Annotated in this window: 112 protein-coding genes, 1 tRNA gene and 3 pseudogenes (1 of these 116 only partly in view); 50 read left to right on the top strand and 66 right to left on the bottom strand. The window is 64.7% G+C overall.

Annotated features, from left to right (window positions below; translation table 11 throughout):
- The coding region (locus tag K359_RS57345; RefSeq protein ID WP_029081200.1) for a transposase at nucleotides 1–299 on the bottom strand (299 nt) is incomplete at its 3' end.
- A gap of 274 nt (nucleotides 300–573) precedes the next feature.
- The gene (locus tag K359_RS0121675; RefSeq protein ID WP_029081201.1) at nucleotides 574–1590 is read right to left on the bottom strand and encodes a hypothetical protein; all 1017 of its coding nucleotides are present in this window, start codon (nucleotides 1588–1590) and stop codon (nucleotides 574–576) included.
- A 172-nt stretch (nucleotides 1591–1762) separates the two neighbouring features.
- On the opposite strand from K359_RS0121675, the gene K359_RS61415 reads away from it, so the two are divergent.
- Complete coding sequence (locus K359_RS61415) at nucleotides 1763–1963, top strand: hypothetical protein (RefSeq protein ID WP_156928611.1); 201 nt, start codon at nucleotides 1763–1765, stop codon at nucleotides 1961–1963.
- A 527-nt stretch (nucleotides 1964–2490) separates the two neighbouring features.
- On the opposite strand, the gene K359_RS66210 is transcribed toward K359_RS61415, so the two are convergent.
- From K359_RS66210 to K359_RS0121700, 5 genes are all read right to left on the bottom strand, one after another.
- Entirely contained in the window at nucleotides 2491–2757 is a 267-nt protein-coding gene (locus tag K359_RS66210) for a tyrosine-type recombinase/integrase (RefSeq protein ID WP_334261907.1), read from the bottom strand.
- The gene (locus K359_RS66215) at nucleotides 2757–3095 is read right to left on the bottom strand and encodes a tyrosine-type recombinase/integrase (protein WP_334261908.1); all 339 of its coding nucleotides are present in this window, start codon (nucleotides 3093–3095) and stop codon (nucleotides 2757–2759) included. The genes K359_RS66210 and K359_RS66215 overlap by 1 nt, the downstream gene beginning before the upstream one ends.
- A gap of 219 nt (nucleotides 3096–3314) precedes the next feature.
- Entirely contained in the window at nucleotides 3315–4337 is a 1023-nt protein-coding gene (locus K359_RS0121690; RefSeq protein ID WP_029081203.1) for a hypothetical protein, read from the bottom strand.
- A 487-nt stretch (nucleotides 4338–4824) separates the two neighbouring features.
- Nucleotides 4825–5688 (bottom strand): carbonic anhydrase, encoded by an 864-nt coding sequence (locus K359_RS57355; protein WP_051346277.1) that lies wholly within the window; start codon nucleotides 5686–5688, stop codon nucleotides 4825–4827.
- A 461-nt stretch (nucleotides 5689–6149) separates the two neighbouring features.
- Nucleotides 6150–7211 carry a polysaccharide deacetylase family protein gene (locus K359_RS0121700; protein WP_029081204.1) on the bottom strand — a complete coding sequence of 354 codons (1062 nt, stop codon included), beginning with the start codon at nucleotides 7209–7211 and terminating at the stop codon, nucleotides 6150–6152.
- Between the two features lie 467 nt (nucleotides 7212–7678).
- Between K359_RS0121700 and K359_RS0121705 the strand changes: the two genes are divergently transcribed.
- On the top strand, nucleotides 7679–7894 hold the full coding sequence (locus K359_RS0121705) for a cysteine rich repeat-containing protein (RefSeq protein WP_029081205.1): 216 nt from the start codon (nucleotides 7679–7681) through the stop codon (nucleotides 7892–7894).
- Between the two features lie 119 nt (nucleotides 7895–8013).
- On the opposite strand, the gene K359_RS0121710 is transcribed toward K359_RS0121705, so the two are convergent.
- On the bottom strand, nucleotides 8014–9693 hold the full coding sequence (locus tag K359_RS0121710; protein ID WP_029081206.1) for an MFS transporter: 1680 nt from the start codon (nucleotides 9691–9693) through the stop codon (nucleotides 8014–8016).
- A 152-nt stretch (nucleotides 9694–9845) separates the two neighbouring features.
- Between K359_RS0121710 and K359_RS0121715 the strand changes: the two genes are divergently transcribed.
- The 7 genes from K359_RS0121715 to K359_RS0121745 all read left to right on the top strand — a co-directional run bounded on the left by K359_RS0121715 (nucleotide 9846) and on the right by K359_RS0121745 (nucleotide 17716).
- Nucleotides 9846–11207, top strand: a complete 1362-nt coding sequence (locus K359_RS0121715) for a hydrolase (RefSeq protein ID WP_029081207.1) — start codon at nucleotides 9846–9848, stop codon at nucleotides 11205–11207.
- An 82-nt stretch (nucleotides 11208–11289) separates the two neighbouring features.
- Nucleotides 11290–12675, top strand: coding sequence for a cytochrome P450 (locus tag K359_RS0121720; RefSeq protein ID WP_029081208.1), 1386 nt, complete (start codon nucleotides 11290–11292; stop codon nucleotides 12673–12675).
- 41 nt (nucleotides 12676–12716) lie between these two features.
- Nucleotides 12717–14126 carry an adenylate/guanylate cyclase domain-containing protein gene (locus K359_RS0121725; RefSeq protein ID WP_029081209.1) on the top strand — a complete coding sequence of 470 codons (1410 nt, stop codon included), beginning with the start codon at nucleotides 12717–12719 and terminating at the stop codon, nucleotides 14124–14126.
- A 151-nt stretch (nucleotides 14127–14277) separates the two neighbouring features.
- Nucleotides 14278–14781, top strand: coding sequence for a TerB family tellurite resistance protein (locus K359_RS0121730; RefSeq protein ID WP_029081210.1), 504 nt, complete (start codon nucleotides 14278–14280; stop codon nucleotides 14779–14781).
- Between the two features lie 226 nt (nucleotides 14782–15007).
- Entirely contained in the window at nucleotides 15008–15787 is a 780-nt protein-coding gene (locus tag K359_RS0121735; RefSeq protein ID WP_029081211.1) for an SDR family oxidoreductase, read from the top strand.
- Between the two features lie 164 nt (nucleotides 15788–15951).
- Complete coding sequence (locus tag K359_RS0121740; protein WP_029081212.1) at nucleotides 15952–16779, top strand: glutamine amidotransferase; 828 nt, start codon at nucleotides 15952–15954, stop codon at nucleotides 16777–16779.
- Between the two features lie 127 nt (nucleotides 16780–16906).
- Nucleotides 16907–17716 carry an enoyl-CoA hydratase gene (locus K359_RS0121745; RefSeq protein ID WP_029081213.1) on the top strand — a complete coding sequence of 270 codons (810 nt, stop codon included), beginning with the start codon at nucleotides 16907–16909 and terminating at the stop codon, nucleotides 17714–17716.
- A gap of 120 nt (nucleotides 17717–17836) precedes the next feature.
- On the opposite strand, the gene K359_RS0121750 is transcribed toward K359_RS0121745, so the two are convergent.
- A tRNA-Ala gene (locus K359_RS0121750) sits at nucleotides 17837–17912 on the bottom strand.
- A 297-nt stretch (nucleotides 17913–18209) separates the two neighbouring features.
- On the opposite strand from K359_RS0121750, the gene K359_RS0121755 reads away from it, so the two are divergent.
- From K359_RS0121755 to folD, 3 genes and pseudogenes are all read left to right on the top strand, one after another.
- Nucleotides 18210–18500 (top strand): YggT family protein, encoded by a 291-nt coding sequence (locus tag K359_RS0121755; protein WP_016847252.1) that lies wholly within the window; start codon nucleotides 18210–18212, stop codon nucleotides 18498–18500.
- A gap of 23 nt (nucleotides 18501–18523) precedes the next feature.
- A pseudogene (locus tag K359_RS64505) lies at nucleotides 18524–18820 on the top strand (DUF167 domain-containing protein); the annotation flags it as partial.
- A 39-nt stretch (nucleotides 18821–18859) separates the two neighbouring features.
- Complete coding sequence (gene folD, locus K359_RS0121760) at nucleotides 18860–19744, top strand: bifunctional methylenetetrahydrofolate dehydrogenase/methenyltetrahydrofolate cyclohydrolase FolD (protein WP_029081214.1); 885 nt, start codon at nucleotides 18860–18862, stop codon at nucleotides 19742–19744.
- 120 nt (nucleotides 19745–19864) lie between these two features.
- Here folD and ppa read toward each other — a convergent pair whose 3' ends face one another.
- Together ppa and K359_RS0121770 are read right to left on the bottom strand one after the other, a co-directional pair.
- The gene (gene ppa / locus K359_RS0121765) at nucleotides 19865–20398 is read right to left on the bottom strand and encodes an inorganic diphosphatase (protein WP_029081215.1); all 534 of its coding nucleotides are present in this window, start codon (nucleotides 20396–20398) and stop codon (nucleotides 19865–19867) included.
- A 162-nt stretch (nucleotides 20399–20560) separates the two neighbouring features.
- Entirely contained in the window at nucleotides 20561–21070 is a 510-nt protein-coding gene (locus K359_RS0121770) for a GNAT family N-acetyltransferase (protein ID WP_029081216.1), read from the bottom strand.
- Nucleotides 21071–21444: 374 nt separating this feature from the next.
- On the opposite strand from K359_RS0121770, the gene K359_RS0121775 reads away from it, so the two are divergent.
- Genes K359_RS0121775 through K359_RS0121785 form a run of 3 tightly spaced genes read left to right on the top strand, consistent with a single transcriptional unit; the run spans nucleotide 21445 to nucleotide 23715 of the window.
- Complete coding sequence (locus tag K359_RS0121775; protein WP_029081217.1) at nucleotides 21445–21912, top strand: DUF2269 domain-containing protein; 468 nt, start codon at nucleotides 21445–21447, stop codon at nucleotides 21910–21912.
- 7 nt (nucleotides 21913–21919) lie between these two features.
- Nucleotides 21920–23248: an SDR family oxidoreductase gene (locus K359_RS0121780; protein ID WP_029081218.1), complete on the top strand. Its 1329-nt coding sequence runs from the start codon at nucleotides 21920–21922 to the stop codon at nucleotides 23246–23248.
- Between the two features lie 59 nt (nucleotides 23249–23307).
- Nucleotides 23308–23715, top strand: coding sequence for a thiol-disulfide oxidoreductase DCC family protein (locus tag K359_RS0121785; RefSeq protein ID WP_029081219.1), 408 nt, complete (start codon nucleotides 23308–23310; stop codon nucleotides 23713–23715).
- Nucleotides 23716–23722: 7 nt separating this feature from the next.
- On the opposite strand, the gene K359_RS0121790 is transcribed toward K359_RS0121785, so the two are convergent.
- The 9 genes from K359_RS0121790 to K359_RS0121830 form a co-directional block, all read right to left on the bottom strand.
- Entirely contained in the window at nucleotides 23723–24556 is an 834-nt protein-coding gene (locus K359_RS0121790; protein WP_029081220.1) for a DUF3883 domain-containing protein, read from the bottom strand.
- A 16-nt stretch (nucleotides 24557–24572) separates the two neighbouring features.
- Nucleotides 24573–24788, bottom strand: a complete 216-nt coding sequence (locus K359_RS0121795; RefSeq protein ID WP_029081221.1) for a hypothetical protein — start codon at nucleotides 24786–24788, stop codon at nucleotides 24573–24575.
- Nucleotides 24789–24857: 69 nt separating this feature from the next.
- Nucleotides 24858–26111: an NAD(P)/FAD-dependent oxidoreductase gene (locus K359_RS0121800; protein WP_029081222.1), complete on the bottom strand. Its 1254-nt coding sequence runs from the start codon at nucleotides 26109–26111 to the stop codon at nucleotides 24858–24860.
- 162 nt (nucleotides 26112–26273) lie between these two features.
- The gene (gene typA / locus K359_RS0121805; protein ID WP_029081223.1) at nucleotides 26274–28100 is read right to left on the bottom strand and encodes a translational GTPase TypA; all 1827 of its coding nucleotides are present in this window, start codon (nucleotides 28098–28100) and stop codon (nucleotides 26274–26276) included.
- Nucleotides 28101–28392: 292 nt separating this feature from the next.
- Nucleotides 28393–28629, bottom strand: coding sequence for a hypothetical protein (locus tag K359_RS0121810; protein ID WP_029081224.1), 237 nt, complete (start codon nucleotides 28627–28629; stop codon nucleotides 28393–28395).
- 9 nt (nucleotides 28630–28638) lie between these two features.
- Nucleotides 28639–28908 carry a hypothetical protein gene (locus tag K359_RS0121815; protein ID WP_051346278.1) on the bottom strand — a complete coding sequence of 90 codons (270 nt, stop codon included), beginning with the start codon at nucleotides 28906–28908 and terminating at the stop codon, nucleotides 28639–28641.
- Nucleotides 28905–30350: a radical SAM protein gene (locus tag K359_RS0121820; RefSeq protein WP_029081226.1), complete on the bottom strand. Its 1446-nt coding sequence runs from the start codon at nucleotides 30348–30350 to the stop codon at nucleotides 28905–28907. Before K359_RS0121820 ends, K359_RS0121815 begins: the two co-directional genes overlap by 4 nt.
- Complete coding sequence (locus K359_RS0121825; RefSeq protein WP_029081227.1) at nucleotides 30331–31050, bottom strand: prolipoprotein diacylglyceryl transferase; 720 nt, start codon at nucleotides 31048–31050, stop codon at nucleotides 30331–30333. Before K359_RS0121825 ends, K359_RS0121820 begins: the two co-directional genes overlap by 20 nt.
- Before the next feature lie 188 nt (nucleotides 31051–31238).
- Nucleotides 31239–32003 (bottom strand): Crp/Fnr family transcriptional regulator, encoded by a 765-nt coding sequence (locus K359_RS0121830; protein WP_029081228.1) that lies wholly within the window; start codon nucleotides 32001–32003, stop codon nucleotides 31239–31241.
- A 266-nt stretch (nucleotides 32004–32269) separates the two neighbouring features.
- Between K359_RS0121830 and K359_RS0121835 the strand changes: the two genes are divergently transcribed.
- Nucleotides 32270–32647 (top strand): response regulator, encoded by a 378-nt coding sequence (locus K359_RS0121835; protein WP_029081229.1) that lies wholly within the window; start codon nucleotides 32270–32272, stop codon nucleotides 32645–32647.
- A 5-nt stretch (nucleotides 32648–32652) separates the two neighbouring features.
- Here the strand turns inward: K359_RS0121835 and K359_RS0121840 are convergent, their stop codons facing one another.
- On the bottom strand, nucleotides 32653–33369 hold the full coding sequence (locus tag K359_RS0121840; protein ID WP_156928612.1) for a hypothetical protein: 717 nt from the start codon (nucleotides 33367–33369) through the stop codon (nucleotides 32653–32655).
- A gap of 194 nt (nucleotides 33370–33563) precedes the next feature.
- Here K359_RS0121840 and K359_RS0121845 point away from each other — a divergent pair, with 194 nt between their 5' ends.
- Nucleotides 33564–34718, top strand: a complete 1155-nt coding sequence (locus K359_RS0121845; RefSeq protein WP_029081231.1) for a hypothetical protein — start codon at nucleotides 33564–33566, stop codon at nucleotides 34716–34718.
- A gap of 59 nt (nucleotides 34719–34777) precedes the next feature.
- Here K359_RS0121845 and K359_RS0121850 read toward each other — a convergent pair whose 3' ends face one another.
- From K359_RS0121850 to K359_RS0121860, 3 genes are all read right to left on the bottom strand, one after another.
- The gene (locus K359_RS0121850; RefSeq protein ID WP_245284682.1) at nucleotides 34778–35752 is read right to left on the bottom strand and encodes an N-acetylmuramoyl-L-alanine amidase; all 975 of its coding nucleotides are present in this window, start codon (nucleotides 35750–35752) and stop codon (nucleotides 34778–34780) included.
- 151 nt (nucleotides 35753–35903) lie between these two features.
- Nucleotides 35904–37466: an alkaline phosphatase gene (locus K359_RS0121855; protein ID WP_029081233.1), complete on the bottom strand. Its 1563-nt coding sequence runs from the start codon at nucleotides 37464–37466 to the stop codon at nucleotides 35904–35906.
- A 298-nt stretch (nucleotides 37467–37764) separates the two neighbouring features.
- The gene (locus K359_RS0121860) at nucleotides 37765–39171 is read right to left on the bottom strand and encodes a TAXI family TRAP transporter solute-binding subunit (RefSeq protein WP_245284683.1); all 1407 of its coding nucleotides are present in this window, start codon (nucleotides 39169–39171) and stop codon (nucleotides 37765–37767) included.
- A 206-nt stretch (nucleotides 39172–39377) separates the two neighbouring features.
- Here K359_RS0121860 and K359_RS0121865 point away from each other — a divergent pair, with 206 nt between their 5' ends.
- Together K359_RS0121865 and K359_RS0121870 are read left to right on the top strand one after the other, a co-directional pair.
- Entirely contained in the window at nucleotides 39378–39683 is a 306-nt protein-coding gene (locus K359_RS0121865; protein ID WP_029081235.1) for a 4a-hydroxytetrahydrobiopterin dehydratase, read from the top strand.
- Between the two features lie 91 nt (nucleotides 39684–39774).
- Complete coding sequence (locus K359_RS0121870) at nucleotides 39775–40164, top strand: YkvA family protein (RefSeq protein ID WP_029081236.1); 390 nt, start codon at nucleotides 39775–39777, stop codon at nucleotides 40162–40164.
- A gap of 251 nt (nucleotides 40165–40415) precedes the next feature.
- Here the strand turns inward: K359_RS0121870 and K359_RS0121875 are convergent, their stop codons facing one another.
- From K359_RS0121875 to K359_RS0121885, 3 genes are all read right to left on the bottom strand, one after another.
- On the bottom strand, nucleotides 40416–41588 hold the full coding sequence (locus K359_RS0121875; RefSeq protein WP_029081237.1) for a TAXI family TRAP transporter solute-binding subunit: 1173 nt from the start codon (nucleotides 41586–41588) through the stop codon (nucleotides 40416–40418).
- Nucleotides 41589–41623: 35 nt separating this feature from the next.
- Complete coding sequence (locus tag K359_RS52660; RefSeq protein ID WP_051346280.1) at nucleotides 41624–42442, bottom strand: hypothetical protein; 819 nt, start codon at nucleotides 42440–42442, stop codon at nucleotides 41624–41626.
- 411 nt (nucleotides 42443–42853) lie between these two features.
- Nucleotides 42854–43834 carry an NADPH:quinone oxidoreductase family protein gene (locus tag K359_RS0121885; protein ID WP_029081238.1) on the bottom strand — a complete coding sequence of 327 codons (981 nt, stop codon included), beginning with the start codon at nucleotides 43832–43834 and terminating at the stop codon, nucleotides 42854–42856.
- Between the two features lie 89 nt (nucleotides 43835–43923).
- On the opposite strand from K359_RS0121885, the gene K359_RS0121890 reads away from it, so the two are divergent.
- The 6 genes from K359_RS0121890 (at nucleotide 43924) to argG (ending at nucleotide 49562) form a co-directional block, all read left to right on the top strand.
- Nucleotides 43924–44763: an SDR family oxidoreductase gene (locus K359_RS0121890; RefSeq protein WP_029081239.1), complete on the top strand. Its 840-nt coding sequence runs from the start codon at nucleotides 43924–43926 to the stop codon at nucleotides 44761–44763.
- Between the two features lie 184 nt (nucleotides 44764–44947).
- Nucleotides 44948–45544 carry an invasion associated locus B family protein gene (locus K359_RS0121895; protein ID WP_051346294.1) on the top strand — a complete coding sequence of 199 codons (597 nt, stop codon included), beginning with the start codon at nucleotides 44948–44950 and terminating at the stop codon, nucleotides 45542–45544.
- Between the two features lie 74 nt (nucleotides 45545–45618).
- Nucleotides 45619–46833 carry a 23S rRNA (adenine(2503)-C(2))-methyltransferase RlmN gene (rlmN, locus tag K359_RS0121900; protein WP_035976884.1) on the top strand — a complete coding sequence of 405 codons (1215 nt, stop codon included), beginning with the start codon at nucleotides 45619–45621 and terminating at the stop codon, nucleotides 46831–46833.
- A 4-nt stretch (nucleotides 46834–46837) separates the two neighbouring features.
- A complete protein-coding gene (locus tag K359_RS0121905; protein WP_029081242.1) occupies nucleotides 46838–47323 on the top strand; it encodes a hypothetical protein in 486 nt (161 codons plus the stop codon).
- A gap of 39 nt (nucleotides 47324–47362) precedes the next feature.
- Nucleotides 47363–48145 (top strand): phosphatase PAP2 family protein, encoded by a 783-nt coding sequence (locus K359_RS0121910; RefSeq protein WP_029081243.1) that lies wholly within the window; start codon nucleotides 47363–47365, stop codon nucleotides 48143–48145.
- A gap of 79 nt (nucleotides 48146–48224) precedes the next feature.
- Entirely contained in the window at nucleotides 48225–49562 is a 1338-nt protein-coding gene (gene argG, locus K359_RS0121915) for an argininosuccinate synthase (protein ID WP_029081244.1), read from the top strand.
- A 160-nt stretch (nucleotides 49563–49722) separates the two neighbouring features.
- On the opposite strand, the gene K359_RS0121920 is transcribed toward argG, so the two are convergent.
- Nucleotides 49723–50310 carry a TetR/AcrR family transcriptional regulator gene (locus K359_RS0121920; protein WP_029081245.1) on the bottom strand — a complete coding sequence of 196 codons (588 nt, stop codon included), beginning with the start codon at nucleotides 50308–50310 and terminating at the stop codon, nucleotides 49723–49725.
- A gap of 98 nt (nucleotides 50311–50408) precedes the next feature.
- Here K359_RS0121920 and K359_RS0121925 point away from each other — a divergent pair, with 98 nt between their 5' ends.
- Nucleotides 50409–50774: a hypothetical protein gene (locus K359_RS0121925; RefSeq protein WP_029081246.1), complete on the top strand. Its 366-nt coding sequence runs from the start codon at nucleotides 50409–50411 to the stop codon at nucleotides 50772–50774.
- A 201-nt stretch (nucleotides 50775–50975) separates the two neighbouring features.
- On the opposite strand, the gene K359_RS58945 is transcribed toward K359_RS0121925, so the two are convergent.
- The 4 genes from K359_RS58945 to K359_RS0121950 all read right to left on the bottom strand — a co-directional run bounded on the left by K359_RS58945 (nucleotide 50976) and on the right by K359_RS0121950 (nucleotide 57030).
- Nucleotides 50976–53249: an OmpA family protein gene (locus K359_RS58945; RefSeq protein WP_084518472.1), complete on the bottom strand. Its 2274-nt coding sequence runs from the start codon at nucleotides 53247–53249 to the stop codon at nucleotides 50976–50978.
- A gap of 232 nt (nucleotides 53250–53481) precedes the next feature.
- Nucleotides 53482–53715: a hypothetical protein gene (locus K359_RS64510; protein WP_084518473.1), complete on the bottom strand. Its 234-nt coding sequence runs from the start codon at nucleotides 53713–53715 to the stop codon at nucleotides 53482–53484.
- Nucleotides 53716–53826: 111 nt separating this feature from the next.
- Entirely contained in the window at nucleotides 53827–54213 is a 387-nt protein-coding gene (locus K359_RS0121945) for a VOC family protein (RefSeq protein ID WP_029081250.1), read from the bottom strand.
- A gap of 672 nt (nucleotides 54214–54885) precedes the next feature.
- Nucleotides 54886–57030 (bottom strand): hybrid sensor histidine kinase/response regulator, encoded by a 2145-nt coding sequence (locus K359_RS0121950; RefSeq protein WP_029081251.1) that lies wholly within the window; start codon nucleotides 57028–57030, stop codon nucleotides 54886–54888.
- Nucleotides 57031–57376: 346 nt separating this feature from the next.
- Between K359_RS0121950 and K359_RS0121955 the strand changes: the two genes are divergently transcribed.
- From K359_RS0121955 to K359_RS0121965, 3 genes are all read left to right on the top strand, one after another.
- Complete coding sequence (locus K359_RS0121955; RefSeq protein ID WP_029081252.1) at nucleotides 57377–57664, top strand: FeoA family protein; 288 nt, start codon at nucleotides 57377–57379, stop codon at nucleotides 57662–57664.
- Nucleotides 57661–59535, top strand: a complete 1875-nt coding sequence (locus K359_RS0121960; protein WP_029081253.1) for a ferrous iron transporter B — start codon at nucleotides 57661–57663, stop codon at nucleotides 59533–59535. Before K359_RS0121955 ends, K359_RS0121960 begins: the two co-directional genes overlap by 4 nt.
- A 101-nt stretch (nucleotides 59536–59636) precedes the next feature.
- Nucleotides 59637–62387, top strand: a complete 2751-nt coding sequence (locus tag K359_RS0121965; protein WP_029081254.1) for a bifunctional acetate--CoA ligase family protein/GNAT family N-acetyltransferase — start codon at nucleotides 59637–59639, stop codon at nucleotides 62385–62387.
- A gap of 28 nt (nucleotides 62388–62415) precedes the next feature.
- On the opposite strand, the gene K359_RS0121970 is transcribed toward K359_RS0121965, so the two are convergent.
- From K359_RS0121970 to K359_RS0121990, 5 genes are all read right to left on the bottom strand, one after another.
- Nucleotides 62416–63201, bottom strand: coding sequence for a succinate dehydrogenase iron-sulfur subunit (locus K359_RS0121970; protein ID WP_029081255.1), 786 nt, complete (start codon nucleotides 63199–63201; stop codon nucleotides 62416–62418).
- A gap of 18 nt (nucleotides 63202–63219) precedes the next feature.
- Nucleotides 63220–65058 (bottom strand): succinate dehydrogenase flavoprotein subunit, encoded by a 1839-nt coding sequence (gene sdhA / locus K359_RS0121975; protein ID WP_029081256.1) that lies wholly within the window; start codon nucleotides 65056–65058, stop codon nucleotides 63220–63222.
- A gap of 3 nt (nucleotides 65059–65061) precedes the next feature.
- Nucleotides 65062–65436, bottom strand: a complete 375-nt coding sequence (gene sdhD, locus K359_RS0121980) for a succinate dehydrogenase, hydrophobic membrane anchor protein (protein WP_156928619.1) — start codon at nucleotides 65434–65436, stop codon at nucleotides 65062–65064.
- 14 nt (nucleotides 65437–65450) lie between these two features.
- Entirely contained in the window at nucleotides 65451–65846 is a 396-nt protein-coding gene (sdhC, locus tag K359_RS0121985) for a succinate dehydrogenase, cytochrome b556 subunit (RefSeq protein WP_029081258.1), read from the bottom strand.
- Nucleotides 65847–66075: 229 nt separating this feature from the next.
- Nucleotides 66076–66978: a LysR family transcriptional regulator gene (locus K359_RS0121990; RefSeq protein WP_245284687.1), complete on the bottom strand. Its 903-nt coding sequence runs from the start codon at nucleotides 66976–66978 to the stop codon at nucleotides 66076–66078.
- Between the two features lie 122 nt (nucleotides 66979–67100).
- Here K359_RS0121990 and K359_RS0121995 point away from each other — a divergent pair, with 122 nt between their 5' ends.
- On the top strand, nucleotides 67101–67349 hold the full coding sequence (locus K359_RS0121995) for a hypothetical protein (RefSeq protein ID WP_029081260.1): 249 nt from the start codon (nucleotides 67101–67103) through the stop codon (nucleotides 67347–67349).
- 11 nt (nucleotides 67350–67360) lie between these two features.
- Entirely contained in the window at nucleotides 67361–68221 is an 861-nt protein-coding gene (locus K359_RS0122000) for a sulfite exporter TauE/SafE family protein (protein ID WP_029081261.1), read from the top strand.
- 6 nt (nucleotides 68222–68227) lie between these two features.
- On the opposite strand, the gene K359_RS0122005 is transcribed toward K359_RS0122000, so the two are convergent.
- Both K359_RS0122005 and K359_RS0122010 read right to left on the bottom strand, forming a co-directional pair.
- Nucleotides 68228–68725 (bottom strand): hypothetical protein, encoded by a 498-nt coding sequence (locus K359_RS0122005; protein WP_029081262.1) that lies wholly within the window; start codon nucleotides 68723–68725, stop codon nucleotides 68228–68230.
- Nucleotides 68726–68751: 26 nt separating this feature from the next.
- On the bottom strand, nucleotides 68752–70281 hold the full coding sequence (locus K359_RS0122010) for a malonyl-CoA synthase (RefSeq protein ID WP_029081263.1): 1530 nt from the start codon (nucleotides 70279–70281) through the stop codon (nucleotides 68752–68754).
- A gap of 87 nt (nucleotides 70282–70368) precedes the next feature.
- Here K359_RS0122010 and K359_RS0122015 point away from each other — a divergent pair, with 87 nt between their 5' ends.
- Nucleotides 70369–71130 carry an SDR family oxidoreductase gene (locus K359_RS0122015; RefSeq protein ID WP_029081264.1) on the top strand — a complete coding sequence of 254 codons (762 nt, stop codon included), beginning with the start codon at nucleotides 70369–70371 and terminating at the stop codon, nucleotides 71128–71130.
- 183 nt (nucleotides 71131–71313) lie between these two features.
- Here the strand turns inward: K359_RS0122015 and K359_RS0122020 are convergent, their stop codons facing one another.
- Nucleotides 71314–72714, bottom strand: a complete 1401-nt coding sequence (locus tag K359_RS0122020; protein WP_029081265.1) for an MFS transporter — start codon at nucleotides 72712–72714, stop codon at nucleotides 71314–71316.
- Between the two features lie 329 nt (nucleotides 72715–73043).
- Between K359_RS0122020 and K359_RS0122025 the strand changes: the two genes are divergently transcribed.
- The 3 genes from K359_RS0122025 to K359_RS0122035 all read left to right on the top strand — a co-directional run bounded on the left by K359_RS0122025 (nucleotide 73044) and on the right by K359_RS0122035 (nucleotide 75207).
- Complete coding sequence (locus K359_RS0122025; protein ID WP_029081266.1) at nucleotides 73044–73598, top strand: fasciclin domain-containing protein; 555 nt, start codon at nucleotides 73044–73046, stop codon at nucleotides 73596–73598.
- 180 nt (nucleotides 73599–73778) lie between these two features.
- A complete protein-coding gene (locus tag K359_RS0122030; RefSeq protein ID WP_029081267.1) occupies nucleotides 73779–74411 on the top strand; it encodes a cytochrome b/b6 domain-containing protein in 633 nt (210 codons plus the stop codon).
- A 10-nt stretch (nucleotides 74412–74421) separates the two neighbouring features.
- On the top strand, nucleotides 74422–75207 hold the full coding sequence (locus K359_RS0122035) for a molybdopterin-binding protein (RefSeq protein WP_029081268.1): 786 nt from the start codon (nucleotides 74422–74424) through the stop codon (nucleotides 75205–75207).
- Nucleotides 75208–75333: 126 nt separating this feature from the next.
- Here K359_RS0122035 and K359_RS0122040 read toward each other — a convergent pair whose 3' ends face one another.
- Together K359_RS0122040 and K359_RS57370 are read right to left on the bottom strand one after the other, a co-directional pair.
- Nucleotides 75334–76512, bottom strand: a complete 1179-nt coding sequence (locus K359_RS0122040) for a YbfB/YjiJ family MFS transporter (protein ID WP_051346285.1) — start codon at nucleotides 76510–76512, stop codon at nucleotides 75334–75336.
- Between the two features lie 89 nt (nucleotides 76513–76601).
- Nucleotides 76602–77465 carry an EamA family transporter gene (locus K359_RS57370; RefSeq protein ID WP_051346287.1) on the bottom strand — a complete coding sequence of 288 codons (864 nt, stop codon included), beginning with the start codon at nucleotides 77463–77465 and terminating at the stop codon, nucleotides 76602–76604.
- A gap of 259 nt (nucleotides 77466–77724) precedes the next feature.
- On the opposite strand from K359_RS57370, the gene leuB reads away from it, so the two are divergent.
- Nucleotides 77725–78837: a 3-isopropylmalate dehydrogenase gene (leuB, locus tag K359_RS0122050; RefSeq protein WP_029081270.1), complete on the top strand. Its 1113-nt coding sequence runs from the start codon at nucleotides 77725–77727 to the stop codon at nucleotides 78835–78837.
- A gap of 174 nt (nucleotides 78838–79011) precedes the next feature.
- On the opposite strand, the gene K359_RS0122055 is transcribed toward leuB, so the two are convergent.
- Nucleotides 79012–79416 carry a hypothetical protein gene (locus K359_RS0122055; RefSeq protein ID WP_029081271.1) on the bottom strand — a complete coding sequence of 135 codons (405 nt, stop codon included), beginning with the start codon at nucleotides 79414–79416 and terminating at the stop codon, nucleotides 79012–79014.
- A gap of 178 nt (nucleotides 79417–79594) precedes the next feature.
- Nucleotides 79595–80389 (bottom strand): hypothetical protein, encoded by a 795-nt coding sequence (locus K359_RS0122060; RefSeq protein ID WP_029081272.1) that lies wholly within the window; start codon nucleotides 80387–80389, stop codon nucleotides 79595–79597.
- Between the two features lie 116 nt (nucleotides 80390–80505).
- Between K359_RS0122060 and K359_RS0122065 the strand changes: the two genes are divergently transcribed.
- Nucleotides 80506–81540, top strand: coding sequence for an aspartate-semialdehyde dehydrogenase (locus tag K359_RS0122065; RefSeq protein WP_029081273.1), 1035 nt, complete (start codon nucleotides 80506–80508; stop codon nucleotides 81538–81540).
- A gap of 37 nt (nucleotides 81541–81577) precedes the next feature.
- A complete protein-coding gene (locus K359_RS0122070) occupies nucleotides 81578–82132 on the top strand; it encodes a TIGR00645 family protein (RefSeq protein ID WP_029081274.1) in 555 nt (184 codons plus the stop codon).
- A 26-nt stretch (nucleotides 82133–82158) separates the two neighbouring features.
- Here the strand turns inward: K359_RS0122070 and K359_RS0122075 are convergent, their stop codons facing one another.
- Nucleotides 82159–82794: a carbonic anhydrase gene (locus K359_RS0122075; RefSeq protein ID WP_029081275.1), complete on the bottom strand. Its 636-nt coding sequence runs from the start codon at nucleotides 82792–82794 to the stop codon at nucleotides 82159–82161.
- Nucleotides 82795–82998: 204 nt separating this feature from the next.
- Between K359_RS0122075 and K359_RS0122080 the strand changes: the two genes are divergently transcribed.
- Complete coding sequence (locus K359_RS0122080) at nucleotides 82999–83877, top strand: CoA ester lyase (RefSeq protein ID WP_029081276.1); 879 nt, start codon at nucleotides 82999–83001, stop codon at nucleotides 83875–83877.
- A gap of 150 nt (nucleotides 83878–84027) precedes the next feature.
- Here the strand turns inward: K359_RS0122080 and K359_RS0122085 are convergent, their stop codons facing one another.
- From K359_RS0122085 to K359_RS0122095, 3 genes are all read right to left on the bottom strand, one after another.
- Entirely contained in the window at nucleotides 84028–84816 is a 789-nt protein-coding gene (locus tag K359_RS0122085; RefSeq protein ID WP_029081277.1) for a hypothetical protein, read from the bottom strand.
- Nucleotides 84817–84909: 93 nt separating this feature from the next.
- Entirely contained in the window at nucleotides 84910–85512 is a 603-nt protein-coding gene (gene leuD, locus K359_RS0122090; protein ID WP_029081278.1) for a 3-isopropylmalate dehydratase small subunit, read from the bottom strand.
- An 84-nt stretch (nucleotides 85513–85596) separates the two neighbouring features.
- Nucleotides 85597–85995, bottom strand: coding sequence for a metallopeptidase family protein (locus K359_RS0122095; protein ID WP_029081279.1), 399 nt, complete (start codon nucleotides 85993–85995; stop codon nucleotides 85597–85599).
- 115 nt (nucleotides 85996–86110) lie between these two features.
- Between K359_RS0122095 and K359_RS0122100 the strand changes: the two genes are divergently transcribed.
- Nucleotides 86111–86437 carry a hypothetical protein gene (locus K359_RS0122100; RefSeq protein WP_029081280.1) on the top strand — a complete coding sequence of 109 codons (327 nt, stop codon included), beginning with the start codon at nucleotides 86111–86113 and terminating at the stop codon, nucleotides 86435–86437.
- A gap of 210 nt (nucleotides 86438–86647) precedes the next feature.
- On the opposite strand, the gene K359_RS0122105 is transcribed toward K359_RS0122100, so the two are convergent.
- Nucleotides 86648–86875 carry a hypothetical protein gene (locus K359_RS0122105; protein ID WP_156928613.1) on the bottom strand — a complete coding sequence of 76 codons (228 nt, stop codon included), beginning with the start codon at nucleotides 86873–86875 and terminating at the stop codon, nucleotides 86648–86650.
- A gap of 258 nt (nucleotides 86876–87133) precedes the next feature.
- Between K359_RS0122105 and K359_RS0122110 the strand changes: the two genes are divergently transcribed.
- A complete protein-coding gene (locus tag K359_RS0122110) occupies nucleotides 87134–87352 on the top strand; it encodes a hypothetical protein (RefSeq protein ID WP_029081282.1) in 219 nt (72 codons plus the stop codon).
- Nucleotides 87353–87478: 126 nt separating this feature from the next.
- Nucleotides 87479–87805: a hypothetical protein gene (locus K359_RS0122115; RefSeq protein WP_084518478.1), complete on the top strand. Its 327-nt coding sequence runs from the start codon at nucleotides 87479–87481 to the stop codon at nucleotides 87803–87805.
- Between the two features lie 93 nt (nucleotides 87806–87898).
- Here the strand turns inward: K359_RS0122115 and K359_RS0122120 are convergent, their stop codons facing one another.
- The gene (locus tag K359_RS0122120; RefSeq protein ID WP_029081284.1) at nucleotides 87899–89596 is read right to left on the bottom strand and encodes a methyl-accepting chemotaxis protein; all 1698 of its coding nucleotides are present in this window, start codon (nucleotides 89594–89596) and stop codon (nucleotides 87899–87901) included.
- Between the two features lie 196 nt (nucleotides 89597–89792).
- Nucleotides 89793–90086 carry a DUF1330 domain-containing protein gene (locus K359_RS0122125; protein ID WP_029081285.1) on the bottom strand — a complete coding sequence of 98 codons (294 nt, stop codon included), beginning with the start codon at nucleotides 90084–90086 and terminating at the stop codon, nucleotides 89793–89795.
- A 158-nt stretch (nucleotides 90087–90244) separates the two neighbouring features.
- Between K359_RS0122125 and K359_RS0122130 the strand changes: the two genes are divergently transcribed.
- On the top strand, nucleotides 90245–90826 hold the full coding sequence (locus tag K359_RS0122130) for a hypothetical protein (protein WP_035976888.1): 582 nt from the start codon (nucleotides 90245–90247) through the stop codon (nucleotides 90824–90826).
- 168 nt (nucleotides 90827–90994) lie between these two features.
- Here K359_RS0122130 and K359_RS0122135 read toward each other — a convergent pair whose 3' ends face one another.
- The gene (locus tag K359_RS0122135) at nucleotides 90995–91177 is read right to left on the bottom strand and encodes a hypothetical protein (RefSeq protein ID WP_035976910.1); all 183 of its coding nucleotides are present in this window, start codon (nucleotides 91175–91177) and stop codon (nucleotides 90995–90997) included.
- Nucleotides 91178–91309: 132 nt separating this feature from the next.
- Nucleotides 91310–92716 (bottom strand): 3-isopropylmalate dehydratase large subunit, encoded by a 1407-nt coding sequence (gene leuC, locus K359_RS0122140; RefSeq protein ID WP_029081288.1) that lies wholly within the window; start codon nucleotides 92714–92716, stop codon nucleotides 91310–91312.
- A gap of 28 nt (nucleotides 92717–92744) precedes the next feature.
- Here leuC and K359_RS63350 point away from each other — a divergent pair, with 28 nt between their 5' ends.
- Nucleotides 92745–92915 (top strand): hypothetical protein, encoded by a 171-nt coding sequence (locus tag K359_RS63350; RefSeq protein WP_165123017.1) that lies wholly within the window; start codon nucleotides 92745–92747, stop codon nucleotides 92913–92915.
- Between the two features lie 320 nt (nucleotides 92916–93235).
- Here K359_RS63350 and rplS read toward each other — a convergent pair whose 3' ends face one another.
- The 5 genes and pseudogenes from rplS to K359_RS0122175 all read right to left on the bottom strand — a co-directional run bounded on the left by rplS (nucleotide 93236) and on the right by K359_RS0122175 (nucleotide 96875).
- On the bottom strand, nucleotides 93236–93616 hold the full coding sequence (gene rplS, locus K359_RS0122150; RefSeq protein WP_029081289.1) for a 50S ribosomal protein L19: 381 nt from the start codon (nucleotides 93614–93616) through the stop codon (nucleotides 93236–93238).
- A gap of 108 nt (nucleotides 93617–93724) precedes the next feature.
- Entirely contained in the window at nucleotides 93725–94471 is a 747-nt protein-coding gene (trmD, locus tag K359_RS0122155; RefSeq protein WP_035976890.1) for a tRNA (guanosine(37)-N1)-methyltransferase TrmD, read from the bottom strand.
- A 9-nt stretch (nucleotides 94472–94480) separates the two neighbouring features.
- On the bottom strand, nucleotides 94481–94909 hold the full coding sequence (locus K359_RS64515; protein WP_245284684.1) for a hypothetical protein: 429 nt from the start codon (nucleotides 94907–94909) through the stop codon (nucleotides 94481–94483).
- A 283-nt stretch (nucleotides 94910–95192) separates the two neighbouring features.
- Nucleotides 95193–95564 (bottom strand): annotated as a pseudogene (locus K359_RS66220) (alcohol dehydrogenase catalytic domain-containing protein); the annotation flags it as partial.
- Nucleotides 95565–95663: 99 nt separating this feature from the next.
- The gene (locus tag K359_RS0122175; protein ID WP_029081293.1) at nucleotides 95664–96875 is read right to left on the bottom strand and encodes an MFS transporter; all 1212 of its coding nucleotides are present in this window, start codon (nucleotides 96873–96875) and stop codon (nucleotides 95664–95666) included.
- A gap of 171 nt (nucleotides 96876–97046) precedes the next feature.
- On the opposite strand from K359_RS0122175, the gene gcvA reads away from it, so the two are divergent.
- On the top strand, nucleotides 97047–97958 hold the full coding sequence (gene gcvA, locus K359_RS0122180) for a transcriptional regulator GcvA (RefSeq protein WP_029081294.1): 912 nt from the start codon (nucleotides 97047–97049) through the stop codon (nucleotides 97956–97958).
- A 13-nt stretch (nucleotides 97959–97971) separates the two neighbouring features.
- On the opposite strand, the gene rimM is transcribed toward gcvA, so the two are convergent.
- The 3 genes from rimM to ffh all read right to left on the bottom strand — a co-directional run bounded on the left by rimM (nucleotide 97972) and on the right by ffh (nucleotide 100476).
- On the bottom strand, nucleotides 97972–98493 hold the full coding sequence (gene rimM, locus K359_RS0122185; RefSeq protein WP_029081295.1) for a ribosome maturation factor RimM: 522 nt from the start codon (nucleotides 98491–98493) through the stop codon (nucleotides 97972–97974).
- Nucleotides 98494–98510: 17 nt separating this feature from the next.
- Nucleotides 98511–98843 carry a 30S ribosomal protein S16 gene (gene rpsP, locus K359_RS0122190; protein WP_029081296.1) on the bottom strand — a complete coding sequence of 111 codons (333 nt, stop codon included), beginning with the start codon at nucleotides 98841–98843 and terminating at the stop codon, nucleotides 98511–98513.
- Nucleotides 98844–98928: 85 nt separating this feature from the next.
- Nucleotides 98929–100476: a signal recognition particle protein gene (ffh, locus tag K359_RS0122195; RefSeq protein ID WP_029081297.1), complete on the bottom strand. Its 1548-nt coding sequence runs from the start codon at nucleotides 100474–100476 to the stop codon at nucleotides 98929–98931.
- Between the two features lie 537 nt (nucleotides 100477–101013).
- Between ffh and K359_RS0122205 the strand changes: the two genes are divergently transcribed.
- On the top strand, nucleotides 101014–101994 hold the full coding sequence (locus K359_RS0122205; RefSeq protein WP_029081298.1) for an MBL fold metallo-hydrolase: 981 nt from the start codon (nucleotides 101014–101016) through the stop codon (nucleotides 101992–101994).
- A gap of 132 nt (nucleotides 101995–102126) precedes the next feature.
- On the opposite strand, the gene K359_RS0122210 is transcribed toward K359_RS0122205, so the two are convergent.
- Nucleotides 102127–102822, bottom strand: coding sequence for an SIMPL domain-containing protein (locus K359_RS0122210; RefSeq protein WP_029081299.1), 696 nt, complete (start codon nucleotides 102820–102822; stop codon nucleotides 102127–102129).
- A gap of 5 nt (nucleotides 102823–102827) precedes the next feature.
- The gene (locus tag K359_RS0122215; RefSeq protein ID WP_029081300.1) at nucleotides 102828–103538 is read right to left on the bottom strand and encodes a GyrI-like domain-containing protein; all 711 of its coding nucleotides are present in this window, start codon (nucleotides 103536–103538) and stop codon (nucleotides 102828–102830) included.
- Between the two features lie 185 nt (nucleotides 103539–103723).
- On the opposite strand from K359_RS0122215, the gene dapF reads away from it, so the two are divergent.
- The 4 genes and pseudogenes from dapF to K359_RS0122235 form a co-directional block, all read left to right on the top strand.
- The gene (gene dapF, locus K359_RS0122220; RefSeq protein WP_029081301.1) at nucleotides 103724–104596 is read left to right on the top strand and encodes a diaminopimelate epimerase; all 873 of its coding nucleotides are present in this window, start codon (nucleotides 103724–103726) and stop codon (nucleotides 104594–104596) included.
- 18 nt (nucleotides 104597–104614) lie between these two features.
- Entirely contained in the window at nucleotides 104615–105886 is a 1272-nt protein-coding gene (gene mtaB / locus K359_RS0122225) for a tRNA (N(6)-L-threonylcarbamoyladenosine(37)-C(2))-methylthiotransferase MtaB (protein WP_029081302.1), read from the top strand.
- A 65-nt stretch (nucleotides 105887–105951) separates the two neighbouring features.
- Nucleotides 105952–106398: a hypothetical protein gene (locus K359_RS61425; RefSeq protein WP_156928615.1), complete on the top strand. Its 447-nt coding sequence runs from the start codon at nucleotides 105952–105954 to the stop codon at nucleotides 106396–106398.
- Nucleotides 106399–106804: 406 nt separating this feature from the next.
- A pseudogene (locus K359_RS0122235) lies at nucleotides 106805–107047 on the top strand (tRNA (N(6)-L-threonylcarbamoyladenosine(37)-C(2))-methylthiotransferase MtaB); the annotation flags it as partial.
- A gap of 187 nt (nucleotides 107048–107234) precedes the next feature.
- On the opposite strand, the gene K359_RS0122240 reads toward K359_RS0122235, so the two are convergent.
- From K359_RS0122240 to K359_RS0122250, 3 genes are all read right to left on the bottom strand, one after another.
- Entirely contained in the window at nucleotides 107235–108914 is a 1680-nt protein-coding gene (locus tag K359_RS0122240) for an arylsulfatase (RefSeq protein WP_084518476.1), read from the bottom strand.
- Between the two features lie 708 nt (nucleotides 108915–109622).
- Nucleotides 109623–110762, bottom strand: a complete 1140-nt coding sequence (locus K359_RS0122245; protein WP_029081306.1) for a DUF2336 domain-containing protein — start codon at nucleotides 110760–110762, stop codon at nucleotides 109623–109625.
- A gap of 105 nt (nucleotides 110763–110867) precedes the next feature.
- A protein-coding gene (locus K359_RS0122250) for an RluA family pseudouridine synthase (RefSeq protein ID WP_029081307.1) crosses the window boundary here: on the bottom strand, nucleotides 110868–111135 show its end. Its footprint extends 434 nt past the window's final position; only the last 268 of its 702 coding nucleotides appear in the window; its start codon lies beyond the right edge, outside the window — the gene reads right to left on this strand; its stop codon occupies nucleotides 110868–110870.

A 111135-nucleotide genomic window follows, 5' to 3' on the forward strand; every position in this document is an offset into this window, starting at 1 on the left:
ATCTGACCTGTCTCGACAGCTTCCGTCGTTGGCGGCGTACTTGCCGCAACTATCGCAGGGACGAATGTCGGGCCGATCGAATCCTCTTCGGCCGGATCATGACAGGTCCAAGCCTTGCGCCAGCTCAGCAGAAGCTGACGTGATATCCCATACCGGCGAGCCGTCGCCGACACCAGTCGTGGCCCCGAGAAGCTCTCCTCTACGATTCTGAGCTTCTCCGCACGCGTCCAGCGTCGCCGCCGACCGGTCTCCACCAAATCCATGCGGCTCAGCACCGCACTGTCCTTATGTCCGTCCATAAGGACAGTCAGCTACAGATCGGAAAAACTCGCAAGACGGCCGCCCTCGGACGGATACAACTCTACTCAATTCCATTGACCAAGACGCGCTGGACCGGCCGGGGCCAGCGCCTATGCTGCTGACATCCGAAACTAGCAGCAGAAAGGAAATGCCCATGCGTATCATCGGCCCGATCCTCGGCCGCGTTGCTCAGATCCAATTCGGGTTCGACGAGCCCATCGAATAGCAAGGCCAAGTGAGGATTTCTGCAGAGCGGCACGACAACGTGCCGCTCTATTTTTTTGCGGTCGCCGTCGTCGACGCGCTTTGCTGAAGCTTTTTCAACTCGGCTATTACATCAGCTGCCGCAGCTTCTGCAGGCGCCCTGGATACTGTCATCTCCATCCGGCTCGGCTCGAACGCGATAAACTTCTTAAATACCGACTGTACCTTCTTGTAGACGGCATCCTTCGGCCGATACCGTTTTTTCTCGTCAAACAATTCATCCAACCGCACAAAGAGCACGGGCTTAGTGATCACACTGCGTGAATTGTAATGGACATCCAATGCGACCGCTAAGATGTGGGTGACAGGGCCGGTTGGAAAATGACCAAGGAAGGTTCCTTGAGGGTAGCTGGAATCCTTGTAATCGATTCTTATCTCGACAGTGTCACCCCGCGACACAACAGCAACTGTCCCAGCGGGTGTTACATTTCCGAACTCGAAATCGATTTGCTCGATAACCAGATTTTCTGGACGCCGCTCGTCAGGCCGGATCTCAAAATTCTCCACTACGAGCGTGATGCTCGTCGACTTCGACGCGCCGGGCTCTCCCGGCAGCGGACGCGCAATTGGAAGGCGGACCCACTTCCCCACCAAAAGATTGTTGAACGTGAACGTGTCGACCTTTGCAGGAGTGGGCAGTCCCATTGCCCTGCAAGCATCAGCGAAAAGCGGGTGATCCCTAGGAACACGCTCGATGAGCTTTTCCTTAGGAAGAGAAAGGAAATCAGTTTCCGAGAATCTGACTGGAGGGACGAGCTTCTCACAGCGTTCGATTATTGCCTTAATGCACCTCTTCGGCAGATGGGTGGCTCGGTTTAGTTCAGTAGTGTCGTTCTTGATGTTTGCCCATTGGCCGGGGTCTTTAACCCCCACCAGTTCACGAAGCTGCTCTGTGTCCCCGAGCTCCAAAAGAGCCATGACGAGGGGGATGGTATATTTCTCGGGCTTCTCCCCCCTCACGCTGAGCTGTTTGGGATCGATTTTTTTCTGACCGGCGGATTGATCTGTTTCTGTTGGATCGGTCATTGATTCCTCAAGCTCCCTCAAACATCAATCAGCCTGCGTCAGCCGCGTTGACCCCAGCTTGAACACGGATGATTGGACGGTCGGCCGTATCTGGCCTGAGATTGCGCCACTCGAGTAACTCATCTGCAACCGCGCACGGCAAAACCTGCGCATCACGAGTGGAGACTGCACTATGACGACCCATTTTGAAACCACCAACACAACCAAGACAATCCAAGCGGTGGTAGCGGCTTCGTTGCTGCTGGCCGCGAGTTTCACCCCTGCTGCAGCAGAGAACAAGTGCACCAACACTTGGAGCTGCACCGTCACCACGACGCCTCCCCCTAACCCGCAGCCCGTCTTCTCCTGCAGCTACACCCGCACCTGCAAGTGAACCTTCCAGAGGGCACGCGACAAAATTGCGTGCCCTCTCATCTCATGAATGGAGGATATCCATGAAAGTTTTGGCCCTTGGGTTGATGATTTTGGTTTCGCTGGTGGCGGTGCGGTCTGCATCTGCGGAATGCATCTGCAACCATCTGCCCTGCCCGTGCGCATCGGCAAGGCATTTTTGCCCGCGGGTAGAGCTGCGGATATGCCCGATCCCTATCTTGCTGCCGGTGGATCCGCGGACTTCGTAGCAGGCGTACCCTTGCACGCCGGCGGTCGCAGCTCAGTTTGCCGCCACGCGCCGCTGTCCGGGTCCCAGCGGGGCCCGGGCAGCCTCGGGGCGGCTACCCCGCGCGTCTCATAGAGCTTCTTCTTCAAATGAGAGGACGACGCACCGGCTAATTCGGTCCGTCTGTGTACAAGGGCGCTGTTTTCTGCCTTCGGTTTTCTTGGCCAATTGCCCCTCCGCTTGGAGCTTCCGCGTGAGGGCGACGCGGCAGGCTGGTGCGGACTAGCTTTTCGGGAGCTGCCCTAGCTGCGCCGGTTCTTTGATAGTTTTGCCTTCGAAATATTGGTGACGTTCGCACGGGGGGCTTTCACTTCCCCCAGCGCTGCGGCCAACCGGCTTCCGATGTGCTCGGATGCTTTTTTCAACGGGTCATTGTCGAGATGTGCATAGCGTTGCGTCGTGGCGCTTTGCGTATGACCTAGCAGCTTGCCAATGATAGGCAGGCCAAGTCCCGCTCCGGCGCCTATTGAGGCATGTGTGTGGCGCAAATCGTGGATGCGAACACCCATCAGGCCCGCACGCGCCGCAACAGCCTTCCATGGCTTCTTGAGATCGGAGCGAGGGCTATCAGCAGACGTGCCGGCAATAACAAAGCCATGGGCAGTCCATTTAGAATAGCCAAGGCTGGTGCGTTCAGGACGATGGTTTTCTTGCCGGTCTTGCTTGTCGGCAACAAGAGCAACCCCCGGTCGAAATCGATTTGATCCCATTTGAGGTGCAAAATTTCCCGGAGCCGGGCGCCCGTAAAGATCAGAAGCCGAAGGGCCGCGGCAGCATGTGGGCCGATCTTGGTGCGGCGGTTATTTTCCTTGGGCGCATGTTTGGCCTTAGGCTTTGTGGCGTCCACCGTGTATGGCAACCCGTCGCGGCGGCGGCCGGTTACTTTGCATGGGGTTGTTTTCGATATTTTAGTGGGAGCCGCGGCCGCTCTCGCTACCGGGCATAGGCACTGACGTCGAACCTGTGGGTGATTGCGATCGCCTCAGGGAAGGTTTCGTCATGGCTGACGACCAGAAGCGCGCCGTGATCGGCGCGCAGTCCGGCCTCGATCCCGAGCCTCCGAAGCCTAGATCCGCACCCCACATAGTCCGCTCATGATCGCAATCGCGACCAGTCCGCCGGCTGCGAGCCCGGCCGCCCAGATCCGGTTGGCGACCGTGGTGGCGGCGCCATGTGCGATCAGGATGCCGCGCAATCCTGATGCGAGGTGCGCCAGGACGAAGAAGACGCCGAGCGCGTAGTGCGGCACCAGGCGGATGCTCCAGGCGTCGTGGATCAGGCCGGTCGGTGCGCCGGATGCCCAGGCCCAATTGGTGTCGATGTGGTGCACGGCCCGCGCCGAGACGAAGGCGGAGTTCAGATGGGTGATGATGAACGCCGCGAGGTAGACGCCGGAGGCGATCTGAAACACGCGGTAGGGATCCGCCGGCAGCGCGCTCCAGCGCCAGGCGAGCCGCACGCCGACGGCGACCTGGAACAGCATCAAGGCGACGAGGATGGGCTCGACCACGGACGATCGATAGACCACGCGTCCCATCTTCATCACGGCGGCATGGACCTCTGGTCCGAGCAGGCCAAGCAAATGATTAGTGAGGTGAAATGCGATGTAGAGCAGAATGACCGCTGCGGCGACGCCATGCGTGACGCGCCATCTGGCGATGGACGGCGCAATCGCGGCTGGCTTCGCCGGGCGTTCATGCTCGCTGCCGAGCAGGACATAGAGACAAGCCGCCAACCAGCCCGCGACCCATACCAACTCGTCGCTGACATGGATATGCAGCAGTCCAAGGCCGACGCCGGCCAGCAAGAACAAGGGCGGTGCGGCGATGCAGATATAGGCGAGCCGCCGGGCGCGCAGCTCGAAGGACGAAGGCGCTGCCGTCGTCATCCACCAGGCGCAGGCAAGACCGAGCAAGGGTGCTGCCGTCGCAGCCAGCAGGCAAAGCGCCGCCAGAACCAGTCGCCCAAACGACATCGGACCGTCAGCGGGGGAGACCGCGAGATGAAATCCATCGAGCAGGAACGGATAGGCGATCGCGGCGGCCGCCGGGATCATCGAACGGAGCTTTTCGGCGGCCGTATTCGCCAAGCCATCTTCGCCGGGCCGTACGCGACCTTGTTCAAATGCACTCACCGAGTTCTCCAGAGTTCAGGCATCGTGCGAAGGAGAGGGCCAAACCGACGAATCTATTCCCGGGTCATCATCGGATGCGCGGCGCACAGCTAGAGCGTTTTCGAGCGAAGTGGCTACCGGTTCGCGTAAAGAAAACGCGTCAAAACAAGAATCTAGAGCCCCGTTCCGATTCCATCGGAACGGAAAAGGCTCTAGTGCTCTAAACGCTGGCGTGCACGGGCAAACGGCGTTGCGCCGAGACCATGTCTCAAGGCGCATGACCGTACAGCGATACGGACCCACCGATAGGACCAAGTTCCAACAATCCGACTGGACCATGCCAACCCGTTGGCAGCGACTGTCCTGCCGGCGTGATGCATCTCACAAAATCCTGGGCCCGACGCGGCTAGTCTCCCGGCAAGGGCTTGATCTGGTTCGGACCGGGAACGGAAGACGCCTCCGATCATTCTTTCGCGTTGACAAGCGCTTCAATGCGCCGCGATTGCACAATGGCGTCGCCGAGATCCACGAACGCTGCAAGATCCCGAGGTGCCGCCGCCAGCCCCATCCCGTCGGCATCACCGGAACGGGGAGCCCATATCGCGCGACTCTCCAGAAGATAGACGCCGTAAACCGCTTCGATCCCGGTGTAGGCGTTGGTCCTCAGTTCTTCCTGGATCGAGTAAGCCGCCAGCGCGGCGTTGGTGACGACAGACGTCTCAATCAGGGCTTTTCGATATCCAGGGTGGTGCACGACAGTTGGCCCGAACGCGGCGACCAGCTTTCTCTCGGAAGCCTGGACCACGACCAGCGCACCGTCGAGAATGCTGCGGAGCGAACGCTTGGTCGCGAGCGGCAAGTATTCACGCGGATTCAGGAATACATCGACGGCTGTCGTGAGCGCGCCGCATCCGCTGTGGCCGAGGACGACGATGAGTTTGAGGCTGCCGCCAAGGTTCTCGACGGCGTATTTGAGGCTTCCAAGCACCTCTATTCCGAGGCCGTTGCCCGCGACGCGGACCACGAAGAGATCATTGGGCCCTTCATTGAAAATGAGTTCAACGGGGACACGGGCGTCGGAGCAGCCGAGCACGGCTGCGAACGGTCTTTGCTTCGGTACAGCGCTGTCAGCCAGCACCCCCAGGTCACGCAGATCGACCGGGATGATCTGCTGTACCCCGCCCGCTTCCTCATCGTGGTCAAGGAGTGTGGCGAAGCTTTTGTTGCCCTGCTCCAGACGGAGCAAAGCCGCTTTACTGTCGGGCGGGGTCGGCCTGATCGAGCCATCGTCGCTGCTATAGCGATAGGTGATATCGAAGGTCTTCATGATAGCCGCGCTGGGCTGGGAATATTCAGGCAAGCAAATGCGATTTGGACAACGAACGGAGCCTGCAATCCTATTGAGCGATCCATTGGAAAGCCGCCGTTGATCCAGATCAACACTGCTGCAAGGCGGGGACGGCAGATATTACCCTGTCCATGACGTCGCCGAGGTGGTGGCGTTGCTGCGGCGCGCGATTTCGGAATATTGGAAGAATGCCCCTGATTTGCCCGACGGGTCAAGTTGCCTTGTCGAGCGCCGGCACCCGCCAGCTACTTTGCATGGGGTTGTTTTCGATATTTTGGTGGGAGCCGCAGCCACCGGGCGTGATGGTGCCACTCTCGAAGGCGCATAAGCGCTCAACGTCGTCCGGCCGTGGCGGACCAGCAGAAGGTGGCTGCGATCAGAAAGCGAAAGCGCCTCTGGATCGGATCCAGGGGCGCTTTGCGTTGAGCGTGTTCGCTGCGTTATTCGTTCACCGTCTGCACGACGTTGCCCACCGGGCGGCTCGCCGCGGTCGGCACCTTCTCGTTCTTCACCATCATCGCGTCGTATTCGGGCAGCGTCTCGAGTTGGGTCTTGGCCTTCATCCAGACCACCTTGTAGCCGCCTGCCTTCAGCTTGCGCAGCAGCGTCGGCAGCGCCTGCGCGGTGTGCTTCTGCAGATCGTGCATCAGGATGATGCCCTTGTGCTCCTTGTCGAGCTTGGTCATCACGTTGTTGATGACCTCGTCGGAGCTCTTGGACTTGAAGTCGTTGGAGTCGACGTCGACGGAGAACATCGCGATGTTGCGGGTGCCGAGATAGGCTGTCGTCGCCGGCGTATGCGCCAGCGCCGGGAAACGGAAGAACGGGGCGGGGTTGGCGCCCAGCGCCAGCTTCACCGCGCTAAATCCCTTCTCGATCTCGTCCTTGGCCTGCTGCTCGGTGAGCTTCTTGCTCGCCAGATGCGCATGCGACCAGGTGTGGGCGCCTATGGTGTGGCCGGCGGCGGCGACCTGGCGGAGGATATCCGGGTGATAGGTGGTGTGCAGGCCGATCGGGAAGAACACCGCCTTGGTGCATTCATCCGCCAGCGCCTTGAGCACGGCGGGCGTGGTCGGCCACGGACCGTCGTCGAAGGTCAGCACGACCTCCTTGTCGGTCAGGAAGTCGTACTGCTTGTACTGCAGGAAGCCGAAGCCCGGGCCGCCATTGGTATCGACCACGACGGTGCGGCTGATGCCGAGCGCATCGGGATTGGCGCATTTGGGCGCGGCCGCGACGGGAGCCGGCATCGGCGCCGGTGCGGGGGCCGCGGCCGGGGCTGCCGCCTGGGTGGCATCGGCGCGCTTCGACAGTGCCGCGGTCGTCTCGACATCGTCCCTGGCGGCCTGTTTCGGCGCCGCCGGAAGCGGCTCGGCCTTGGCTGCGGCCGTGGTTTGCGGAGGAGCCGCGTCGGCACGCGGGGAGGAGGTCCAGAACCACACACCGGCGATCACGATCGCCGCTACAACACTGGCCAGCATCAGGCCCAACGCACTACGCATCGCTAACACTCTCTCGGAACTCGGGATACGCCACAGCCGTAACGAGCGATTAATGCCAACAAGGTCTTAACGCGATCCCAACACGGCACCGGAACGGCAAGAAAAAGCGCGCTTTACCCAGCCGCCGCTCAGCTGGGAGCGATTCTTGACCATGCAGGAGCGCAGGGCGGCCGCCGGGTGATTGGCGCCGCATCGCAGCGGGCAGGCCTGCGGCGACGAGACGCAGGCCGTCTCCGGGCTGCCGCCTCCAGCGGAACCGGCGCGCTACGCCGTTTCAAGCTTCTCCGCGGCACTGAAACGCTATAGACCAGCGTCGCATTCGCTGGAGCCTTTGTCCGTTCCGATCGAATCGGAACGGGGCTCCAGATTCTTGTATTGACGCGTTTTCTTTACGCGAACCGGTACCCATCCCGCATCAAGTGCGGGACAGGCTTCGCTCGAAAACGCTTTTGTAGAGGCTTTGAGAGATGACCCGATTTCTGTTCGCCGTCGTTCCGCTGGTTCTGTTGACGTCGGCAGCCTCGGCACAGCAGCAGGGGCGTGACGCCTGCTCACGCGATGCCTCGCGGTTCTGCCGCGCCCATCTCAGCGAGGGCGATCAGGTCGTGCTGGCCTGCCTGAAGGAGCATCGCAGCCGCCTGAGCAAGGCCTGCCAGCAGACGCTCGCCGATAACGGGCAGTAGCCTGCACTATCGTCATTCCGGGGCATGCGGAGCATGAACCCGGAATGACGAGGTTCCCCGGTGCGCAGTTGCGCACCTGAGGTCTGCGCTCCGCGCATCCCGGAACGACAGCATCAACGTTACGTGCTACTTCCCGCCGCGGTCGCGACCACCGGGATCACCTCCTTGGCGGCGCGGTCCGGGGTCTCGTCCTTCCAGCGCACCGATCCGAACGGACGCTCCAGCATCCGGCGCACGCGGACCGGCTCGGCGCCGATGTGGAAGTCGGCCGCCTTCTGGTGCAGTTCGCGCTCGATCTGGGTGGCGCGGTTGCGCTGGCGCAGGAAATCGAGCCAGGTCGGGCAATGATAGCGCTCGGTCCACAATTCGGGATCGGCGATGTCGCGCGCGATCGACCAGCCATAGGCGCCATTGCGCTGGCGGCTGAGTTGCACATCCTGCATCACATTGTGGAAGGCGCGGGCGTTCTCCTGCGCCACCCGGTATTCGATCTCGACCACCAGCGGCCCGCTGCGTCCGGAGAGTTGCAGCCGCACCTCGGGATCGGCCAGCGCTTCCGTCGCATCCTCGTTACGCGCGCCAATCGGTGGCATTCGCAGCCAGAGGCCGAGCAGCGGCGACAGCAGCATCAGGCCGGCGGAGATCAAAAGCGCCATCTCGACGCCGCCCAAATCCGTGATCCGTCCCCAGCCCCAGCTTCCGATCGCGATGCCGCCGGCGATCGCGGCCTGAAAGGCCGCCAGCGAACGGCCGGCGACCCAGCGCGGCGCCGAGAGCTGCACGCCGATATTGAACAGCGCGACCGCGAGCATCCACGCCGCACCGGCAACCACCAGCGCGGCGGCCGTGATCACGGGCTCCTTGCTGATCGCGACCGCGGCGATCGCAGCACCCATCGACAGCGCACAGGCGCGAATCGCGGCTTCGCCGCTGAGCCGGCTGCGGATCTCGCTGATGTTGAGCGCGCCGATCACGGCGCCCATCCCGAAGGCGCCGAGCATGATGCCGTAGGTCTGCGCGCCGCCATGCAGCAGGTCGCGCGCGACCAGCGGCATCAGCGCCGAGACCGAGCCGCCGATGATGCCGGTCACCATGGTGCGGGTCAGCACGATCCTGATCGACGGCGAATTGGTGATGTAACGCACGCCGGAGACGATCGCCCGGTTCAGCCGTTCGCGCGGCAGCCGCGACGGCTCGCTGACGCGATTCCACATGAACAGCACGACGAGTAGCGGCAGATACAGCACGGCATTGGCGGCGAAGGCCGCGACCGCACCTGCGGAGGCCACCACGATGCCGCCGATCGCGGGACCAAAGCTGCGCGCGATGTTGTAGCTGATGCCGTTCAGCGCAACAGCGGCGGGCAGCGTCTCCGACGGCACCTGCTCGCTGACCGAGGATTGCCAGGCCGGGCCGAACAGCGCCATGCCGCTGCCGACCACGAAGCACAGCGCGAGCAGGATGTTCGGCGTCACCAGATTGAGCCAGGCCAGCACCGTCAGCGTGGTTGCGCCGGTCAGCGCGATCGCCAGCGACACCAGCGCGACGATGCGGCGGTCATGCATGTCGGCGATGGCGCCGGCCGGCATCGAGATCAGCATCACCGGCAGCATCAGCGCGGTCTGCACCAGCGCGACCTTGTCGGCCTCCGAACTCATCTGCGTCATCGCCCAGGCGGCGCCGACGCCCTGGATCAGGATGCCGAGATTGGAGAGCAGGCTGGCCAGCCAGATTCGCCTGAAGATTGAATGCCGCAACGGTGCAGTGATACTGTCGGGACGCTTCCGCGCTTCGGTCATATCCGGTTCCGCTTGGCCTGCTATAGCTTGTTGAATGATTTCGGCAGCATCAACTGATGCCCGCGAAACGCGTGTCCTGTCCAGCAATTACGGTATCCTTGGCGGGCGTAGGGCACAGCTAAAGTACTGAAAGGCTTGGGGAAGGGGAATCAATGGCGCTGTCGCGGCGGAGAATTCTGCAAGGAGCCGGCGCGCTGTCCCTGCTGGCGGGCCGGCTTGCCGCCCCGGCTCTGGCGCAGCCGGCGCCCGCCGGCGACATCCCGCCGATCCTGTTCGTGCACGGCAATGGCGATCACGCGGCGCTCTGGATGACGACGCTCTGGCGGATGGAGACGAACGGCGTGCCGCGCGAGCGCCTGGTTGCGCTCAATTTCACCGACCCGCTGGCGCGCACCGACGACAAGGTCGAGCAGGCCAACCGCTCCTCGACCGAGGACCAGCGCCGCGAACTCGCCGAGGCGGTGAAGGAACTGAAACAGACAAGCGGCGCCGCGCGCATCGCGCTGGTCGGCAATTCCCGCGGCGGCAATGCGATCCGCAACTACATCAAGAACGGTGGTGGCGGCGACATCAGCCATGCGGTGCTGTGCGGCACGCCCAATCACGGTCTGTATGCGTGGGATGACGATCTCGGCAACGAGTTCAATGGACGCGGTCCGTTCCTGCGCGGGCTGAACGACGGCGAAAGCGAAGTGACTGTTGGCACCGCATTCCTGACCTTGCGCAGCGACGGCCTCGACAAATATGCCCAAGCCGACGGCCGCTTCGTCGGCAAGCCAGGCACGCCGACCAATGTCACGGCGGAAGGCCCGGCGCTGAAAGGCGCGACCAACCTGGTGCTCGGCGCGGTGGACCATCGCGAGACCGGGTTTCATCTGCGTGCGTTTCGCGAGATCTACCGGTTCATCGCAGGGCACGAGCCGTCGCAGATCGAGATCATGCCGGAGACGGCGGTGCGGCTAAGCGGCCTCGTCACGGGCACGCCCGGCGGCGTGCAGACCAACCGGCCGGTAAAGGGTCCCACGGTCGACATCTATCACGTGTCGGCGGAGACCGGCGAACGCAGGGGCGGCCCGCTCCACAGCTCGCAGACCGGCGCCGACGGCCGCTGGGGTCCGGAGCAGGTCGATCCGTCCTGGCCGCTCGAATTCGTGCTGACCTCGCCTGATGCGGTGACGACGCACATCTATCGCTCGCCGTTCCCGCGCTCCTCCGAGATCGTGCATCTGCGGGCGGCGCGGCCGCAGCTCGCCGCCGATGCCGGCGCAGGCGCCATCGTGCTGATGTCGCGGCCGCGCGGCTATTTCGGGTTACCGCGCGATATCGTGCTGTTCGACGGCAAGGAGCCGGCCGATGTCAAACCCGGCGTGCCGACGGATTCGGTGGCGACGCTGCGGCTTGCCGCGGCCGATATCGGCCGTCCGGTGGCTGCGATCTTCAACCAGGAGCGCATCGTGATGCGGACCTGGCCGGCATCGGAGAATCGCATTGCGGTCGCCGAGCTGACTTATTAGGTCTGGTGAAGGTCCGCGCGCCTTCATGGCGCCGGGATCGCGTGGCCGGATCGGCCGTTGCGTGAGGCAGGAAGCGAGGACCATGAGCATAGCCGAGGTCTACGACATCACGGTCACGCGGCGGCCCCTGGTCCCGCCGGCGCCACCGCGCGCGCCCGCCGATATGACCGCGCTCCAGCGCATGCGGGTGATGCGCAACTCGCCGATCGAGACCTGGGGTCAGCGCGCCTATGAGGACGATATCGTCCAGGGCCGCTTTCTCCGCCACTCGAGCTTCATTCTCAACACGCCGGATGCGATCCGCCACGTGCTGGTCGACAATTACGAGAACTATACCCGCACGCCGGCCGGGCTGCGCGTGCTACGTCCGATGCTGGGCGAGGGACTGCTGATCGCCGAGGGCCGGGCGTGGAAGCATCAGCGCCGCACGCTGGCGCCGGCATTCACGCCGCGCGCGGTGACGACGCTCATTCCCTACATGATCGCGGCAGTCGACGAGACCGTTGCCAAGCTGAATGCGGCGAGCGGCGGTCCCGTCGACCTGCGCGAAGCGATGCAGCGCATGACGCTGGAGATCGCCGGCCGCACCATGTTCTCGTTCGGCATGGATCGCCATGGTGCCGCTCTGCGCGACTTCGTGATGGAGTATGGCGACACGCTGGCGCGGCCGCATATGCTCGACCTGGTGTTGCCCCTGAGCTGGCCGACCCCGCAGGATTTCCGGCGCGCCCGTTTCCGCAAGCGCTGGACGGCATTTGTCGGCATGCTGATGGCCGAGCGCCGCGCCGCCGGCAAGGATAACAACGCGCCGGCCCGCGACCTGTTCGACCTGATGGGTGCCGCGCGCGATCCCGAAACCGGCCAGGCCTTCACCGACGCCCAGCTCGGCGACCAGGTCGCCACCATGATCCTGGCGGGCCACGAGACGACCGCGACCGCGCTGTTCTGGGCGCTCTATCTGCTGGCGCTCGATCCCGAGACCCAGGAGCAATTGGCAGCAGAAGTCAGGAGTGCGACGACGTCGGGCGCGCTCGACATCGAGCGGCTGAAATTCACCCGCGCCGTGGTCGACGAAACCATGCGGCTCTATCCGCCGGCGTTTTTGATCGCGCGCGCGGCAGGCGGTCCCGACACCATCGCGGGCCGTTCGGTCAGGAAGCATGACGTGATCCTGATTGCGCCGTGGCTGTTGCACCGGCATGAAAAATTGTGGCGCGAGCCGAATGCGTTCGTGCCGCAGCGTTTCATGACGGAGACGCCGCCCGATCGCTTCGCCTATCTGCCGTTCGGGGTCGGTGCGCGGGTTTGCATCGGCGCGCATTTCGCCCTGGTCGAGGCGACGCTCGCGCTTGCGAAGCTAATCGGTGCGTTCCGCGTCGCGCTGGCGGACAACGATCCGGTGCTTCCGATCGGCGTGGTGACGACGCAGCCGAACCGTTCCCCGGTGTTTACGATCAAGCCGCGCTGACCTTGCGCGGCCGTGCCCCAATGCTCACCTAGGTGCTCACCATGAGCGATACGCAGGCCCATTTCGCAGTCCTCAGGCAGACGACCGATCCGGCCGTCGTCGATGCCATGCAGCAGCTGATCGCGGACGGCCATGATCGCGAGCTTAATCGCATCAACGTTCTGGATTTCTCGCGCCGCACCGGGCTCGACCAGGAGCAGGTGATCTCCGGCTTCCTGCATGCCTCCCGGCTCGGCCTGTTCGACATGAGCTGGAACGTGCTGTGTCCGGGGTGCGGCGGCGTGCTCGATGCCCACACCACGCTGAAGTCGCTGCGCCATGACGACTATAATTGCGCGCTCTGCGCGGCCGGTTACGAGGCGTCCGTCGACGAGCTGGTCGAGGTTGCCTTCACCGTCAGCCCGCGGGTCCGTCACATTGCTGCGCACGAGCCGAACACGCTGCCGATCTGGGAATATTTCCGGCAGATATTCTGGAGTTCGGGGATCGAGTTCGACGAGAATGCGGTGGCGACCCTGATCAACGAGGTGACGCTGGAGGGGCTCGAATTGCCGCCCGGCGACAAGGCGATCCTGTCGCTCAATCTGCCCAATGAATTCGTCATCGTGTTCGAGCCGGTGACGCATTCGGCGCACTTCTTTGCCGTCGAGGGCGAACCCACCACGGAGCGCCAGCAGTACTCGATCGCATTCAACAAGTCGCATGCGCCGACCGGCACCTCGACGATGCGGCCGGGGCCGCTGCGGCTCTCGCTGGAGAATCACACTGACGTTCGCGTGCTGCCCTCGGTGTGGATCGCGGGCGATCCGCTGCACAAATTGCTCGGCAAGCGCAAGCCGATCCTGACCGCGAAGCGGATGCTGTCGAACCAGACCTTCCGCGACGTGTTCAAGGCCGACAATCTCACGGTCGACCAGCGGCTGAAGATCACCGCGCTGACCTTCCTGTTCACTGATCTGAAGGGCTCGACCGCGCTCTATGAGAGGGTCGGCGATCTTGCCGCATTCGATCTGGTGCGCGCGCATTTCCACGCGCTGCTCGAGATCATCGCCTCCGAGCGCGGCGCGGTCGTGAAGACCATCGGCGACGCCGTGATGGCGACCTTCATCCGGCCCGAGCACGCTCTGTCGGCAGGCCTGCGCATGCGCGCCGCGATGAAGAAGCTCAACACCGAGCGCGGCAAGGAAGATCTGATCGTCAAGATCGGCATCCATGAGGGGCCGTGCCTCGCGGTGACGCTGAACGAGCGGCAGGATTATTTCGGCCAGACCGTGAATATCGCGGCACGGGTGCAGAGCCTGTCGACGTCGCAGGAAATCCACCTGACCCAGCCGGTGATGGAATCGGCGGAGGTCGCGGGCATTCTCGATCGCGAGGCGATCAAGCCGATCCAGAAGGAAGCGGCGTTGCGCGGGATTGCCGACAAGCTCGTGGTGTACGAGATACCGTAGTCATATTGCTGAAACGTAATGCTTGCCGAAACGTAATGCCGCTGCGGGAGCCCGCGCCGATTGCGCCGGTTCTGTTTCCACGCCATATAGATTTCAACAGGGCATGACCCGGATAGATCATGCTCAAAGGCTTCATTCCACAGAGAGAGCGATGCTCGACGGACTACGCCAATTCATTGCCGATATCGTCTCCCCCGATGCACAGGCTGACCGCAGCTTCGGCGATGGCGATTATCGCCTGGCGGCGACCGCGCTGCTGGTGCACGTCGTCTCGCTCGACGGCGAACCGACGGTGGCCGAAAAGCGCAAGCTGCACAGCCTGATCGAGAGCCGGTTTCAGCTCGATCCCGGCACCGCCGACAAGCTGATCGCCTCCGCCATGCGGGTCGAGGGCGAAGCCGTGGATCTCTATCACTTTACCAGCGTGATCATGCGCTCGGTGAACGAGGAGGGACGGCTGCGCATCGTCGAGATGATGTGGGAGCTGGTCTATGCCGACGGCCAGGTCAGCGAGTTCGAGGACAATGTGGTCTGGCGCGCCGCCGATCTGCTCGGCATTTCCTCGCGCGACCGCATCGACCTCAAGCATCGGGTCGCCGAGAAGCAGGCGGCGCTGCCAAAAGGCCCCTGGGGCACCGCGGACGCGGCAATCTGACACGATGGCCGGCGCGCAAGCGGAGGCTCGTTTCCGGCGTCGCGGATGACGAAACTTTAATGTCCGCCGCGATTGCGGGCGATCCGACTGAAAATCTGGCGTTTCATCGCCAAACCAGCGCCTAGCCGCTGTCCACAAGCTTACACACGGCTTGCGTCCCACCGCATGCCTATGCTCTCGTCGACCTGTTGGGGACCTCACTAGAATTTGCAGTAAGAGTTTGATCGTGGCTGAGCGTGTGACGCTGATAACCGGGGCATCGGCGGGCATAGGCACCGAACTGGCGCGCGTGTTTGCATCAAATGGCCACCGCGTGGCGCTGGTGGCGCGGCGCGCCGATCGCCTGAAGGCGCTCGCCGACGAGCTCGGGGCCAAGGGCGGCACGGCGCCGATCGTGATCCCCTGTGATCTGCAGCAGGCCGATGCGGGCGATCGGATCGCACAGGCCCTGACCGAGGCAGGCGTCGAGGTCGAATATCTGGTCAATAATGCCGGTTTCGGCCTGTTCGGCCTTGCCGTCGAGCGCGACCGTGCCGAACAGCTCAATATCATCAACGTCAACATCCGGGCGCTGACCGACCTGACGCTGCGCTTTGCCGACCAGCTGATCCGCAATCGCGGCGGCATCCTCAATCTCGGCTCGATCGCCGGATTCCTGCCGGGCCCCGGCATGGCGGTTTACTATGCCAGCAAGGCCTATGTGCTGTCGTTTTCCGAGGCGTTGCGCTGTGAACTGGCGCCGAAGGGCGTGCGCGTCACCGTGGTTTGCCCGGGTCCGGTGCCGTCCGAGTTCCAGGACCGCGCCGGCTTTGCCCCCGGATTCGATTCTGCCATCCTCAACGTTGCGCCGGCGGAGGTCGCTAGCCAGGCCTATCGCGGCCTGATGGCCAACAAGCGCGCCGTGCTGCCCGGCGCCTTCATCAAGCTGGTGCCGTTCCTGCTCCGGCTGTTTCCGCGCTCCTTCATCCTGACTGCAGTCGGCGGCTTCCAGCTGCGCAAGCGTTAGCTTTCCCAAACCGTTTCCTAACCGCCACCGTTAAGGGTGTTTCTGGCCCGCGATTTGCTTCGCAGGGGTGTGCGCAAACTCACACGATGTTAACGACCATTTAGCTATGATCGCGCCTTACCTGCCGAATCTTCAAGCAGAGGCCAAATCTTAAAGCAGAGGCAATGTCGTTCCGGTCTGACCAAAGCCGTGTCGTGGTGCCCTTCGCGAGCCGAAGGCCGGCCGCGGTCACGCCGAAAGATCAGATTTCGGATCGGGCTTCGGATCAGGCGCCGCTGCGGCCCGTGCTGATCGTGCTGCATCGGGAGACATCGACTCCCGGCCGGATCGGCAACGCACTGCGCGCGCTGGGCTACCCCCTCGATATCCGCCGTCCGCGCTTCGGCGACGCGCTGCCCGACACGCTCGAGGCGCATGCTGGCGCGGTGATCTTCGGTGGCCCGATGAGCGCCAACGATCCCGACGACTATGTGCGGCGCGAGATCGACTGGATCGCCGTTCCGCTGCGCGAGCGGCGCCCGTTCCTCGGGATCTGCCTCGGCGCGCAAATGCTGGCGCGGCAGCTCGGCGCCGACGTCGCGCCGCATCCGCAAGGCCGGGTCGAGGTCGGCTATTACCCGATCAGCCCGACGGCGGCGGGCCGCGCGTTGTGCCCGGACTGGCCGGCGCGCGTCTATCACTGGCATGGCGAAGGATTTCGATTGCCCGTCGGCGCGGACCTGCTCGCCGCGGGCGATGATTTCCCGGTGCAGGCGTTCCAGTTCGGCCATGCCTTCGGCCTGCAATTCCATCCCGACGTGACCTACGCGATGATGCATCGCTGGACCACACGCGGGTGCGCGCGGATGGATTCGCCGGGCGCTCAACCGGGCTATCTGCACTTCACTGAGCGCGCCGTGCACGATGCCGCCGAGCGCGCCTGGCTGAAGCATTTCATCGATGGCTGGATCGCGCACACACCGCAGACGGTGATGCTGCAAGCCGCGGAATAGCCGCCGCGCGGAATTTCGCGCCGCCTTTTCATTTGCGCCGATGTGCTAGTCTTGCCACGGCTGCAGCGCGCGGCCGCATGGTCGCGCGAGCTCATCAGAACATAACAACAAGCAAAGGGAGATCGCCGTGAGCTACGAACACATCCTCTATGAGGTCAGCGACAGGATCGCGACCATCACGCTGAACCGCCCCGACCGCATGAATGCGTGGACGGCGATCATGGAGCGCGACGTGCGCCACGCGATGGAGGCTGCCGCCAATGACGACAATGTTCGCGTCATCGTGCTGACCGGCGCGGGCCGCGGCTTTTGCGCCGGCGCCGACATGGAAGCGTTGAAGGGGATCGATCCCAACGAGGTCAGGCGCGGCGAGGGCGTTGCGTTCGACATGAACCGGCGCGCCGACTGGCAGACGCGCTATGCCTACTACCCCGCGATCCAGAAGCCCGTGATCGCGATGCTCAACGGCGCCACGGCCGGCATCGGCCTGGTTCACGCGCTCTATTGCGATTTGCGCTTCGCCGCCGACAGCGCTGTGTTCACCACCGCCTTCGCGCGGCGCGGGTTGATCGCCGAGCACGGCATCAGCTGGATGCTGCCGCGCATCGTCGGCCACGCCAACGCGCTCGATCTGTTGATGTCGGCGCGGCGCGTGTCGGCCGAGGAGGCGCTGCGCATCGGCCTCGTCAACCGGCTCTCTTCGCCGGAGAAGCTGCGCGAGGAAACCTATGCCTATGCCCGCGACCTCGCCGATTTCGTCTCGCCGAGCGCGATCGCGGTGATCAAGCGCCAGGTCTATGACGTGCCGTTCCAGACGCTCGCTGAAGCCACCATCGAGGCCAACCGCGAGATGCAGATCGCGCTCAAGAGCAATGATTTCAGGGAAGGCGTCGCGAGCTTTGTGGAGAAGCGCCCGCCGCGGTTTACCGGGACGTGAGGGGGAGGGGTTGGGCTTGCTGAACCGGTCCGTCTTCGCCCTTTGGGCTTCGCCGGACACCACGCTTCGCCCTTCAGGCTCCTGCGCGGCTGCGCCACGCTTAGCCCGAAGGGCGAAGCGTGGTGGAGCCAGGCGGGATCGAACCGCCGACCTCGTCATTGCGAACGACGCGCTCTCCCAGCTGAGCTATGGCCCCATTGCGGCCGGGTGTTGCTGAGTATCCCGGCCGTCAGTCGGGCGCCATTTACAGTCCCGCCCAAGGCCAAGTCAAGAACGCTGAAACAGCGGTTTTCGGCCTTTCCCGCCGGGAACTTCCCTTGTTTGCGGGGGGATGAACCGATATTTAGAGCATGATCCGGACCCGGCGGGCCGCGCTAGCGCAAAGTTTGCAGCGGTTTTCCGAAAAGATCCTGCTCAAACAAGAAGCGCGATGGCGGCTCAGTCCGGTCTCGTTGCGCCTCAATTGGTCGTCCCACCCGCGAGCCCCCATCATATGCGCGCCGTTCTCGACATCGTCATCATCATCCTCGACCTCTATGTCTGGCTGCTGATCGCCTCCGCCATCCTGTCCTGGCTGGTCGCGTTCAACGTCGTCAACACGCGCAACCAGTTCGTCTCCGCGGTGGCCGAGTTCCTGTACCGGATCACCGAGCCGGTGCTGCGGCCGATTCGCAACGTGATGCCGAATCTGGGCGGGCTCGATATCTCGCCGATCATCGTGATCCTGATCATCATGTTCATCCAGCGGGTGATCGCCTATTACATCTATCCCAACGTGATCTGATTTTTGGCGATGGACCCTTGCCGATGGATCCATGGCGCTATTCCACCGAGGGCATCAGCATCGCTCTGCGCGTGACGCCGCGCGGCGGCCGCGACGACATCGACGGGATCGAGACGCTGGCCAACGGCCGCTCGGTGGTGAAGGTCAGGGTGCGCGCCGTTGCCGAAGGCGGCGAGGCCAACCGCGCGGTGACCGAGTTGTTGGCCAAGGCGCTCGGCGTGCCCAAGGCGCGGGTGAAGCTGTTGTCCGGCGCCACCTCGCGGCTGAAGCAGGTGGCCGTCGACGGCGACCCGAAAGGGCTTGGCGAAACATTGCGGAAGTTGACGGCGGCCGCGCCGAACCAGAGACGAAGGACTAACATGACTGCCCGCATCATCGACGGAAAAGCCATCGCCGCCGAGCTCCGCGCCCGCGTCGCCGACGAGGTCGCCCGCGTCAAGCGCGACCACGCGCTCACGCCGGGGCTCGCCGTCGTGCTGGTCGGCCATGATCCGGCGAGCGAGGTCTATGTCCGCAGCAAGCACACCCAGACCCAGGCCGCCGGCATGGCCTCGTTCGAGCACAAGCTGCCGGAGGATGTTTCGCAGGCCGATCTGCTGGCGCTGATCGCGCGGCTCAACCGCGATCCGCTGGTGCATGGCATCCTAGTGCAGCTGCCGCTGCCGAAATCGCTGCACACCGAGACCATCATCAACGCGATCGATCCGGCCAAGGACGTCGATGGCCTGCATCCGAACAATGCCGGCCGGCTCGCCGGGGGCCTGGCTGCGCTCTCGCCCTGCACGCCGCTCGGCTGCATCATCCTGACCAAGAGCGTGCATGCCTCGATCGAGGGCATGAACGCGATCGTGATCGGCCGCTCCAATCTGGTCGGCCGTCCCTTGGTGCAATTGCTGCTGAACGAGAACGCGACGGTGACGATCGCGCATTCGCGCTCGCGCGACCTGCCAAAGCTCTGCGCGCAAGCCGATCTGGTCTATGCGGCGGTCGGCAAGCCCGAGATGGTGCGGGGCGACTGGCTGAAGCCCGGTGCGACCGTGATCGATGTCGGCATCAACCGGATTCCGGTGCCCGGCGGCAAGCCGAAGCTGGTCGGCGACGTCGCATTCCAGGAAGCGCTCGGCGTCGCCGGCGCGATCACGCCGGTGCCGGGCGGCGTGGGTCAGATGACGGTGGCGTGCCTGCTGGTCAACACGCTGCGCGCCGCCTGCGCGATTGCCGGCCTGCCGGAGCCGGCGGTGTGAGCCCATGCCGTCGTTCCGGGGCGATGCGTCAGCAACCCGGAATCTCGAGATTCCCCGGTGCGCAATTGCGCAGCTGAGGTTCGCTCGCTTTGCTCGCGCTCCGGAATGACGGTTGTGCCGTTACTTCTTTTCGTTGGCCCGCTCGATACCTTCGAGGATCAGCTTGCGGGCTTCGTCGGCGTCGCCCCAGCGCAGCACCTTCACCCACTTGCCCTTCTCGAGGTCCTTGTAGTGCTCGAAGAAGTGCTGGATCTGCTGCAGCGTGATGTCGGGCAGGTCGTTGTAGTTCTGCACCTTGTCGTAGCGCTGGGTCAGCTTCGATGACGGCACCGCGATGATCTTCTCGTCACCGCCGGCCTCGTCCTCCATCAGCAGCACGCCGACCACGCGGACGCTCATCACGGCACCCGGCACGATCGCGCGGGTGTTGACGATCAGCACGTCGCAGGGATCGCCGTCGCCCGATAGCGTGTGCGGGATGAAGCCGTAATTGCCGGGATAGCGCATCGGCGTGTAGAGGAAGCGGTCCACCACCAGCGTGCCGGCCTCCTTGTCCATTTCGTACTTGATGGGCTCGCCGCCGACGGCAACCTCGATGATGACGTTGACGTCGTGGGGCGGATTTTTTCCGATCGATATGGCGTCGATACGCATGGATTGCTCCGCGTGGCCTTTGGAAGTTGAAGACGGTGTGATTTTTATTGGCGTCGCCGGGCCGCGAAACAACCTCAGGCCCGGCCGTAAGGCCGGGCTGGCCGTCGCGTGCAACGCTCAGGCTGGTTTAGCCTTGCTGCAGCTGCGAGAGAAGCAGGATTTTCAGTTGGTCCAGGCGAAAGCGACCTTGTCGAGCGATTTTGGCCCGAACCGCTCCGAGGAGCGCGCCACCATCCGACCGCCCAGCGCGCGGTAAAACTCGGTCGCCGGCTCGTTGTCGGAGAGCGCCCAGATCACCATGCTCTTGAGGCCGCTCTGCAGGAGGTCGCGGCGGGCGGAGGCAAACAGGCGCCGGCCGAAGCCGAGGCCCTGGAATTCCGGCCGCAGATAGAGCTCGTAGATCTCGCCTTCGAAGTGCAGGCTGCGGGCGCGGTTGCGGCCGTAATTGGCGTAGCCCGCGATCCTGTCGCCGAACACCAGCACGCTGACGCGGCTGCCTTTGCGGATGGCGCTGTCCCACCACTGCGGGCCACGGCGATTGATCAGCTTTTCGAGTTCGGCGCCGGGGATGATTCCCTGATACGCCGAGCGCCAGGCTTCGTCGTGGGTAGACGCCACCGAGGCTGCGTCTGCAGCTTTGGCCGGCCGGACCTCGATTAGCGTTGTGCTCATGGACGTAATCAAAGCAAGTCGGAGGGCCGCCTTCAAGGTCCATCGTTAATTATCGGTTAACGTGTGGATTTTTTGCATCAGTGTCATGAATACTTGTACCGAAAGAGGACACTCGCCGGGCTCAAGCGACCAATCGCCGATCCGGTGCTGTGCAAAAGCGTGGATAGCCAGCGCTCTATGACAATGCCGCAGGCCAGAAAAAACCCACCCGGATTTGATTCGCTGGCGGGATTCCGCAAGCGAATCCAAGCGTGCCGCGGGTGCATCGATCCTTCCGCACCTGCGCCGTCACAGTGGATTTTCGCGCCCGTCCGGCCTATGGCAGCGGCGGTATCTGTGCGCGCCGAAACCGGCCTGATCACGAGCGGACCGAGATGACGCTCTACTTCCTGATCAAATATCTGCATGTGCTCGGCGCCATCGTGATCCTCGGCACCGGGACCGGGATCGCCTTCTTCATGCTGGCGGCGCATCGTACGCATGATGCGGCGTTCATCGCACGAACGGCGGCGATCGTCGTGATCGCGGACATGATCTTCACGCTGAGCGCCGTGCTGCTGCAGCCGGTGAGTGGCGGACTGCTGATGATGTTGTCGGCAACGAGCCTTACCGAGCGCTGGCTGCTGGCCTCGCTTGCGCTCTACGCGCTGGCCGGCGTGTTCTGGGTTCCCGTCATCTTCATGCAGAGGGAGATGCGCGACCTCGCGCAAGAGGCGGCCGACAAGGGCCATCCGCTGCCGCCGCGCTACTTTGCGCTGTTTCGCCGCTGGTTCCTGTTCGGGATTCCCGGCTTCGGATCGGTGATGATCATCCTGTGGCTGATGATTGCAAAGCCATTTTAGGAATCACATGAGTGACGGCGCATCACACAACATCCTCGTGCTCGGCGCCTCCGGCCTGATCGGGCGGTACGTCACCGACGATCTGCGGGCGCGCGGCTTTCACGTGATCGGGATCGCGCGTCACTTCACGCCTGCACAAAAGATGAGCGCCGCCGACCTCGAACTGCCTGTCATGTCGATGGACGCTGCGGCGCTGGCGCAGCTGCTTCGCATCCATGAGGCCGATGTCGTCGTCAATTGCCTCGGCGTGCTGCAGGACGGTCCGGGCAGCGACACGCGCGCGGTGCATCGCGACTTCGTGGCGCGGCTGCCGCAGGCTGTCAGCGACAGCCACCGCGCTATCCGTCTGGTCCATATTTCCATTCCTGGCGCGGCCAGTGAGGATCGCACCGCCTTCAGCGCCACCAAGCGCGAGGCCGAACGGCTGATCGCGGCGTCCGGCATCGCCTACGCGATCCTGCGTCCCGGCTTCGTCATTGCGCCTTCGGCCTATGGCGGCAGCGCCATGCTGCGCTCGCTGGCGGCGCTGCCGGTCGATTTGCCGGCCGATGAGGCGGCGACGCCGTTCCAGCCCGTCGCAGTCGAGGATATCGCCGCGACCATCGCCTGGCTCGCTGCGCGCGACATCGGCGATGAGCACGTGCGCGCGGTGACGTGGGACCTGATGCAGCAGCAGCCGGTCTCGCTCGGCGGCGTCATCGCCCAGTTTCGCTGGTCGTTCGGCACGGCGAAAGATTTCCGTGTTCCGACGCCGCCCTTCCTGATCGATCTCGGCGCCCGCCTCGGTGATCTCACGAGCCGCCTCGGCTGGATGCCGCCGCTGCGCTCCAATGCGATCGCCGAATTGCGCCGCGGCGTCACCGGCGATCCCACGGCCTGGATGGCAGCGACCGGCATCGTGCCGAAGACCATCGCGCAAGCCGTCGGCAGCCGTCCCGCGACCATTCAGGACAAATGGTTCGCGCGGCTGTTCCTGATCAAGGCGCTGATCTTCGCAAGCCTTGTGCTGTTCTGGGTGGCGTCCGGCTTCATCGCGCTGGTGATCTCCTATGACGCCGCGGCGGGCATCTTGCGCGCACATCATTTCCCGCCCGCCTTGGTCGGGCCGGTGACGGTGCTGACCAGCCTGATGGACATGAGCATCGGCGTGCTGATCGCGATCCGCCGCACCGCGCCGTTCGGTCTTGTTGCAGGCATCATCGCCTCGCTCGGTTACATGGTGGGATCGGCGATCCTGACCCCCGATCTCTGGATCGAGCCGCTCGGCGCGCTGGTGAAGACCGGGCCTGCGATCGTGCTGATGCTGGTCGCGCTCTTGACCCTGGATAACCGATAGCGTTTTCGAGCGAAGCGGGAACCGGTTCGCGTGAAGAAAACGCGTCGAAGGAAATCAAGATGAGCACCTGGCCGGACGACGACGTGATCCTCTATGACGGCGTCTGCATCTTCTGCTCGCGCTGGGTCCGCTTCGTCATCGCGCGCGATCCAGCGCGCCGCTTCCGCTTCACGCCGATCCAGTCGGACTACGGCACGCGGTTCGCAAAGACCTTCGGCATCGACCCCGACGACCCCGACACCAACGCCGTGGTCCACGGCGGCATCGCCTGGATGAAGTCGGACGCCGCGCTGACGGTGCTGAGCCATCTCCCCGGCTGGGGCTGGACCCGCGCACTGCTCGCAGTCCCAAAGCCACTGCGCGACGCGGTCTACAGCCTCATCGCCCGCAACCGCTACAAGATTTTCGGGAAGTACGAGACGTGTTTCGTGCCCGACGCGGACATGCGGGCGAGGGTGCTGGAGTAAGTAAATGCTAGGAGAATGATGCTTCGTAGCTGAGAGGCGATAAGTGGATGAAGTTCTTCAGTGGTGGGACCAACTCGAACATTCTTGGAGATGCTGAGAAGTCAAAGACTCTGCAGAGGCGAAAAGCATCCGGTCGTTCCTCTGCCAAGGAAAGCTCATTCCTAGTGATGTAGAACGGCGTTACGTTCGCGCCGACGGTGGTCTTAACTTCAAGGAGACGTTCGTTGCCGCGTTCATCAAAGGAAAGTATGTCGTAACCCGCTCCGTCGCCGAGCTCCTCAGAAATCCATCGAACTTTCTTGGCAAGGTCGGGTCGGTCGAGTTGCTTTAGCCTTTGATGTTCGTACTGAAATACCAACTCTTCTCCGTCCCTGCCGAGCTTGCGATTGCGGAAATCTCGCTCAACTGGATTAAACTTGCGAATCAATCGTTGAATGTCTGCTTTGCTCGGCTTAGCGGGCAGAAGAGGCGGCGGTGTTCCAACGAACAGTCCCTGCCGCTCAGCCAATCCTTCAACAGTCTTTTCCGGGTGCAGCGCGGTGGGGTGCGCCGAAAGATACCGATCGATAGCCGGGATAATAGCCATCTGATAGTTGGCCGCCGGCATGTACCCGGCGATCCTCGGAAGCCCAAGCTTGACCAACACCGCTGAGATGTTTTGATGTTTGAACTCGATCGAACCCTCGGATCGATCGATGTGCCGTCGGAGAAGACGATTATGCTCCGCCTTACTGTACGATCTCCCGGTAGCGTCGCCGTGGAGCATCAAGAAATAGTCGGCGACGATCAGATCAAGCTCTTCATCGGTCCAGTTTCGTCGTTCTTTGGGCTCCTGTGCCATCGCGGCTTACATTGCCCTAGCGGTCCGTGGTTCGAATGGTGGGCGGTCGCCGATCGAGATCGTACTTGTTGCCGAACCATTGAACAAACTCGGTTGGCGTTTGTTTCGATTTCCAGTGACGCTCCAAGTACTCCTCATCGAGGCCAGCGTCTTCGACTGCAATACAGTAGATATCAACTAGACCTTGATCCACGGCTGCGCGCCAACCGAGATATCCCTCATTCGTCGCCATCGTTCCTCTCGGACCAGCATTTGCCTAAGAATGGCCGGTGCGGGTCTACTGCGCAAGTCGGCTCCGACTTTAACCTTGCGCTTTGGTTGGGGTGTTAAGCACTTCCTTCGCCGCCCGCTCACCTGAGTCCCGCGCGCCATGGGCGGTCGAGAAGAAGTGCGGCGAGGTGGCTTCGCCGGCGAAGAACAGCCGGCCGTCGACCGGCGCGGCCAGCACGGCGCGTTTGTCGGCGTGGCCGGGCAGCGCGTGCGAGTAGGAGCCGCGGGCGAACGGGTCGTTCGCCCAGCGCGATTCGCTGAGCGGCTTCAGCTTGCGGCGGAAATCGTTGCCGAGGAAGGAGACGATCTCGTCGATGCTGTGGGCGGCGATGGCGCCGTCGCCGGCATCTTCCAGCTGTCGCGCAAAACGTCCGCCGAAGAAGCCCTCGATGCAGGGCTGGCCGAACGGGCGGATGTGATAGGTGCCCATCTCGGTGCGCATGGTGGCGCCGCGCAGATTGCCTTCCTTCGGCAGCGCCTCGGGCTCGGCGAGCGCCAGCGTCACCTTGTCGGCGAGGCCGAGCGGTAAAGCGCGCGCGGCGTCGCACTTGTCGGGCAGCGCAGGCGAAAAGCGGATTGTCTCATCGGCAATCAGATTGGTCGGCACGGTGACGATCACCTTGTCTGCTTCCAAGATGCCGCGCGAGGTCTCGATACGGATGCGCTTGCCTGTGTGATCAATCAGCCGGACCTCGCAGTTCAACGCGACCGGCGCCTGGACGCCATAGGCCGCGACCAGCGCGCCATAGCCGCGCCTGACACGCCAATTGACGTTGCTGTCCTGATAGGCGTCGAAGTCGAGGATCGAGAGCTGGTCGAGCTCGCAGCCGTTCACATAGGTCGAGATCGCATCGATCATCGGGTTCCAGCGATTGCCGGGCTCGAGATAGCGATCGGCGGAGCCGTCCTTGCCGCCCTGTGCGGCCTGCTCGATGCGGTCGTAGAATTCGTCGAGCGCAAGCATGAACGCGTCGCGCTCGGCCTGCGGGAACGCCTTGCCATAGGCGCGCTCGCGCCACGGCGGCAGGTCCTTGTTGAGCTCGAAGTCGAGCTGCCGGGCGATGCCGACAAAGCTGTTCTGGTCGGCCGAATGCAGCCAGCCGCAGCCGACGTCGAACACCACGTCAGGCGCGGCCTGGATGGTATGGGCGCGGCCGCCGAGCCGGTCGCGGGCTTCCAGAACGATGGTGGAGAGGCCGGAATCCTTCAGCGCATGCGCGGCGCCGAGGCCGGCCGCGCCGGCGCCGATGATGGCGACATCGATCGTGGAGGGAAGCGAACTCATGTTCCGGCTCTAGCACGTCCGCCGCCGGGCCTGAAGCCGCCACATGCATGACTGTCATCACCCGCGAATGCGGGTGATCCAGTATTCCAGGGACGGTTGTGATCGAGCCGATAGGCCGCGGCGTACTGGGTGCCCCGGTCAAGCCGGGGCACGACAGAAAGCTTATGCCACCGCTTCCTTGGCCTTTTCGGCGCGCTTGCGCTCGTTCGGGTCGAGATGCTTCTTGCGCAGCCGGATCGACTTCGGCGTCACCTCGACGAGCTCGTCGTCCTCGATATAGGCGAGCGCCTTTTCCAAGGTCATCCGGATCGGCGGCGTCAGGCGCACCGCTTCGTCCTTCGAGGTGGTGCGGATGTTGGTGAGCTGCTTGCCCTTCAGCACGTTGATCTCGAGGTCATTGTCACGGGTGTGCTCGCCGACGATCATGCCCTTGTAGACCTTCCAGCCCGGCTCGATCATCATCGGGCCGCGGTCTTCCAGCTTGAACATCGCATAGGCCACCGCTTCGCCCTGGTCGTTGGAGATCAGGACGCCGTTGCGGCGGCCCTGGATCTCGCCCTTGTAGGCGGCGTAGCCGTGGAAGATGCGGTTCATGATCGCGGTGCCGCGGGTGTCGGTGAGCAGTTCGCCCTGATAGCCGATCAGGCCGCGGGTCGGCGCGTAGAACACCAGCCGCAGGCGGTTGCCGCCGGACGGGCGCATCTCGATCATCTCGGCCTTGCGCTCGCTCATCTTCTGCACGACGACGCCGGAATGCTCCTCGTCGACGTCGATCACGACCTCCTCGATCGGCTCCTGCCAGGCGCCGGTAGCTTCGTCCTTCTGCAGCACGACGCGCGGGCGCGACACCGAGAGCTCAAAACCCTCGCGGCGCATGGTCTCGATCAGGATCGCGAGCTGCAATTCGCCGCGGCCGGAGACTTCCATCGAGTCCTTGTCGGAAGCCTCGACAACGCGCAGCGCGACATTGCCCTCGGCCTCGCGCAGCAGGCGGTCGCGGATCATGCGCGAGGTCACCTTGTCGCCTTCGGTCCCGGCGAGCGGCGAGTTGTTGACGATGAACGACATCGACACCGTTGGCGGATCGATCGGCTGCGCCGGCAGCGGCGTCTCGACCGTGGGATCGCAGAACGTGTCGGCGACGGTGCCCTTGGTGAGGCCCGCGATCGCGACAATGTCGCCGGCGTCGGCCTCTTCGAGCGGGGTGCGTTCGATGCCGCGGAAGGCGAGGATCTTGGTGATACGCCCCTGCTCAATGGTCTTGCCGTCGGCGCCAAGCACCTTCACGGCCTGGTTCGGTTTGATGGAGCCCGATGTGATGCGGCCGGTGATGATGCGGCCAAGATAAGGGTTGGCTTCGAGGATGGTGCCGATCATGCGGAACGGGCCCTCTTCGACCTTCGGCGGCGCGACGTGGCGCACGATCAGGTCGAACAGCGGCTGCATGCCAGCGTCATGCGAAGCTTCCGGGCTGTCGCCCATCCAGCCCTGCTTGGCCGACCCGTACAGAATCGGGAAGTCGAGCTGTTCCTCGGTGGCGTCGAGCGCCGCGAACAGGTCGAACACCTCGTTGATGACTTCGGTCGGGCGCGCGTCGGGACGGTCGACCTTGTTGATCACGACGATCGGCTTCAGGCCGACCTTGAGCGCCTTGGACACCACGAACTTGGTCTGCGGCAGCGGACCCTCGGCGGCGTCGACCAGCACCAGCGCGCCGTCGACCATGTTGAGGATGCGCTCGACCTCGCCGCCGAAATCGGCGTGGCCGGGCGTATCGACGATGTTGATGCGGGTATCCTTCCACTGCACCGAGGCCGCCTTGGCCAGGATGGTGATGCCGCGCTCGCGCTCCAGATCGTTGGAGTCCATGGCGCGCTCGGTGACCTTCTGGTTCTCGCGATAGGTCCCGGATTGCTGCAGCAGGCGGTCGACGAGGGTGGTCTTGCCGTGGTCGACGTGGGCGATGATAGCGACGTTGCGAAGGTTCATGGCTCTTCTTCTGGTCGTGCAATGGTCAGATGCGCGATCTCGCCGGACCAATTTGGCCGGCCGCTCGCTCACGTGGCCCAATCCGGGCCCGGATCACGCTCATACCCAAGAAATTTGACGGGGACGCATCACCCCAAAAAGGAAGCCCGGTCTCAGGACCGGGCACCTTGCGCGTTGCGGCGCAATATAGTCAGAAATCGCCAAAAAACAACGGTTTATTGGCGGTTTGGGCGGCTGATTTTCGCTCGAAAGGCCGGTTTTGAGGGGCTTTTGCGCCCCCGATCCGCCCCTGTCAGCGCGCAACCGCGAGTACGATCAGCCCGAGCCCGCCCAGCGCGATCAGCATCACGAACATGGTGATGGGGTCGCCGCCGGATCCGGGGCCCCCCTTGGCGTTGATGATGACGCACAGCACGCCGGGGAGCAGCAGGATCACCCCTACGACCAGCAGGAAGGCGGTGACGCAGCCGTTGCGCTGCCGCGGTTCGGGCGGTCGGTTCGGTGAGGTCTCGTCGAAATTGTTGGTCAACGTCGACCTCTAGCTCCCCTTGATCGCGGCGCGGATCAGCATCACGCCGGCAAAGCCGACCGCGAGCCCGAGCAGGATCAGGAACAGGGCGGAGGGATCGGGCCTCGACTCGGTCATGGCGCCGAACCCGAACAGGAGCGCGCAGGCCCCGGGCAGCAGCAGCGCCACGCCAAACAGCGCCATGAATGCGGTCGCGCAGCCGCCGCGCTGCGGAGGGAGCCGTGGAGGCGGCGAGGGTGGAGATCCATCCGGATTGATGGGCCGGCTCTCGTCGCTCATCTCGGCACCTCCTCGCCTTGGCGTGCGTCTCGATAAGTCTGGCCGGCCATCGCGGCGCGGATGCCGTCGATCTTTCCGTCGCGGTAGAACAGATTGTAGGTGTCGAACGGGATGATCGCGCCGCTCTCGGTGACGAAGTGGATGCAGCTGCGCTTGACGTTGCCGACGCAGAAATTGAAGCGATCGAGAAACTGCACGATGGTGACGCGGAAGACGTTCTCGTAGGTCAGGCCCTCCGGCACCTCGAAGCTCGGCAGGCAGCACAGCAATTCGCAGACGCGCTCGCTTGTATTCAGCGGCCCCGACGACAGCGAGAACAGGTCGACGAATTTTTCCCGCAGCACCGGATATTTTTCCGGGCTGATCGTGTTGGGCATGACAGCGACGAGCTGCTCCTGCGGGATCAGCGAGGTCAGCGGCAACACCTTGTCACCATTGCGCAGGCCGTAGCCGATCGAAATGCTCTCGGGATTGCACGGCAGCGGGATCATGTCCTTGTCGCCGAATACTCCCGTTTCGATCACATGCTTGCGGATCTCCGACAGCATGATGCGGTCGGTGTCCTTGTTGAAATGCTCGTTGCGGCCGGCGTCCTGCACCGGCTGCAGCGTGACGCCGCGCACGCACTTCCAGGTGAGCGCGTGGCGAACGATGTCGCCGATCTCGGCATCGTTGACGCCGCGCTTGATGGTTGCGACCAGCGTGGTCGAGACGCCCTCGCGCTCGAGGTTCTCCAGCGCCTGCTGGCGAATCTTGCGCAAATCCGCGCCGCGCAGATTGACTAGCGCCTCGCGCTTCAGCGAATCGAACTGCAGATAGACCTCGAGCCCGCGTCTGTTCTCGGCGAGTTTGGCGACGAAGTCCGGCTCGCGCGCGATTCTGAGGCCGTTGGTGTTGATCATGACGTGGCGGATCGGACGGGCTCGCACTGCATCCAGGATGGCGAAGAAATCCGGATGCAGCGTCGGCTCGCCGCCGGAGATCTGCACCAGGTCAGGCTCGCCCTCGCTCGCCACCAGCGCGTCCAGCATCTTCTCGATCTTGGCCAGCGGCGTGAAGCTGGTGCGGGCCGGCGAGGAATCCGCAAAGCACACCGGGCAGGTCAGGTTGCAGTGCTCGGTGATCTCGATCAGCGCCAGGCAGGAATGCTGCTCGTGGTCCGGGCACAGCCCGCAATCATAGGGGCAGCCGAATTCGGTGTGGCGCTGGAAGGCGAGCGGCCGGTCGCCGGGCTTGATGAAGTCCTTGCACAGCCGCCAATAGGCAGAATCGGTCGAGACCAGCGTCGACTGCACGCCGTGCTGCTTGCAGCGCTTCTCGTACCAGACCTCGCTGCCGAGGATCTGGATCTTGGTCGGCACCAGGGTCAGGCAGGTTTCGCAAAGCGATTGGGTCTGGCCCCAGAAGATGTAGGGGCGAGACTTACGCAGCGGCGCGTTCATGCTTCAAGCTCACATTTGGGGCCGTCGCCAGCATGATTGCGGCATAGACCATGACAAACAGCGACAGCAGGTGGAACAGCGAGAACGGCCCGATCAGCGCGCCGTAGGGCTTGATGAATTCCCATACGAAGCGCTGCAGCCCGTAATAGAACAGCACGAGGTAGAATCCATTGGTGATAACAGCGGTGTTGCGGTTCAACACCATCACGACGTAGAAGGCCGCGAACGCCGCCATCGCCAGGCTCTCATAGAGCTGCACCGGATGGCGCAGCACGCCGTCGCCGAAATCGTGGCCCCAGGGCAGAGTTGTCGGCGTGCCATAGGTGAAATCCTCCAGCCCCGCGAAGTAGCAGCCGAGCCGGCCGACCGCGACGCCGACCGCGAGCGGCAGCGCGAACCGCGCCCCGGTGCGCAGCGAGATCCCGTGCAGCCATTTATAGAGCTCGATCGCGACGATGCCGCCGGCCAGCGCGCCCTCGACCGAGCGGGCGATGCCCGGCATGCCCGAGAACCACAGGTTCAGCGTGCCGAAGATGTAGGCGCCGATCCCGGCGCCGAACACCAGCGCGGCGATATAGGGCAGCTCGAAGGATTGCCGGGGGAATTGCAGCCCGCGCCGGCGCGACAGCCACCACATGGCGATCGCGGCCGCGCCCCATGCTGCGACGTCGAACACGGCGTGAAGTTCTGCCCCACTCATGAGGCGAGTGTAGCGTGATTTTCGCGGTACGCGATAGTCGGATGCATTCCCTTGTCGCCGACGGCAACTTTCGTTGGTGTTTGCGCTGACTTTTCCGCATCGTCATGGCCGGGACAAGCCCGGCCGTGACGAGCTACAAGGCAGGTGATCGGCTACGCGGCCTGAAGCGAACGCTCACAGGAGGCGTCTTAGTTCGCCGGGTTGTCCTCGCTCGGATAGACCCCGCGCAGCACTTCCTCGAAATGATCCTTGACCGCCTCGTTGCACAGGCAGGAGCGCAGCCGCAGCTTGTCGGGGTCGCGGATCACGATCGCACCGCGGCGGGTGTCCAGCACGCCTTCCGCCTTGAAGTTCTGGATCACCCGGCTGGTGTAGCTGCGGCCGACGCCGAGCAAGGTCGAGAGCTGTTCATGCGTCAGCGGCACCACGCCGTTGCCATTGGTGCGCTCGATCGCCGAGATGATCCATTTCGCGGCGCGCTGCTCGATCGAGTGGATCGCATTGCAAGCGGTCGACTGGAAGATCTGCGCCAGCATGCAGTCGGCATAGCGCGCGAAGATGTTGCGCACCGAGATTGACTTCAGCTTGGCGGCGTCGAGTTTGCTGATCGGCAGCCGCACAAACGGCCCGCTGAACTTGACGGTGATGCGGGTATAGGCCGGCAGGAAGCCCTGGCTGACGATGCCGCCGACCGCGCCCTCGCGGCCGACCAGGATGGTCTCGACATCGCGCCCGTCCTCATTGGGCACCATGTAGGACGCCAGGCTCGGTCCGCATGGGAAATGCGCGATCTGAACGTCGTCGCCGGGATTGTAGAGCAGATCGCCGGCCGCCGCTTCGACCAGCGCAAGGTGCGGCGCGATCAGCTCGTAGTCCGCGGCGTTCAGCCGGCGCAAAAGATTGTTGAACGGCCGGTCACTCGTCCCGGCCAACTCGGTCCGTTTGGCAATCATTGGAAAATCCTGGAAACCCAACGCAGACCATACTGAAAAAGTTCCCGGACATATGTTCACTAGTGAACAGACGCGGCCGCGCGCGATGTGATGGGTTTCGTCCCGGGAACAGCCGGCGTGCTTTCAGGCGCCGGTCGCGGGCCATCCGGCCGGGCTGATCCGGTCTCTCATCCATCTTCAGAGCGTTTTCGAGCGAAGTGGATATCGGTTCGCGTGAAGAAAACGCGTCAAAACAACAAGCTCTAGCAAACGGAAACTGGCGCGCCATGGACTTCGCACCCAATGCCGGCATGCCCGGCGATGTCCTCGTGGTCGAGGACGATCCGATCATCTCGCTGTACTTCGAGGACGCCATCCTCGGCTTCGGCGCCCGCACGGTGCGCACCGCGGCGAACGTCGCCCGCGCGCTCGAACTGATCGCCGAGCGGGCGCCGGATTTCGCGCTGCTCGACGTCGGCCTCGTCAGGGGCGAGAAGACGTTCGCGATCGCCGAGCGGCTCGCTGTGCTGAAGGTGCCGTTCGCCTTCGTCACGGGTTACGGTGCGGATATCAGGCTGCCGGCCTCGCTCGCCGACAAGCCCCGGCTGAGCAAGCCATGCTCGAGCGAGACGCTGGAGGCGGCGCTGAGGCGTAGCGGGAGGTGAGGAGCTTAGCGCCGCGAGCCGATGCAGAGCTCCGCAAGGTCGGCCTCCATCCCCTTGAGGAAGGACAGCGGCGCGCCCGGCGGCACCTTGTCCTTCGCGATCGAGGCCGATCGCACTGCTGAGGCCTGCTCGGACAAATCCCGGAAGCGCGCCAGCGCCTTCGATTTGTTGCGCTTTGAAAACGCCTCCAGCGCATCTTCGGTGGCCTCGGTCGGATTCTTGCGCAGCAATTCATCGTTGCCGGTCGCCAGCGGCGAGACCGCCGTGAGCTTGATCCGGCTCACCAGGGCATAGCGGTCGAACTGCTCGAACACCGTGTCGAGGATTTTCGCCTGCTGCATCGGCGTTGCGAGCGCGAGGTATTTCTTGACGTCCGCATTCTGCTGCAGCCGGTCGAGCTCGGCGGCCGCCGGAAATTTCTCGGCATAGACGTTCTGGTCGATCAGCGCATCGTTGCCGTCGATCAGCCGCACACCCCATTTGATCACGACGTCGCGGCCGCGCGCTTCGAGCTGGCCGGCTTCGATGCCCTTGCTCGCCAGACAGGCGGGATCGGCATTGTCGCGCAGCGATTTACCGAACCCGGCGCTCAATGCCTTGCCATAGGCCGAATTGAAGGCGTCGCGGATCTTCGCCGCCTGCGCATCTTGTGCCGGCTGCGCCGGCGCCAGCGACGGCGCAAGCAGGAGAAGGGCGGCAATCAATGGCGTGGCGCGTCTCAAATCGGCTACTCATCAATCAGACCCGGTCCGGAAGCGGCTGGGCCTGATATGGTCGCCCGAACCGCTTGCGCGGTTCATTGTGGCCTGTCGCCGGATGACACCGGCTTCGGGCCGAGCGTGCTCGCAGCCGGCGCGTTCGTCGTCTACGATCCATTGTGTCGGATTCGGCAACGCACAGGCATCGGGGAGCTGTCATGGCGATCAGGTCATCTGCCGCTGCGCCCGCAACGGCGCTATCCCTCGGGCTGCTCCTCGCGCTGCCGGTTGCAACAGGGCCCGGTGCGGGCCTGCCGCTGGCCTCGGCCGTCATCGGTGGTCTGGTGTCTCCAGCCATCGCCGAGCCGGTCGCGCTCACAAGCGGACAATCGGCCGCGCGCGAAACCTACGACAATGCCGTGAAGAACTTCGTCTCGATCCTGCGCCAGCGACGTGCACAGATCGATTCCAGGCAGCCGCTGCCCAACCTGCCGGGCCAGGCCCTCTATCTTGCCCGTGTCGAGATGATGAGCGCATACAAGGACCTCACCGATGCGCTGCCGTCCCGGATCGGCAGACCCAACAGATTCGGCATCCCTCCGGCCTATTTTGACGCCGACAATGAGCCGCTGCTCGATGAGTACAGGGCGCTGTTTGACGTGATGGAGGCGCCGCCCGCGAGCGCACAAGGATCCGATACGCCGTTCAAGGACGTGGTCGATCTGGCGACGGCGATCGCGCGCGGCAGGGGGCTGGATGCCGCCAATGCGGCGACCGCCGGCCGTATCAGCCTCGGGCTTTTCTTCGCGGAGACGAACGGCAAGCAAAATGCCGGCAATGCGCGGTCTAACACCTACAAGGGAAGCCTGCAGACCGGTCCGTCCGAAGATCGCAACGGTCAAAGGAAGTGGGCAGCCATCAAGGGATCAATCGCAGTCCTCGATCCGGCACTGAGCCGTCGCGACGACAGGGAAGAAGCGCGAGCTGGCAACCTCGACCACAGGTTCAATCACTGGACCGCGGTGCGGGATGCGCTCATGAACGCACACGCAGACATCTTCCCACAGGTCCCGGCGATCGCAAAAGCTCTGCCCGATCCAATCGATCAAATGAAGCTCTTCGAGCTCATCCAGATCATTCCCACCCCGACCAGGGCCGCGCTGCAGTCAGGCAACCTCGTCGGCCACAGAATTTCCGACCCCAGGATCATGGGATATTTGCGAAACAACAGCATCTTCGCCTTCGGCCGGGCCGACAGGGCGAGAACGTCTGCGACCTTCCGCGAAATCCTCGATGCGATGTGGCTCTTCAACGCCAAGTTCGAACAGGCGCTTGCCAAGTCCAGGGGGATCGAGGCCGGCAAGCAGGGATGACATCGGCTGGCGCAGATCGGACCGCGTATTTGCCGAGAGCTCGGGGCGTCGCAGGGCGATCAGAGCGGACCGAGCAGGGCCCATCGCGGCTCGCAGAATTCCTTCACGGCAGAAGCGACGCCGCTGCTGATGAGGCTGCGGCGCTCGGGCGAGTCCATCTTGAGTTCTTCGTCGCGGTTGATGATCGAGCCCGCCTCCAGCAGGACTGATGGCATCGCGGTCTTTCGGAGCACGATCAGCTCATCATAGCTGTAGACGCCGGTTTCCTTGTTCAGCAGCGGGTGCTGGTAGCGACCCATGATGGCCTGGCTGTATTGCTCGGCATACTGAAGCCCCTGGGCCTTCATTTCCCCGGCGACCAGTTCGGCGAACCGGAGGCTCGTCTTGAACTCCGGATTGTCCCGGGAGACGAAAACCGAGTAACCGCTGAAGCGATCGCTGAAGTGGCCTTTCTTTCCCTCGAATTCCCAGTCCTCGAGCATTTTGTTGGGCACGGAGTCATGGTGGATCGACAGCAGGAGATCGGCGTGCAGATTGTTGGCGGCGGCGACCCGCTTGAAGAGGCTGGGTCTGGCCCTGCCTTCGGTCAGAAGCAGCCTGGTCTCAGTAAAGCCTTCGGCCTTCAACCTCTCCTCGATCAGCCGTGCAAGGCGCAGGTTGAAGGCGAACTCGGTGACATTCCGGGCACTGATCGCGCCTTCCGATTCTGCGGTATGTCCCACATCTAGAACGATCCGGAATGTCGAGGGATCGCATTTGGCTGCGGCCGGCTTGAGCGCGGACGGCGGCAGGGCGACCGGCCCAAGGGCGGCAAGCCGCGTGGCGCGGTGCTTCGGCTGAGCGCGGTGTCTTGCCAATTTGGCCGGCCGTGCCGACTTAGCGCGCTTTGGCGATTTGGCGTGCTTGGCTGAAGTCTTGAAAAGATCAGGCAGCCAGCCGGCGTCGCTGACTTCGATCGGCAGCAGCGCGAACACGGCAATCGCAACGACAGCCAGGCGGCGCGGCCGCAACCCCGCGACGATGCCGCCCAGCACGCGAATCAACTCGCGCCTCATGCTCCGCCCCCCTTCGGGCGCCCCCAGCATAATGGCTCTGATGTCGATACCGGAAGAGGCCGGTGACGTCCATCCCCGGCCAAATCGCGTCTGGGGAAGGGAGAGCGGTTCCGTCGCGGCTGCGACCCGATTACACCGGCTTCGGGTCGAGCGTGATCGCCCACAGCTCGGCGTCGACGCGGTCGCGCAGGCTCACGGTCATCTGCCCGCTTTTGCCGTCGATTTTGACGTGACCGAAGAACTGCATGCCGGCCGACGGCGGCAGGTTCTGGTTCGCTTCGCCCGGCGCCTTGATGAATTTCACTTCAGGGCCAAACGTGTTGTCGAGCTCGTTCGGACCGAACGTGCCGGCGTGCAGCGGGCCGGAGACGAATTCCCAGAACGGATCGAACTCCTGGAACTGCGCCTTGTTCGGATTGTAGTAGTGCGCGGCCGCGTAGTGCACGTCGGCGGTCAGCCAGACTGTGTTGACGATGCCGGCGGTCTTGATGAAGCGCAGGATGTCGGCGATCTCGAGCTCGCGGCCGCGCGCCGGGCCGTCGCCCTGCGCAAACGCTTCCGAGCCCTTCTTGTTGGCGGCATCGTCATAGACGATCAGCGACAGCGGCATGTCGGAGGCGATCACCTTCCAGGTGGCGCGCGAATTGAGCAGCGCGCGCTTCAGCCAGGCCATCTGGTCCGGACCGATGAAATAGGCATCGGGGCCGTATTGCTCCTGCAGGTTCGGACCGTTGGGGCCGCGATAGCTGCGCTCGTCGAGCATGAAGACGTCGAGATGCGGACCGTAGCTCAAGGTGCGATAGACCCGGCCCGGCTCGACGATGCTCTCGCGCATCGGATACATTTCGTGGAAGGCTTTCGCCGCGCGCGCGGCGAGCACGGTGATGTCGCGTTCCTTGTAAGACGCCGGCAGCTGCTTCGACAGCGACCAGTTGTTGGTCACCTCGTGGTCGTCCCACTGCACGAAGATCGGCACCTCGGCATTGAAGGCGCGGACATTGCTGTCGAGGAAGTTATATTTGTGCGCGGCCCGATACTCGTCGAGCGTCTCGGCGACCTTGGCCTTTTCGGGAATCGTGATGTTCTTCCAGACTTTGCCGTCGGGGAGCTTCACCTCGGACGGGATCACGCCGTCGGCGTAGATGGTGTCGCCGGAGTGCAGCAGGAAATCCGGATTGTGCTTCTTCATCGCGGCGAAGGTGATCATGCCGCCATCGTCGGGGTTGATGCCCCAGCCCTGGCCGGCGACGTCGCCGCCCCACACAAAGGAGACGTCGCGGCGGTCGCCCGGCGCGGTGCGGAAGCGGCCCACCACGGGCTCGCCCACGACGTCAATATGAGCGAGGTCGCGGAAGCGGACGCGATAGAAGATGTCCTGGCCGGAGGGCAGGTTCTCCAGCAGCATTTTTGCGGTGAAGTCGCTCTCCGGCAGCGCCGTGATCGGCGGCAGCGCACGGGCATCCTTGAACGACTCAGTGGTGGCGACCTCGACCATCATCTGCGCCGGCCGGTCCGCACGCGCCCACACCACGCCGCCGTCAACGCCGACATCGCCGGACTGCACGCCATGGGTGATCACAGGGCGATCCGCGGCGCGCGACAGATAAGGCATCGCGATCACACCGGCGCCGGCCGCAGCCGTCGTCGAGAGGAAGCGTCGGCGGGTGAGCTTTCGCGAAAACCGGATCGTCATGGGGAGCCTCCTCAGGTCACAGCGACAATGCGCCGCATGCGTGCCAAGACCTAGAAAAATTCCATGACGGAGAGATTACAGGGGCGGGCACATGTGAGGTGAGCACGCAAGCCGGCTCCCTCTCCCGCTTGCGGGGGAGGGTTGGGGGTGGGGGCTCTCTCCACGAATCATATCGCGCAGGGAGCCCCCACCCGCCGCGCTCCGGCGCGCAAGAGCGCTGCCGAGCGCGTCGGCCTCCCCCGCAAGCGGGAGAGGCGAAGGGAAACTCATGGAGAGATTGGTAGAGGTCGCGTAAGCCCTACGCCGTCCCCGCCGCCCTGAACTGGCTCGCGGTCCGCTGCAAATTCTGCGGCATGCTCAACAGCAGCGCCTTGCGGTCGGCGACGGCGTTGTGGAACTGCTCGAGCGCGATGTTGAACGCGGTCAGCGTGCCTTCCTCGATGGCGCCATGTTCGAAGCAGTCGAGGGTGTGGCGCAGGATGTCGTCGGCTTCCGCCTGCATCTGGTCGAGCTCTTCGGTGGAGTCGCTGTGCCGCGCGGTTTTCAGCATCTCCAGCAGACGCTCGCGCTGCGAGGTGTTGGTGTTGCGCTCGTCCTGCTTGAGGTAGCCGGCGAACCACGCGCCGGCCGAGCCCATCGCCGAGAACGCCATCAGGCTCCACCAGATGTAGTCGCTGTAGCGGTCGAGAAAGGTCTTCTCTTCGCCGTCGACGAAGGCGGCCGCGCCCGGATGCACCGGGATGGTGGCGTCCTTGTCGGTGTCGGGCGTCTCGATCTTGGCCGCGAGCGGGAAATCGTTCTTGAGCGACTGCCGGATCGCGAACAATTGCCGCGTGAATGCTGCGACCGTCGCGTCCGACACGCCCTTTCGCGCGACAATGTGGTGCGAGAAGCTGATCGTCTTCACTTCGTCATCGGGCCGGTCGGCCGAGCCGAGCGAGCCGGCGGGGATTTCGGCGGCCTCGTAGGCGGGATGGTTCTGGGCGATTGCCTCGGAGGCGTCGATCGGCAGGAAGGTCGGCTCGCCGCCGTCCTTGATCGACGCCGTGATCGCATCGATCGTGATCTTGCTGTTGGCCGGACCGACGGCGAGATAGGCGTCGGCCTTCAGGTTCTTGATAGCGTCCGCCGCCTCATTGGCCGGGAACTGGACGATCTCGACCTTCATCGGGTCGACGCCATACTGCTGCAGGATCAGCTTCAGCAGATTGACATTGGCCGGGGTGCGGCCGACGACGCCGATCTTGCGGCCGGCAAGTTGCGTGATCTTGGTGATCTTCGCGGCCTTGCGGCCCTTGCCCTTTGCCGCCGGCGGGGCCCACATCACCACGACATTCTTGCGCAGCACCGCGACCGCCTGCGCATTCTTCGGCACTTCGAGATCGCCGCGAATGATGGCGAGGTCGGCCTTGCCGTCGGCCAGCGTCTGCGCGCTGGCGGTGGCGCCGTCGGTCTGCACCGGTCTCAGCTTGACCTGGGTGTGCTGCTGGTTGTTGAAGGCCTGCGCCAGCGCCTGAACCACCTTGAGGTCATCGCTGTTGGCGGGGCCGACCGCGATCCGCAGCGTCACCGGGCGCACCGCGAAATAATAACCTGCGGTCAGCGCGCCGACGATGGCGAGCGCGCCCGCGATCAAGACGAACATCAGCCGCCGCTTTGCCGAACGCAGCGGCTTGGGCGATATGCTGGCGGGGCCGTCTGTCATCGATCTCGCAATCGTCGGGGCTCAATCTCGCAAACTACCAACGCGCATACATCCCAGATTTGTAGCAAATTCCTGAAGATACAGATGTTACATCTGCTTCATGGTTACCAGCGGCGATAGGACGCGATTTTGGCCTTATTTTCGGCTTGGATCCCACCCGGAGGGCGGTTGTTGGGTTAAGGTCGGCGTCAAACGGGAGGGTTGCCATGGTCGAACGGCTGTCAGCGGAAGCAAGGAAGGCCGCTCTTTGGGAACTGGCCGGCTGGTCGGAGCTGGCCGGGCGGGAGGCGATCGCAAAGACCTTCGTCTTCAAGGACTTCAACGAAGCCTTCGGCTTCATGGCCCGCGCCGCTTTGGTCGCCGAGAAGAACGACCATCACCCCGAATGGAAGAACGTCTACAAGACCGTCGAGGTCGTGCTGGCGACCCACGATGTCGGCGGGGTGACCAAGCGCGATATCGACCTCGCCAAGGCCATGAACACGATCGCACGGCAGCTTGGGGTCAATTGACCCAGCCGGCCGCAATCTTGCGCCGGTTGGCCGACATCCCCAGATTCGAAGCGTCTGCCGCCGAACTGTCGCGGCGCCGAGGAACCCCGCGATGACATCGAGCGAACACGATGTGGGATTTGGGCCTGCCGACCGGCTGGCGCAGGACCCGGAAAGCGTGCGCCGCCGCTTCTGGATCAAGTTCAAGAAGGTGGTGGCGAACCTGCCCTTCGCCGAGGACCTGCTGGCCGCCTATTACTGTGCCTTCGACCGGCAGACGCCGCGCCATGTGCAGGCGGCGCTGCTTGGCGCAATCGCCTATTTCATTCTGCCGTTCGATTTCGTGCCGGACATGCTGCCGATCCTCGGCTTCACCGATGACGCCGCGGTGCTCGCAACCGCGCTGCGCCTGGTGGCGAGCCACATCATGCCGGAGCATCGCGAAGCCGCGCGCGCCGCACTGAAGCGCGGGGTGCCGGAAGAGGGAGCGCCGCAGGCGTAGCCCGAAGCGCAGGATTTAACCTCCCCTTGAAAAGGGGAGGTCGCTTTGCTCGCCAGAGCAAAGCGGGTGGGGATCTGATCTCTCCGCTTGCAGCGTCATCTGCGGCTGACCCCCATCCCGTCATTCCCCCTTTCAGGAGGAAGGAGAAGACGGAGGCGTAGCCCGGATAGAGCGCAGCGCATCCGGGGTGAGACCGTCAGCTGACCCACGAGGCCCCGGGTTGGGCTGCGCTCCATCCGGGTCCGGGGAGTCTACCGTTTCTCGCCGGTGCGCAGTTGGGAACGCGTATTTTTTTCCGCGTCCCACGCCTGGAACTGCTTGAACAGCGCCTCCTTGTCGGCGTCGCTCTGCAGACGAGCGGCCGCCGGGCTCTGCTTCAGGAATTCATCGAAACGGCTGCGCGAGACGGCTTCGACGCCATGGCGGTCGAGCCATTGCTGGGCTACCGGCAGGCGTTGCCAACCCGGCAGCGGCGCCGACAACGAGACCTCCCGCCACTTCGGATGGAACGGCGGATTCTGGAATGTCGGAAATTTCGTGAAGAACGCATCCACGAAATTGGCCAGCTTGTGGTAGCGCTCGGTGTTCGGCGCCCAGTTGTAGGCCGCAAGCACGGCAGGAACGGCGATCGTGTCGACGCGATCCTCTCCCGAAATCAGGTTGGGATAGTCCTTGGCCGACAGGCTCGCGGGCAGATAGTCGCCCTGCAACGGCTTCTCGTAGTTGACCGTCACCAGGTGGAACCGATCGTCCTTGAAGCCGCTCACCGACTTGTAAGGCTTGCCGCCACACACGATCACGGCGTCAATTTCTCCGGCCTTCAATTTCTCCAGCGCGATGCGCTGCTCGACATAGACGACCTTCGGCTTCATTCCGAGCCGCTCGAACACGGTCAGCGCGGTCACGAAGGTGCCGCCATTGGGAAGGTCGACGCTGACGGTCTTGCCCTCAAGGTCCCTGAGATTGCGGATCGATTTCGACGCGATCACATGCATCTCTTCGTTATAGAGCTTGGTCACGTAGGTGAATTGTTTCTTGATATCTTTCGCAATGCCCTTCCGCTCCAGATATTCGAGCGTGTCAGACCGAACGATGCCGAGATCGACACCCTGCAGAAACAGGATGTCGGCGACGCTCTGCACCGAGCCGCGCCCGACGATCGGCAGAATGCGCAACTTGTTGCCATCGTCGAGCACGGAGGCGAGATCGGCGCCGAACTGAACATAGGTGCCGCCGATCGTGCCGGAGATCAGCGTGACCGTGTTGGCGTTGAGGCTCTGCTTGGTGCTTACCGAGCCGAACTGAAAGATCGCCTTCAGGCTGTCGCTGACCTTGGCCGGGTCGAATTCGGTCTGCTCGGCCCGTGCCGCCGGGCCGCAAATCATCATGCCTGTGAATAGTACCAATCCAAACAAGCGTCGCATGTGTCCCTCGAGAAAAGCTTGATTCTGAGATGAGCCTAGTTTTGCAATTGCGCGAGGCGTTGCTGTGCGGGCTGCGAGCCGAGTTCGGCAGCCTTGCGATACCAGAAGCGCGCTGCGTCCGGATCGGGCGTGATGCTCCGCTTGTCCAAGGTCCCCAGCACGTCGGGATCGTAGGTGCGCGCCAGCAACAGCGCCGCGTCGGCGTCCTGCGCATCCGCGGCCCGCTCGAGCAGCAGCCGCGCCGATACGATGTCGCCGATCGCAAGCAGGCTGTTGGCCCGCTTCAGGAGGCCTGCGATGTCATCCGGATCGAGGCGTCTTGCCGGTGGCGCCGCCGGTGGTGGTGGCTCGATCGGCGCAGCCGCGGGCGTTTCGCGCGCGACGACGTCGCTCTTGATCGCTTCCTGATAGGCGGCCGCGATCTGCGCGCGTGACGGCGGGCTTGCAGTGGCGGGCGACACCTCGGTGGCCGCGGCGCGAACCGCTTCCGCGATTTCCGCGCGGGCCTCGATCGGCGAGACGCCGACCAGCGCGGCCTTGGCGCTCACGACCGCGTCGCGCACGCTGCCGATGGACCACAGCCCGACCACCGCAGCCGCGACAAGTGCGACGGCCGAAATTGTCAGCAGGCCGGTGCGGAGGCGCGAACGTGGAATCGTGGTGCGCCCGTGCCAGTCCGCGTCGTCGATTGGGCTTGAAAGAAAAAGCGGGGCGGGTTCGTCCGCGCCGATGTCGATGGCTGCCCGATGTGGTCGCCGGTAGCGATAAGGTGCAAATTCAGGATCGTTGATATCAGCGTTGATCGCGTCGCGTGGCGGATCGCTGCCGTGAACGTGTGTTGGCTTCCCCACCATGATGATGCTTCCCCGATACTATGACGCAACAATCGGGCATCTCTGGTGTCTGGTTGTTGTTCTTGTTGGGGTCCCTGAGCGCCCGCTACGGACTCTTAATCGCCTTGCGATTGGGCCCAAAAAGCGACCTTGGTCGCTTCGAATCGGGAGAAATTTGGGTTTGATTGCGGCAGCGCGCGCCAATTCAGAGAAAACTCACAAGGTTTGCTCACGATTGCGCGCGCCGCGCTGAAGCGCGGGGTGCCTGCGCAGGAGTGATCTATCTCTTCTCCTTCCCCCTGAAAGGGGGAAGGTCGGGATGGGGGCCAGCTGCACGCGACGCTGCAAGCGGAGAGAGCAGATCCCCACCCGCTTTGCTCTGACGAGCAAAGCGACCTCCCCTTTTCAAGGGGAGATTAAGCAGCGCGCAGCTCAGCTTCCCGGATGCAGGATCACCTTGCCCATCGCCTTGCGGCCGGCGAGCACCTTCAGCGCTTCTGCGGTCTGTGACAGCGGGAAGGTGCGGTCGACATGCGAGGAGATCTTGCCTTCCGCGGTCCACTGCACGAGCTTTTCGAGGTTCTTCCGGTTCTTCTCCGGATTGAGCCGCGCCCAGGCACCCCAGAACACGCCGCGGATATCGCAGCCCTTCAACAGCGCAAGGTTGAGCGGGATCTTCGGAATGTCGCCGGCGGCAAAGCCGATCACCAGGAAGCGGCCTTCCCATGCGGTCGAGCGCAGCGCCGCCTCGGCATAGGCGCCGCCGACCGGATCGAACACGATGTCGGCGCCCTTGCCTCCGGTCAGCTTGCGCAGACCCTCTTTGAGATCTTCCTTGGCGTAGTTCAGCGTCAGCTCGGCGCCATGTTGTTTGGCGAATGCAAGCTTCTCGTCCGACGACGCGCAGGCAATGACCTTGAGACCCATCAGTTTGCCGAGCTCGCATGCGGCAAGTCCGGTGCCGCCGGCGGCGCCGAGCACCGCGAGCGTCTCGCCCGGCTTCGGGCTCGCGCGATCTTCCAGCGCATGCAGCGCAGTGCCGTAGATGATGATGATGCCGGCGGCGCGATCGTAATCGAGACTGTCGGGAATCTTCACGATCGAATTCGCCGGCAGCGCGATCTTGTCGCGCGCGCCGTTGTGGCCGCACGACGCGACGACGCGGTCGCCGACCTTGAGATCAGTGACACCAGCGCCGACGCTCTCGATCACGCCGGCAACTTCGGCGGCCGGCGAGAACGGGAACGGCGGCTTGATCTGGTACTTGCCCTGGATCATCAGGATGTCGAAGAAGTTCAGCGCCGCCGCCTTGATCGCGATCACGGCTTCGCCCGGACCGGCCACCGGATCGGGCACGTCTGCCAGCACGAGATCGTCGGGTTGACAGTATTGCGAGCAGAGGATGGCTTTCATGGACACACCTGAGTTTCGGACGCAAAAGACCTGAAAGCTTCATGCCGGATTTGCGGCGGAGCGACAATACAAAGCGGAGGGATCAAACTATGTTTGAAAAAGGCCTGCTAGCGAAAAAGCGCATCCTGATCACCGGCGGCGGCTCCGGCCTGGGCGCGGCGATGGGCCGCCGCTTTGCCGAACTCGGCGCCGAACTGATCATCTGCGGACGCCGGCAGGAACTCCTGGAGGAAACCGCAGCCAAATTCCGCAGTGAACTCGGTGCGAAGGTCTCCACCGCGCGCTGCGATATCCGCGACGGCGCGGCGGTCGAAGCCATGATGGATCAGCTGTGGCAGGACGCGCCGATCGACGTTCTCGTCAACAATGCTGCCGCAACCTTTATTGCGCAGAGCGAACATCTGTCATTCCGTGCGGCGGACGCGATCCTCGGTCCGACATTGCACGGCACGCTGTATTGCACGCTCGCCGCCGGCCGCCGCTGGATCGAAGGCAAGCACAAGGGCGTGGTGCTCTCGATCCTCTCGACTTCGACCATCACCGGCCGCGCCTTCACCGTGCCGTCCTCGATGGCCAAGACCGCGGTGCTGGCGATGACCAGGAGCCTTGCGGTGGAATGGGGGCCGAAGGGCATTCGCACCGTCGCGATCGCGCCCGGCGCGTTTCCGACGGCCGGCGCGACCGGACAATTGCGTCCGGAAGGGCGCGGCGAGAGCTGGGCGCATCGCAATCCGCTCGGCCGCGCCGGTGAGCATTCGGAGCTCGCCAATCTCGCGAGCTTCCTGATCTCCGACCAGGCCGGCTACATCAATGGCGAGATGGTGGTGCAGGACGGCGGCGCGCACCTGCGCAGTTCCGGTGCCGAGGACCTGCTGCAATGGACTGACGCGCAGTGGGAGAAGCAGCGCGCGGCGCGCGCCAAGGGCTGACGATCGACAACAAGCACCGAGCAAGCGCTAAGAAAAGGATGGACGCGCGATGCGGCTGCGGCTGACGCGCGCGTGCAGCCGTAACTGCCTTCCCAAAAAGGCGTTTCCCGGTTATCCATCCGAGCCGGCGGAGGGGAATCGCCGGGCCATCTTCCAGTCACAATGATGAGGGAACCAGTTGGCCGTGCGGCAAATACTGACATCATTGGTTGCCTGTAGCCTGGTGTGCGGGATCACCTCGCTTGCGCCGGCGCAGGCCGCGCCCAAAAAGGATACGGCCAAGGACGCAGCCAAGCCGGCGCCGTCGCCTGCCGCGGCTGCGGCCGGTGGCGCCGAGCCGACGTTGATCGGCCAGTTCGGCACCTGGGGCGCCTACACCGCGTCGCCCAACGGCAAGAAGGTGTGCTTTGCGCTCGCCAAGCCGTCATCGTCGAAGACCAACCCGCCGAACCGGCCGCGCGATCCGGCCTATGCCTTCATCTCGACTCGCCCGGCCGAGAAGGTCGTCAACGAAGTCTCGGTCATGATCGGCTACACGGTGAAGCCGGGCTCGGAATCGACGCTCCAGGTCGGCGGCGGCACTTACGCGATGTACACGCAGGGCGACGGCCTCTGGATCAAGAATGCGGCCGAGGAGGAGCGGATGGTGGAAGCCATGCGCAAATCGGCCGAGGTGACGGTAAAAGCCGTCTCGGCGAAGGGTACCGAGACGATCGATACCTTCGCACTGAAGGGCCTGGCGCAGGCGCTTGACCGGCTGGGACAGGACTGCCGGCGCTAAGACCGGCTCAGAAAGGCAAATTCGAGGTATTTGGTGGCTTTCCAGCACCGGCTGGAAGGCCTATTTGAGGTTTCATGACCGACATCCAGTCCACCAATGCTGTGCCCGGCGCCCATGCGCCGCTCGAAAAGGTTCCGCTCGAGACCTATGTGCCGCCGGCGAAGCCGTCGCTGATCGGGCTGTCGCGCGCCGAGATCGCCGATCGCCTGGGCGAGATCGGGGTTTCGCCGTCGCAGCGCAAGATGCGCACCCAGCAGCTCTGGAACTGGATGTATTTCCGCGGCGCCAAGAACTTTGCCGAGATGACCAACGTCTCGAAGGACATGCGCGCCGAGCTCGAGAAGCATTTTACCGTCGACCGTCCCGAGGTGGTCGCCGAGCAGATCTCCAACGACGGCACCCGCAAATGGCTGCTGCGGCTGCCGAGCGGCGACAAGCTCGAGCGGCCGCACGAGGTCGAGTGCGTCTACATTCCCGAGACCGATCGCGGCACGCTGTGCGTTTCCTCGCAGGTCGGTTGCACGCTGAACTGCTCGTTCTGCCACACCGGCACGCAGCGGCTGGTGCGCAACCTCACCGCCGGCGAGATCGTCGGCCAGGTGATGGTGGCGCGCGACCGGTTGAATGATTGGGCGGACCGGGAAGACGGCACGCGCCGCGTCACCAATATCGTGATGATGGGGATGGGCGAGCCGCTCTACAATTTCGACGCGGTGCGCGATGCGCTGTTGATCGTCGGCGACAATGAAGGCATCGGCATTTCCCGCCGCCGCATTACCCTGTCGACCTCGGGCGTGGTGCCGAACATCCAGCGCACCGGTGAGGAGATCGGCGTGATGCTCGCGATCTCCTTGCATGCGGTGCGCGACGAATTACGCAACGAGCTGGTGCCGCTGAACCGCAAATATCCGATCAAGGAGCTGCTGCAGGCCTGCCGCGACTATCCCGGCGCGTCCAATGCGCGGCGCATCACCTTCGAATATGTGATGCTCAAGGGCGTCAACGATTCGCTCGATGACGCCAAGCTGCTGGTCAAGCTGCTCAAGGGCATTCCGGCCAAGATCAACCTGATCCCGTTCAACCCGTGGCCGGGCACCGCCTACGAGTGCTCGGACTGGGAGCAGATCGAAAAATTCTCCGAATACATCTTCAACGCCGGCTACTCCTCGCCGGTGCGCACGCCGCGCGGCCGCGACATCCTCGCCGCCTGCGGCCAGCTCAAGTCGGAGACCGAAAAGCTCTCGGCCCGCGAGCGCCAGGCGCTGCGCGCGATGGCGATGACGGATTGATCAGATGGCCTTGATCGGCCGCCTGTTCGTCGTCGCCTTCGGTTTCCTGATGGCCTGCTTCGTCGCGGGCATCATCGTGGTCGTTGCGGTGCTGTATCCCGAGATCAGCGATTTCGGCGGCCAGATCGACCAGAGCGCTGTCAACATCGTGCTCGGCTTCGGCTTCATCTTCATCTCCGGCTTTGCATTGTTGCCCGCGCTGATCGTGGTGCTGCTGACCGAGGCCTTCTACATCAGGAGCGTGCTGGCCTACGCCGTCGGCGGCGCCATCGTCGGCGCGGCCTGCTATCTCGGCCTGGTTCCGTTCGACCCTGATATGATGCAATTCCAAGGCATCGTGCGTCGGCACATGGAGATCATGACCGGCGCCGGCATCGTCGCCGGCCTGGTCTACTGGCTGATCGCTGGCCGCAGCGCCGGCGCCTGGCGCGAGCCGCCGCGTCCCCTGCCGCCGCCCCCGCCATTGCCGTCGCAATCGCCGCAGCCGTGATGCTTCCCATGCCGCACAGCCTCGGCTAAACCGCGCGCCATGAACCGGACCGGACTTGTCATAGCGCTGGCGCTGGCGCTCATCATTGGCCTCGTGTTCGGGATCTATCCCGAGCTCGATCTGAAGCTGGCGGCACTGTTCTACGATGCCGCGCAAAACACCTTTCCGCTGAAGCTCGATGCGGTGGCGTCGTTCGCGCGCGATGCGGCGATGTGGATCGCCTGGGCGCTGGTGCTGCCGGCGATCGTGACCATCGTCTGGAAATTCATCCGCCCGGAGCGGCCGATGCTGATGTCGGGCCGCGCCGCGGTGTTCCTGCTCACCACGATGCTGCTCTCGGCCGGCGTGCTCACTAACCTGACCTTCAAGAATTATTGGGGCCGGCCGCGGCCGGTGTTCGTGACGCAGTTCGGCGGCGACCTGCCATTCATGCCGTGGTGGGACCCGCGCGGCGGCTGCCCGCGCAATTGCTCGTTCTTCTCCGGCGAGGGCGCCACCGCGTTCTGGACCTATGCGCCGGCGGCGCTGACGCCGCCCGCCTGGCGGCCGCTGGCCTTTGCCGGCGCCACCGTGTTCGGCATCGTCACCAGCGGCTTGCGAATGGCCTTTGGCGGGCACTTTTTCACCGACGTCGCGATCGCGGGCCTGGTGTCTTTTCTGGTGGTCTGGCTGTTCTATGCCCTGATCTACCGCTGGGCCTCGACCCGGCTGACCGACGAGGCGGTCGATGCGGCGCTGACCCGGCTTGCGATGCCGGGCTACCGGTGGATGCAGCACTGGCGCCGGGGTGGCAGGGTAGAGCCCAGCCAGCCCGAGGCCTGATTAAAGGCGTGCCCAGCCTGCTGAAATTTGATATTCGGCCTGCCAAACACCACCCATTTCCGACCGATTGGACCGTTCCATGAGCACGATTCTGAAAAGCCTGCCCACCGGCGAGAAAGTCGGCATCGCGTTCTCGGGCGGGCTCGACACGTCAGCGGCGCTGCTCTGGATGAAGCTGAAGGGCGCCAAGGTCTTTGCTTACACCGCCAATCTCGGCCAGCCCGACGAGGCCGACTACGACGCGATCCCGCGCAAGGCGATGGATTTCGGCGCCGAGAAGGCCCGCCTGGTCGATTGCCGCACCCAGCTGGTGCATGAGGGCATCGCCGCGATCCAGTCCGGCGCCTTCCACATCTCGACCGGCGGCATCACCTATTTCAACACCACCCCGCTCGGCCGCGCGGTCACCGGCACGATGCTGGTCGCCGCGATGCAGGAGGACGGCGTCAACATCTGGGGCGACGGCTCGACCTTCAAGGGCAACGACATCGAGCGCTTCTATCGCTACGGCCTGCTCACCAATCCGTCGTTGCGGATTTATAAGCCCTGGCTCGACCAGCAGTTCATCGACGAGCTCGGCGGCCGCGCTGAAATGTCGGCCTTCATGACCGCGCAGGGCTTCGCCTACAAGATGAGCGCGGAGAAGGCCTATTCGACCGACAGCAATCTGCTCGGCGCCACGCATGAAGCCAAGGATCTCGAAAGTCTTTCGAGCGGCATCACCATCGTCAATCCGATCATGGGCGTGCCGTTCTGGCGCGCCGACTGCGACGTCAAGCCTGAGAAGGTCGTGGTGCGCTTCGAGGAGGGCCAGCCGGTCGCGCTGAACGGCAAGACGTTTGCCGATCCGGTCGCGCTGTTCCTCGAGGCCAACGTGATCGGCGGCCGCCATGGCCTCGGCATGAGCGACCAGATCGAGAACCGGATCATCGAGGCCAAGAGCCGCGGCATCTACGAGGCGCCGGGCATGGCGCTGCTGCACATCGCCTATGAGCGGCTGGTCACCGGTATCCACAATGAGGATACGATCGAGCAGTACCGCATCAGCGGCATGCGGCTCGGCCGCTTGCTGTATCAGGGCCGCTGGTTCGATTCGCAGGCCTTGATGCTGCGCGAGACCGCGCAGCGCTGGGTGGCGCGCGCCGTCACCGGCGAGGTGACGCTCGAGCTGCGCCGCGGCAACGACTACTCGATCCTGAACACCGAGAGCCCGAACCTGACCTATGCGCCGGAGCGGCTCAGCATGGAGAAGGTCGAGGACGCCGCCTTCACGCCGGCCGACCGCATCGGCCAGCTGACGATGCGCAACCTCGACATCGCCGACACCCGCGCCAAGCTCGGCCTCTACAACAAGACCGGCCTGCTCTCGAGCGGCGAAGGCTCGCAGATTTTCCAGCTCGAGAACGACAAGGACTGACGTAACCAAAAACTCAGTGTCGTCCCGGGCTTGACCCGGGACCCATAACCACGACCGTCAACTGTTTCGCAACGCTGGGGCCGCAGCTCACTTCAACAACTCCACCCTGTGGTTATGGGTCCCGGCCTTCGCCGGGACGACGAGGGGGAGAGACGTTGGCTTACTTCACCCTGAGCGCATCGAGCAGCGAGCGAAATGCGCGCGCGTAATCCGTGCCGGTCTTGCCGATGTCGGGACCCGCTGAAACCGCAACCGCGGCTTCCGTCACCGCGCCGAGCAACAGCCGCGCCAACGGCTCGATCGGCTGCTTGGCGATCACGCCGGCGTCCATTGCAGCGGCCAGCGCGCGCGGAAATTTTCCGCCGAAATGCTTGGCGTCGATCTCACGCCAGCGTTCCCAGCCGAGCACGGCCGGGCCATCGCGCAAAATGATCTGGCCGGTCGGGCCCTTCGAGCACGCCGCGAAATAGCCCTGGGTTCCCGCCGCCATCGCCGCGAGCGGGTCGTTCTCGGCGCGCGAGATGCGGTCGAGATCGGAGACGAGGTCGAGCGAGACCTGCTCGAACACCGCCTCGAACACCGCCTCCTTGGTCGCGAAGTGATGATAGACCGCGCCCTTGGCGACGCGGGCCCCGGCGGCGATGTCGTCCATCGTCGCAGCCGCAAAGCCGCGCTCGCCAAAGATGCGCCGCGCCGCCTTGACGATGGCGGCTCTTGTCTTCTCGCGCCGCTCGGCCTGGGTTGCCATGGCGCCTGTCTAGCGCAGGTTCCGTATCGGCGCCAGTTGATTTACCGACTCCCAGTCGATAAATACCGACCATCGGTCGGTAAATGGGAGATGCCGTGATGCCCTCGCTCAAGACGCTGCAAGCCTTCGCTGACACGGTCGAGTCCAACGACCATGTCGGCGCGATCAGGAATTTCTATTCAGCGGACGCCCGCACCCAGGAGAATGACGGCGAATGGCGCGTCGGCCGCGAGGCGCTGGCGGCGCGCGAGGCGGCGGTGCTGGCCGCGGTCGCCGGCGTGAAGACCACGCGGCTCGGTCCGCTGCTCGTCGATGGCGATCATTCGGCGATCTGCTGGCGGTTCGAGTTCACGGCCAAGGACGGCAAGGTCCGCAGCATGGAAGAGGTCGCCTGGCAGACCTGGCGCGGCGAGGAGCTGGTCGAGGAGCGCTTCTTCTACGATCCGCAGCAGATGGCGCGGTGAAGTCACGAGGTCTTGGAAGCGCTCCTACCTCCCCTTGAAAGGGAGGTCGCTTTGCTCGCCAGAGCAAAGCGGGTGGGGATCAGCTCTCTCCGCATACGGCATCGCCTGCGGCTGACCCCCATCCCGACCTTTCAGGGGAAGGAGAAAAACAAAAATGGCCGGGATCGCTCCCGGCCATTTCGTATCGTGATGTCGCCCCGCTCAGCGCGGCGGCGGCGCGGCGGAGGCGGTGCCGCCGTTGAGCAGCGGGGTGATGCGGCGGACGGTGACGCGCCGGTTGATGCGGCTCGGTCCGTCGGTCTGCTCCTTCAGATATTGCGAGCCGTAGCCCTGCGAGGTCAGGTTCTCGGCCGGCACGCCGAACTGCTGCGTCAACAGCTCGGCTGCGGATTGCGCACGGCGGTCGGACAGCGACAGATTGTCGGTGTCGTTGCCGGTCGCGTCCGTATGGCCCTCGATCAGGAACACCTCGCGCGGATTGCGCTGGATGGCACGGTTGAGGCCGTCGGCGATCGCCTGCAGCTTCGCCGCCTGATCCGGGGGAATCTGCCAGGACCCTGAGTCGAAGTTGATGCTGTTGACGTCGATCGACGGCATCAGCATGCGCACGTTCGGACTGTAGCGGATCTCGTCGAGCGAATAGCGCCGCGCGATCCGGTCCACCGGCGGGGCCTCCATGGTGTCGTAGATTACATCAGGTGCCGCGCTGTCGGACTCGACGATGTAGCGATCATAGGGAATGCGCACCACCGGCGGCGGCAGGTCGACATAGAAGCCGCCAACCGCGCGCGGATCGCGATAGGAGTTGTCGATGATGACGAGCTCGCGGCCGCCTGCATCCCTGCGGATCCGGCGCAGCATCTGCCCGTCGGGACCGACCACCGTGATGATCTCGGTGCCGTCGGGACGAACCACGATGGTGCGGGTCTCGCCGCCGATCGTCTCGGTGCGAATGTCGCGCGCGCCATAGCGGAAGCGATAGTTATCGTCGCCCCGGACATAGGCCTGTCCGCCCGGATCGCGAATGATGATCCGGTCCGGCTCGGTGTAGATGGTGCGGCCGCCTTCGACGACTTCCTGCCGCTGGCCGCGCAGGTCGGCGATGCTCCCGCCGATGATGGCGCCGGCCACCACGCCGACACCGACCGCGGCGCCGATCGCGAGCGGCGTGAGGTTGTCATGGCGTGGCGGCGGTGGCAGCGGTGCTGAAACCGTCGGCGCGGTCCGGAAGGCCGAGGAAACCGTCGGTGGGGCGTATTGCGCCTGGCCGGGCGGCGGGGTTGCGGCTGCCGAGCCGGGGACGACACCCGGCGCCGAGGGGCCGGCTGGACGCGCCGATGGCGCGCCCATGGCGGCTCCCGCGGCGGGCGGCAGTGCGGGCGCAGCGCCGGCTGCCGGCGGAGGTGTGCCCGGGCGTCCCGGCTGACCCGGAGCCGGTGCAGCGCCAGGAACTGCTCCAGGAGCAGCGCCAGGTGCGCCCATTGCGGCGCCTGGAGTCGCCGGCGTTCCGGGCGGTGTGGCCGGACGTCCCTGCTGACCTGGCGCCGCTGGCGTTGGCGTTGCGCCGGGCGCGCCCATTGCCGCGCCTGGGGTCGCCGGTGTTCCGGGCGGTGTAGCCGGACGTCCCTGCTGACCCGGCGTCGGGGTCGCACCGGGTGTTGCGGCGGGCGGTGCGCCCGGTCGTGCCGGCGGCTGTCCCGCTGCGGGAGGCGTCGTCGCCGAAGGCGCGGGCGTTGCTGGAGATGTCGCGGCGGGCGGCGTGCCCGGAGGTTGCCTGGTGCCACCCGGACGTTCACCACCCGGACGATCACCAGGCCGGCGTTCGGCGGGAGCCGTTGTCGGAGCTGTCGGCGTTGCAGGCGCAGGCGTTGCTGCTGTCGGAGGCGGCGGCGTGCCGGGACGTGCTGCGGGAGCTGCGCCCGGTGCAGGCGTCGGCGGCGTATGCGCAGCCGGGGGTGGAGGTGGCGGAGGCGTCGCCGGACGTTGCGGTGCTGCGGCAGGCGGCGGAGGGGGCGGGGTCGGCTTCGCCGGGGCAGCCGCGGGCGGCTCCGGCCGCGTGGGCGCGGCGGGCGGTGCGGGGCGAGCGGGAGCTGCCGCGGGCGGCGGAGGCGGCGTCGGGCGCGCAGGTGCAGCGGCGGGCGGAGGTGGCGGCGTCGGGTGTGCCGGAGCAGCAGCCGGTGGCGGCGGTGGCGGGGTCGGCTTCGCGGGCGCCGCGGCCGGCGGCGGCGCGGGACGCGCAGGCGGTGCGGCGGCCGGAGGTGGTGCCTGCGGATGCGGCGCGGCTGCGGGCGGTGCCGGATGTGCGGGAGCACCCGGCGCGGGCCGTGGCTTCGGCTTTCCGTCAGGTCCGGTTTCTTCCTTTGGCTGCGCCTGTGCGACGACCAGCGGCGAGGTTTGGGCGTGCGACGCTGAGGTGGCGAATTGCATCACCGTCAGCGCAGTCGTGGCAAGCAGCACGAGACGAAGCTTTGTCATGGTCTTGGAGTCCCCGGGCGGAAAGTTCTGGGCAGGAAAGAAAACAGTGAGCCGAACAATTCGGCAGGACGATGAACGGCCAGCCGTTAGGCCGGATTGTGGCGAGCCACGAATCATCGGCGAAGTTTATTTCGACATTATAACGGGTTGCATGCGCGCTTGTTCACTGCGCATTCAGAAGAAACGCTCGGACATAGTTGCAACTGATGTGGAACTGAGGCGCGGGGGTGATTCACCCCGCGGCGAGTCGATCTGTCGCAGGTGGTGGACCGGATGGTCCCGGCGGTCCACGCACCGGTAATTCGTCGGGCGTGTTGCCGGGCAACTCGTCCGGTCGCGGCGGCTCACCGGGTTCGCGCACCGGCGCTGGAATCTCAGGCTGCGGATTTCCCGGCGGAATGCCCGGCGGCGGTTCGCTCGGCGTGCCTGGCGTTGATGGTGGGATCTCGGGAGGCTCGATCGGCATCACATCGAGACCTTGCCGTTGTCGCCGACGTAGGGTCGCGACGTGTTCATTGATCGCTCCATCGAAATTCGAAGCGATAGCGGATCGCGCGCCGCGGCGTTCCTATGCGCCTCATCCGGGCGTGTGGCAGACCGCCTCGATATTGTGGCCGTCGGGATCGAGCACGAACGCGCCGTCATAGTTCGGGTGATAATGCGCGCGGATGCCGGGCGCACCGTTGTCGCGGCCGCCGGCTGCCATCGCGGCCTTGTAGAAAGCATCGACGGTGGCACGGTCCTTGGCCACAATCGCGATATGCACCGGCCTGTTCATCGCGCCTTCGCCGCCGATCCAGAAGTCCGGCTTGCCGTTGGCGCCGAACCCCGCCGCAGGCGCGTGCCCGGTCACTTCCGCCGGCACTTCCATGATCAGGCCGTAGCCGAGCGGCGCCAGCGCCGTCTGGTAGAACGCCTTCGCGCGCTGATAGTCGGAGACCGAAAAGCCGATATGGCCGATCATCGCAAGCCTTCCTTGTTGTGTCGCATCTGCATCCGCGTTCTCGCTTCACCTCCCCTTGGAAAGGGGAGGTCGCTTTGCTCGCGAGAGCAAAGCGGGTGGGGATCTGCTCTCTCCGCAGACAGCGTCGTCTGCGGCTGCCCCCATCCCGACCTTCGCCCTTTCAGGGGGAAGGGGAAGACAAGCCCGTCGTCCAGAGCGGAGGACCACATATCAATCCCGTGCGAGCCATCGCGTTGCTCCGCGTCCGGCCCTGCCCGACGTAACCACGCGCGCGCATCTCCGCAATGCGGTCGCGCCAACGACCGCCGGCACTTCCGTGTCGCTCACTGATTTGCCGACTGGCAACTCAGCAAAAACCCGTCAAGCCCCTGCGCCCTCTGTGAAGTGAGAGGGCGAAACGAAGAGCGAGCCTCGGACAAATCATGTCGCGAGAATGCAACGCTGCGCCCCCATCCACACCTGTCATCGCCCGGCTCGACCGGGCGATCCAGTACGCCGCGGCTTCTCGGCTCAAGCATCGGCGCCTCTGGAATACTGGATCGACCGGTCCCGTCTACGCCAAGGCTTCGACGAGGCCACAAATCCCAGGCACGCCGAAGCTTTAGCGAAGGCGGCAAGCCGGGCGGCGACACCGATTCTGTGGCAGCGGATTCGAGAACCTATCGCACAGCCTCACGACGCCGGCGCCTGGTCGCGCCGCAGCCGGCGCGAGCGCGCGGCCTTGTGCAGCACGCGCGCGAGTTGCTCGGCCGAATAGGGCTTCTGCAGCAGCTCGAAGCCGCCGCTGCCCTGCTGCGACAGCACCTGGCTGTAGCCGGAGGCGAGCACGATCGGCAGGTCGAGCCCCTGCCGGCGGATCTCCCCCGCAAGCTCGATGCCGCTCATGCCGGGCATCACGACGTCGGTGAATACGAGGTCGAACCTGTCGGGGTCGACGGCAAGCTCTTCCAAGGCGTGGGTGGCGTTCTCCACCAGCACGCAGGTGCAGCCAAGCTGGGTCAGCGTGTCGGCGGCGAACTTTCCGACCTCCACATTGTCCTCGACGATCAAGACCGACGCCGCGGTTCGATCGACCGAAGGCGCATCCTCGGTGCGCACCGATTGCGCGCGGTGTTCGCCGACGACGCGCGGCAGATACAGCGTGAATGTCGAGCCCTTGCCGACGTCGCTGGTGACGGTCACCTCGCCGCCGGATTGCTTGGCAAAGCCGAACACCTGCGACAGGCCGAGGCCAGTGCCCTGGCCGATTTCCTTGGTGGTGTAAAACGGCTCGAAGATGCGGCCGAACAGATCCTGCGGAATGCCGACGCCGGTGTCGGCCACCGACACCGCGACGTGGCCGTGAGGGCTCGGCGGGTTCGCTGCTCCGGACGGCAGGCTGTTGACCGGGCGGACCGCGATCGTAAGCCGGCCGACGCCGTCCATGGCGTCGCGCGCGTTGACCGCCATGTTGATGATCGCGGTCTCGAACTGGCCGGCGTCGGCGTTGACCAGACAGGTTTCGTCCGGCACCTGCGCTGTGATCTCGATGCGCGAGCCGATCAGGGTCGCGATCATCTCGCTCAGGGTCCGCACATTCTGGCTGGCGTCGAACACCTCGGGCTTGAGGGTTTGCCGGCGCGCGAACGCGAGTAGCTGGTTGGTCAGCTTGGCGGCGCGGTTCACGGTGTTGGAGATCGCGTCGATGTAGCGCTGCCGCCGCGGCTCCGGCAGGTCCGGCCGCCGCAACATGTCGACCGAGGCGCGGATCACGGTCAGCAGATTGTTGAAATCGTGCGCGACGCCGCCGGTGAGTTGGCCGAGCGCCTCCAGCCGCTGGCCATGACGCAGCGCGTCCTCGGCCTCGATCCGCCGGTTGGCCTCCTCCTGCAGGCGCTGGGTGCGCCGGAAGGCGAGCGCGAGCAGGCCGAACAGCAGCGCGGTGGCCGGGATCCCGAAGATCAGGTGCTGGGCCATGGTCGACATCCAGCGCGACTTGATCGCCGAGGTTTCGAGGCCGGCGCTGACATAGATCGGGTATTCGGCCAGCCGCTGATAGCGCATGCGCCGTTCGACGCCGTCGGCCGGGGACTGGATCGTCATGGCGCCGGCCTCGGGATTGGCGACGATCTGCCGCCCGAGCGGCCCGCCCGGCTCGAACCTGACGTTGCGGTCGACGACGGGGAAGTGCGCCAGCACCGCACCGTCGGTCCGGATCAGCGCCAGGAAGCTGCCGGGCTCGCGGCCGATCCGCGCGTAGAAATTGACGAAATATTCCGGAAGCACGGAGGCCTGGATCACGCCGGCAAAGCTGCCGTCCTCGTTGTTGCGGCGCCGGCCGACGCTGAAGAACCGCGACCCCAGATAGGGCGGCCGAGGCGTCAGCACCTCGCCGATATAGGTGCCGATGTCGCCCGGGGCATGGATCCGGAAGTATTCCCGGTCCGAGAAATCGATGTCGGGGGCCGGCTGCACCAGGCTGTTGACCAGGGCGCGGCCGTTGGCATCGAACACCCAGATCGACTTCACCTGGGGAAGCGCCTCGGCGACCTTGCGCAGTCGCTGGTGCAGGCTCTTGTCGCGCGCGACGATGTCGCCATCGCCCATGCCGCGGATGACCTCGGTGACCTCGGCCAGGCTGCGGTCGATGGTCTCGAACACCTTGAGCGCGTGCTCATGGGCGACATCAAGCGTGCGCTGGATTTCCTGGTCGGCGGCCTCGTTGATCGAGATCCAGGACATCGCGGAGGCGAACGCAAACAGCGCCAGCGGAAGGGCTAGCGCGGCGGCCATCATCCATCGCAGCAGTCTCAGCGAATTGCGTTGTGCAGTCGGCACGGGCGCTCCGGCTCCTTGCGGACCTTAACGCAAACCGTTGCGCCGGAGGAAGCGAAACCCCGCCTTGAGGTGTGGCCTTGGGATGTGGCGCCGGGGCGCTTTCGCCGTGGCGCGGCCGCTCAAGGGCAGCGCAGGCCGAGGCGGATCGATCAAGCGGACGCCGGCTTGCGCTCGGGGCCGCGCCGGGCCGATGCCGCCCGGTGACATCACGGACCCGTTAGCGCCTCGTCGGCGGTCAAGCGGAAAATCGACCCGGATGACGCTTCCCGACGCTGTTTTTAGGAGTTCTAAAACCTCTCACGGGCAAACGCTTGACCCTGTGACTACCTGCTGAAACACAGGCCGCATGACAGGCGATCCAAACAGCTCCCAGGATAATCTTCAGGACATCCGGCTCGGACATGCGGATCGCGGTTTTGTCGGAAAGATCATCAGGCTCGATGCGCTCGTGACGGGCTCATCGCTGTCTCCGCAGGAGCTGGAGCAGCGCCTGGTCGAGATGGGTTTTGTCGAGGGCGCACGCGTGGAAATCCTGCATGAGGGCACGATCCGACGGGATCCGATCGCAGTGCGCGTCGACAACATCACGATTGCGCTGCGCCGGAGCGAAGCCATGGCTGTGATCGTCGAATGACCGCTGCATCCCTGCGTCTGGCGCTGGTCGGTGCCCCGAACACCGGCAAGACCTCGCTGTTCAACCGGTTGACCGGCAGCAGCCAGAAGGTCGCCAATTATCCCGGCGTCACCGTCGAGCGCAAATCCGGCGGCTTCGTCACGCCAGAGGGCCGCAGCGTGACCGTGCTGGACCTGCCCGGCACCTATTCGCTGCGCGGCCGCAGCCCGGACGAGGAAATCACCCGCGACATCGTGCTCGGCCGCTTCGACGGCGAGGCGGTGCCCGATCTCGTGCTCTGCGTCGCTGACGCCACCAACCTGCGGCTGACCTTGCGGCTCGTGCTCGAGCTGAAGCGTGTTGGCCGGCCGATGATGCTCGTGCTCAACATGATCGACATCGCGAAGCGCCGCGGCGTGACGATCGACATCGATCGCATGTCGCAGGAGCTGGGCTTGCCGATCGTGACCTCGGTCGCGGTGCGCAAGGGCGGCGTCGACGAGCTCTTGAAGCGGACCGACGAATTCCTGGCCCGGTCGCATGAAGCGGCGGCCAGCGAGTGGACCACGCCGACCATCGCCGATCTCAAGGCGGCGCAGCGCGAGGCGGACCGCATCATTGCATCAGCCGTGACGCTGCCGGCCAAGCCCGACACGCTGACGACGCGGATCGATTCCGTCGTGCTGCATCCGGTCTGGGGTCTCGTGATCCTGGCCGTGATCCTGTTCGTGATGTTCCAGGCGGTGTTCACCTGGGCGCAGCCGGCGATGGAATTGCTGTCGGACAGTTTTGCCGCGCTCGGGCAATTGATTCACGGCGTGCTGCCGGAAAGCTGGGGCCTGTTGCAGAGCTTCCTGCAGAACGGCGTGATCTCCGGCGTCGGCAGCGTGATCGTGTTCCTGCCGCAGATCATCATCATCTTCCTGTTCATCCTGCTCTTGGAAGATTTCGGCTACATGGCGCGCGCCGCGTTCCTGATGGACCGCATCATGGGCGGCGCCGGGTTGCACGGCCGCGCCTTCATTCCGCTGCTGTCGAGCTTTGCCTGCGCGATTCCCGGCATCATGGCGACGCGGGTGATCGACAACAGGCGCGACCGCCTGACCACGATCCTGATCGCGCCGCTGATGACCTGCTCGGCGCGGATTCCGGTCTACACGCTGATCATTTCCGCCTTCGTTCCGTCGACCACGGTGTGGGGTTTCGTCAATCTGCAGGGGCTCGTGATGTTCGGCCTCTATGCCGCCGGCATCACCAGCGCGCTGACGGTCTCGGCGATCGCAAAGTTCTTGATGTGGCGCGACCATGCGCCGGCGCCGTTCATGCTGGAATTGCCCGACTACAAGGTGCCGCGGCTGCGCAGCATCGCGATCGGCGTGTTCACCCGTGCCAAGATGTTCCTGTACCGCGCCGGCACCACGATTCTCTCGATGATGGTGCTGATCTGGTTCCTGGCGTCGTTCCCGCAGGCGCCGGCCGGCGCCGAGGGGCCGGCGATCAACTACAGCTTTGCGGCGATGATCGGCCATGCGCTCGAGCCGCTGCTGCGGCCGATCGGCTTCAACTGGCAGATCGCGGTGGCGCTGATCCCGGGCATGGCGGCGCGCGAGGTCGCGGTTGCGGCGCTCGGCACCGTCTATTCGATCGAGGGCGGCAAGGAGGCGGCGGACCAGATCGGCCAGGTGCTGGCGCAGAAATGGACGCTGGCGACTGCACTGTCGCTGCTGGTCTGGTACATCTTCGCCCCGCAATGCGCCTCGACGCTGGCGGTGATCCGCCGCGAGACCGGCAGCGCGAAGTGGATGGTGGTGACATTCGTGTACATGCTCGCGCTGGCCTATGTCGCGAGCTTCCTGACCTTCAACCTGGCGCAGGCGCTGGGTCTGCACTAACGGGCCTGTCCGGCTCAATGGGTGCAACTGGCCGAATGACGAAGTAGAGTTCATTCGCGGGCGCGTTACGGGCGTCCGCTGGTTCCCTGCGAGACCACGCAATGTCGACGTTCGGCCTGGAGCGGGTATTTTCGCCGCGAAGCATCGCGATCGTCGGCGGCAGCCCGCGACCGTCGTCGCTCGGCGCGGCGGTGCTGCGAAACGTCAAAGCGAGCGGCTTCACCGGCCGCGTCGGGGTGGTCAATCGGCAGTATGCCGATGTCGACGGCGAGCCGACCGTTCCGGACCTGAAGTCGCTGCCGTTCGTACCAGACCTCGTCGTCATCAGTGCGCCGGCGGCCGCGGTCCCCGAGATCGTGGCGGAGGCTGGGCTGGCCGGCGTCGCCGGTTCGGCGATCCTGTCGGCGGGTCTCGGCCACGGCGCGGGCTCGCTCGCGGAGACCGCGGAGCAGACGGCGCGTCGACATGGCATGCGCCTGATCGGGCCCAATTGCATGGGCGTCATGGTGCCGCATGCGAAGCTCAATGCGAGCTTCGCCGCGCATCAGCCGTCCGACGGGCACGTCGCTCTGATCTCGCAGTCCGGCGCGGTCGCGGCGGCGATGATCGAGTGGGCGGCGGAGCGGCGGCTCGGCTTCTCCGGCATCGCCTCGATCGGCGACCAGCTCGATGTCGACGTCGCCGACCTGCTCGACTACTTCGCGCTCGACGATCATACCAGCGCGATCCTGATCTACCTCGAGGCCATCAAGGATGCGCGCAAGTTCATGTCGGCGGCGCGCGCCGCGGCGCGGTTGAGGCCGGTCATCGTCGTCAAGTCGGGACGGATGGCGCCGGGCGCGAAGGCCGCCGCGACCCACACCGGCGCGCTGGCCGGCTCGGACGCGATCTATGACGCCGCGTTCCGCCGCGCCGGAATGCTGCGGGTCTACGACCTTCGCCAGCTGTTCGATTGTGCCGAGCTGCTCGGCCGCGGCTTCGTCCCGCGCGGCAACCGGCTCGCGATCCTGACCAATGGCGGCGGGCTCGGCATCCTCGCGACCGACCGCTTGGCCGAGCTCGGCGGTGTTCCCGCGACATTGACGGCGGAGACGATTGCGCGGCTCGACAAGGAGTTGCCGCCGGGCTGGTCGTGCGCCAATCCCGTCGACATCGCGGGCGATGCCGATGCCGCCCGCTACGTGGTGGCGCTCAATGCGCTGCTCGATGACGCCAACAGCGATGCGGTGCTGGTCGCGAATGTGGAAATGGCGGTGGCGCCGGCCGAGGGGATTGCCGAGGCCGTGGCGCAATGCGTTCGCGATCGCAGGTCGAAGCGGAGTGCAGTGGCAGCACTGGTGCTCGCGGCGTGGGTCGGCGCCGACGAGCGCACCGGCGCGATCTTCGAGGCGGCGAGGATTCCGCATTTCCCGACCGAGGACGATGCGGTGCGCGCCTTCATGTATCTGGTGCGCTATCGCGAGGCCTCTACCGCGCTCGCCGCGATCCCGCCGGGTATCGCATCGGTGTTCATGCCGGAGACCGTCGCGGCGCGGCATGTGGTCGTGAAAGCATTGTCGGAGGGGCGCGCCTGGCTCGATCCGCCCGAGATCGTCGCCCTGTTCGAGGCCTACGATATCCCGATCGTGACGACCATCGTCGCCGAGAGTGCCGAGGATGCCGCCGAGAAGGCGGCGCCGTTCCTCGCCGAGGGGCGCGCGATCGTGGTCAGGGTGTTCTCGCGCGACATTCGCCACGCCTCCGACGTCGGTGGGATCATCCTCGATCTGCGCACCAGGGACAGCGTCGTCGAGGCCGCCAGAACCGTGATGGAGCGCGCACGAAGCGCGCGGCCCGGCGCGAAGCTGCAGGGCGTGACGATCCAGCCGATGATCGTGCGACGCGCGGCGCGCGAACTGATCCTCGGCATCGCCGACGACCCGACCTTCGGTCCGGTGATCGTGTTCGGTCGCGGCGGCCCCGCGGTTGAGGTGATCAACGATAAGGCGCTGGCACTGCCGCCGCTCGACATGAATCTGGCGCGTGAGCTGGTCGGGCGCACCCGCGTGTCGCGGCTGCTTGGCGGCTATCGCGATGTGCCGGCCGTCCCAATCGATGTGGTGCCGCTTACCCTTGTCAAGCTGGCGCAGATGGCGGCCGACATTCCCGAGGTCGCCGAGCTCGATATCAATCCGATGCTGGCGGACGAGAGCGGCGTGCTGGCGCTCGATGCGCGGGTGGCGATCCGCAAGCCGGCGCGGCTGTTTGCCGGCCAGACACGGCTCGCGGTGCGGCCGTATCCGTCGCAATGGGAGGGCGAGCTCGCGTTACGCGACGGCTCGCGCGTCACGGTGCGCCCGATGCGGCCGGAGGACGAGCCGATGGTCGGCGAGTTCTTCAAGCGCGTGACGGCCGAAGATCTCCGGCTGCGCTTCTTCCATGCGATGAAGGAATTCTCGCACGCGTTCATCGCGCGCCTGACCCAGCTCGATTATGCGCGCGCGATGGCCTTCGTGGCGCTGGACCCGAACACCGGCGAGATGATGGGCGCGGTCCGGCTGCATTCGGACTCGCTGTACCAGAACGCCGAATATGCGATCCTGCTGCAGTCCGATCTCAAGGGCAAAGGGCTAGGCTGGGCGCTGATGCAGCTGCTGATCCACTACGCGAAGTCGGAGGGATTGAAGCGGCTGTCCGGCCAGGTGCTGACCGAGAACACCACGATGATCGGGATGTGCCGCGATCTCGGCTTCACCGTCACGATGGATCCGGACGATCACAGCATCGTCGACGTCGTGCTCGATCTCGATCGGCCTGGCGTCGATGCCGTCGGCGCCGACATCCTGATCCGGCCTGCTGCGGGCGGCCGCTGATAACAGCGCCGGCCGCGGGCGTGTCGGATCAGATCTGGCGTTCGACCAGCTTGAACTTGAGCTCGGCGATCGCTTCCGAAGGATTGAGGCCCTTCGGGCACGCCTTGGCGCAGTTCATGATGGTGTGGCAGCGATAGAGGCGGAACGGATCCTCGAGATTGTCGAGCCGTTCGCCGGTCGCTTCGTCGCGGGAATCGGTGACCCAGCGGGTCGCCTGCAGCAGCGCGGCGGGACCGAGGAAGCGTTCGCTGTTCCACCAGTAGCTCGGGCAGGAGGTCGAGCAGCAGGCGCACAGGATGCACTCGTAAAGGCCGTCGAGCTTCTCTCGGTCCTCGTGGCTCTGCCTCCACTCCTTCTGCGGCGTCGGCGTCGTGGTCTTCAGCCACGGCTCGATCGAGGCATACTGGGCGTAGAAATTGGTGAGGTCGGGAACGAGGTCCTTCACCACCGGCTGGTGCGGCAGCGGATTGACCTTGACCGCGCCGCCAGCGCCGACGTCGTGCATCGACTTGGTGCAGGCCAGCGTGTTCTGGCCGTCGATGTTCATTGCGCAGGAGCCGCAGACGCCTTCGCGGCAGGAGCGGCGGAAGGTCAGCGTCGGGTCGATGTGGTTCTTGATCCAGATCAGACCGTCCAGCACCATCGGGCCGCAATCATGGGTGTCGACATGGTAAGTGTCGACACTCGGATTCTTGCCGTCGTCCGGGTTCCAGCGGTAGACGCGGAATTCGCGCGTCTCGGTGGCGCCGGCCGGCTTCGGCCAGGTCTTGCCGCCGGAAATCTTCGAATTCTTCGGAAGTGCGAATTCAACCATGCTTGCTCGCCTTCGTTCTCAGTAGACCCGCGCCTTCGGCGGGATGTACTGCACGTCGTTGGTCATCGTGTAGTCGTGGACGGGACGATAATCGATCGCCGTCTTGCCGGCCGGATCGATCCAGGTCAGCGTGTGCTTCATCCAGTTCTTGTCGTCGCGCGCGGAGAAATCCTCGCGGGCATGCGCGCCGCGGCTCTCGGTGCGGTTGGCCGCCGAATCCATCGTCACGATTGCCTGCACGATCAGATTGTCGAATTCCAGCGTCTCGATCAGGTCGGAATTCCACACCAGCGAGCGGTCCGAAACCGAGATGTCGCCGACGCCGCCATAGACCTTGTGGATCAGGTTCTGGCCTTCCTGCAGCACGTCGCCGGTACGGAACACCGCGCAATTGTTCTGCATCACATGCTGCATGCTGTCGCGCAGCTTCGCGGTCGGCGTGCCGCCGGAGGCGTGACGGAAGTGGTCGAGCCGGCCGAGCGCGAGGTCGGACGAATCCTTCGGCAGCTCCGGCTGCTTGGCGTTCGCCGTCAGCTTGTCGGCAAGACGCAGTGCGGCGGCGCGGCCGAATACGACAAGGTCGATCAGCGAGTTGGAGCCGAGGCGGTTGGCGCCATGCACCGAAACGCAGGCGGCTTCACCGATCGCCATCAGGCCCGGCACCACCGAATTGTCGTCGCCGTTGCGCTTGGTCAGCACCTCGGCGTGATAGTTCGTGGCAATGCCGCCCATGTTGTAGTGCACGGTCGGCACGATCGGAATCGGCTCGCGGGTGACGTCGACATTGGCGAAGATCTTCGCCGATTCGGAGATGCCCGGCAGCCGCTCATGCAGCACCTTCGGATCGAGGTGATCGAGGTGCAGGAAGATGTGATCCTTCTTCTTGCCGACGCCGCGGCCTTCGCGGATCTCGATCGTCATCGCGCGCGAGACGACGTCGCGCGAGGCGAGGTCCTTGGCCGACGGCGCGTAGCGCTCCATGAAGCGCTCGCCTTCGGAGTTGACGAGATAGCCGCCTTCGCCGCGGGCGCCCTCGGTGACGAGGCAACCCGAGCCGTAGATGCCGGTCGGATGGAACTGGACGAACTCCATGTCCTGCAGCGGCAAGCCGGCACGCAGCACCATGCCGCCGCCGTCGCCGGTGCAGGTGTGCGCCGAGGTGCAGGAGGCATAGGCGCGGCCATAGCCGCCGGTCGCCAGGATCGTCGTCTGGGCGCGGAAGCGATGCAGCGTGCCGTCGTCGAGCTTGAGCGCGATCACGCCGCGGCAGACGCCCTGGTCGTCCATGATCAGGTCGATGGCGAAGAATTCGATGAAGAACTCGGCCGAGTGACGCAGCGACTGGCCGTACATCGTGTGCAGCATGGCGTGGCCGGTGCGGTCGGCAGCGGCGCAGGTGCGCTGCGCCTGGCCCTTGCCGAAATCGATGGTCATGCCGCCGAACGGGCGCTGATAGATCTTGCCCTCCTCGGTGCGCGAGAACGGAACGCCCCAATGCTCGAGCTCGTAGACCGCGTCGGGCGCGTTGCGCACCATGTATTCGATCGCGTCCTGGTCGCCGAGCCAGTCCGACCCCTTCACGGTGTCGTACATGTGCCAGCGCCAGTCGTCCTGGTGCATGTTGCCGAGCGAGGCCGAGATGCCGCCCTGCGCCGCAACCGTGTGCGAGCGGGTCGGGAACACCTTGGTGATGCAGGCGGTGCGCAGGCCCGCTTCCGAGCAGCCGACCACGGCGCGCAGGCCCGCGCCGCCGGCGCCGACCACGACGACGTCGTAGGTGTGGTCCTGGATCGGGTAGGCCTTGCCGTTCGTGGCCGGGCCACCGTTGGTGGCCTTGCCGTTTCCTTCACCGGCCATGGGTTATACTCCCGACGACAATTTGAGGATTGCGTAGATCGAGGCCAATGCGACCGCGACGCAGAAGAAGTTGTTCGCCATCACGCTGGCGATCTTCAGCTTCTCGTTGTGGATGTAGTCTTCGATCACGACCTGCATGCCGATCTTCATGTGCCAGGTGCTGGCGATGATGAAGAGCAGCAGGATGATGGCGATCGGGATCGAGCCGAGGATCTGCGCCGCGCCGGCATGATTGCGGCCGGTCAGCATGATCACGACCACGATCACGGGAAAGATCAGCAGCGTCATCGCAACTGCGGTGAGGCGCTGGCGCCAGAAGTCGCCGGTGCCGGTATGCGCGGACCCGAGACCGCGGACGCGCTCCAGCGGCGTGCGCATCGAGGAACGGCCGCTCATCGTCCACCTCCGATGGCGTAGGCAGTCCAGATCAGGACGGTCAGCGCGACGCCGGCAACCACAGCTCCCCAGGTCAGCGCTTCGCGCTCATTGGCCTTGAAGCCGTAGCCGAGATCCCAGACGAAATGCCGGATGCCGCTGCACAGATGGTGCATCAGCGCCCATGTGTAGCCGAACACGATCAGCTTGCCGATCACACTGCCGGTGAAGGCCTGGACATTGGCATAGGCGGAGGGGCCGGAGGCGGCTGCGATCAGCCACCAGGCGAGCAGCAGGGTGCCGAAATAGAGGGCCAGACCTGTGGCACGGTGGACGATGGACAGCGCCATCGTCAGCGTCCACCGGTAGGTCTGCAAATGGGGTGAAAGCGGTCGTTCGATCCTGGCGGTCATCGGCGGGCTTTATGGTGTGAGGGACCGCGGCCGGCCCATCGGGGAACGCGGTAGAGGAGTTCTATTTACGGAGTCGGATCAGCCCGCGCAACGGCCAAATAGCCTTCGGTCGAACCGAAGTTCATTGTTAGACTTGCCGAATTCTGGTTGATCCGCAGTGTGGTATACCAGATGCAAGGCCTGATGAACCAAGAAGTGAATCATAATATCTGCGTGCGGCGGGAGACCATTAGCTGCGCGCTGACGGGCTCCGGAACGCGTCGATTTTGCCCCACTGTTCCACCAGATAATCGACGAATGCCCTGATCTTAGGCGATGCCAGGCGCGACGGCTGAAGCATCAGATGCAGCGGCGTCGGCGCCGGCTCATGGTCGATCAGCAGCCGTTGCAAGCGGCCGCTCGCGAGATCGGATTGCACCTGCCACGACGGCACGCGGACGATGCCCGCACCATCCCGCGCTGCACCAACCAGCGCGTCGAGGCTATTCATCCAGAGCCGACCGGATATGCGGAATTTGCGACCCGTCTTCGAGCCGTCGGCAAAGCGCCACTCCGCGCTTCCAGGCGAATCGGAAAACACCAGGCAGTCATGCGCCGAAAGATCGCCTGGCGTCCGCGGTTCGCCGCGCCGCGCGAGATACTCAGGCGATGCGCACACGATCATCTGGAGATCGGTGAGCTTGCGCGCGACCAGCTGCGAGTCGCGCAAGCGGCCGATGCGAACAGCCAGATGGATGTCCTCGTCGACCATATCGACGGCGCGGTCGATCAACAGCAGGTCGACGGCAACAGCGGGATAACGGCGCAGAAACTCGTTCAGCAGCGGCGCGATCACGAGCCGCCCGATCAGGCTCGGTGAGCTGATCCGAATCCGACCTGATGGCTGGTGCGGGTCGCGCGCCAGCGTCGCCTCGATCTCCCTGACTTCGCCGAGAATCGATTTCGCGCGCTCGTAGAGGATGCGACCGTCGTCGGTGAGTGCGAGCTGGCGGGTGGTGCGCAGCAGCAGGCGGGTGCCGAAATGCTCCTCCAGGGCGCTGATCTGCCGGCTCACCGCGGTCAGCGAGCTCGGCAGCGAGCGCGCCGCCGCCGACAGGCTGCCGGTATCGACCGCACGGACAAAGGCCGCCATCGCGGCAAGCTGGTCCAAGCCCGATCCTTCCGCACTTCGCAAGAGAGCCTGCTCATCCGGAGCAATACTCCCGCATTTGAGAAGGGTCTAGTCTGCCAGCTCCACGATTTGAGGAGCGCGACATGGCCTCAACTTCCCTCCATCCGAATTCCTTCGAACGGCGCCGAACTGCCGGTCGCGCCAGTGCCGACGATCCGGCCTTCCTGCTTGTCTTCTCGTGCGCCGGACTGCTAGTCGACGTTCTGGCGTTGCTGATGCAGGGCGCAACGCCTTCAAACCCACTCCGCTTTGCTTTGGTTGCGGCGGCTGCTCCGCTGGCAGCGTTGGTCACGTTATGGCTGGCCGACCGCACTGACGCGAACGCCTCCTGACGACGGGAAGGATGATGGCCGGCCTCGATCCCAAGGAACTGCTCGAGCTTGCGCTGCTGCTGATCGCGGTTGGAGCGCTGTGCGGGTTTCTCGCTGGCCTGTTCGGCATCGGCGGCGGCGCGATCCTGGTGCCGGTGTTTTACGAATGCTTTCGCCTCGCCGGCGTGCCGCTCGAGGTGCGGATGCCGCTATGCATCGGCACCTCGCTCGCGATCATCATCCCGACCTCGCTGAGCTCGTTCCGCGCCCACTATCGCCGCGGCGCGGTCGACATGGAGATATTGAAGCGCTGGTGGTTGCCGATCGTGATCGGCGTCGCCGCCGGCAGCGTCACCGCGCGGTTTGCGCCGGAGCGGCTGTTCAAGATCGTGTTCGTGGTGGTGGCGTGGTCGGCGGCAGCGCGATTGCTGCTGGCGCGCGAGACCTGGAAGTTCGGCGACGACGTGCCGAAAGGCTTCCTGATGCGCGTCTACGGCTTCTTCGTCGGCCTGCTGTCGACGCTGATGGGTATCGGCGGCGGCCTGTTCGCCAATCTCTTGATGACCTTCTACGGCCGGCCGATCCATCAGGCGGTTGCGACCTCGTCCGCGCTTGCGGTGCTGATCTCGATCCCCGGCGCGCTGGGCTATGTCTATGCCGGCTGGCCCGCCGCCGCGCGCTTCCCCGACGTCACCGCGCTGCAGCTGCCGTTCGCGCTCGGCTACGTCTCGCTGATCGGCGCGCTGCTGGTGATGCCGACCACACTGGTCACCGCACCGCTCGGCGTGAAGGTGGCGCATGCGCTGTCGAAGCGGGCGCTGGAGATGGCCTTCGGCGCCTATCTCTTCATCGTCGGCGGGCGGTTCGTGATCAGCCTCGTCGGCGGGCACTAGCCGGCGTCAGTCCTTCAACCGGACCTCGCTGTTGCCCCAGTAGCGCATATCGCCGATCCCCTCGATGCGATCCCTATCGGAGAGCACCTTCAATCGCGCCGCGGTCACCTCGTGACTGATAGTCCAGCCAAGCTCCTTGTAACGTTCTTCTGCAATGGTCACGAACCACAGGACCTTCCGCCACCGCGGATTCAAAAGCGACATGATGACCTCGTCGAGCTGATCTTCGGTCACCGACGACGGAAGATTCACCTCGCTCCATGTCAATTCGCTGCAAAGTATGCGTGGCCTCTGTTCCTCTGTGGGTGGCCGCAAGTCCGGATATTGCTCGCAAATCGGAAGGAGAAGCTTGTCCTCGAGGTCCGCAATGACCTCTTGAACCGAACGATGGAATCGGGTCCGTTCCTGCTTGCCGAGCCCTGCAATGGCCATTTCAGCCTTGTACATTGCATCCAAAGCATCGAAGATTTGTAGACAAATCCTCTCGGCATACTCTCGGTTCATCGTTCCCTCGCGAAATCCCGCTTTCTTCAAGCCTTCGAATAGATATCCTTATAAGTATCCCGCAGAATGTTCTTCTGCACCTTGCCCATTGCGTTGCGCGGCAGTTCGTCGACGACGAAGACGCGCTTGGGCATCTTGAATTTGGCGAGCCGCCCGTCGAGCGCCTTCAACACCGAGGCTTCGCTGACATCGGCGCCCTTGCTGCAGACCAGCACGGCGGTGACGCCCTCGCCGAAATCGGCATGCGGCACGCCGATCACGGCGGATTCGATCACGCCGGGCATGGCGTCGATCTCGCTCTCGATCTCCTTCGGATAGACGTTGAAGCCGCCGGAGATCACGAGATCCTTGCCGCGGCCGAGGATGTGGACGTATCCCTTGCCGTCGATCTTGCCGAGATCGCCGGTGATGAAGAAGCCGTCGCCGCGGAATTCGGCTTTTGTTTTTTCCGGCATCCGCCAGTAACCCTGGAACACGTTCGGGCCCTTGACCTCGATCATGCCGATGGTGTCGGGCGCGAGCTCCTTGCCGGTCTCGGGATCGGTGACCCGCACCGAGACGCCGGGCAGCGCGAAACCGACCGCGCCGGGCACGCGGTCGCCGTCATAGGGGTTGGAGGTGTTCATGTTGGTTTCGGTCATGCCGTAGCGCTCGAGCACGGCATGGCCGGTGCGCTCCGACCATTCGCGATGGGTGTCGGCGAGCAGCGGCGCAGAGCCCGAGATGAACAGCCGCATGTGCTTCGTCGCGTCCTTGTTCAGGCCGGGATTCTGCAACAGGCGGGTGTAGAAGGTCGGCACGCCCATCATCACGGTCGCGCGCGCCATCAGCTTGATGATCAGGTCCGGATCGAACTTCGGCAGGAAGATCATCGAGGCGCGCGAGAACAGCGTCACGTTGCTCGCTACGAACAGGCCGTGGGTGTGATAGATCGGCAGCGCGTGGATCAGCACGTCCTTGTCGGTGAAGCGCCAGTAGTCGACCAGCGAGTAGGAGTTCGACGCCAGATTGTCGTGCGACAGCATCGCGCCCTTGGAGCGGCCGGTGGTGCCCGACGTGTAGAGGATCGCGGCGAGGTCGTCATTGCCGCGCGGCACGGTAGCGAAGTCGTTACGAGCCTTGTCGGCGGCTTCGGTCAGCGAGCCCTTGCCGCTGGCATCCAGCGTCTCGACCTTCGCGCTCACCTTGGCGGCGGTCGCCGTGATGCCTTCCGGCTTGGTGGGATCGCAGACCACCAACGCCGGCTCGGCATCGCTGATGAAATATTCGAGCTCGTTCAGCGTGTAGGCGGTGTTGAGCGGCAGGTAGACGCCGCCAGCGCGCACGGTGGCAAGATAGAGCACCAGGGCCGAGACCGATTTCTCGGTCTGCGCCGCGACGCGGTCGCCTGGCTTGACGCCGCGCTCAACCAGCACGTTCGCCATCTGGCCGGCCCGCGCGATCAGATCGCCATAGGAAATGCGGCTGCCGTCGAGCTGCTCGATCGCCAGTCGGTTGGGGTTGTCGAGGCCGTCGAACAGGCGGGAAAACAGGTTGGCGTTGGTGGTCGTGTTCATGCAAACATTCCCCGAGGGGCGAAAGAGCCGGAAAGGTCTGGCTGGATTAGCAAAAACGCCCTTCGGAAAGCAACGGAGACAGTTTGCATGACAAATAATGGGAAACGCGTGGCCTGGGTCACCGGCGGCGGCACCGGAATCGGCGAATCCGGGGCGGAATTCCTGGCTGCGGACGGCTGGACGGTCGTGGTCTCCGGCCGCCGCAAGGAAGAGCTCGACCGCGTGGTGGCCAACATCACGAACAAGGGCGGCAAGGCCGAGGCGATCCCGCTCGACGTCAGCAACAAGGCCGACGTCAACAAGGCGGCCGAAGCGATCGTCGCCAAACACGGCCGCATCGACCTCCTGGTCAACAGCGCCGGCATCAATGTGCCGAAGCGCAGCTGGGCCGACATGGAGCTGGAAGGCTGGGACAAGCTCGTCGAGGTCAATCTCAACGGCGTGCTCTACTGCATGCGCGCGGTGCTGCCGACGATGCGCAAGCAGCAGGACGGCTGCATCATCAACGTCGCCTCCTGGGCCGGCCGTCACGTCTCGAAAATGCCGGGCCCGGCCTACACCACGACCAAGCACGCAGTGCTGGCGCTGACCCATTCCTTCAACATGGACGAATGCGTCAACGGCCTGCGCGCCTGCTGCCTGTCGCCCGGAGAGGTCGCAACGCCGATCCTAAAGCAGCGGCCGGTGGTGCCGAGCGAAGCCGAGCAGGCCAAGATGCTGCAGCCGGAGGATTGCGGCCGCACCATCGCCTTCGTCGCCAGCATGCCGCCGCGGGTCTGCATGAACGAGATCCTGATCAGCCCGACGCACAACCGCGGATTCATCCAGACGCCGGCGAACAGGGATTAGGCCCAACTTTTAACGGGTCGTCCCTGCCTAGTGCGCAATTGCGCACGGGAGCAGGGACCCATAACCACAGGGTCGGATTGTTGGGCACGCTGTGGCTCCAGCGATGCCTGATAATGGCCATTCGTGGTTATGGGTCCCGGCTCGCGCCTCGCTTGGCCGGGACGACGGCGTGGACGGTCTACGTCACTCGATGATCTCGTTCAGCTCCTTGCCGGAATGCTCGGGCACCCACAGGAAGACACCGACCGCCATCGCGATCATCAGCACCGGGATGCAGAGGAACGCCAGCGCGAACGAGCCGGTGTGCTGCTGGAGCGCGATGGACACGAACGGGAACAGCACGAAGCCGACGAAGTAAGCGATCGCCCACACCACGCCGTTGGCGGCGCCGCGGATGCGGGTCGGGAAGATTTCCGCGGTCAGGGTCGTGCTCGGTCCCCAGAAGCCGAGGAAGCCGAGGCACCAGAGAAGCCCGAACGTCCAGAGCAGGACGCGGTCCTCGGAATAGACCCACAGCGTCATGAAGATCGCGCCCTCGATCAAGGTGATGATGAAGGCGCGCCGGCGGCCGATCTTGTCGATCAGCCAGCCGACCAGGCACAGTCCGAGGAAGCCGCAAAGGCCGTAGAACACGTAGAACAGGCTGTATTCCGTCGTCGACCAATGCTTCTCGGTCGATAGGTACAGCGGCATCCAGGCGCCGACCGTGCCGTAGATGCAGGTGCTGGCGCAGGCAACGAACAGCGCAACCAGCGTTGCGGGCAGCACGTCGGGCAGGAACACCTGGCGGATGCCGACCGACTTGGCCTTGCCGAACCAGGCGCCATCGTCGGCGCTGACCGTGCCGCCGCGCGCCAGCGTCTCCGAGATGCGCCGCTTGCGGTCCTGCGCGCGCACCCAATAGGGCGATTCCGGGCAGGTGGAGCGGATATAGATCGCCAGCAGCGCGATCACGCCGGGCACCATGACTGCGACACGCCAGCCGAAATTGGCGGCGACCAGCCCGGTGATCGCGCCGGCCAGCGTGGCACCGAGGCACCAGGCCGAGCGCGTGATGGTGATCACCCGCCCGCGCAGCCGCGCCGGCCAGGTTTCGGCCACCAGCATCGAGCCGAGCGACCATTCGCCGTTGAGCGCGAAGAACAGGAACGAGCGCGCGATGACAAAGACCGCGAAGGTCGGCGACAGCGCCGCGACCGGCATCAACAGCGAGAACAGCGCGATGTTGACGGCGAGCAGCGTGCGCCGGCCAAACCGGTCCGCCAGCCATGGCCAGAAATAGAGGCCGGCGATGCCGACGAACAGCGCGATCTGCATGCCGGAGCGATATTCCGGCAGGCTCAGCGAAAATTCCTTGATCACCATCGGCGAGACCAGCGCGAAGATCACGCCGTCCATGCCGTCAAAGCCCCAGCCGAGCGCGTTGGCGGTGGCGATGTGCCAATGCGTTTTCGTCACCTCCGTGCCGCCGGCGACCGCGCGGTAATTGGCAAATTGCAGGTGCTTCTGCTCGAGCGGTCCGATGTCGCTGCTGGCCTCGTTCGCCGCAGGCGCGGCGTGGCCATCAGCCGTGATGCTGCTCATGATCGTCCTCCCCACACCCGCCTGGCTAGCGAAGCTACGCTGCAATCTCAGGCTGAACCAATCAGGCAATGGCGGCAAGCAAATTGCTCGCGGCGGCGCACCCGTCAATTCCGCTGAATGGAACGGTCGACAAGCTGCGCGACGCGCCGCGGGTACGCAGCGCGCCGCAGCCGGTTTCAGGAATCACAAAGAATTATTTCCGGAAACCGTCCCGAAAACCTGCCGTAGCTCGGGCAACGACGACGCAGACACCGAACAACACGCGCCGTTGTTGCCCCTTCATCGCCGGCGATGCCTCGCCGGTCGGATACCTCATCGGGAGACGAACCATGTCGAAGCGTATTGCCTATCTCGCTGCCGCTGCCTTCAGCGCGCTCGCGATCACCGCCACTGTCGTGGCGCCGGTCCGCGCCGAGGAAAAGACCGTGATGGTCGGCGGCGCCGCGATGTTCCCGTCCAAGAACATCGTCCAGAACGCCGTCAATTCGAAGGACCACACCACCCTCGTCGCCGCGGTGAAGGCCGCGGGCCTGGTCAGCACGCTGGAAAGCAAGGGCCCGTTCACAGTGTTCGCGCCGACCAATGCCGCGTTCGGCAAGCTGCCGGCCGGAACCGTCGACAGCCTCGTCAAGCCGGAGAACAAGGCGACGCTGACCAAGATCCTCACCTACCATGTGGTGCCCGGCAAGCTCGAGGCCTCCGACCTCACCGACGGCAAGAAGCTGAAGACCGCGGAGGGCGAGGAACTCACCGTGAAGAAGCAGGACGGCAAGGTCTGGATCGTCGATGCCAAGGGCGGCACCTCGATGGTGACGATTTCCAACGTCAACCAGTCGAACGGCGTCATCCATGTGGTCGACACCGTGCTGATGCCGGCGACGTAACACCCGGCGGCCTGATTTAGTCCCTGAACGCCCCACGAAACAGCGAGCCGGAGCCTCGCCCCGGCTCGCATTTTTGTGACCAGATGGGGCGGCCTATATCAAACTGAGTAGGCGCGACCCTGTAACGGAACCCCGGTTCCCGGCGTATAAGCCGGTAACGACCACGAGCAGAGATATGCCATGACGAGCCTTGCCGTCAGCGACCACCCGGCAGAGACCGCAACGCCGGCGAAGGTGATCCAGCCGGTCTGGGTGCGGATGGTGCACTGGATCAACGCCTTCGCGATGATCCTGATGATCATGTCCGGCTGGCAGATCTACAACGCCTCGCCGCTGTTCGGCTTCACCTTCTCGCGGAGCATCACGCTCGGCGGCTGGCTTGGCGGCGCGCTGCTCTGGCACTTCGCCGCGATGTGGCTCTTGATGGTCAACGGCCTGATCTATCTGGCGCTCGGTTTCGCCACCGGCCGCTTCCGCAAGAAGCTGCTGCCGATCACCCCCGGCGGCGTGATCTCCGATACCAAGGCGGCGCTGACCTTCAAGCTGTCGCATGACGATCTCAGCAAGTACAATTCGGTGCAGAAGCTGCTCTATACCGGCATCATCATCGTCGGCGTCGTCATCGTGCTGTCCGGCCTGTCGATGTGGAAGCCGGTGCAATTGCATTGGCTGGTGACGCTGTTCGGCGGCTACGACTTCGCCCGTTATGTTCATTTCACCTGCATGGCGCTGATCGTCGCCTTCCTGGTGATCCACGTCGCGCTCGCACTGCTGGTGCCGAAGAGCCTGCGCGCCATGATCATCGGTCGTTAGGGAGAGTGTCATGGGTCGCTTGCGCAAACTCCTGATCCCCGGTGTCGACAAGAAGCTGCTGGTGCGCGACGCAGTGAAGACGATGCCGGAGCTGACGCGCCGCCGTTTCATCACGGCGGGGACCAGCCTCGGCGCGCTGACGCTGCTGACCGGCTGCGACGTGGTCGATTCGTCGTCGGCGGAGGAACTGCTGAAGAGGGTCTCGAAGTTCAACGACGCGGTGCAGGCCTGGATGTTCAATCCGGATGCGCTGGCGCCGACGTATCCCGAGAGCATGATCACCAAGCCGTTCCCGTTCAATGCCTATTACGATCTCGACGATGCGCCCGAGGTCGCGGGCGCGGACTGGAAGCTCGAGGTGCGTGGCCTGGTTGAAAACAAGAAGTCGTGGACGCTGAACGAATTGTACAAGCTGCCGCAGGTCAAGCAGGTGACGCGCCATATCTGCGTCGAGGGCTGGAGCGCGATCGGCAGCTGGACCGGCACGCCGCTGCGCGATTTCCTCAAGATCATCGGCGCCGACACGCGCGCCAAATATGTCTGGTTCCAGTGCGCCGACAAGGACGGCTACAATTCACCTTTGGACATGCGCACGGCGCTGCATCCGCAGACCCAGATGACCTTCAAATTCGGCGACGAGATCCTGCCGCGCGCCTATGGCTTTCCGATGAAGATCCGGGTGCCCACAAAACTCGGCTTCAAGAACCCGAAATACGTGCTGTCGATGGAAGTCACCAACGACTACAAGGGCGGCTACTGGGAAGACCAGGGCTACAATTCGTTCAGCGGGAGCTAGCCGTCGTCCCGGCGGAGGCCGGGACCCATACTCCGCGGCCGAAGGAATAGGCATGCGGGGAGACGCTTCCTTCCATCACAACCACTTGTGGTTATGGGTCCCGGCTTTCGCCGGGACGACGGAGGATTACGGCCCCACCTTCCGCTGAAACGCCGACAGCAGCGCGCCGAGCGCGAGCATCGCGGCCGAGACGTTCAGTGCAAATGACAGGCTGCCGACGGCATCCGTGATGGCGCCGACCACGATCGGCCCGAGCGTCTGCCCGATGCCGAAGGCGATGGTCATCGCCGCAATCGCGGTCGGCCAGGCCTGCGGCGGGTAGTTGAAGCGTACGAAGGCGGTGGTCGACCCCACCACCGCGAAGAAGGCGACGCCGAACACCAGCGCGGAAATCGCAAGCAGCAGCGGCGAATGCCCGAAGATCGGTAGAGCCGCGCCGAGCGCGTTGACGCCGAGGATGATGGTGGTGGCGATCCCGCCGCGGTCGAGCGCCAGCACCCGCCGCCAGAACCAGGGCGTCACGAACGCGCTGACGCCGATCAGGCTCCAGAACGCGCTCTGTGCGACCGCGCCGCCGCCGCCGTCGCGGACATAGGCGATCATGAAGGTCATGTAGGCGATGTAGCCGGCGCCGAACAGGAAATAGGCGGCGAGGTAGATCAGGACCGGCATGATCGCGAATTTGGTCCGCACGATGCCGGCGGCGGCTGCATTGCCGTGGAATGGCGCAAGCAGCAGCGGCACGGTCATGATCGCCGAGAGCAGGGTCATTGCCCACCACACGATCCACCAGGAGCCCGCGCCAAAGCCCTGCAACACGAAGGGCGCGATCAGGCCGGAGGCCAGGATGCCGACGCCCGGCCCGGCATAGAACAGGCTGAGCAGGAAGTTCGCGCGCTCCGGCCGCGATTGCGCGATCGTCGCCGCGAGCGCGCCGCCGCCGACGAAGCCGATTGCGGCGGCGAAGCCGACCAGCAGGCGGGCAAAGCTCAGCACGGCGAAATTGCCGGAGATGGCGCAGAGCGCCAGCGACAGCGCGCAGGCCAGCGTCGACCAGCGCACCGATGTGGCAAGCCCGAAGCGCTGGATCAGGCGCGAGGCGAACAGTGCGCCGACCAGATAGCCGGCGGCATTGATCGTGTTCATGAAGCCGGCGGCCGAATAGGACCAGGCCAGCGAGTCGCGCATGTCGGGCAGCACCAGCGAATAGGCAAAGCGGCCGATGCCGAGACCGACCGTCGGTGCGAGCGACAGAATCAGAATCAGCCGCGCGGGATGCGGATAGGACGGGGCGGGGGCTCTCACAATTCACTCCGGCAATGCGGCCATTGTGGCAGGCCGCAGCGGCGCTGCCCAGCGCCGCTGGCCGCAACACAGTCTTGCGTATCAGGCAATCAGGCGATCAGGACCAGCGCGACGCCGATTACGGTGAGCAGGGTTCCGGCGACGATCCGCGCGGTGATCTCGACATGCTTGAGCAGCATCGCGCTCAGCGCCACGGTGACCAGCGGGTAGATCGCAGCGAGCGGCGCCACCAGCGTGATCGGGCCGTTGCGGACTGCGGCGAACAGGCTGAGCGCACTGAGCCCGTTGCTGATGCCGGTCAATGCGAACCAGAACCGGCCCTCGCGCGGTGCCTGCACCGTGAAGCTGCCCTTGCGGATCCGCTGCACGGTCAGCACCACCAGCGAGGACATGATGTAGCCGATCAGGCAGGCCCAGAGCGGGCTCGGCCAGATCGCAAGCCCGAGCTTTGCAATCGGGGGCACGATGCCGCGCACCAGCGCGCTGGCGAGCGGCAGCAGCAGCGCCCAGCTGCGCCAATGGCCGAGGTCGCGCGGCCGGGTCACGGTGATCACAGCCGCCCCCGCCACCGCGACCACGAGGCCGAGGAGCTGCTGCGGCTCGAGCGGCTCGTGCAGCAGCACCACGGCGGCGGTGACCGCAAACAGCGGCGCCAGATTGCCCAATGTCGAGGTGATGACCGGCCCGAGCGCCCGGTTCGACGCGAAGGTCAGGAGCGTCAGCGAGGCCGGGAAGAACAGGCCGATCGCCATGAAGATCGGCAGGCCGCGCCACACCACCGGTTCGCCATGCAGGATCAGCGGCGACAGCAAGAGGAACAGCAAAGTGAAGGACGGCACGCTGATCGCGGCGCCCGACAGCGGCTCGACGGTGCGCAAGCCAAGCTGCGCGAGCACGACGCCTGCGCCCAAGAAAATGGCCGAGGCGAAGGCGTAGACGATGGCTGCGGTCATGAGGTCCGTCTTGTTGGCTTCTTGGGGCGCGGTTGGCTCTGTGCGGCCATTTTGGCCCTGTCCGAGGCGCCTTGCCAATCCGCCCGGGGCGTTTTAGCACTCCGCCCGGATTTCCCCGCTCGTCATGCCCGGGCTTGACCCGGGCATCCATCTTCAAGGCTTCTTCGAAGCGGGATGGATTGCCGGGTCATTTGTGCGAGGACGCGCTTCGCGCTCTTGCCCGGCAATGACAACAAACAGTTAGCTCGAGGTAACGACCATGGCGACCCATAAACTGCTGCTTCTCCCCGGCGACGGCATCGGCCCCGAAGTGATGGCCGAGGTGCAACGCGTGATCGACTGGTTGAATGCGCAGGGCATCGCCAGGTTCGAGACCGAGCAGGGGCTGGTCGGCGGCTCCGCCTATGACGCCCACAAGGTGTCGATCTCCGAGGGCGACATGGCCAAGGCCGCCGCGGCCGACGCTGTGATCTTCGGCGCGGTCGGCGGTCCGAAGTGGGACAGCGTGCCCTACGAAGTCCGCCCCGAGGCCGGCCTGCTGCGGCTGCGCAAGGATCTCGGCCTGTTCGCCAACCTGCGTCCGGCGGTGTGCTACCCAGCGCTGGCGGATGCCTCGAGCCTCAAGCGCGAGGCGGTCGAGGGTCTCGACATCATGATCGTCCGCGAGCTCACCGGCGGCGTCTATTTCGGCGAGCCGAAGACCATCACCGATCTCGGCAACGGCCAGAAGCGCGCGGTCGACACCCAGGTCTACGACACCTACGAGATCGAGCGCATCGGCCGCGTCGCCTTCGATCTGGCGCGCAAGCGCCGCAACAAGGTGACGTCGATGGAGAAGCGCAACGTCATGAAGTCGGGCGTGCTCTGGAACGAGGTCATGACCCAGGTGCATGCGCGTGAATACAAGGACGTCACGCTGGAGCATCAGCTCGCCGATTCCGGCGGCATGAACCTGGTGAAGGCGCCGAAGCAGTTCGACGTCATCGTCACCGACAATCTGTTCGGCGACATGCTGTCTGACATCGCGGCGATGCTGACCGGTTCGCTCGGCATGCTGCCGTCGGCCTCGCTCGGCGAGGTCGATTCCAAGACCAAGAAGCGCCGCTCGCTGTTCGAGCCGGTGCACGGCTCGGCGCCCGATATCGCGGGCAAGGGCCTCGCCAACCCGATCGCGATGATCTCGTCGTTCGGGATGGCGCTGCGCTATTCCTTCGACATGGGCGATCTCGCCGACAAGGTCGATGCCGCGATCGCGGCCGTGCTCGCCAGCGGCCTGCGCACCGCCGACATCAAGTCGGAAGGCACCACGTCGGTCAGCACGACGCAGATGGGCGAAGCGATCCTGAAGGAATTGCAGAAGCTGCATGCGTGACGGCTCTGCCGTCATTCCGGGGCGCGTCAAAGACGCGAACCCGGAATCTCGAGATTCCCCGATGCGCAATCGCGCATCTGGGGTCTGGTCCTTCGGACCATCCCGGAATGACGGACAAACAAAAAATGCCCGGCCGGAGCCGGGCATTTTCGTATCCGCTGCTTGCCGAAATTCTCAGTACAGCGGGAAATTCCGCGGATAGCCGCCGAGGTCGGCCGGCGGGCTGAGCGGCTGGCGATCGATCGGACGGTTGTTGTTCTCGCGCGCGAACGACGGATAGCCGATCTCCGGCGGATAGGCGTAGTCGTTGAACTTGCGGTCGCCCGGCAGCACTTCGGTGCCGGCGTCCAGCCACGAGCGCGTGGTGACGTAGACGCGGGTGCGCGGACCCTGCTGATAGACGCGGTTCGGACCCTGCTGGCCGTAATAGCGGCGGCCGTCGCGGTCATACTGCTCTTGCTGCTGGCGCTTGCTCGGGCTCTGCGCGCTGGCTGCGGTCACACTGAGCGCGGTTGCGGTGACGGCAGCCGCGGCAAGCAACACCACGAGCTTGTTCGCGGCAGGGAATTTCAAGGTCATCGCATCCTCGTCATTACGGCCCCGTCGGGGGGCTGGCGCGTCCGCCAAAATCACTCGGAACATATTGTAGCCTTGGTGGGAAGCCCGTCACTAGGTCAATTGCGCCACACCGGCCCAGATAATGCAGCCGGTAGAGCAAAAGTTTCATGTAAACCAGTGTCTTGCCACGGTCTTGCCATCAAAGGGCGCCGCGCAGAAGCGGGTTCTTGCTGCCCATCACCCAGTCGGCCGACAGGGCCGGCGGGCCGGAGGTAACGCAGTCGGTGCGGCGCAGCTCGGCATGCGCGAACAGCGCAGCGAGCCGCAGGTCATTGCCGGCGGCCAGCAGGGTCAGGCGGTTCAGCATGCAGACGATCGCGGCGCGCTGGGCCGGCAGGCTGGCGCCCTGGCAGGTCCAGCCGGAGATGCGCAAATCGGGCGCGTCGGCCTGCTTGAGGAAGCCAAGGCAACTGCGGCTGCCGTCCTGCCGCGCCGGGCGCAGCAAGGTGACGCTGCCGAACTTGCTGTCGACGATGCCGGCGGCCTCGAGCTCGCGGACGCCGCCCGGGTCGAGCCGCCCGGCGATCTCGGTGACCGCGGGTCCCATGGACTCGCCGCCGGGACGGTAGATTTCCAGCTCGGCTGCCGGCGCGCCACTGGCGTCGGCCCAGCGGAAGACGTCTTTGCGACCGCCCTCGGGGTGCCGGAAGATTTCATAAGCCTCTGTTTTATCTCGCGGATCTTGCCGGCTGATGGCAAAAGCCGGCGTCGAGCGACCGGCCAGGCTCCAGCCCGCGACGGCGGGGGCAGCCATCGCCGTTGCGTCCGGCAGTTGCTTCCATAGATAGTTGCCGAGGACGGCGAACAGCGCGAGCACGGCGACATAGGCGAACAGCCGGGAGAGCGTGGCGTAAACCTCGTCGACGAAACTCGTCAGTGCGGATGGAGTTCTCGTATGATGGGGTACGGCCGGACCGGCCTGAAAGAAACGCATCAAAACGCTCAAAAGCTACGCAACGTTGTCTTGACGGGGTTTCTCGCATAGAAGCGCTGCCTCTTCCCTTTCCGCTGCCAGCGGGGGAACGGGCATTTTTCGTCGGAGAGTGAACGATGGGTTACAAAGTCGCGGTGGTCGGAGCGACCGGCAATGTCGGGCGCGAAATGCTCAACATTCTCGACGAGCGCAAATTCCCCGCCGACGAGGTCGTCGTGCTGGCCTCGCGCCGCAGCGTCGGCGTCGAGGTCTCCTATGGCGACCGCACGCTGAAGGTGAAGGCGCTCGAGCATTATGATTTCTCCGACGTCGACATCTGCCTGATGTCGGCCGGCGGCTCGGTCTCCAAGGAATGGTCGCCCAGGATCGGCGCCGCCGGCGCGGTCGTGATCGACAATTCCTCGGCCTGGCGCATGGACCCGGACGTGCCGCTGATCGTGCCGGAGGTGAACGCGGATGCCGCCGCCGGCTTCACCAAGAAGAACATCATCGCCAACCCGAACTGCTCGACCGCGCAGCTCGTGGTCGCGCTGAAGCCGCTGCACGACAAGGCGACGATCACCCGCGTCGTGGTCGCGACCTATCAATCGGTGTCGGGCGCCGGCAAGGATGCGATGGACGAACTGTTCACGCAGACCAAGGCCGTCTACACCAATGACGAGCTGATCAATAAGAAGTTTCCGAAGCGCATCGCCTTCAACATCATTCCCCAGATCGACGTCTTCATGGAAGACGGCTTCACCAAGGAAGAGTGGAAGATGATGGCGGAGACCAAGAAGATCCTTGATCCCAAGATCAAGCTGACCGCGACCTGCGTGCGCGTGCCAGTCTTCGTCAGCCACTCCGAGGCCGTCAATGTCGAGTTCGCCAACCCGATCACGGCCGACGAGGCGCGCAACATCCTGCGCAATGCGCCGGGGTGCCTCGTGATCGACAAGCACGAGCCGGGCGGCTACGTCACGCCCTATGAGGCCGCCGGCGAGGACGCGACCTATATCAGCCGCATCCGCGAGGACGCGACGGTGGAGAACGGCCTGTCGTTCTGGTGCGTCTCGGACAATCTGCGCAAGGGTGCCGCGCTGAACGCGATCCAGATCGCCGAAGTCCTGATCAACCGCAAGCTGATCACCGCCAAGAAGAAGGCGGCGTAACAGCGAAACGCGGGATACGGGTCAGGAAGCGCGAGGCATGGCGGAACAACAGGGGACCTATCGGCCCAATCCGACGCTGAAGCGCGTCGAACGTCGTTTCGAAAACCTGCTCTTCAACAGCCGCTGGCTGATGGCGCCGTTCTATTTCGGCCTTGTCATCAGCCTCGCGGCGTTGCTGCTCAAGTTTTGCATGGAGCTGTGGCACTTCATCCTGCATGTGCCGGATGCCAAGGAATCCGACATCATCCTTGGCGTGCTCTCGCTGATCGACATCTCGCTCACCGGCAATCTGATCCTGATCGTGGTGTTTTCCGGCTACGAGAATTTCGTCTCGAAGATCGATCCGGAAGGGCACCCGGATTGGCCGGACTGGATGACCAAGGTCGATTTCGGCGGCCTGAAGCAGAAATTACTTGCGTCGATTGTCGCGATCTCAGCCATTCAGGTGCTGAAGGCGTTCATGAACCTCGATACCGCCTTCGATCCCAGCAAGCTCGCCTGGCTGGTCGGTGTGCACCTGGTGTTCGTGGTGTCGTCCTTCATGCTCGCGATCTCCGACCGCTGGGGCAGCGGCCATCACGGAGGCGAATAGATTTCTGTTGGCCTGATTTCGGCGCGTCAGCGAACGCTGACGAATTCCTTCGCGACACGGTCGAGCACGAACAGCGAGCCTTCGGCGACGCCGAAATAGGCGCCGTGCAGTTGCATGTCACCGCTCTCCACGCGTTCGCGCACGAACGGGAAGGTCATCAGGTTCTCCAGCGAACGGAACACCGCGGCCTTCTCGATGCGGGTGACGAAGTCCTGCATGGTCTCATGCTCGCGCTGCTCGACGACCTCGCCCGGCTTGATGAACATCTGCATCCATTTGCCGATGAAGTCGCCAGGCGTCAGCGGCTTGATCTTGTCGACGAAGGCGCGGATGCCGCCGCACTGGGCATGGCCCAGCACCACGAGATTCTTCACCTTCAGTACAGTCACGGCATATTCCAGCGCGGCCGAGACGCCGTGGGCGTTGCTGTCGGGCTGGTAGACCGGAACCAGGTTGGCGATGTTGCGGACCACGAACAATTCGCCCGGGCCGGCGTCGAAGATCACTTCCGGCGAGACGCGGGAGTCGCAACAGCCGATCACCATGGTCTCGGGGAATTGGCCCCGCTCCGAGAGGTCCCGGTAGCGGGACTGCTCGGTCGGCAGCCGCTGCGTGGCAAAGGCGTGGTAGCCGTCGATCAATTGCTTCGGAAAGGACTGCATGCCACTGCCTAACCACAAGCGCATGTCCGGAACAAGACTTTCGGCGTCGGGGCTGAAATGATAGCGCCGGGGCTTGAAAAGCTGCGGCCGATCAGTGCCTAAACAATGGACTTTCGCTAGAGCATGATCCGGAAAAGTGCGAAGCGGTTTTCCGAAAAGATCATGCTTAAACAACAATCTGCCAGAGGCCTTGAGGAGATCACCATGACCCGTCCGCGCCGCAGCCTGTTGTTCATGCCGGGATCGAATGCACGGGCGCTGGAAAAGGCCCGGACGCTGCCGGCGGACGGCATCATCCTCGATCTCGAGGATTCGGTGGCCCCCGACGCCAAGGCGGTGGCCCGTGATCAGATTGCCAAGGCGGTCGCCGCCAAGGGCTTCGGCAAGCGCGAGGTCCTGATCCGGATCAACGCCCTCGACACGCCCTGGTGGGTCGACGACATCGGCATGGCCGGCAAGGCACAGCCGGACGGCATCCTGGTTCCCAAGATCTCCACCGTCGACGATCTCAACGCGGTTGCCGACCGCCTCAGCGACATCAATGCGCCCGCCTCGATTCGGGTCTGGGCCATGATCGAGACCGCGCGCGCGGTGCTCGATGCCGACAAGCTCGCCGCCGCGTCAAAGGATTCCGAAACCCGGCTCGCCGGCTTCGTGTTCGGGCCCAACGACATTGCGCGCGAGACCCGGATCCGGATGAAGCCGGGCCGCGCGGCGATGATCCCGATGATCACGCATTGCATCCTGGCGACCCGCGCGCACGGGCTCGAAATCCTCGACGGGCCCTATAGCGACATCAGCAATGTCGACGGCTTTGCCGAGGAATGCGCCCAGGGCCGCGATCTCGGCTTCGACGGCAAGACGCTGATCCACCCGAGCCACATCGATGCCTGCAACGCGATCTTTACGCCGCCGGAGGCGGAGGTCACTGAGGCGCGCAAGATCATCGCCGCCTTCGAACAGCCGGAGAACGCCTCGCGCGGTGCGATCCAGCTCGACGGCCGCATGGTGGAGCGGCTGCACGCCGAGATGGCCAAGCGCACGATCGCGATCGCAGACGCGATCGCCGCGATGGGGCATTAGCGCGATCGGCCCCTTACCCTCTCCCCTTGTGGGAGAGGGTGCGCTCGCGAAGCGAGCGCGGGTGAGGGGTTCTCTCCGCGGAGACAGACCCCTCATCCGTCGCGGACTGCGTCCGCGCCACCTTCTCCCACAAGGGGAGAAGGGAAGTGCTCACGCTCCAAACTTCTCCGTCGCCCACGCATAAAGACTGCCCGGGATCGGCGCGTGCTTGCCGCGTCCCTTTGGCGAGATGTGCAGGCCGACGATGGCGGGGTCGTTCAGGTACTTCGAAAAATCCGACGGCTCGAAGAACAGCTTTGGCTCGGCATGCACCGCGTAGAACGAACGCTTCGGCAGCGCGTGCTGCAATTCGCCTTCGCGGCGCGCCAGCGCGGTGAGCGCCGCCGGGCCGAAGATCGCGACGCGGATGTCGGCGAGGCGATTGGATTTGCCGCGCAGCCGGCGCATCGCAAAGGTCACGCGGTGACGCAGCGCCAGCCAGTCCGGCGTCAGCTCGTCCTGCTGCATCAGCGCTTCGAAGGCGCGCACGATTGGATCATTTTGCGGCAGATACAGCACCGAGTTGCCGAGCTGGCGCGGCCGTTCCCAGGCAAAATAAGGTTTTGCCGGATCGATCTCGACGCCCTTCAGCAGCAGCACATCGGCATCAAGCCAGAGGCCGGCGCGCTGCCGCATCAGCCGCATACGGAAGAAGTCGCTGAACTGCAGGATGGTCCAGTCGCGCCACGAACCGTCCGGCTCGGCCGGACGCAGCCTCTCCGAGAACGAATGCGGCAGCACGGCCTCGGCCTCGGCATTGCCGACGCCGTCGGGCAGGCCGGGAATCGGATCGAAGCTGTAGACCGTGACCTTGTGCCCGGCCGCCACCTGCGAGCGCAGGCAGGTCTGGCGCAGCGCGTCCATCGAGCCGTGCCAGAAGGTGACGATGTCAGGCAGCATGCGCGTCAGCTATCAGCAAGTCTGCGGCGAGGCAATTCGGCAAGCAAAAGCCCCGGCGCCCGAGGGCACCGGGGCTCGATGATACGCTGCCGCTCAGGCCCAGGCGCGCTCCTTGAGCTTGGCCTCAAAGGTGTCGATCGACGTCTTCTTCTCCATCGTCAGGCCGATGTCGTCGAGGCCGTTGATCAGGCAATGCTTGCGGAACGGGTCGATCTCGAACTTGACCTTGCCGCCGTCCGGACCGCGGATCTCCTGGTTGGGAAGATCGATGGTCAGTGTCGCATTGGCGCCGCGCTCGGCGTCGTCGAACAGCTTGTCGAGGTCCTCCTGCGACACGCGGATCGGCAGGATGCCGTTCTTGAAGCAGTTGTTGTAGAAGATGTCGCCGAACGAGGTCGAGATCACGCAGCGGATGCCGAAGTCGAGCAGCGCCCAGGGCGCGTGCTCGCGGCTCGAGCCGCAGCCGAAATTGTCGCCGGCGACCAGCACCTTCGCGTTGCGATAGGCGGATTGGTTGAGGACGAAATCCGGGTTTTCGCTGCCGTCATCCTTGTAGCGCTGCTCGGAGAAAAGCCCCTTGCCAAGGCCGGTGCGCTTGATGGTCTTGAGGTACTGCTTCGGAATGATCATGTCGGTGTCGACATTGATGATCTTCAGCGGCGCCGCGACGCCTTCCAGCGTAGTGAACTTGTCCATCGTTGCACTTCCCGGTCAAAATGAGGGATAGGGGCGGTTATTTATCGCGAATGCGACAGCGGTAAAAGGGCCATTTCTGCAGGGCTAGCCCGCATCGGCCTCAATCGCCTCCATATCGGCGTCGGAGAGGCCGAAATGGTGGCCGATTTCATGGATCAGCACGTGACGGACGATGTGACCGAGGGTCTCGTCGTGCTCGGCCCAGTAGTCCAGGATCGGCCGGCGGTACAGCCAGACCAGGTTGGGCAGTCGGGCGACGTCGCCATGGCTCTGCTGCGGCAGGCCGATGCCGTGGAACAGGCCGAGCAGGTCGAACTCGCTTTCGGCCTGCATCTCGTCGAGCACCTCGTCGGTCGGGAAGTCGTCGACGCGGATGATCAGACCCTCGCAGAGGGCCCGGAAGGTCTCCGGCAGGCGCTCGAAAATCTCGTGCGCCATGGCCTCCATCTCGGCGAGCGAGGGGGCTTTGGCTGTGGTCCACATGACACTCCTTTAGCGCGAGTGCCTCAGGCGGCGCCAGCGCAGTTGACCTTGGCGGTGCAATGGGAGACCGTGCGGCCCAACAATGGGGCTCAAGGATGGGGCTTGGGTGGGCGTGATGAAACGGATCGTGGCGGCAGTGCTGTTGGCTGGTGCAGTCGGGCTCTCGCTTCCGGCGGGACAGGCGCAGGCACAGAGCGCGGCGGCTGAAGCGCGCATCGGTCGGGCGGACCCGGTTGTGCGCGAGCGGGTCGTCGAGCGCCGCCGGCTGAAGCGCGTGCCGATCTACCGATCCCGGCCCGATCATTGGGAACCGGATGTCATCCCGCGCTACAATCCCGGTCCGAACGCCGTGCGCGACTGCACCGCGACCTATGTCCAGGAGCACCGGCCGAGCGGCACCGTGATCACCCCGCGCATGAACTGCTTCTGGCGGCCCGGCTAGAGCGGGATGAGTATTGGTTGAATCGGATCGCCGCGGTTGCGGTTCACCTCACCCCGTCGGGGAGAGGTCGGATTGCGGAGCAATCCGGGTGAGGGCTCTCGCTCTCTCGATAGACCGTACCCCTCACCCGATTTGCTACGCAAATCGACCTCTCCCAAGGGAGAGGTGAACTTTCGACGCCGCTCCAGGTCAACCTAATCTCATCATGCTCTAGCTGCGCGTCCGCCGGCGTGCCGCACGGATCATTGCGGCAGCCGCGATCAATCCCATCGTTCCATAGACCGCGACCGCCATCAGCATTTGCGTGAGGTGGCTCGCCGTTCCCATGCCGCCGCCCGGTCCTTGCGAGGCGAGCGCGAGATCGGCGAGCATGATGGAACCGCTGAGCGTCGCGAACGCGGTACGCAGCAACCGCGCGCGTGTGCCTGTTTGTGTCACGGCAACCTCCTGCAACAGAGTGCACGCGAGATACGATAATAGTCCATGCCGGGTTTTGCATGCGAGCGCGAAAAATCGCGCGCTGCGTCGGAACCTGAGCGCGCCAGCAGCATTCACAATCGTGGAGCAGTCATTCACATCCCATTCACGTCATCCGCACTCTGCTTGCGATCTGCGTCGCGGCAACGGCGGTCGATTCGCGCGCGAACGCGAGGCGTCGTTGCAAGACGTGACATCAAGGGATCAAGGAGAAGACTTATGAAGGTGATGAAGGTTCTGGGGCTTGCGGCCGTCGGTGCGATGCTGGTCTTGGCGGCGCCGGCCGAGCGCGCAAATGCGATGTCGCTGGCGACGCCAGGTACGGCCGCAAAGGTTCAGGACAACGCGAACCGGACAACCACGCAAGTGGGCTGGCATCGCGGTTGGGGTCGCGGACATCACCGTGGCTGGGGGCATCGTCGCCACTGGCACCGCTGATCGCGCGGCGTATCAGCGCAGTTGAGACACAGGCCGTGAGCAGCGGGCCTGTTGTCGTTTGCAGCCATCAAACCGGCAGACTCGCGCACGCGAGATGATATCAATCGCAATCTGCAGGAGTTGATCATGATGAGATGGATCGGTGTTGCCGCGGTCGCTTGTGCCTTTGCATTGACGGCGCCGGCATCGGCAACCGCGGCGACGTCAGCCAAGCCGCAGGCTGGCACGCAACAGCGGCACGCGGGCAAGGCAACTGACTTCAGCGCACAGCGCCATCATCACCATTACCACCGCCACCATTACCGCCACGGCTACGGGCCGTACTACCGGTCCTTTTCCACCTATCAGCCCTACGGCTCCTACTATTACGCGCGGCCGTATTATTATCGGCCATATCCGTATGCCGCGCCGGCGCCGTTCACCTTCGGCTTCGGGTTCGGCCCGTTCTGGTGAACCGCGGTTCGCGCGCGACTGCGCAGAGCCAACAGAAGGGGCGGCTCCGATCGCCGGGCGCCGTCCTTCGCAGTGAGAAGCTGCCTGATCCGGTCAGGCCGCGCGGATCTTGTCCAGGAACGCGTTGACGTTGCCGCGCAACGTTGCCGATTGCTGACTGAGATCGTCGGCGGCCGTCAGCACCTGCGTGGCTGCCGATCCGGTCTCGGTGGCGGCTTCGTTGACGCTGCCGACATTCGCCGACACCTCGCTGGTGCCGCGCGAAACTTCCTGGATGTTCTTCGAGATGTCGCGGGTAGCGGCGCTCTGCTGCTCGACAGCGGCGGAGATCGCCGCCGCGATTTCGCTCATCCGCCCGATGGTGCCGCCGATCGCCCGGATCGCGGCGACGGCTTGACCGGTCTCCTGCTGGATTGCCGCGATCTGCGAGGAGATGTCCTCCGTCGCCTTGGCGGTCTGGGTGGCAAGCGCCTTCACTTCATTGGCGACCACCGCGAAGCCTTTGCCGGACTCGCCGGCGCGGGCGGCTTCGATCGTTGCGTTCAGCGCCAGCAGATTGGTCTGCGAGGCGATGTTCTGGATCAGCGAGATCACCTCGCCGATCCGCTGCGCCGCCGCGGCCAGGCTTTCGATGGTCGCGTTAGTCCGATCGGTTTCGTCCACCGCCGCTCTTGCGGTCTCGGCCGCCTGCGTCACCTGGCGGGTGATCTCGCTGATCGAGGCGTGCAGTTCCTCGGTTGCGACCGCGACGGTCTGGACATTCGCCGAGGCTTCGTTGGATGCGGTGGCGACGAACGTCGCCTGCCGGCTGGTTTCCTCCGCGGTCGCCGACATGCTTCCGGCGGTCGCGTGCATCTCGGTCGAGGCCGCGGTCAGGGCGTTCAGCGCTTCCGAGACCTGATTGTCGAAGGTCGCGATGTGGCCCTCGACGGCGCGCTGCCGGGCCTCCTTGCGCAGCTGCTCCTCGCGCTGTTCGGCTTCGAGGCGGCGCGCCGTGATCGCATTCTCCTTGAACACGCGCAGCGACTTGGCGAGGCCGCCGACCTCGTCGCTCCGGTCATCGCCGACCACCGCGATGTCGAGATCGCCGTCGGCGAGCTTCGTCATCTCCTCCGTCATGCGCGACAGCGGCCGCGCGATCTGGCTGAATGCGATCCAGGCGAGGATATTGAAGGCACAGAGCAGCCCGGCGGCGGCGCCGAACAGCAGCACGAGGCGGGTCTGGTCGGCGGTAGCGATGCCCTGGTCACGCGCGGCCTGCATGCCCTTCACATTGGCGGCGATCAGGCTGGCGACCGCCTCCATCGCGGTCTGGCGATGCTTGGCCGCGACATTGCGCGAGTAGGCGAAGGCGTCCTCCAGCTTGCCCGCGGTGACCAGCTCGAACACCTTCGCGCTGGCCTCGCGGCGGTCCTTGACCGCGCGGCGCAGCGTGTCGATCAGCTGCTGCTGTCCGGCGTCCGATGTGACGGACGCCAGGCGGTCGACCGCGGCAAGCGTCGCATCGGTTGCCTTGTTGTAGGCTTCGATGTTGGAGGCGATCGCCTTGGTATCGGCGGCGCTGAGGATGACATTCTTCTCGCTGACGGCCGCGCTGTTGAAGTTGCTCTCGGCTTCGAGGCTGTACTGTACGCGGCGGGCGTTGCCATCCACCAGGTCGGACGCGGTCGCCGACAAATGGCTCAGCGCCAGCGAGGCCTGGACGACGATGCCGATCGCGACCAGGGCGATAATGGCCGCGGGCACCGCGATCTTGGCAATGATGGGCAAATTCTGAAACTTGATGGTCATTTCCGGTCCCACGATAATGCTGCTGTTTCCATCGGCTCACCCGGCCGATGAGGCACGTGTGAGGACGCGATGCCACGGCTTGGCCTGCTGGCCGCGCCGTGGAAACCGAAGTCGTCCTGAATTTTCTGATTGATTGTCCGTTAACCCTAGACACCAACCCTTAGCAAAGGGTTCACGCCGGTAGCGGGCAACGGCATCAGGGCGCAAAGCCCTTGGCGAGCAGCACGACGCCTTGCGCATCCGCTTTGCGGTCCCGGGTGATCTCGACATATTCAGGCGATTCCGACCAGGCGCGGAATGCGGCTTCGTCAGGGAACGACATCAGCACCAGCTTGTCGCGATCCCAGGTGCCTTCGAGCACCGCGGGCTGTTCGTCGGCCGACAGCAGCCGTCCGTTGAACTTCCTGAACACGTCGAAGAAGCGCGCCTGATACCAATCATAGGCGGCACGATCGGTCATCTTGAGCTGCACGATCACATAGACGGTCACTGGCGTTGCTCCGGACTTTTCGTCGCACAGATTTGCGCGTTCATGGCGCATTCACTCAGGGATTTCTAGCGTTGCGGCGGGAGCGACCGCAATGAACGCAATGCAACCGGCTGCCATGCAGCGTGGGTGTGATTGCTGTTGTCAGGGAGGTTCTGAAGATGAGGGAAGGGTATTTGCGGCGTGGCTTGGTGCGCCGTCTCGGTGCCGCGGCGGCAGCGGTCCTCGCGCTGTCGATTGGCGCGCAGCAACGCGCCGAAGCGCTGTCGCTGGCGAGCCCGGGCACCGTGCCCGCGGCGAAGTCTGCGGCCGATGCAATGACGACAGAGGTCCGGCATGGCGGTGGCGGCGGCCACGGTGGCGGCGGTCACGGCGGCGGAGGTTTTCATGGCGGCGGCTTCCGTGGCGGTGGATTCCATGGTGGCCGATTTCACGGCGGTGGCTTTCGCGGCTTCCATGGTGGCGGCTTCCGCGCTGCGCCGGCGTTCCATGGCGGCTTCCATCGCTATGGTGGCATCCATCGCCACTACGGTGGCTACCACCGTTTCTATGGCGGCGGGTACCGCTACGGCTACCGCCGGCACTTCCATCACCGGCGCTACTTCTATGGATCGTCCTACTACTATCCGGCCTACTATCATCACCGCCGTTGCCGGGTGGTCTGGACCTATTACGGGCCGCGCCGGATCTGCCGGCCGTATTGGCATCACCGTCACCATTGGCGGCCGTATGGTTATTGGTGAAGGCTGAAATGACAGCGGGCGCCAAACGGCGCCCGTTTTGTCAGGTCACTCTCGCGCGAAGGCACCTAGAGCGTTTTCGAGCGAAGTGGACGCCGGTTCGCGTGAAGAAAACACGTCAAAACAAGAATCTAGAGCTTCGGTTCTGATCCAATCAGAACCGAAAATGCTCTAGTCCCAGTTCTTCAGCCTCCAGGGCTTGATCTTCCACGGCGTCAGGTTTTCGATCCGCCATTGCGTCCAGCGCTCCGGCGGCCAGTGGCTGAGGCGCGAGGTCTCCTTCACCTCGGGAGTCGGATCGATGATGCGTGGCGCGGCGCGGCGGCGCTTCTGCCGCGTCGCCTCGCGGATCATGTCGACGAATTCGCGCTTGTCGTCAGCCACGTTCGGCTCCCCGCGAAGCTTGTCCTCGCAAGGAGCCAGTGTGCGTGCGCCCCGTTAACGAGCCGTTTCCACAACGGCTCGAGCTTGAGACGAAAACTTCGTTTACCGCCAGTCGCGGACGTCGACGAAGTGGCCGGCGATCGCGGCGGCGGCGGCCATCGCGGGCGACACCAGATGGGTGCGGCCCTTGAAGCCCTGGCGGCCCTCAAAGTTGCGGTTCGAGGTCGAGGCGCAGCGCTCTTCCGGCTTCAGCTTGTCCGGATTCATCGCAAGGCACATCGAGCAGCCCGGCTCGCGCCATTCGAAGCCGGCCGCAATGAAGATCTTGTCGAGGCCTTCGGCCTCCGCCTGCTCCTTCACGATGCCCGAGCCCGGCACGATCATCGCGTTGACGTGGGCATTGACGGTCTTGCCCTCGGCGATCTTCGCCGCAGCACGCAGGTCCTCGATTCGGCCGTTGGTGCAGGAGCCGATGAAGACGCGGTCGAGCTTGATGTCGGTGATCTTGGTGCCGGCGGTCAGGCCCATATATTTCAGCGCGCGATGCTTGGAGAGCCGCTTGGCCTCGTCCCCGATCTTGTCGGGATCGGGCACGAAGCCGGTCACCGAGATGACGTCCTCGGGCGAGGTGCCCCAGGTGACGATCGGCGGCAGCTTGGCGGCGTCGAGCCGGAGCTCGTGGTCGAAATGCGCGCCCTCGTCGGAGCGCAGCGTCTCCCAGTAGCGCATCGCGGCATCCCAGGCCGCGCCCTTCGGCGCCTTCGGACGGTCGCGCAGGAAGTCGAACGCCTTCTGGTCGGGCGCCACTAGGCCGGCGCGCGCGCCGCCTTCGATCGACATGTTGCAGACCGTCATGCGGCCTTCCATCGAGAGTGCACGGATCGCCTCGCCGGCATATTCCAGCACGTAGCCGGTGCCGCCGGCGGTGCCGATCTCGCCGATGATCGCCAGGATGATGTCCTTGCCGGTCACGCCGTCGGGCAATTTGCCGTCGACGACCGCGCGCATGTTCTTGGCCTTCTTCTGGATCAGCGTCTGGGTCGCCAGCACGTGCTCGACCTCGGAGGTGCCGATGCCGTGCGCGAGCGCGCCGAACGCGCCATGGGTCGAGGTGTGGCTGTCACCGCAGACGATGGTGGTGCCGGGCAGCGTAAAGCCCTGCTCCGGGCCGATGACGTGGACGATGCCCTGACGCTTGTCGAATTCGTCATAATACTCGATGCCGAATTCCTTGGCGTTCTCCGCCATCACCCGCATCTGCTCGATGCTTTCGGGATCGGGATTGGGCTTCGAGCGATCGGTAGTCGGGATGTTGTGGTCGACGACGGCGAGCGTCTTCTCCGGCGCGTGCACCTTGCGGCCCGCAGTGCGCAGGCCTTCGAATGCCTGCGGCGAGGTCACCTCGTGCACCAGATGGCGATCGATATAGAGCAGGCAGGTGCCGTCGTCGGCCTCGTGGACCAGATGGTCGTTCCAGATCTTGTCGTACAGCGTGGTCGGTTTGGACATGAGCTTGTGCTCCAGAGGAAATTCAGTGGTGAATGGCGTTAAGCGCGCCGCGGCGCGCGAGCAGGCGAAAGCGTCCAGGCAGCGTTACGCTGCGCGCGTAAGCTCTGACGTTGCCGACGTCGCAAAGCGCCCGAAGAAGCGGCCGGGCAGCCGCGAGCGATCGTCGATCACGACGCGCTGGCAGGGCTGGCTTGCTTGATCCGGAACCATTCTAAATTTCTAACACAGGGCTTGCGCCCGCGACAATCGATCGATGCGCGGGGCGCCTCTTCGTCATTGCCGGGCTTGCCGCCTTCGCTAAGGCTTCGTCGGCCGAGTGAGCTTGTGGCCCGGCGTAGCCTTGGCGGAGTCGGGACCCGGCAATCCATCCATCTTGAGCAACAAGTTCCTCTTCCTGATGGATGCGCGGGTCAAGCCCGCGCATGACGAGTTGAGGCTGATCCTCGATATAGGCACGCCGCAACAAAAAAGCGCGGGGCAGGCCCCGCGCTTTCGGTCACACAACCCTTTCGGGATGGTTTACTCGCCGACGGCAGTCGGGCGGTCCTGCTTCTCGACGATGCGGGCCGACTTGCCGCGCAGGTTGCGCAGGTAATAGAGCTTGGCGCGACGAACCTTGCCGCGGCGCACGACCTTGATCGAGTCGATCATCGGCGACATCACCGGGAAGACGCGCTCGACGCCCTCGCCGTAGGAGATCTTGCGCACGGTGAAGCTCTCGTTGAGGCCCTGGCCGGAACGGCCGATGCAAACGCCTTCATAGGCCTGCACACGGGTGCGTTCGCCTTCGACCACCTTCACATTGACGATGACGGTATCGCCGGGTCCGAATTCCGGGATGGTTTTGGTGGCGGCGAGCTTGTCGAACTGCTCTTTTTCGAGCTGCTGAATCAGGTTCATCGAAATCTCCATCGGCGGCGCGCCCAGCCTGTGCGGGCTGCGCAAACGTCCATCTATCCTGCGCGTGTGCGGATTAGGCCGTGCCTATAAGGCAAAGCGCAGGGTTTGTCACCCGTCTGTCGTGTTTTTTGTCCCTGGTGGAGCGGCTTTTTGGCCGGCCTTCCGGGCCCAGAGGTCCGGCCGGCGGTCCGCCGTCAGCGTCTCGGACTGGGCCAGCCGCCAGGCCGCCACCTTGGCGTGGTCGCCGGAAATCAGGATTTCGGGGATCTGACGGCCCTCGAACTCCTGCGGACGGGTGTATTGGGGGTATTCAAGTAGTCCTTCGGAGAAGCTCTCCTCGGTTCCCGAGGCCTGCTTGCCCATCACCCCCGGCAACAGGCGGACGCAGGCGTCGATCAGGGCCATCGCGGCGATTTCGCCGCCCGACAGCACGTAATCGCCGATCGAGACCTCCTCCAGCCCGCGGGCCTCGATCACCCGCTGGTCGATGCCCTCGAAGCGGCCGCAGACGACCAGAGGTCCCGGTCCGGCCGCGAGCTCCGCGACCCGCTCCTGGGTCAATGGCCGACCCCGCGGGCTCATCAGCAGGCGCGGGCGGTCAGGCGCAATGGAAGCGGCGTCGATTGCCGTCGCCAGCACGTCGGCCCGCAGCACCATGCCCGGACCGCCACCGGCCGGCGTGTCGTCGACGCTGCGGTGCTTGTCGGTCGCCGACGCGCGGATGTCGCGCGCCTCCAGCGCCCAGAGGCCGCCGGCCAGCGCCTTGCCGGCCAGGCTGACGCCGAGCGGCCCCGGAAACATGTCCGGGAACAGGGTCAGCACGGTGGCGCGCCAGAGTGTCGCTTGGGTTGTCATGGCCTCTGGTTACGGCACCACGGCCGTGAGGTCGAGGCTCTGCATGATGGCGGCGGCGTCGACCGCGCGGCGGAAGTCGGCGAGCCCAAAGGTCGCGACATTGATCTTGCGCAGATCCAGGAGGCTTTCGGCGGCGAGGCCGGCGAGCTGGCCCGGCGCGGTGCGGTCGTACATGAACTGCCCGACCACCTCCCAGTCGTTGGCCAGCATCTCGCGGAAGGAGAGTTCGAGCGGCACGTCGGCGCTGCCCATCAGCACCATCCGGCCGCCGCGCTTGAGCGCACGCAGAGAGGACAGCGTGGTCGAGGTACTCCTGGCGGCGCCGAGCAAATCGAGCGCGACAATCGGCGCTGCCGCCGGCGGCGCTGCGGATGATCGAAAGATCGCCTGCGGCATCGCCGGTGACGACAGCGGGAATGACGCGCGGACCAAAAGCATCGCGCAAATGCTCGAGCGCGGCCTGCTTGCGTCCGACCGCGACGACGCGGCCCGCGCCCATCGCGACCGCGAGCATCACGCCGCCCGAGCCGAAATAACCGGTCGCGCCGTTGACGATGATGGTCTGCCCGCCGCGCAGGCCGGAGCGCTGCAATCCGCCGAACGGCACGATCAGTTTTGCCAATCCGATCAGCTCGGTGGCCGGTCTGTCGTCGAGATTGGCAAGCGGCGTGACGCAGGCGGCCGGCCAGTGCGCGATCTCGGCGAACACGCCGTTGCGCCAGCGTGCCTGCAGCGCCAGCGCCTCCGGCGTCGTGACCGTCGCAGTGAGGCCGATCAGGATCTGCGGCGGATCGCGATCCGGCACGTCGCCGCGCAGATGCGGGCTCAGGAACACGCGGTCGCCGCTCGCAACGTGCGTGACGTTCTCGCCGGTGGCGACGACGCGCGCGATCGCGTTGGTACCCGGCACGAACGGCATCGGCGGCAGGCTGTAGGGCAGTGCGCCCGACAGAAGTTTGTTGGTGTAGGACAGCACCATGCCGGCCTCGATCCGCACCACGACGCCATCGGGCGCGGGGCTGGGCGTTGCGACATCCTCGAAGCGAAGATCATTGTGGGCGTGCAGCCGCCAGGCCTTGTGCGTGCTTGTCATGGTTTTGCTTTCCGTTGGCCGTCCTCATCGACGCAACGGTCTATGTATTGCGCAGCCGGGGCAGCGCCAGAGTGACGATGGAAGTTGGAGTGCTTGCCGTCAGGCACCGGCGCGGTGCGTGCCGGCTTTGTCGCCAAGATGCCGTGCCAGCGCGATGGCGAGCGGACAGACCGCCAGCGCCGTGATCGCGGTGGCCGCGGTCGCGAGCGTCGGGCCGAGTGCGTCACCAAGCAGGCCGTAGAGCACCGGTGCGACCGCGCCAGATCCGATCGTTCCCGTATAGAACAAAGCAAAAGCGCGTTCGGTCTGATGTGCCGGCGTGAGTTCGGGCACCGTGCCATAGAGCACGGATGAGGTGCCGTTGAGCATCACGCCGAGCAGCGGCAGCAGTATCATGGTCGGCGCCAGCGGCAGCACCAGCACCGCAGCGATCAACGCCGCCGTGCCGCCTTCGGTGATCAGCACGGTGCGCAGCGTGCCGACGCGTTCGCCGAGCCAGCCGCAGGTGAATTTTCCCGCCGCGCCGCCGATGAAGACCAGCGCCAGCGCGAGGCCGTTGGTCGGCAGCGCGGCGCCCTTGTCGCGCAACAGGAACGGCAGGAAGGTGAGAAACCCCATCCTGACCGCGGTGTCGAGGATTCCGATCGCGAGCAGCCAGGAGAAGCCGCCGCCGGCGCTTGCGTGGCGTGACGCTGCGGCCGCCTTGCGCTCGGCGCCCTTGCCGACCAAGGGCATCCAGAGCGCGATGCAGATCGCGACGAGCAGGCCGGCCAAGGCGAGCACGAGCAGCGTGTGCCGCCACGACATGATCACGAGCAGAACCGAGGTCAGTGCCGGGATCGCCGCCTTGCCGAGATCGCCGGAGAAATTGTAGATGCCGAGCGGCCCGCGTGCTGCCGAACCATAGGCGCGCGACACCGCGGCCGATGCGATCGGATGCTGCGTGCTCGAGCCCGCGCCGGAGAGTGCGAGCGCAAGACCAAGTCCGACGACGCCGCCGGAGAATCCGGCAAACACATAGCCCAGCGCCGACAGTGCCGTGCCCGCGATCAGGATGACCTTGCCGTCGATTCGCTCGGCAATCCGTCCGACCGGAATCTGCAAGCCAGCCATGGCGCCGGCATAGAGCCCTCGCAGCAGCGCCAGCAGCCCGTAGCTCAGCGCGAATTCGGCCTGCCAGACCGGCAGCAGCACGTAGATCAGGTCGGTGTAGCCGTCATGGAGGGCGTGGTTGAGCCCGGTCACCGTCAACGTGCGCGTCGCCCGGGCGTGGTCGGGACGGGATGCGTCGATTTCCGCGGATGCGCTCATTGTCGCGATCCGGAGCAAGAAAATCTAAAGGTAGGACGGGGGCGCATTGGAGCGAAGTCTCAAAAAATGAAGATATGTGAGCATCTTGCTACGCAAAATGCGCCCGATCGGCCGCTGTCACAAATCAGTAATAATGGGATCATGCGTTAGAAAATCTGGTATTGAGGGGTCATGTTCGTCCCGCGCCGCAGCCTGCCGCCGCTCAATGCGGTCCGCGCCTTCGAGGCCGCCGCGCGCCTCGGCAGCTTCAAGGAAGCGGCCGCCGAGCTCAGCGTGACCCACGGCGCGGTCAGTCAGCAGATCCGGCTGCTCGAGGAATGGCTGGGCGCGCCAGCGCTGTTCCGGCGCTCGGTCCGCCGCGTGGTGCTGACGCCGGCGGGTGCGGCCTTGCTGGCGGAATTCGCGCCCGCGCTCGACCGGATTTCCGCAGCCGTGCAGCAGCATCGCGAGCGACGCGGCGATGCGGCTGTCGCGGTGCTGCGCGTCAACGCGCTCGCGACCTTCAGCCTGCGCTGGCTGTTGCCGCGGATGAGCCGGTTTCGCGCCGAGCATCCTGATATCGAGGTGCGCCTCGCCACATCGAACGATCCGGTGGATGCGCTGCCCGAACCATTCGACGTCGTGATCCGCGGTGGCCCCGACACCTTCCACGGCTTTTCGTCGCGCTTCCTGGTGTCGGAGCGGCGGCTGCCGGTGTGCAGTCCGGCGCTATCAGCGCAATTGCCGCTGCATGAGATCGCAGATCTCTCCCGGCATACGCTGCTGCACGTCACGTCGATGCCGCGGCTGTGGCGCGACTGGCTCACCGAGGCCGGGCAATCCGCGCTGGAGCCGGCGGCCTCGCTGACCTTCGATCATTTCTATCTGACGATTCAGGCCGCGCTCGATGGTCTCGGCGTTGCGATGGGCCCAACGGCGCTGATTGCGGATGATCTCGCCGCCGGGCGTCTGGTGACGCCGTTTCCGGCGATCAGCGTGCCGGCGCGCAGCTACTTCGCGTATTTTCCGGCGGGCCGCAGCAACGATCCGCACAGCGCAGTGTTCTGCGACTGGCTCGAGCAGCAAGGCCGGATGACGGGCTGAAAATGTCTCTTGATCAAGCCGCCGACGGATCGTCGCCGTCGATTTCCTGCGGCGGCTCGATTACGACGCGGCCGCCGGCGAGATCGACCGTCGGCACCACGGCGTTGGTGAAAGGCAGCAGCATCGTCGCGCCCTGCGGCGGGGCGATCTCGATGATGTCGCCGGCGCCGAAATTATGGATCGCGATCACCTTGCCGAGCGGCTGCTCCGATGTCGTCACCGCGGCGAGGCCGATCAGGTCGGTGTGGTAATATTCACCGTCATCGGTTTCCGGCAGCCGGTCGCGCGGAATGTAGAGCTCGAGGCCGTTGAGCCGTTCGGCATCATCGCGGCTGGCGACGCCCTTCAGCGTCACCACCAGATGATCCTTGGCCTCGCGCGCATGCGTGACCTCGAACTGGCGCGTGCCGTCCTTGGTCATCAGCGGGCCGTAATCCTTCACGGCCAGCGGGTCTTCGGTGAAGGTCCATAGCCGGACGGCGCCGCGCACACCATGCGCAGCGCCGATACGGGCGACACAGACCGGTGCTGTCACCGCAGCAGCCGTTCAGCTTACGCCTTGGCGGCGGCTTCGGCCTGCGCCTTGCGCTCCTTGCGCGGCACGGCCTTTTCCGGGTTGTTGCGCGCGGTGCGCTTGACGACGCCGGCAGCGTCGAGGAAGCGGGTGACGCGATCCGACGGCTGCGCGCCCTTGGCGAGCCAGGCCTTCACCTTGTCCATGTCGAGCTTCAGCCGCGCCTCGTTGTCCTTCGGCAGCAGCGGGTTGAAGTGGCCGAGACGCTCGATGAAGCGGCCATCGCGCGGAAAGCGCGAGTCGGCGACGACGACGTGATAGACCGGACGCTTCTTGGTGCCTGCGCGAGCGAGGCGGATAACAACGGACATCTAGTTCTCCTTCAAAGGTCGATGTGTTCGATTGATTGGCATTCCGCGTCGCGCCGGCCGCATTTGAGCCGCCGCGACGAATTCCTCATTTCTTCTTGCCCGGGAAGCCGCCGAGGCCCGGCAGCGTCGGCTTGCCGGAAAGGCCGGTCAGGCCCGGCACATTCGGCAGGCCGCCGCGGAGGCCAACCGGCAAATCCTTCGGCAAATTGGGCAGGCCGCCGCCGGCGCCGCCCTGCATCTTGTCGGCGAGCGCCTTCATCTCCTCGGCCGAAGGCGGCTTCATGCCGCCGCCAAAGCCCATCGCCTGCGCGATGCCGGCGAGCGGGCCGCGCTTGCCGCTTCCCATGGCCTTCATCATGTCGGCCATGTTCCGGTGCATCTTCAGCAGCTTGTTGACCTGCTCGACGCTCTGGCCGGCGCCGGCCGCGATGCGCTTCTTGCGGCTGGCCTTCAGGATGTCCGGGTTCTTGCGCTCCTGCCGCGTCATCGAGTCGATGACGGCGACCTGGCGCTTGATGATCTTGTCGTCGATGCCGGCGGCCGCGATCTGGTTCTTCATCTTGGCGATGCCGGGCATCATGCCCATCAGGCCGCCGATGCCGCCCATGTTCGCCATCTGCTGCAGCTGTTCGCGCATGTCGTTGAGATCGAACTGACCCTTGCGCATCCGCTCGGCGGTGCGCGCGGCCTTCTCGGCGTCGATGTTGGCCGCAGCCTTCTCGACCAGCGAGACCACGTCGCCCATGCCGAGGATGCGGCCGGCGATGCGGTTCGGATGGAAATCTTCCAGCGCGTCAGTCTTTTCGCCCGTGCCGAGCAGCTTGATCGGCTTGCCGGTCACCGCACGCATCGACAGCGCAGCGCCGCCGCGGCCGTCGCCGTCGACTCTTGTCAGCACGATGCCGGTGAGGCCGACGCGCTCATCGAACGCTCGCGCAAGGTTGACCGCGTCCTGGCCGGTGAGGGAGTCCGCGACCAGCAGCACTTCATGCGGGTTGGCGGCGGCTTTGATCTCGGCCGCCTCCTTCATCATGTCTTCGTCGAGCGTGGTGCGGCCGGCGGTGTCGAGCAGCACGACGTCGTAGCCGCCGAGCTTGCCGGCCTCGAGCGCGCGCCTGGCGATCTGCGGCGGCATCTGGCCGGCGACGATCGGCAGCGTCGGAATATCGAGGTCGCGGCCAAGCACCGCGAGCTGTTCCATCGCCGCCGGGCGATAGACGTCGAGCGAGGCCATCAGCACCTTGCGCTTGTCGCGCTGGACCATGCGCCGCGCGAGCTTTGCGGTGGTGGTGGTTTTGCCGGAGCCCTGCAGACCGACCATCATGATCGGCACGGGCGGCACGGAGTTGATATCGATGGTCTGGCCGTCGGAACCGAGCGTGGCGACGAGCTCGTCATGGACGATCTTCACCACCATCTGGCCGGGCGTCACCGACTTGACGACGGTGGCGCCGATCGCCTGCTCGCGGACCCGGTCGATGAAGCTGCGGACGACCTCGAGCGCGACGTCGGCTTCGAGCAGCGCGCGGCGCACCTCGCGCATCGCGGCATCGACGTCCTTTTCGGTCAGCGCACCGCGCCCCGTCAGACGATCGAGAATGCCACCAAGCCGTTCCGACAGATTGTCGAACAATGCCGTTGTCCCTCGTTGCGCCCGTGAGCGCGCGTCATCCGTTTCTCGTCATACCCCGCGAAAGCGGGGTATCCAGTACGCCGCGGCCTCCCGGTTCAATCCGAGCTGCTCTGGAATACTGGATCACCCGCTTTCGCGGGTGATGACCACATAGTCCGCCTTGGCACCGTGCCAAGACGATGGTCCAAACACTTTCGCGCCCGAGGGCGCATCGCGCTGTCGGGCGTTGGCCTCTGGCCTCGAGGGCCAGTCGGCGGGTCGAAAAGACGGATCTTTCCGAGAAAGTGGCGGCGTTAAACGCTGCCGGGGGCGCAAAGTCAAGGAAAGTTTCGCCGCGATCGGCGCGGCATGTCCAGTAAGGCGCTGAAATTGCGTCATTTTGTCGGGTTGGTTCCGAATTCGTCGGTGCCACCCATATAAACCGCGCCCGCCTCCTATTTGGGAACCCGCTTGCCCATCATCACCCGCCGCCGCCTTTTCGCAACCTTGACCGGAGCCGCTGCCGCGATCGGCGTGCCCTCGATCTGGATGTCCACCATGAAAACCTATGACGGCCCCGTCTCCGATCATTTCGACGGCCTGCACTTCTTCGATCCGGATGGCTCGCCGCCGAAATCGCTCGGTGAGGTGCTGCGCTGGCAGTTCGGGGGCAGGCGGCAGCGCGCGGTCTGGCCGGAATGGGCGCCGAGCCCCTATGCCGATACGCCGCCGCCGCGCGTCGATGGCGGTGGGGTGCGGTTATGTTTCGTCGGCCATGCCAGCTGGCTGATCCAGACCGGCGGTCTCAACATCCTGGTCGATCCGGTGTGGTCGATGCGCGCCTCGCCGTTCAGCTTCGCAGGTCCCATGCGGCACAACGATCCCGGCATCGCCTTCGAGAAGTTGCCCAGGATCGATATCGTGCTGGTGTCGCACGGCCATTACGATCATCTCGATGTCGCGACGCTGTCGAAGCTCACGGCGACGTTTGCGCCGCGGGTGATCACGCCGCTCGGCAACGACGTCACGATGCGCGCATCGGATGCCGCGATCAAAGCCGAAGCGTTCGACTGGCATCAGCGCGTCGAGCTCGGCAGCGGCCTTGCCGCGACGCTGGTGCCGACGCGGCACTGGTCGGCGCGCGGCCTGCTCGATCGCAACAAGGCGCTGTGGGCGAGCTTCGTGCTGGAGACGCCGGCCGGCAAACTCTACATCGTCTGCGATTCCGGCTATGGCGACGGGCGGCATTTCCGCCGTGTCGCCGACGCGCACGGTCCGCTGCGGCTCGCGATCCTGCCGATCGGCGCCTATGAGCCGCGCTGGTTCATGCGCGACCAGCACATGAATCCGGAGGATGCGGTGAAGGCGCTCGCCGATTGCGGCGCCGCCCAGGCGCTGGCGCATCACCACGGCACGTTCCAGTTGACCGACGAGGCGATCGACGCACCGGCGACCGCCCTCCGCGAAGCGCTCGACGCGGCAAAAGTGCCGCGCGAGAAGTTTATGACGTTGAAGCCCGGGCAGGTGTTCGAGATTTAACGTCGTCCCGGCGAAGGCCGGGACCCATAACCACAGGGTTGCGTTGTTCGGATTCGCTGTGGCTACAACTCCTCAAGGCAATTGCCGTCGGTGGTAATGGGTCCCGGCCTTCGCCGGGACGACGATGACGACTTACTTCCCCTTGATCGCCCAGGACACGCTGACGCTCACCGACAGGGTTTCCTCGCCTTGCGCGACCGGAGCGCTGGAGGCTGCCATCGGCGCGGCCATCTTGCGGTACATCGGCACGGGCGCGTTGCCCTCCTCGGAAATGCTGATCGGTTCGCCGAGCGTGACGCCGGCGGCCTTGGCGTAGATTTCCGCCTTGCGGCGGGCGTCGGCGATCGCTTTCTCGCGCGCCTCGTCGAGTACCTTCGAGGCCTGCGACACCACGAAGTTGATGCCGCCGATCTCGTTGACGCCGGCGCCGACCAGCACGTCGACCAGGCTGGCGACCTTGGCGACGTCGCGCACCTTGATGGTGACGCGGTTGGTGGCGCGATAGCCGCTGACGGTGGGGGGCCCCGACACGCGGTCGGGCGTATGTTTCGGCTGCAGCGACAGCCGCGAGGTCTGGTAGTCCTTCTCGTCGAGGCCCGCGCCCTTCAGCGCGCCAAGCACCTTCGCCATCGCCGTGTTGTTGGCGTCGGCAGCCTCGCGCGCGGTCTTCGCATCGGTCGTCACGCCGCCATCGATCACGGCCTGGTCCGGCGCCACCGAGACGGTGGCTTCGCCGGTGACGGAAATCGCCGGCGGCGGCACCTGTGCCAATGCCGGGGCGGCAATCAGCGAAAGGGCAAGGGAGGCAAGCGGCAGGGTCAGCTTCATGGGTCTCACTTCAGGGGTACGTAGACGTTGATCACCAGCTTGTCCTCCGCGGTCTTCAGCGGATCGGTGATGTATTCCTCGATAAAGGTGTCCTTGGCTTCGAGCTTCTTGTCGTCGAGGTGATTGGTGATCGCCTCATAGGTGTTGTCCATGTTGTCGTAGGACCCGCGATGGACGAATTTCAGCGCCTTGCCGTCGGGCGAATTGCCCATGCTCATGTTCTTGCCGAGGTTCTTGACGTCTTGATCGACCGGGATTTCAGCGATGAAGGTGAAGCCGGTGTCGTCGGTCGAGGTGTAGACGATCATCGGATTGCCCGATGCCTTGATGCCGCCCTTGTCGAGCAGCGCGGTGAGCTGCTTGAACGCCTCGATCAGCGCGTCGAACGCCGAATCCCAGTTGGCGGTGCCCTTCAGCATCACGACCTTCTTCGGTTCCAGCGTGAACGGCTCGCCGAAGGGGTCGGCGGTCTGGACCGGGGCGGCCGGCGGCGGCGCCGGGGTCTGCGATGCGGCCGGGCTGTCGGCCGGCGACTTGGTTTCGGCCGGAGGCGGGACAGGCGTGGCCGAGGGCGCCGGGGCAGGCGTGGGGCTCGGGCTGGCCGCGGGGGCGGGCGAGGCTGCCGGCGACTGGGCGGGCGCCGGGCTTGCCAGTGCGATCGCGGCCAAGGGCAGCAGCGCGACCAGGGCCGCGCGGAGCGTGCTGATACGGTTCATTCGGTATTCTCCATCCCCATCCTCAAACGGCCGCTCGATCTGTCCCGGCGCGCGCGGTCCGCGAGGTGCGATATTCCTAACACGCAAGTTCTGCATTCGTCCCATGACAGATGTGTCACGGAGCCATTCCGACTGGCCAATCAGCCACCACTCGCCATATAACCGGGCAGAATTTGGGAAAATCGATGAGCGCGCTCGCCAATCACGCATTTGCCAAGATGAACGGCATCGGCAACGAGATCGTCGTCGTCGACCTGCGCGATTCCAAGGCACAGGTTTCGGCGGCGGAGGCGCGCGCCGTGGCCTCGCCGGCCGGCATTCCCTATGACCAGCTGATGGTGCTGCAGCCGCCGCGGCTCGATGGCACCGAAGCGTTCATCTCGATCTACAACAATGACGGTTCGGAAGCCGGCGCCTGCGGCAATGGCATGCGCTGCGTGGTGCGCCGCCTGTTCGAGAAGACCGGCCAGACCGCGGCGACGTTCCAGACCCGCGCCGGCCTGCTCAATTGCTGGCAGGGGCCGGCGCCCGATCTCTACACCGTCGACATGGGCGCGCCGAAGTTCGGCTGGCAGGACATTCCGCTGGCGGAGGAATTCCGCGACACCCGCTACATCGAGCTGCAGGTCGGGCCGATCGACAAGCCGGTGCTGCATTCGCCCTCGGCGGTCTCGATGGGCAATCCGCATGCGATCTTCTGGGTCGACGACGTCAATGCCTATGATCTCGAGCGGTTTGGGCCGTTGCTGGAGAACCATCCGATCTTCCCGGAACGCGCCAACATCACACTTGCCCATATCGTCGATCGCGACCACATCACGATCCGCACCTGGGAACGCGGCGCCGGCCTGACCCGGGCCTGCGGCTCGGCGGCCTGCGCGACCGCGGTCGCGGCGGCTCGGCTGAAGCGCGCCAACCGCATCGTCGAGATCACGCTGCCCGGTGGCAAGCTCGGCATCGAGTGGCGCGAGCGCGACGACCACGTGCTGATGACCGGCACCGCCGATTTCGAATATGAGGGCCGCTTCGATCCGGCGCTGTTCGCCAGCGTCGCCTGACGCGGCAAGGGATCGATCATGGGCGTCGATGTCGTCACCTTTGGCTGCCGCCTCAACGCATTCGAATCCGAGGTGATTCGCCGCGAGGCGGAGCAGGCGGGGCTCACTGAGACCATCGTCATCAACAGCTGCGCCGTCACCAACGAGGCGGTGGCGCAGGCGCGCCAATCGATCCGCAAGTTGAAGCGCGAGCGGCCTGAGGCGCGCATCGTCGTCACCGGTTGTGCGGCGCAGACGCAAAGCCAGATGTTCGCCGACATGGCCGAGGTCGATCGCGTCGTCGGCAATGACGAGAAGATGCACGGCGCTGCCTGGCAGGCGACCCGCGCTGCGTTCGATCTCGGCGGAAGCGAGAAAGTCGCGGTCGCCGACATCATGGCGGTGACAGAGATGGCGCCGCATCTGCTCGATGGATTCGAGCGCGGCCTGCCGCGGGTGTTCGTTCAGGTGCAGAACGGCTGCGATCATCGCTGCACCTTCTGCATCATCCCCTATGGCCGCGGCAATTCGCGCTCGGTGCCGATGGGCGCAGTGGTCGACCAGGTCCGTGCGCTCGTCGAGCGCGGCCATGCCGAGATCGTACTGACCGGCGTCGATCTCACGAGCTATGGCGCCGATCTGCCCGGCGCGCCGAAGCTCGGCCAGTTGACCCGGCAGATCCTGCGCCATGTGCCCGAGCTGAAGCGGCTGCGCATCTCGTCGATCGATTCGATCGAGGCCGACCGCGACCTGCTCGATGTCATCGCCGATGACGCGCGGCTGATGCCGCATCTGCATTTGTCGCTGCAATCGGGCGACGACATGATCCTCAAGCGGATGAAACGCCGGCATTCGCGCCAGGACGCGATCGATTTCTGCGCGCAGCTGCGTCGGCTGCGGCCGGATATCGCGCTCGGCGCCGACATCATCGCGGGCTTCCCGACCGAGTCTGAAGAGATGTTTGCGCGCTCGCTCGATCTGGTCGAGCAATGCGATCTCACCTTCCTGCACGTGTTTCCCTATTCGAAGCGTCCCGGAACGCCGGCCGCGCGGATGCCGCAGGTTGCAGGCGGGGCGATCAAGGAGCGTGCGAAACGGCTGCGCGCGGCCGGCGAAGCCGCGCTGCAGCGGCGGCTCGCCGCGGAGATCGGCGCGACGCGCGAGGTGCTGATCGAAAGCAGCAGGCAGGGCCGCACCGAGCACTTCCTGCCGGTCGCGATCAATGATGATGTGCCGGGCACGGTGCGGCGGCTGGCCGTGACCGGCCATGACGGCGCGCGTCTCATCGGGGCGTGCGGCGACGCTATCTAACGTGTTGCATTCATAAAATCGCCAGGTCCGCCTTGCCTTCGAAGGAGGGCGTGGAGCCGACATGAATGCATGCCGGCTTTGGGCCAGCAGCGGAAGTGATGGCAGCTCCGAAACGGCTTCTTCAAAAGGAAGAATTGGTCAGGAGATCAAGGCTCTGCGAGGACGTGAACGGTTTGGCGGCTTCTATTGCTAAAGAAGAATTTAATGGCACGGGCGCGGGTGTGTCTTATCTGTTCGATCGGGAGCCACACAACTTTGCGCAGGACGATCCCGCGATGAAGCTTACAACAATCGGACTGGCAATGGCCCTCACCCTCCCAAGTAAATTCGCCCTTGCGGAAGGCACATTGAACTACAGTCTTCCCGTCGTTCGCCCTGTCGTTCGAGGTGTCGCGGTCCTGGGCCATGGGCGATCACGCCCTAGAATATCTTCTCCAGGAATTCGCTCGCGCCTCATGCGTGATCCACGGGGGGTAACGCTAGCACCGTCGACTATCGGCCGCAGCGGTTAAAACACAGACTCCTTTCGTTAAGGGTCAATAGCGCCGTTCGGAAGATAGGTTAGCTGTTTGGAGAAAATGCAATGCGTTTTGTCTTAGGATTGTGCCTTGTGATCGCGTTGTGTGCTTCCGCGAACGCCGCCCAAAGGGGGCATCACAAGCCGCGACAAGTCATCACTCGTCCTAGCCAAACTGTCACCCCGAGCTACCAAACTCCGGCTGGTGTGCGAATCTATCGCGACGACTCCGTCCCGGGAGGTCTGCGGACCGATCACGACGATCCTCCTGCCTACAATGATCCATCCAAGTTCGGCGGCGGCTAATCTACGGCGCTCAATCAGCGCAGGACCGCTACGGGTCAAAGTCCGACATCGGCGTGCGCCACCAAGTTTGCCCGCTCTCGGCCACAACCGGCCTCCGGCTGCGGCCGGATATCGCTCTCGGCGCCGCCATCATCGTGGGCTTCCCGACCGAGACCGAGGAGATGTTCGCGCGCTCGCTCGATCTGGTCGCGGAATGCGATCTCACCTTCCTGCACGTGTTTCCCTATTCGAAACGCCCGGGCACGCCGGCCGCACGGATGCCGCAGATCCAAGGCGGCGCGATCAGGGAGCGTGCCAAGCAGCTGGGCGCGGCCGGCAAAGCCGCGCTGCGGCGACGCAATCTAGAGTGTTTCATTCATTAAAATCGCCAGGTCCGCCTTGCCTTCGAAGGAGGACGTGGAGCCGATGTGAATGCATGCTGGCTTTGGACCAATAGCGGAAGTGCGAGCTTTGGTCGTGCTCCAGTCGCTAAATTATGCTTTCCGGACGGGCCCACCCGGATTGGTGCGCCCGTCACCGCATATTTCATTTGCCAGCATGCGACTGCATGGCCTTCTCGATCTGCTCCTTGACGGCTTCCAGGTTGAAACTCGCGCCCTTCTGCATGGGTGGAAACTCGATCGCAGTTTGGGCGAGCTTGCCGACCTCCTGCTGCACGAACTGGAACCGCCAGAACTCGAAAACAAACCAGTTATAGAATGCCAACGACCCCTGCGCGCCGTTGGGCAAGTTCGTGCGTTCGAACGGATCAAGCCGAATGTTGGTGAGGATCGGCCAATCAACCTTTACCGTGCCGCCTAACCAGCCGCTCGGCTGATCCGTGAAGCGATACTTGAAGTCGTCGATGCGCACCGCGCTCAGTGTGCCCTCAGTGAAATAGAAGACCGAGTGGCGGGCAGACGGGCCCTTTCCGGTAATCAGGTCCATCTGGTTGTACCCATCGAGGTAGACCTTATAGGTCTTGTCGCCGAGCTGCTTTCCCTTCCTCAACTCGTCGGCAATATTCGGATTGCCGGCGGCGGCGACGAAGGTCGGGAACCAGTCGAGTCCGGAGATAATGCCGTTTTCGACCTTTCCCGCCGGCACCTTGCCCGGCCAGCGAATCATGCAGGGCACGCGGAAACCGCCCTCCAGCGCCGTTCCCTTGCCGCCCGCGAACGGCGTCTGGCCGCCATCCGGCCAAGTGAAGTTCTCCGCGCCGTTGTCGGTTGTAAACGCGACGATCGTGTTGTTGTCGAAGCCCTCGTCCTTGAGCTTCTTCATCACGGCGCCGACGATGTCGTCGAGCTGGGCGAACCCGCCCTCGGAAATCGACCAGCCGTTCTCCGAGTTGCGCATGTTCTCGTATTTTTCCGAAAGATGGGTGACGACGTGCATGCGCGTCGGGTTGAGCCAGACGAAGAACGGCTTGTTGTCCTGCTTCGCCTTATCGATGAAAGCGAAGGTGGTTTGCAGAATCTCGTCATCGACCGTTTCCATCCGCTTCGGATAAAGCGGCCCGGCGTCTTCGATCCGCTGCTTGCCGATCTTGCCCCACCGCGTTTGCACCGACGGATCGTCGACATTGGTCGCCCATGAATGAACCATGTTGCGGGGACCGACTGTAGCCAAGAGCGCTTGGGGGTAGTTGCGGTGGGCCGGATCTTCCATCGCGTCGAGGTGATACAGGTAGCCAAAGAACTCATCGAAGCCGTGCACGGTCGGCAGGAATTCGTTGAGGTCGCCAAGGTGGTTCTTGCCGAACTGTCCGGTAGCGTAGCCCATGGATTTCAGCGCGGTCGCAATGGTCGGCGCTTGCGCCGGCATGCCTATGGGGGAGCCGGCCTGGCCGACCGTGGTAAGCCCGGTGCGGATCGGCAATTCGCCGGTAATGAAGTTGGCGCGCCCTGCGGTGCAGCTCGCCTCGGCGTAGTAGTCGGTGAAGCGCATGCCTTCCGCGGCGAGCTTGTCGAGGTTTGGTGTCCGGCTGGCCATGATGCCCTGGTGATAGGCGCCGATGTTGAACCAGCCAATGTCGTCACCCATGATAAAGACGATGTTTGGCCGCTGGCCGGCCGCCGCGGGTGTAGGCGCCGTAGTTGGTTGCTGCGCTTGTGTAGGGCTGGTCAATCCGACGGCCGAGAGCGCCGAAGCCGCGACGAGAGAACTACCACTCAACAAGAGATCGCGGCGTTTCAATCCTGCGCCGCTTGGTCCCGTGCTCATCTCAGGCTTTTCCGGAATCCTATCGTTACTCATGACGTGATCCTTTTCCTGGCGAGGCCACCTGAGGCCAACATGTTTGCAAGCTGTCGATCGGCTCGGCATTGCGGCGCGGCCGGGCGATCGCGGCGGCATAGCCGGGAGCACAAGGATGCCAGCCGCCTTAAGCACGCGCAAAAAAAAGCGAAGCGGCCCACCTCCGTGTTGATCTAGATCAAAGGAATGTCCGAGACGGGTCAAAAGCCGTCGATGACGGCCGGGCTCGGCGATTTCTGCTTCGCATTCAGAAGGCGACGTTGGTGACAAGCAAGCCCAGTCTCGCCGGGGAGAGCACGAAGTAAGCCGTAACCCATCGCGCAGGGAAAGCCGGGTTGTTTCCGGTTACACCTGTGGTCCTACCCCCGAGCTTTCTACCCATTGCTCGGGGCCCATGGGTGCGATCGGCACCCGGCTTTCCCTGCGCCCTCTGATCGAGAGAGGGCGGAATGAAGAGCAAACCTCGGACAATTCAGGTCGCGAGAATGCGAAGCTGCGTCTTCACCCACACCGTCATCGCCCGGCTCGACCGGGCGATCCAGTACGCCGCGGCCTCTCGGCTCAAGCATCGGCGTCTCTGGAGTACTGGATCGCCCGCATGCGCGTGTGATGACACCGAATATGCTGTATGAAAGGTCGAATCGAAATCGGTCCCGCGCATTGCGCGCGAGATGATCAACGGCTGCGTTCGCCGGGCTTCGGCGGCTGCGACGCGCGCACCTGCCAGAACCGCAGCATGCGGTCGGCGTTGGCATGCGTTATTCGCGTGAACTGGCTCTTCGCGTTGGCGAGCTCGACCGGCCCCATCGATCCGGTCGAATAGCGGCATTCCATCACCGCGGCCGTCGTCTCCCAGCTCAACCCCGCAGCCCGGCAGGGCACCAGCAGACCTTCGCTGCGGAGGCTTTGCATCAGGGGACGGATCACCTCGATGCTTGCCTGCGCAAGCTCCGCCAGGGCAGCGATGGTTTCCTCATACATTCGTTGCCTGGCGAAGCCGAGCAGGGCGGCCTCGTTGAGCTCGCCGGAATCTTTCAGCCTTGCGATGTGACGCCTGGCTGCGGTGAAGTCCCGAGCCCGCGACATCTCACGCTCGACGCCGGCGGCGACCGCGGCGACGGCGTGGCGGATCTCCTCGAACAGATGCGAGGGCGCGCGTTGCAGCAAGCGGCTGCGCACCTCTTCCGTTGCATCGTGCAGGAGCTGAACACGAAGCTCCGGGGGCAGATCCGCGCGGATACCGGTCTGGACCGCAAGCACCGGGTCGTGCTCGGCCTGCGCGAGGATGATTGCGAACCCGTCCGCCGACACCTTGGCGCCGGGATTGCTCACTAGGCGGTGACTGACGCTCGCGAAGCGACGGGCCAACAGCGCGTCGGTGACGACTTCCTTCAGCCACCAGCGGCCGGCGACGGCGAGCAGATGCAGCTCGCTCTTGGTCTTCGCGATCTCGACCAGATCTTCCGTGTTGAGACGCGACGATTCCTGCAGGATCGGCCGGGCGATCCTGATCTCGTCATTGCTCGCGAGACGGCGAATGATCGCGGGCGGTGCCTGGGTGACCGGTGCGAGCTGTTCGCTGATGTCGGTGAGCGCCATCCGGGCGCTGATGTCGGCAAGCGCCCGCAACTCGATGGTCTTCACGAGGCGCTCGAGCACATTGTCGAACAGCTCGACCTGTTCGCTGTTGAAGCTGCCGGCGGAGGCGAGGAAAAGGCCGGTGACGCGCTTTGCCGTTGCTATGCATTTTTCGGCGGAGCCGCCGCGTATCGCGGCCTCGACTTCGTCGACAATCCCTTGCCCAGCATTCAGCATTGCTCGTCCTGAGCCGTGGTGGCGCGCTTTTTCTAAGCCGCCTGCAGGACTACCGGATGGGCCTGAATGTTCCGTAAAGGATACTTGTCCGTAAAATCACGGAGGTCACTGCCCGTTCCAGCCGCAGCTCTTGAGCCGCTCGTGCATGTGGTCCGGCGCGGGCGCGACGACATGCACCGGCTCCTTGTTGCGCGAGATCGGGATGCCGATTTCGCGGGAGTGCAGGTGCAGGATCGGCTCGCCGAAGCGCGGATCGTTGCCGTAGATGTTGTCGCCGACGATCGGCCAGCCCATCGCCGCTGAATGCACCCGCAGTTGATGGGTGCGGCCGGTGACCGGCTCCATCGCCAGCCAGGCGAGGCCCTCGCCGCGT

The organism is Bradyrhizobium sp. th-b2, from assembly GCF_000426785.1.
Lineage (GTDB): Bacteria > Pseudomonadota > Alphaproteobacteria > Rhizobiales > Xanthobacteraceae > Bradyrhizobium > Bradyrhizobium septentrionale.

Coding starts and splice junctions, on each gene's coding strand:
- K359_RS0121675 (WP_029081201.1), bottom strand. CDS start 1,590: ATGACCGATCCAACAGAAACAGATCAATCCGCCGGTCAGAAAAAAATC.
- K359_RS61415 (WP_156928611.1), top strand. CDS start 1,763: ATGACGACCCATTTTGAAACCACCAACACAACCAAGACAATCCAAGCG.
- K359_RS66210 (WP_334261907.1), bottom strand. CDS start 2,757: ATGGGTGTTCGCATCCACGATTTGCGCCACACACATGCCTCAATAGGC.
- K359_RS57355 (WP_051346277.1), bottom strand. CDS start 5,688: ATGAAGACCTTCGATATCACCTATCGCTATAGCAGCGACGATGGCTCG.
- K359_RS0121700 (WP_029081204.1), bottom strand. CDS start 7,211: ATGCGTAGTGCGTTGGGCCTGATGCTGGCCAGTGTTGTAGCGGCGATC.
- K359_RS0121705 (WP_029081205.1), top strand. CDS start 7,679: ATGACCCGATTTCTGTTCGCCGTCGTTCCGCTGGTTCTGTTGACGTCG.
- K359_RS0121710 (WP_029081206.1), bottom strand. CDS start 9,693: ATGACCGAAGCGCGGAAGCGTCCCGACAGTATCACTGCACCGTTGCGG.
- K359_RS0121715 (WP_029081207.1), top strand. CDS start 9,846: ATGGCGCTGTCGCGGCGGAGAATTCTGCAAGGAGCCGGCGCGCTGTCC.
- K359_RS0121720 (WP_029081208.1), top strand. CDS start 11,290: ATGAGCATAGCCGAGGTCTACGACATCACGGTCACGCGGCGGCCCCTG.
- K359_RS0121725 (WP_029081209.1), top strand. CDS start 12,717: ATGAGCGATACGCAGGCCCATTTCGCAGTCCTCAGGCAGACGACCGAT.
- K359_RS0121730 (WP_029081210.1), top strand. CDS start 14,278: ATGCTCGACGGACTACGCCAATTCATTGCCGATATCGTCTCCCCCGAT.
- K359_RS0121740 (WP_029081212.1), top strand. CDS start 15,952: ATGTCGTTCCGGTCTGACCAAAGCCGTGTCGTGGTGCCCTTCGCGAGC.
- K359_RS0121755 (WP_016847252.1), top strand. CDS start 18,210: ATGCGCGCCGTTCTCGACATCGTCATCATCATCCTCGACCTCTATGTC.
- folD (WP_029081214.1), top strand. CDS start 18,860: ATGACTGCCCGCATCATCGACGGAAAAGCCATCGCCGCCGAGCTCCGC.
- ppa (WP_029081215.1), bottom strand. CDS start 20,398: ATGCGTATCGACGCCATATCGATCGGAAAAAATCCGCCCCACGACGTC.
- K359_RS0121770 (WP_029081216.1), bottom strand. CDS start 21,070: ATGAGCACAACGCTAATCGAGGTCCGGCCGGCCAAAGCTGCAGACGCA.
- K359_RS0121775 (WP_029081217.1), top strand. CDS start 21,445: ATGACGCTCTACTTCCTGATCAAATATCTGCATGTGCTCGGCGCCATC.
- K359_RS0121780 (WP_029081218.1), top strand. CDS start 21,920: ATGAGTGACGGCGCATCACACAACATCCTCGTGCTCGGCGCCTCCGGC.
- K359_RS0121785 (WP_029081219.1), top strand. CDS start 23,308: ATGAGCACCTGGCCGGACGACGACGTGATCCTCTATGACGGCGTCTGC.
- K359_RS0121790 (WP_029081220.1), bottom strand. CDS start 24,556: ATGGCACAGGAGCCCAAAGAACGACGAAACTGGACCGATGAAGAGCTT.
- K359_RS0121795 (WP_029081221.1), bottom strand. CDS start 24,788: ATGGCGACGAATGAGGGATATCTCGGTTGGCGCGCAGCCGTGGATCAA.
- K359_RS0121800 (WP_029081222.1), bottom strand. CDS start 26,111: ATGAGTTCGCTTCCCTCCACGATCGATGTCGCCATCATCGGCGCCGGC.
- typA (WP_029081223.1), bottom strand. CDS start 28,100: ATGAACCTTCGCAACGTCGCTATCATCGCCCACGTCGACCACGGCAAG.
- K359_RS0121815 (WP_051346278.1), bottom strand. CDS start 28,908: ATGAGCGACGAGAGCCGGCCCATCAATCCGGATGGATCTCCACCCTCG.
- K359_RS0121820 (WP_029081226.1), bottom strand. CDS start 30,350: ATGAACGCGCCGCTGCGTAAGTCTCGCCCCTACATCTTCTGGGGCCAG.
- K359_RS0121825 (WP_029081227.1), bottom strand. CDS start 31,050: ATGAGTGGGGCAGAACTTCACGCCGTGTTCGACGTCGCAGCATGGGGC.
- K359_RS0121830 (WP_029081228.1), bottom strand. CDS start 32,003: ATGATTGCCAAACGGACCGAGTTGGCCGGGACGAGTGACCGGCCGTTC.
- K359_RS0121835 (WP_029081229.1), top strand. CDS start 32,270: ATGGACTTCGCACCCAATGCCGGCATGCCCGGCGATGTCCTCGTGGTC.
- K359_RS0121845 (WP_029081231.1), top strand. CDS start 33,564: ATGGCGATCAGGTCATCTGCCGCTGCGCCCGCAACGGCGCTATCCCTC.
- K359_RS0121855 (WP_029081233.1), bottom strand. CDS start 37,466: ATGACGATCCGGTTTTCGCGAAAGCTCACCCGCCGACGCTTCCTCTCG.
- K359_RS0121860 (WP_245284683.1), bottom strand. CDS start 39,171: ATGACAGACGGCCCCGCCAGCATATCGCCCAAGCCGCTGCGTTCGGCA.
- K359_RS0121865 (WP_029081235.1), top strand. CDS start 39,378: ATGGTCGAACGGCTGTCAGCGGAAGCAAGGAAGGCCGCTCTTTGGGAA.
- K359_RS0121870 (WP_029081236.1), top strand. CDS start 39,775: ATGACATCGAGCGAACACGATGTGGGATTTGGGCCTGCCGACCGGCTG.
- K359_RS0121875 (WP_029081237.1), bottom strand. CDS start 41,588: ATGCGACGCTTGTTTGGATTGGTACTATTCACAGGCATGATGATTTGC.
- K359_RS52660 (WP_051346280.1), bottom strand. CDS start 42,442: ATGGTGGGGAAGCCAACACACGTTCACGGCAGCGATCCGCCACGCGAC.
- K359_RS0121885 (WP_029081238.1), bottom strand. CDS start 43,834: ATGAAAGCCATCCTCTGCTCGCAATACTGTCAACCCGACGATCTCGTG.
- K359_RS0121890 (WP_029081239.1), top strand. CDS start 43,924: ATGTTTGAAAAAGGCCTGCTAGCGAAAAAGCGCATCCTGATCACCGGC.
- rlmN (WP_035976884.1), top strand. CDS start 45,619: ATGACCGACATCCAGTCCACCAATGCTGTGCCCGGCGCCCATGCGCCG.
- K359_RS0121905 (WP_029081242.1), top strand. CDS start 46,838: ATGGCCTTGATCGGCCGCCTGTTCGTCGTCGCCTTCGGTTTCCTGATG.
- K359_RS0121910 (WP_029081243.1), top strand. CDS start 47,363: ATGAACCGGACCGGACTTGTCATAGCGCTGGCGCTGGCGCTCATCATT.
- argG (WP_029081244.1), top strand. CDS start 48,225: ATGAGCACGATTCTGAAAAGCCTGCCCACCGGCGAGAAAGTCGGCATC.
- K359_RS0121920 (WP_029081245.1), bottom strand. CDS start 50,310: ATGGCAACCCAGGCCGAGCGGCGCGAGAAGACAAGAGCCGCCATCGTC.
- K359_RS0121925 (WP_029081246.1), top strand. CDS start 50,409: ATGCCCTCGCTCAAGACGCTGCAAGCCTTCGCTGACACGGTCGAGTCC.
- K359_RS58945 (WP_084518472.1), bottom strand. CDS start 53,249: ATGACAAAGCTTCGTCTCGTGCTGCTTGCCACGACTGCGCTGACGGTG.
- K359_RS64510 (WP_084518473.1), bottom strand. CDS start 53,715: ATGCCGATCGAGCCTCCCGAGATCCCACCATCAACGCCAGGCACGCCG.
- K359_RS0121945 (WP_029081250.1), bottom strand. CDS start 54,213: ATGATCGGCCATATCGGCTTTTCGGTCTCCGACTATCAGCGCGCGAAG.
- K359_RS0121955 (WP_029081252.1), top strand. CDS start 57,377: ATGACAGGCGATCCAAACAGCTCCCAGGATAATCTTCAGGACATCCGG.
- K359_RS0121960 (WP_029081253.1), top strand. CDS start 57,661: ATGACCGCTGCATCCCTGCGTCTGGCGCTGGTCGGTGCCCCGAACACC.
- K359_RS0121965 (WP_029081254.1), top strand. CDS start 59,637: ATGTCGACGTTCGGCCTGGAGCGGGTATTTTCGCCGCGAAGCATCGCG.
- K359_RS0121970 (WP_029081255.1), bottom strand. CDS start 63,201: ATGGTTGAATTCGCACTTCCGAAGAATTCGAAGATTTCCGGCGGCAAG.
- sdhA (WP_029081256.1), bottom strand. CDS start 65,058: ATGGCCGGTGAAGGAAACGGCAAGGCCACCAACGGTGGCCCGGCCACG.
- sdhD (WP_156928619.1), bottom strand. CDS start 65,436: ATGCGCACGCCGCTGGAGCGCGTCCGCGGTCTCGGGTCCGCGCATACC.
- sdhC (WP_029081258.1), bottom strand. CDS start 65,846: ATGACCGCCAGGATCGAACGACCGCTTTCACCCCATTTGCAGACCTAC.
- K359_RS0121990 (WP_245284687.1), bottom strand. CDS start 66,978: ATGGCGGCCTTTGTCCGTGCGGTCGATACCGGCAGCCTGTCGGCGGCG.
- K359_RS0121995 (WP_029081260.1), top strand. CDS start 67,101: ATGGCCTCAACTTCCCTCCATCCGAATTCCTTCGAACGGCGCCGAACT.
- K359_RS0122000 (WP_029081261.1), top strand. CDS start 67,361: ATGATGGCCGGCCTCGATCCCAAGGAACTGCTCGAGCTTGCGCTGCTG.
- K359_RS0122005 (WP_029081262.1), bottom strand. CDS start 68,725: ATGAACCGAGAGTATGCCGAGAGGATTTGTCTACAAATCTTCGATGCT.
- K359_RS0122010 (WP_029081263.1), bottom strand. CDS start 70,281: ATGAACACGACCACCAACGCCAACCTGTTTTCCCGCCTGTTCGACGGC.
- K359_RS0122015 (WP_029081264.1), top strand. CDS start 70,369: ATGACAAATAATGGGAAACGCGTGGCCTGGGTCACCGGCGGCGGCACC.
- K359_RS0122020 (WP_029081265.1), bottom strand. CDS start 72,714: ATGAGCAGCATCACGGCTGATGGCCACGCCGCGCCTGCGGCGAACGAG.
- K359_RS0122025 (WP_029081266.1), top strand. CDS start 73,044: ATGTCGAAGCGTATTGCCTATCTCGCTGCCGCTGCCTTCAGCGCGCTC.
- K359_RS0122030 (WP_029081267.1), top strand. CDS start 73,779: ATGACGAGCCTTGCCGTCAGCGACCACCCGGCAGAGACCGCAACGCCG.
- K359_RS0122035 (WP_029081268.1), top strand. CDS start 74,422: ATGGGTCGCTTGCGCAAACTCCTGATCCCCGGTGTCGACAAGAAGCTG.
- K359_RS57370 (WP_051346287.1), bottom strand. CDS start 77,465: ATGACCGCAGCCATCGTCTACGCCTTCGCCTCGGCCATTTTCTTGGGC.
- leuB (WP_029081270.1), top strand. CDS start 77,725: ATGGCGACCCATAAACTGCTGCTTCTCCCCGGCGACGGCATCGGCCCC.
- K359_RS0122055 (WP_029081271.1), bottom strand. CDS start 79,416: ATGACCTTGAAATTCCCTGCCGCGAACAAGCTCGTGGTGTTGCTTGCC.
- K359_RS0122060 (WP_029081272.1), bottom strand. CDS start 80,389: ATGCGTTTCTTTCAGGCCGGTCCGGCCGTACCCCATCATACGAGAACT.
- K359_RS0122065 (WP_029081273.1), top strand. CDS start 80,506: ATGGGTTACAAAGTCGCGGTGGTCGGAGCGACCGGCAATGTCGGGCGC.
- K359_RS0122070 (WP_029081274.1), top strand. CDS start 81,578: ATGGCGGAACAACAGGGGACCTATCGGCCCAATCCGACGCTGAAGCGC.
- K359_RS0122075 (WP_029081275.1), bottom strand. CDS start 82,794: ATGCAGTCCTTTCCGAAGCAATTGATCGACGGCTACCACGCCTTTGCC.
- K359_RS0122080 (WP_029081276.1), top strand. CDS start 82,999: ATGACCCGTCCGCGCCGCAGCCTGTTGTTCATGCCGGGATCGAATGCA.
- K359_RS0122085 (WP_029081277.1), bottom strand. CDS start 84,816: ATGCTGCCTGACATCGTCACCTTCTGGCACGGCTCGATGGACGCGCTG.
- leuD (WP_029081278.1), bottom strand. CDS start 85,512: ATGGACAAGTTCACTACGCTGGAAGGCGTCGCGGCGCCGCTGAAGATC.
- K359_RS0122095 (WP_029081279.1), bottom strand. CDS start 85,995: ATGTGGACCACAGCCAAAGCCCCCTCGCTCGCCGAGATGGAGGCCATG.
- K359_RS0122100 (WP_029081280.1), top strand. CDS start 86,111: ATGAAACGGATCGTGGCGGCAGTGCTGTTGGCTGGTGCAGTCGGGCTC.
- K359_RS0122110 (WP_029081282.1), top strand. CDS start 87,134: ATGAAGGTGATGAAGGTTCTGGGGCTTGCGGCCGTCGGTGCGATGCTG.
- K359_RS0122115 (WP_084518478.1), top strand. CDS start 87,479: ATGATGAGATGGATCGGTGTTGCCGCGGTCGCTTGTGCCTTTGCATTG.
- K359_RS0122120 (WP_029081284.1), bottom strand. CDS start 89,596: ATGACCATCAAGTTTCAGAATTTGCCCATCATTGCCAAGATCGCGGTG.
- K359_RS0122130 (WP_035976888.1), top strand. CDS start 90,245: ATGAGGGAAGGGTATTTGCGGCGTGGCTTGGTGCGCCGTCTCGGTGCC.
- K359_RS0122135 (WP_035976910.1), bottom strand. CDS start 91,177: ATGATCCGCGAGGCGACGCGGCAGAAGCGCCGCCGCGCCGCGCCACGC.
- leuC (WP_029081288.1), bottom strand. CDS start 92,716: ATGTCCAAACCGACCACGCTGTACGACAAGATCTGGAACGACCATCTG.
- rplS (WP_029081289.1), bottom strand. CDS start 93,616: ATGAACCTGATTCAGCAGCTCGAAAAAGAGCAGTTCGACAAGCTCGCC.
- trmD (WP_035976890.1), bottom strand. CDS start 94,471: ATGACAACCCAAGCGACACTCTGGCGCGCCACCGTGCTGACCCTGTTC.
- K359_RS64515 (WP_245284684.1), bottom strand. CDS start 94,909: ATGCTTTTGGTCCGCGCGTCATTCCCGCTGTCGTCACCGGCGATGCCG.
- K359_RS0122175 (WP_029081293.1), bottom strand. CDS start 96,875: ATGAGCGCATCCGCGGAAATCGACGCATCCCGTCCCGACCACGCCCGG.
- gcvA (WP_029081294.1), top strand. CDS start 97,047: ATGTTCGTCCCGCGCCGCAGCCTGCCGCCGCTCAATGCGGTCCGCGCC.
- rpsP (WP_029081296.1), bottom strand. CDS start 98,843: ATGTCCGTTGTTATCCGCCTCGCTCGCGCAGGCACCAAGAAGCGTCCG.
- K359_RS0122205 (WP_029081298.1), top strand. CDS start 101,014: ATGAAAACCTATGACGGCCCCGTCTCCGATCATTTCGACGGCCTGCAC.
- K359_RS0122210 (WP_029081299.1), bottom strand. CDS start 102,822: ATGAAGCTGACCCTGCCGCTTGCCTCCCTTGCCCTTTCGCTGATTGCC.
- K359_RS0122215 (WP_029081300.1), bottom strand. CDS start 103,538: ATGAACCGTATCAGCACGCTCCGCGCGGCCCTGGTCGCGCTGCTGCCC.
- dapF (WP_029081301.1), top strand. CDS start 103,724: ATGAGCGCGCTCGCCAATCACGCATTTGCCAAGATGAACGGCATCGGC.
- mtaB (WP_029081302.1), top strand. CDS start 104,615: ATGGGCGTCGATGTCGTCACCTTTGGCTGCCGCCTCAACGCATTCGAA.
- K359_RS61425 (WP_156928615.1), top strand. CDS start 105,952: ATGCATGCCGGCTTTGGGCCAGCAGCGGAAGTGATGGCAGCTCCGAAA.
- K359_RS0122240 (WP_084518476.1), bottom strand. CDS start 108,914: ATGAGCACGGGACCAAGCGGCGCAGGATTGAAACGCCGCGATCTCTTG.
- K359_RS0122245 (WP_029081306.1), bottom strand. CDS start 110,762: ATGCTGAATGCTGGGCAAGGGATTGTCGACGAAGTCGAGGCCGCGATA.